Annotated in this window: 106 protein-coding genes, 1 pseudogene and 2 riboswitches (1 of these 109 running past the window's edge); of the genes and pseudogenes, 68 read left to right on the forward strand and 39 right to left on the reverse strand. The window is 44.4% G+C overall.

Translation table 11 applies throughout. From position 1 onward, the window contains the following. The first annotated feature begins 354 nt into the window (after positions 1 to 354). Together HI950_RS27445 and HI950_RS27450 are read left to right on the forward strand one after the other, a co-directional pair. The gene (locus HI950_RS27445) at positions 355 to 582 is read left to right on the forward strand and encodes a hypothetical protein (protein ID WP_169088686.1); all 228 of its coding nucleotides are present in this window, start codon (positions 355 to 357) and stop codon (positions 580 to 582) included. A 1,614-nt stretch (positions 583 to 2,196) separates the two neighbouring features. After that, on the forward strand, positions 2,197 to 2,859 hold the full coding sequence (locus tag HI950_RS27450) for an HAD family hydrolase (RefSeq protein WP_169088682.1): 663 nt from the start codon (positions 2,197 to 2,199) through the stop codon (positions 2,857 to 2,859). A gap of 1,116 nt (positions 2,860 to 3,975) precedes the next feature. Here HI950_RS27450 and HI950_RS27455 read toward each other — a convergent pair. Continuing rightward, complete coding sequence (locus tag HI950_RS27455; RefSeq protein ID WP_169088680.1) at positions 3,976 to 4,656, reverse strand: DNA-3-methyladenine glycosylase family protein; 681 nt, start codon at positions 4,654 to 4,656, stop codon at positions 3,976 to 3,978. 1 nt (position 4,657) lies between these two features. Further along, positions 4,658 to 5,251: a TetR/AcrR family transcriptional regulator gene (locus HI950_RS27460; protein ID WP_169088678.1), complete on the reverse strand. Its 594-nt coding sequence runs from the start codon at positions 5,249 to 5,251 to the stop codon at positions 4,658 to 4,660. Positions 5,252 to 5,490: 239 nt separating this feature from the next. Here HI950_RS27460 and HI950_RS27465 point away from each other — a divergent pair, with 239 nt between their 5' ends. The 12 genes from HI950_RS27465 (at position 5,491) to HI950_RS27515 (ending at position 18,433) form a co-directional block, all read left to right on the forward strand. Further along, positions 5,491 to 5,964 (forward strand): DinB family protein, encoded by a 474-nt coding sequence (locus tag HI950_RS27465; RefSeq protein WP_169088676.1) that lies wholly within the window; start codon positions 5,491 to 5,493, stop codon positions 5,962 to 5,964. Positions 5,965 to 6,175: 211 nt separating this feature from the next. Beyond that, positions 6,176 to 6,565 (forward strand): SRPBCC family protein, encoded by a 390-nt coding sequence (locus HI950_RS27470; RefSeq protein WP_169088674.1) that lies wholly within the window; start codon positions 6,176 to 6,178, stop codon positions 6,563 to 6,565. Positions 6,566 to 7,175: 610 nt separating this feature from the next. After that, complete coding sequence (locus HI950_RS27475; protein ID WP_169088672.1) at positions 7,176 to 8,240, forward strand: bifunctional transcriptional activator/DNA repair enzyme AdaA; 1,065 nt, start codon at positions 7,176 to 7,178, stop codon at positions 8,238 to 8,240. Further along, positions 8,237 to 9,676 (forward strand): MFS transporter, encoded by a 1,440-nt coding sequence (locus HI950_RS27480; RefSeq protein ID WP_169088669.1) that lies wholly within the window; start codon positions 8,237 to 8,239, stop codon positions 9,674 to 9,676. The genes HI950_RS27475 and HI950_RS27480 overlap by 4 nt, the downstream gene beginning before the upstream one ends. Before the next feature lie 112 nt (positions 9,677 to 9,788). Then, complete coding sequence (locus tag HI950_RS36510) at positions 9,789 to 9,923, forward strand: hypothetical protein (RefSeq protein WP_262985730.1); 135 nt, start codon at positions 9,789 to 9,791, stop codon at positions 9,921 to 9,923. 219 nt (positions 9,924 to 10,142) lie between these two features. Further along, the gene (locus HI950_RS27485) at positions 10,143 to 11,606 is read left to right on the forward strand and encodes a sensor histidine kinase (protein ID WP_169088667.1); all 1,464 of its coding nucleotides are present in this window, start codon (positions 10,143 to 10,145) and stop codon (positions 11,604 to 11,606) included. A 43-nt stretch (positions 11,607 to 11,649) separates the two neighbouring features. Next, positions 11,650 to 12,309, forward strand: a complete 660-nt coding sequence (locus HI950_RS27490; protein ID WP_169088665.1) for a response regulator — start codon at positions 11,650 to 11,652, stop codon at positions 12,307 to 12,309. A gap of 367 nt (positions 12,310 to 12,676) precedes the next feature. Further along, the gene (locus tag HI950_RS27495; RefSeq protein WP_223285539.1) at positions 12,677 to 13,765 is read left to right on the forward strand and encodes a hypothetical protein; all 1,089 of its coding nucleotides are present in this window, start codon (positions 12,677 to 12,679) and stop codon (positions 13,763 to 13,765) included. Positions 13,766 to 13,857: 92 nt separating this feature from the next. Next, complete coding sequence (locus HI950_RS27500) at positions 13,858 to 14,778, forward strand: hypothetical protein (RefSeq protein WP_169088706.1); 921 nt, start codon at positions 13,858 to 13,860, stop codon at positions 14,776 to 14,778. A gap of 599 nt (positions 14,779 to 15,377) precedes the next feature. Then, positions 15,378 to 16,322: a helix-turn-helix transcriptional regulator gene (locus HI950_RS27505; RefSeq protein ID WP_169088663.1), complete on the forward strand. Its 945-nt coding sequence runs from the start codon at positions 15,378 to 15,380 to the stop codon at positions 16,320 to 16,322. 101 nt (positions 16,323 to 16,423) lie between these two features. Further along, entirely contained in the window at positions 16,424 to 17,608 is a 1,185-nt protein-coding gene (locus HI950_RS27510) for an epoxide hydrolase family protein (protein WP_169088661.1), read from the forward strand. 84 nt (positions 17,609 to 17,692) lie between these two features. After that, entirely contained in the window at positions 17,693 to 18,433 is a 741-nt protein-coding gene (locus HI950_RS27515) for an SDR family NAD(P)-dependent oxidoreductase (protein WP_169088659.1), read from the forward strand. Between the two features lie 751 nt (positions 18,434 to 19,184). Here HI950_RS27515 and HI950_RS27520 read toward each other — a convergent pair. Beyond that, a complete protein-coding gene (locus tag HI950_RS27520) occupies positions 19,185 to 19,409 on the reverse strand; it encodes a transcriptional regulator (protein WP_169088657.1) in 225 nt (74 codons plus the stop codon). Positions 19,410 to 20,772: 1,363 nt separating this feature from the next. Between HI950_RS27520 and HI950_RS27525 the strand changes: the two genes are divergently transcribed. From HI950_RS27525 to HI950_RS27540, 4 genes are all read left to right on the forward strand, one after another. Continuing rightward, entirely contained in the window at positions 20,773 to 21,507 is a 735-nt protein-coding gene (locus tag HI950_RS27525; protein WP_169088655.1) for a class I SAM-dependent methyltransferase, read from the forward strand. A gap of 153 nt (positions 21,508 to 21,660) precedes the next feature. Continuing rightward, entirely contained in the window at positions 21,661 to 21,846 is a 186-nt protein-coding gene (locus HI950_RS27530) for a hypothetical protein (protein ID WP_169088653.1), read from the forward strand. Then, the gene (locus HI950_RS37110) at positions 21,847 to 22,089 is read left to right on the forward strand and encodes a DUF3289 family protein (protein ID WP_169088651.1); all 243 of its coding nucleotides are present in this window, start codon (positions 21,847 to 21,849) and stop codon (positions 22,087 to 22,089) included. A gap of 90 nt (positions 22,090 to 22,179) precedes the next feature. Next, the gene (locus HI950_RS27540; RefSeq protein ID WP_169088649.1) at positions 22,180 to 22,701 is read left to right on the forward strand and encodes a hypothetical protein; all 522 of its coding nucleotides are present in this window, start codon (positions 22,180 to 22,182) and stop codon (positions 22,699 to 22,701) included. 289 nt (positions 22,702 to 22,990) lie between these two features. On the opposite strand, the gene HI950_RS27545 is transcribed toward HI950_RS27540, so the two are convergent. From HI950_RS27545 to HI950_RS27560, 4 genes are all read right to left on the reverse strand, one after another. Continuing rightward, a complete protein-coding gene (locus HI950_RS27545) occupies positions 22,991 to 23,944 on the reverse strand; it encodes an alpha/beta hydrolase (protein ID WP_169088647.1) in 954 nt (317 codons plus the stop codon). Between the two features lie 161 nt (positions 23,945 to 24,105). Continuing rightward, positions 24,106 to 24,771 (reverse strand): prepilin peptidase, encoded by a 666-nt coding sequence (locus HI950_RS27550; RefSeq protein ID WP_169088645.1) that lies wholly within the window; start codon positions 24,769 to 24,771, stop codon positions 24,106 to 24,108. A gap of 22 nt (positions 24,772 to 24,793) precedes the next feature. Continuing rightward, complete coding sequence (locus tag HI950_RS27555) at positions 24,794 to 25,138, reverse strand: YhjD family protein (protein WP_169088643.1); 345 nt, start codon at positions 25,136 to 25,138, stop codon at positions 24,794 to 24,796. Next, positions 25,128 to 26,237 carry a tyrosine-type recombinase/integrase gene (locus HI950_RS27560; RefSeq protein ID WP_169088641.1) on the reverse strand — a complete coding sequence of 370 codons (1,110 nt, stop codon included), beginning with the start codon at positions 26,235 to 26,237 and terminating at the stop codon, positions 25,128 to 25,130. The genes HI950_RS27555 and HI950_RS27560 overlap by 11 nt, the downstream gene beginning before the upstream one ends. 1,076 nt (positions 26,238 to 27,313) lie before the next feature. Between HI950_RS27560 and HI950_RS27565 the strand changes: the two genes are divergently transcribed. Then, positions 27,314 to 27,529 (forward strand): hypothetical protein, encoded by a 216-nt coding sequence (locus HI950_RS27565; protein ID WP_169088639.1) that lies wholly within the window; start codon positions 27,314 to 27,316, stop codon positions 27,527 to 27,529. Between the two features lie 174 nt (positions 27,530 to 27,703). Here HI950_RS27565 and HI950_RS27570 read toward each other — a convergent pair whose 3' ends face one another. Next, positions 27,704 to 27,919: a hypothetical protein gene (locus HI950_RS27570; protein WP_169088637.1), complete on the reverse strand. Its 216-nt coding sequence runs from the start codon at positions 27,917 to 27,919 to the stop codon at positions 27,704 to 27,706. An 848-nt stretch (positions 27,920 to 28,767) separates the two neighbouring features. Between HI950_RS27570 and HI950_RS27575 the strand changes: the two genes are divergently transcribed. The 3 genes from HI950_RS27575 to HI950_RS27585 all read left to right on the forward strand — a co-directional run bounded on the left by HI950_RS27575 (position 28,768) and on the right by HI950_RS27585 (position 31,221). After that, positions 28,768 to 29,748, forward strand: coding sequence for a MerR family transcriptional regulator (locus HI950_RS27575; protein ID WP_169088635.1), 981 nt, complete (start codon positions 28,768 to 28,770; stop codon positions 29,746 to 29,748). A gap of 68 nt (positions 29,749 to 29,816) precedes the next feature. Then, a complete protein-coding gene (locus tag HI950_RS27580) occupies positions 29,817 to 30,095 on the forward strand; it encodes a DUF1294 domain-containing protein (protein ID WP_169088633.1) in 279 nt (92 codons plus the stop codon). A 28-nt stretch (positions 30,096 to 30,123) separates the two neighbouring features. Next, the gene (locus HI950_RS27585) at positions 30,124 to 31,221 is read left to right on the forward strand and encodes a GGDEF domain-containing protein (RefSeq protein ID WP_169088631.1); all 1,098 of its coding nucleotides are present in this window, start codon (positions 30,124 to 30,126) and stop codon (positions 31,219 to 31,221) included. Positions 31,222 to 31,674: 453 nt separating this feature from the next. Here HI950_RS27585 and HI950_RS27590 read toward each other — a convergent pair whose 3' ends face one another. Next, positions 31,675 to 32,565 carry a helix-turn-helix domain-containing protein gene (locus HI950_RS27590; protein WP_169088629.1) on the reverse strand — a complete coding sequence of 297 codons (891 nt, stop codon included), beginning with the start codon at positions 32,563 to 32,565 and terminating at the stop codon, positions 31,675 to 31,677. Positions 32,566 to 32,733: 168 nt separating this feature from the next. Here HI950_RS27590 and HI950_RS27595 point away from each other — a divergent pair, with 168 nt between their 5' ends. The 21 genes from HI950_RS27595 to HI950_RS27695 all read left to right on the forward strand — a co-directional run bounded on the left by HI950_RS27595 (position 32,734) and on the right by HI950_RS27695 (position 58,069). Further along, complete coding sequence (locus HI950_RS27595) at positions 32,734 to 34,674, forward strand: glycoside hydrolase family 127 protein (RefSeq protein ID WP_223285540.1); 1,941 nt, start codon at positions 32,734 to 32,736, stop codon at positions 34,672 to 34,674. Between the two features lie 144 nt (positions 34,675 to 34,818). Next, the gene (locus tag HI950_RS36820) at positions 34,819 to 36,654 is read left to right on the forward strand and encodes a sensor histidine kinase (protein ID WP_169088627.1); all 1,836 of its coding nucleotides are present in this window, start codon (positions 34,819 to 34,821) and stop codon (positions 36,652 to 36,654) included. Between the two features lie 17 nt (positions 36,655 to 36,671). Further along, on the forward strand, positions 36,672 to 38,258 hold the full coding sequence (locus HI950_RS27605; RefSeq protein ID WP_169088625.1) for a helix-turn-helix domain-containing protein: 1,587 nt from the start codon (positions 36,672 to 36,674) through the stop codon (positions 38,256 to 38,258). Positions 38,259 to 38,375: 117 nt separating this feature from the next. Continuing rightward, positions 38,376 to 39,764, forward strand: coding sequence for an ABC transporter substrate-binding protein (locus tag HI950_RS27610; protein WP_223285541.1), 1,389 nt, complete (start codon positions 38,376 to 38,378; stop codon positions 39,762 to 39,764). A 533-nt stretch (positions 39,765 to 40,297) separates the two neighbouring features. Continuing rightward, complete coding sequence (locus HI950_RS27615) at positions 40,298 to 41,200, forward strand: carbohydrate ABC transporter permease (RefSeq protein ID WP_169088623.1); 903 nt, start codon at positions 40,298 to 40,300, stop codon at positions 41,198 to 41,200. Continuing rightward, positions 41,200 to 42,078: a carbohydrate ABC transporter permease gene (locus HI950_RS27620; protein WP_169088621.1), complete on the forward strand. Its 879-nt coding sequence runs from the start codon at positions 41,200 to 41,202 to the stop codon at positions 42,076 to 42,078. Before HI950_RS27615 ends, HI950_RS27620 begins: the two co-directional genes overlap by 1 nt. 113 nt (positions 42,079 to 42,191) lie before the next feature. Beyond that, positions 42,192 to 43,262, forward strand: a complete 1,071-nt coding sequence (locus HI950_RS27625; RefSeq protein ID WP_169088619.1) for a M24 family metallopeptidase — start codon at positions 42,192 to 42,194, stop codon at positions 43,260 to 43,262. Positions 43,263 to 43,284: 22 nt separating this feature from the next. Further along, a complete protein-coding gene (locus tag HI950_RS27630; protein ID WP_169088617.1) occupies positions 43,285 to 44,481 on the forward strand; it encodes an NAD(P)/FAD-dependent oxidoreductase in 1,197 nt (398 codons plus the stop codon). Further along, positions 44,478 to 45,479 carry a 4-hydroxyproline epimerase gene (locus HI950_RS27635; RefSeq protein WP_169088615.1) on the forward strand — a complete coding sequence of 334 codons (1,002 nt, stop codon included), beginning with the start codon at positions 44,478 to 44,480 and terminating at the stop codon, positions 45,477 to 45,479. The genes HI950_RS27630 and HI950_RS27635 overlap by 4 nt, the downstream gene beginning before the upstream one ends. 37 nt (positions 45,480 to 45,516) lie before the next feature. Further along, positions 45,517 to 46,530 carry a proline racemase family protein gene (locus HI950_RS27640; RefSeq protein WP_169088612.1) on the forward strand — a complete coding sequence of 338 codons (1,014 nt, stop codon included), beginning with the start codon at positions 45,517 to 45,519 and terminating at the stop codon, positions 46,528 to 46,530. A 54-nt stretch (positions 46,531 to 46,584) separates the two neighbouring features. Then, on the forward strand, positions 46,585 to 47,460 hold the full coding sequence (locus HI950_RS27645) for a dihydrodipicolinate synthase family protein (RefSeq protein WP_169088610.1): 876 nt from the start codon (positions 46,585 to 46,587) through the stop codon (positions 47,458 to 47,460). 46 nt (positions 47,461 to 47,506) lie between these two features. Then, positions 47,507 to 48,943 carry an aldehyde dehydrogenase family protein gene (locus HI950_RS27650; RefSeq protein WP_169088700.1) on the forward strand — a complete coding sequence of 479 codons (1,437 nt, stop codon included), beginning with the start codon at positions 47,507 to 47,509 and terminating at the stop codon, positions 48,941 to 48,943. A gap of 13 nt (positions 48,944 to 48,956) precedes the next feature. Beyond that, on the forward strand, positions 48,957 to 49,229 hold the full coding sequence (locus HI950_RS27655) for a (2Fe-2S)-binding protein (RefSeq protein ID WP_169088608.1): 273 nt from the start codon (positions 48,957 to 48,959) through the stop codon (positions 49,227 to 49,229). Continuing rightward, the gene (locus HI950_RS27660; protein WP_169088606.1) at positions 49,230 to 49,559 is read left to right on the forward strand and encodes a (2Fe-2S)-binding protein; all 330 of its coding nucleotides are present in this window, start codon (positions 49,230 to 49,232) and stop codon (positions 49,557 to 49,559) included. It abuts the gene before it with no gap. Continuing rightward, positions 49,556 to 50,788: an NAD(P)/FAD-dependent oxidoreductase gene (locus tag HI950_RS27665; RefSeq protein WP_169088604.1), complete on the forward strand. Its 1,233-nt coding sequence runs from the start codon at positions 49,556 to 49,558 to the stop codon at positions 50,786 to 50,788. The genes HI950_RS27660 and HI950_RS27665 overlap by 4 nt, the downstream gene beginning before the upstream one ends. A 7-nt stretch (positions 50,789 to 50,795) precedes the next feature. After that, on the forward strand, positions 50,796 to 52,286 hold the full coding sequence (locus HI950_RS27670; RefSeq protein ID WP_169088603.1) for an NAD-dependent malic enzyme: 1,491 nt from the start codon (positions 50,796 to 50,798) through the stop codon (positions 52,284 to 52,286). After that, entirely contained in the window at positions 52,243 to 54,207 is a 1,965-nt protein-coding gene (locus tag HI950_RS27675) for a glycoside hydrolase family 127 protein (protein WP_169088601.1), read from the forward strand. Before HI950_RS27670 ends, HI950_RS27675 begins: the two co-directional genes overlap by 44 nt. 201 nt (positions 54,208 to 54,408) lie before the next feature. Then, positions 54,409 to 55,497 (forward strand): M24 family metallopeptidase, encoded by a 1,089-nt coding sequence (locus HI950_RS27680; protein WP_169088698.1) that lies wholly within the window; start codon positions 54,409 to 54,411, stop codon positions 55,495 to 55,497. Positions 55,498 to 55,576: 79 nt separating this feature from the next. Then, positions 55,577 to 56,257 (forward strand): L-serine ammonia-lyase, iron-sulfur-dependent subunit beta, encoded by a 681-nt coding sequence (gene sdaAB, locus HI950_RS27685; RefSeq protein WP_169088599.1) that lies wholly within the window; start codon positions 55,577 to 55,579, stop codon positions 56,255 to 56,257. Continuing rightward, positions 56,254 to 57,165: an L-serine ammonia-lyase, iron-sulfur-dependent, subunit alpha gene (sdaAA, locus tag HI950_RS27690; protein WP_169088597.1), complete on the forward strand. Its 912-nt coding sequence runs from the start codon at positions 56,254 to 56,256 to the stop codon at positions 57,163 to 57,165. Before sdaAB ends, sdaAA begins: the two co-directional genes overlap by 4 nt. 370 nt (positions 57,166 to 57,535) lie before the next feature. After that, entirely contained in the window at positions 57,536 to 58,069 is a 534-nt protein-coding gene (locus HI950_RS27695) for a hypothetical protein (RefSeq protein ID WP_169088595.1), read from the forward strand. Positions 58,070 to 58,219: 150 nt separating this feature from the next. Beyond that, a riboswitch (cyclic di-GMP riboswitch) is annotated at positions 58,220 to 58,311 on the forward strand. Between the two features lie 90 nt (positions 58,312 to 58,401). Here the strand turns inward: HI950_RS27695 and HI950_RS27700 are convergent. Then, positions 58,402 to 58,650, reverse strand: coding sequence for a type II toxin-antitoxin system HicB family antitoxin (locus HI950_RS27700; RefSeq protein WP_169088593.1), 249 nt, complete (start codon positions 58,648 to 58,650; stop codon positions 58,402 to 58,404). A gap of 164 nt (positions 58,651 to 58,814) precedes the next feature. Here HI950_RS27700 and HI950_RS27705 point away from each other — a divergent pair, with 164 nt between their 5' ends. After that, positions 58,815 to 59,588: a LytR/AlgR family response regulator transcription factor gene (locus HI950_RS27705; protein ID WP_169088591.1), complete on the forward strand. Its 774-nt coding sequence runs from the start codon at positions 58,815 to 58,817 to the stop codon at positions 59,586 to 59,588. 100 nt (positions 59,589 to 59,688) lie between these two features. Here HI950_RS27705 and HI950_RS36515 read toward each other — a convergent pair whose 3' ends face one another. Next, positions 59,689 to 59,817 (reverse strand): hypothetical protein, encoded by a 129-nt coding sequence (locus HI950_RS36515; RefSeq protein ID WP_262985732.1) that lies wholly within the window; start codon positions 59,815 to 59,817, stop codon positions 59,689 to 59,691. A gap of 150 nt (positions 59,818 to 59,967) precedes the next feature. On the opposite strand from HI950_RS36515, the gene HI950_RS27710 reads away from it, so the two are divergent. Both HI950_RS27710 and HI950_RS27715 read left to right on the forward strand, forming a co-directional pair. Then, positions 59,968 to 60,507, forward strand: a complete 540-nt coding sequence (locus HI950_RS27710) for a hypothetical protein (RefSeq protein ID WP_169088589.1) — start codon at positions 59,968 to 59,970, stop codon at positions 60,505 to 60,507. A gap of 18 nt (positions 60,508 to 60,525) precedes the next feature. Beyond that, the gene (locus HI950_RS27715; protein WP_169088587.1) at positions 60,526 to 60,786 is read left to right on the forward strand and encodes a hypothetical protein; all 261 of its coding nucleotides are present in this window, start codon (positions 60,526 to 60,528) and stop codon (positions 60,784 to 60,786) included. A 394-nt stretch (positions 60,787 to 61,180) separates the two neighbouring features. Here HI950_RS27715 and HI950_RS27720 read toward each other — a convergent pair whose 3' ends face one another. Further along, positions 61,181 to 61,711 (reverse strand): ATP-dependent DNA ligase, encoded by a 531-nt coding sequence (locus tag HI950_RS27720; protein WP_169088585.1) that lies wholly within the window; start codon positions 61,709 to 61,711, stop codon positions 61,181 to 61,183. Positions 61,712 to 62,322: 611 nt separating this feature from the next. On the opposite strand from HI950_RS27720, the gene HI950_RS27725 reads away from it, so the two are divergent. The 6 genes from HI950_RS27725 to HI950_RS27750 all read left to right on the forward strand — a co-directional run bounded on the left by HI950_RS27725 (position 62,323) and on the right by HI950_RS27750 (position 68,754). Continuing rightward, on the forward strand, positions 62,323 to 62,967 hold the full coding sequence (locus tag HI950_RS27725; protein WP_169088583.1) for a stalk domain-containing protein: 645 nt from the start codon (positions 62,323 to 62,325) through the stop codon (positions 62,965 to 62,967). A gap of 703 nt (positions 62,968 to 63,670) precedes the next feature. Further along, entirely contained in the window at positions 63,671 to 64,183 is a 513-nt protein-coding gene (locus tag HI950_RS27730; RefSeq protein ID WP_169088582.1) for a hypothetical protein, read from the forward strand. A 693-nt stretch (positions 64,184 to 64,876) separates the two neighbouring features. Beyond that, positions 64,877 to 64,956, forward strand: a riboswitch (ZMP/ZTP riboswitch). A 268-nt stretch (positions 64,957 to 65,224) separates the two neighbouring features. After that, positions 65,225 to 66,193: a phosphoribosylaminoimidazolesuccinocarboxamide synthase gene (locus HI950_RS27735; RefSeq protein ID WP_169088580.1), complete on the forward strand. Its 969-nt coding sequence runs from the start codon at positions 65,225 to 65,227 to the stop codon at positions 66,191 to 66,193. 104 nt (positions 66,194 to 66,297) lie between these two features. Further along, a complete protein-coding gene (locus HI950_RS27740) occupies positions 66,298 to 66,963 on the forward strand; it encodes an HAD family hydrolase (RefSeq protein ID WP_169088578.1) in 666 nt (221 codons plus the stop codon). A 442-nt stretch (positions 66,964 to 67,405) separates the two neighbouring features. After that, on the forward strand, positions 67,406 to 67,909 hold the full coding sequence (locus tag HI950_RS27745) for a GNAT family N-acetyltransferase (RefSeq protein WP_169088576.1): 504 nt from the start codon (positions 67,406 to 67,408) through the stop codon (positions 67,907 to 67,909). A 356-nt stretch (positions 67,910 to 68,265) separates the two neighbouring features. Next, positions 68,266 to 68,754, forward strand: coding sequence for a hypothetical protein (locus HI950_RS27750; protein ID WP_169088574.1), 489 nt, complete (start codon positions 68,266 to 68,268; stop codon positions 68,752 to 68,754). A gap of 77 nt (positions 68,755 to 68,831) precedes the next feature. On the opposite strand, the gene HI950_RS27755 is transcribed toward HI950_RS27750, so the two are convergent. After that, entirely contained in the window at positions 68,832 to 69,608 is a 777-nt protein-coding gene (locus HI950_RS27755) for a DUF4367 domain-containing protein (protein ID WP_169088573.1), read from the reverse strand. Then, on the reverse strand, positions 69,605 to 70,180 hold the full coding sequence (locus HI950_RS27760; RefSeq protein ID WP_169088571.1) for an RNA polymerase sigma factor: 576 nt from the start codon (positions 70,178 to 70,180) through the stop codon (positions 69,605 to 69,607). Before HI950_RS27760 ends, HI950_RS27755 begins: the two co-directional genes overlap by 4 nt. Before the next feature lie 342 nt (positions 70,181 to 70,522). Between HI950_RS27760 and HI950_RS27765 the strand changes: the two genes are divergently transcribed. Both HI950_RS27765 and HI950_RS27770 read left to right on the forward strand, forming a co-directional pair. Then, positions 70,523 to 71,266 (forward strand): C39 family peptidase, encoded by a 744-nt coding sequence (locus HI950_RS27765; RefSeq protein ID WP_169088569.1) that lies wholly within the window; start codon positions 70,523 to 70,525, stop codon positions 71,264 to 71,266. 73 nt (positions 71,267 to 71,339) lie between these two features. After that, on the forward strand, positions 71,340 to 72,560 hold the full coding sequence (locus tag HI950_RS27770; protein ID WP_169088567.1) for a hypothetical protein: 1,221 nt from the start codon (positions 71,340 to 71,342) through the stop codon (positions 72,558 to 72,560). A gap of 761 nt (positions 72,561 to 73,321) precedes the next feature. Here HI950_RS27770 and HI950_RS27775 read toward each other — a convergent pair. Next, positions 73,322 to 73,552, reverse strand: a complete 231-nt coding sequence (locus tag HI950_RS27775) for a transcriptional regulator (RefSeq protein ID WP_223285542.1) — start codon at positions 73,550 to 73,552, stop codon at positions 73,322 to 73,324. A gap of 373 nt (positions 73,553 to 73,925) precedes the next feature. Here HI950_RS27775 and HI950_RS27780 point away from each other — a divergent pair, with 373 nt between their 5' ends. Then, positions 73,926 to 74,303, forward strand: coding sequence for a hypothetical protein (locus tag HI950_RS27780; RefSeq protein ID WP_169088563.1), 378 nt, complete (start codon positions 73,926 to 73,928; stop codon positions 74,301 to 74,303). Positions 74,304 to 74,691: 388 nt separating this feature from the next. On the opposite strand, the gene HI950_RS27785 is transcribed toward HI950_RS27780, so the two are convergent. Beyond that, positions 74,692 to 74,865, reverse strand: a complete 174-nt coding sequence (locus HI950_RS27785; protein WP_169088561.1) for a hypothetical protein — start codon at positions 74,863 to 74,865, stop codon at positions 74,692 to 74,694. A gap of 755 nt (positions 74,866 to 75,620) precedes the next feature. Between HI950_RS27785 and HI950_RS27790 the strand changes: the two genes are divergently transcribed. From HI950_RS27790 to HI950_RS27805, 5 genes are all read left to right on the forward strand, one after another. Then, positions 75,621 to 76,139 (forward strand): hypothetical protein, encoded by a 519-nt coding sequence (locus tag HI950_RS27790; protein ID WP_169088559.1) that lies wholly within the window; start codon positions 75,621 to 75,623, stop codon positions 76,137 to 76,139. A gap of 38 nt (positions 76,140 to 76,177) precedes the next feature. Continuing rightward, positions 76,178 to 76,657, forward strand: coding sequence for a hypothetical protein (locus HI950_RS27795; RefSeq protein ID WP_169088556.1), 480 nt, complete (start codon positions 76,178 to 76,180; stop codon positions 76,655 to 76,657). A 306-nt stretch (positions 76,658 to 76,963) separates the two neighbouring features. Beyond that, positions 76,964 to 77,104 carry a PIN domain-containing protein gene (locus tag HI950_RS37115; protein ID WP_223285550.1) on the forward strand — a complete coding sequence of 47 codons (141 nt, stop codon included), beginning with the start codon at positions 76,964 to 76,966 and terminating at the stop codon, positions 77,102 to 77,104. 25 nt (positions 77,105 to 77,129) lie between these two features. Beyond that, positions 77,130 to 77,576: a hypothetical protein gene (locus tag HI950_RS36105; protein ID WP_223285543.1), complete on the forward strand. Its 447-nt coding sequence runs from the start codon at positions 77,130 to 77,132 to the stop codon at positions 77,574 to 77,576. A 265-nt stretch (positions 77,577 to 77,841) separates the two neighbouring features. Then, entirely contained in the window at positions 77,842 to 78,945 is a 1,104-nt protein-coding gene (locus HI950_RS27805) for an ATP-binding protein (protein WP_169088554.1), read from the forward strand. A gap of 385 nt (positions 78,946 to 79,330) precedes the next feature. On the opposite strand, the gene HI950_RS37120 is transcribed toward HI950_RS27805, so the two are convergent. From HI950_RS37120 to HI950_RS27820, 3 genes are read right to left on the reverse strand one after another with little or no spacing between them, the layout of a single operon-like run. Next, positions 79,331 to 79,594, reverse strand: a complete 264-nt coding sequence (locus tag HI950_RS37120) for a Ger(x)C family spore germination C-terminal domain-containing protein (RefSeq protein ID WP_169088552.1) — start codon at positions 79,592 to 79,594, stop codon at positions 79,331 to 79,333. Position 79,595: 1 nt separating this feature from the next. Beyond that, positions 79,596 to 80,054, reverse strand: a complete 459-nt coding sequence (locus HI950_RS27815) for a Ger(x)C family spore germination protein (RefSeq protein WP_486187809.1) — start codon at positions 80,052 to 80,054, stop codon at positions 79,596 to 79,598. Beyond that, a complete protein-coding gene (locus HI950_RS27820) occupies positions 80,033 to 80,512 on the reverse strand; it encodes a hypothetical protein (protein ID WP_187768177.1) in 480 nt (159 codons plus the stop codon). Before HI950_RS27820 ends, HI950_RS27815 begins: the two co-directional genes overlap by 22 nt. 305 nt (positions 80,513 to 80,817) lie before the next feature. On the opposite strand from HI950_RS27820, the gene HI950_RS27825 reads away from it, so the two are divergent. The 3 genes from HI950_RS27825 (at position 80,818) to bla (ending at position 83,056) form a co-directional block, all read left to right on the forward strand. Then, a complete protein-coding gene (locus tag HI950_RS27825; protein WP_169088545.1) occupies positions 80,818 to 80,994 on the forward strand; it encodes a hypothetical protein in 177 nt (58 codons plus the stop codon). A gap of 13 nt (positions 80,995 to 81,007) precedes the next feature. Beyond that, entirely contained in the window at positions 81,008 to 81,268 is a 261-nt protein-coding gene (locus HI950_RS27830) for a hypothetical protein (RefSeq protein WP_169088543.1), read from the forward strand. A gap of 870 nt (positions 81,269 to 82,138) precedes the next feature. Next, on the forward strand, positions 82,139 to 83,056 hold the full coding sequence (bla, locus tag HI950_RS27835) for a class A beta-lactamase (RefSeq protein ID WP_169088696.1): 918 nt from the start codon (positions 82,139 to 82,141) through the stop codon (positions 83,054 to 83,056). 766 nt (positions 83,057 to 83,822) lie between these two features. Here bla and blaI read toward each other — a convergent pair. Genes blaI through HI950_RS27850 form a run of 3 tightly spaced genes read right to left on the reverse strand, consistent with a single transcriptional unit; the run spans position 83,823 to position 88,045 of the window. Then, positions 83,823 to 84,203 carry a penicillinase repressor BlaI gene (blaI, locus tag HI950_RS27840; RefSeq protein WP_169088541.1) on the reverse strand — a complete coding sequence of 127 codons (381 nt, stop codon included), beginning with the start codon at positions 84,201 to 84,203 and terminating at the stop codon, positions 83,823 to 83,825. A gap of 18 nt (positions 84,204 to 84,221) precedes the next feature. Further along, complete coding sequence (locus HI950_RS27845; protein ID WP_169088539.1) at positions 84,222 to 85,988, reverse strand: BlaR1 family beta-lactam sensor/signal transducer; 1,767 nt, start codon at positions 85,986 to 85,988, stop codon at positions 84,222 to 84,224. Positions 85,989 to 86,020: 32 nt separating this feature from the next. Then, entirely contained in the window at positions 86,021 to 88,045 is a 2,025-nt protein-coding gene (locus HI950_RS27850; RefSeq protein WP_169088537.1) for a penicillin-binding transpeptidase domain-containing protein, read from the reverse strand. An 852-nt stretch (positions 88,046 to 88,897) separates the two neighbouring features. Here HI950_RS27850 and HI950_RS27855 point away from each other — a divergent pair. Next, a complete protein-coding gene (locus HI950_RS27855; protein WP_169088535.1) occupies positions 88,898 to 89,719 on the forward strand; it encodes a sugar phosphate isomerase/epimerase family protein in 822 nt (273 codons plus the stop codon). Between the two features lie 169 nt (positions 89,720 to 89,888). Then, positions 89,889 to 90,098 (forward strand): hypothetical protein, encoded by a 210-nt coding sequence (locus tag HI950_RS27860; protein ID WP_169088533.1) that lies wholly within the window; start codon positions 89,889 to 89,891, stop codon positions 90,096 to 90,098. 268 nt (positions 90,099 to 90,366) lie between these two features. Here the strand turns inward: HI950_RS27860 and HI950_RS27865 are convergent, their stop codons facing one another. Further along, the gene (locus tag HI950_RS27865; RefSeq protein ID WP_169088531.1) at positions 90,367 to 91,680 is read right to left on the reverse strand and encodes an MFS transporter; all 1,314 of its coding nucleotides are present in this window, start codon (positions 91,678 to 91,680) and stop codon (positions 90,367 to 90,369) included. A gap of 30 nt (positions 91,681 to 91,710) precedes the next feature. Next, positions 91,711 to 92,250: a D-lyxose/D-mannose family sugar isomerase gene (locus tag HI950_RS27870; RefSeq protein ID WP_169088529.1), complete on the reverse strand. Its 540-nt coding sequence runs from the start codon at positions 92,248 to 92,250 to the stop codon at positions 91,711 to 91,713. Positions 92,251 to 92,486: 236 nt separating this feature from the next. On the opposite strand from HI950_RS27870, the gene HI950_RS27875 reads away from it, so the two are divergent. Then, positions 92,487 to 93,533, forward strand: a complete 1,047-nt coding sequence (locus HI950_RS27875; RefSeq protein ID WP_169088527.1) for a zinc-dependent alcohol dehydrogenase — start codon at positions 92,487 to 92,489, stop codon at positions 93,531 to 93,533. A gap of 55 nt (positions 93,534 to 93,588) precedes the next feature. Next, entirely contained in the window at positions 93,589 to 93,963 is a 375-nt protein-coding gene (locus HI950_RS27880) for an HIT family protein (protein ID WP_223285544.1), read from the forward strand. Positions 93,964 to 94,021: 58 nt separating this feature from the next. Here HI950_RS27880 and HI950_RS27885 read toward each other — a convergent pair whose 3' ends face one another. The 3 genes from HI950_RS27885 to HI950_RS27895 form a co-directional block, all read right to left on the reverse strand. Further along, positions 94,022 to 94,900, reverse strand: coding sequence for a helix-turn-helix transcriptional regulator (locus HI950_RS27885; RefSeq protein ID WP_169088523.1), 879 nt, complete (start codon positions 94,898 to 94,900; stop codon positions 94,022 to 94,024). A gap of 355 nt (positions 94,901 to 95,255) precedes the next feature. Next, complete coding sequence (locus tag HI950_RS27890; protein WP_169088521.1) at positions 95,256 to 95,729, reverse strand: hypothetical protein; 474 nt, start codon at positions 95,727 to 95,729, stop codon at positions 95,256 to 95,258. A gap of 73 nt (positions 95,730 to 95,802) precedes the next feature. Beyond that, the gene (locus tag HI950_RS27895) at positions 95,803 to 96,306 is read right to left on the reverse strand and encodes a hypothetical protein (RefSeq protein ID WP_169088520.1); all 504 of its coding nucleotides are present in this window, start codon (positions 96,304 to 96,306) and stop codon (positions 95,803 to 95,805) included. Positions 96,307 to 96,491: 185 nt separating this feature from the next. On the opposite strand from HI950_RS27895, the pseudogene HI950_RS36110 reads away from it, so the two are divergent. Next, positions 96,492 to 96,687 (forward strand): annotated as a pseudogene (locus HI950_RS36110) (transposase); the annotation flags it as partial. On the opposite strand, the gene HI950_RS27900 reads toward HI950_RS36110, so the two are convergent. The 12 genes from HI950_RS27900 to HI950_RS27955 all read right to left on the reverse strand — a co-directional run. Then, positions 96,684 to 98,495, reverse strand: a complete 1,812-nt coding sequence (locus HI950_RS27900) for a Sip1-related alpha-galactosidase (protein WP_317618461.1) — start codon at positions 98,493 to 98,495, stop codon at positions 96,684 to 96,686. The pseudogene HI950_RS36110 and the gene HI950_RS27900 overlap by 4 nt on opposite strands. 338 nt (positions 98,496 to 98,833) lie before the next feature. After that, positions 98,834 to 101,029: an alpha-galactosidase gene (locus HI950_RS27905; protein ID WP_169088516.1), complete on the reverse strand. Its 2,196-nt coding sequence runs from the start codon at positions 101,027 to 101,029 to the stop codon at positions 98,834 to 98,836. A gap of 80 nt (positions 101,030 to 101,109) precedes the next feature. Next, a complete protein-coding gene (locus HI950_RS27910; protein WP_169088514.1) occupies positions 101,110 to 102,000 on the reverse strand; it encodes a carbohydrate ABC transporter permease in 891 nt (296 codons plus the stop codon). A gap of 11 nt (positions 102,001 to 102,011) precedes the next feature. Next, a complete protein-coding gene (locus tag HI950_RS27915; protein WP_169088512.1) occupies positions 102,012 to 102,902 on the reverse strand; it encodes an ABC transporter permease in 891 nt (296 codons plus the stop codon). Positions 102,903 to 102,980: 78 nt separating this feature from the next. Next, positions 102,981 to 104,627 (reverse strand): type 2 periplasmic-binding domain-containing protein, encoded by a 1,647-nt coding sequence (locus tag HI950_RS27920; protein ID WP_169088510.1) that lies wholly within the window; start codon positions 104,625 to 104,627, stop codon positions 102,981 to 102,983. A 396-nt stretch (positions 104,628 to 105,023) separates the two neighbouring features. Beyond that, positions 105,024 to 106,607, reverse strand: a complete 1,584-nt coding sequence (locus HI950_RS27925; RefSeq protein WP_223285545.1) for an extracellular solute-binding protein — start codon at positions 106,605 to 106,607, stop codon at positions 105,024 to 105,026. Between the two features lie 59 nt (positions 106,608 to 106,666). Continuing rightward, a complete protein-coding gene (locus HI950_RS27930) occupies positions 106,667 to 108,289 on the reverse strand; it encodes a response regulator transcription factor (RefSeq protein ID WP_223285553.1) in 1,623 nt (540 codons plus the stop codon). 9 nt (positions 108,290 to 108,298) lie between these two features. Then, the gene (locus HI950_RS27935) at positions 108,299 to 110,038 is read right to left on the reverse strand and encodes a cache domain-containing sensor histidine kinase (protein WP_169088503.1); all 1,740 of its coding nucleotides are present in this window, start codon (positions 110,036 to 110,038) and stop codon (positions 108,299 to 108,301) included. Between the two features lie 158 nt (positions 110,039 to 110,196). Further along, a complete protein-coding gene (locus tag HI950_RS27940) occupies positions 110,197 to 111,234 on the reverse strand; it encodes a LacI family DNA-binding transcriptional regulator (protein ID WP_169088501.1) in 1,038 nt (345 codons plus the stop codon). A 457-nt stretch (positions 111,235 to 111,691) separates the two neighbouring features. Further along, positions 111,692 to 111,838, reverse strand: coding sequence for a response regulator (locus HI950_RS27945; protein WP_169088471.1), 147 nt, complete (start codon positions 111,836 to 111,838; stop codon positions 111,692 to 111,694). Next, positions 111,838 to 113,628, reverse strand: coding sequence for a cache domain-containing sensor histidine kinase (locus tag HI950_RS27950; RefSeq protein WP_223285546.1), 1,791 nt, complete (start codon positions 113,626 to 113,628; stop codon positions 111,838 to 111,840). Before HI950_RS27950 ends, HI950_RS27945 begins: the two co-directional genes overlap by 1 nt. 99 nt (positions 113,629 to 113,727) lie before the next feature. After that, positions 113,728 to 115,343 carry the 3' portion of a type 2 periplasmic-binding domain-containing protein gene (locus HI950_RS27955; RefSeq protein ID WP_169088499.1) on the reverse strand. The gene runs 91 nt beyond the window's last position, so only the last 1,616 of its 1,707 coding nucleotides appear in the window; its start codon lies beyond the right edge, outside the window; it ends in the stop codon at positions 113,728 to 113,730.

The following is a 115,343-nucleotide window of genomic DNA, read 5'->3' on the forward strand; positions in this document are numbered from 1 at the left end:
CATTATTGTCGGTTTGGTCACTGGGATTATGGGTGTGCGATTTGCATAAGCAATTGGCAGGCAGAAGGATGCGCCCCGCTCGGTCACGAAAAAGCATCCACCACTCAAATATATGCCCAGCTACGAGGTGAGCGGCGCAGAGAATTATATCGCAGTTATTTCTAGGCTGAGATCCGTCAAGAATTCTTTTCGCTTAGAGTTAAGAAAAAACGCTAAGCCGGTCACATTTGAAAGGCTTAGCGTATATTTCCGTGTAATGTTGGCGGGACCCAAATAAAACATCAAGAGAAGGCTGCCGGCACAGATCGGGAGCCTTCTAAGCTAAAAAGGGCTATGAGAGGAGAATTATAATGGTTGGCACTTGGTGACAGCTTCGCTGGTACTACCCCATATAGTAATAATAAAAAATTCCCTCCGAAAAATATTGTAATAAAAATATACAAACTTAAAGATAACAGTAACGCTTTTTACGGAACTCTTGGTAATAATGCCTTCGATTTTTTGTCATTTGAAAAAGCAGGGTGGCATTACATTTTAAGTGTGGATCATCGGGCTGCAGAAAAAGTTTCACCTGAAAATTAGTTGAGATTGCAGACTCAGTGATAATAACGTACCCTGATCCATCCAAAGAAAGCCCTTTACGCTAACGGGAAACGATAGTTCAATAAAAACACGGAAGCAGCCGACCACAATGATCGGCTTCTTCATTACGCTAACGGGCAGGATAACGTGGAAATTATCTTGAATTAATGATCAGTAAAGTGTTTACCATCCTTATTCGGAGGTGATTATTACGGCAATATGGGATTATCAGTTTATTCTATATCCAATTGGAAATGTACCAACCTTGACGGTAGATGGAATGGAGTTTGTTGGGCAGAATAATTTCGATATTGTCCAAACAGTAGAATTGCTCGAAAACTCAGCTTATATAAAGAATGACCCAACATTGAAATCTTGGAATTCATTTAATGATGCGTGTTATTTTCTCTATAATGATTGATGTACAAAGTTGAAATTGAACTAAATACAGGCACCGAAGCTGAAAAGGCTGAGGAGATATCTGTCAGAACTAATATTTTTAAAGAAGAGGGTAGTGTAAGTGAAGCATTACGTATATGTAGGATGTTATGTGATTCCTTGAGTTTAAATTGCTGGAGCATGAAACTTCGTAAAATAGTTGATTTGCATGATGTTCATGATTTGAAATCTACAATAAATCATTTCAATGGGCTTCGAAATAAGGATTAATTCCCCAAACTTTGTTCAACTAACGGGTACGATAGTTGAATATCAAAAGGGCTGCCGCATGGCAGCCTTTCGTCGTTACGCTAACGGGCAGGATAACGTGGAAATTATCTTGAATTAATGATCAGTAAAGTGTTTACCATCCTTATTCGGAGGTGATTATTACGGCAATATGGGATTATCAGTTTATTCTATATCCAATTGGAAATGTACCAACCTTGACGGTAGATGGAATGGAGTTTGTTGGGCAGAATAATTTCGATATTGTCCAAACAGTAGAATTGCTCGAAAACTCAGCTTATATAAAGAATGACCCAACATTGAAATCTTGGAATTCATTTAATGATGCGTGTTATTTTCTCTATAATGATTGATGTACAAAGTTGAAATTGAACTAAATACAGGCACCGAAGCTGAAAAGGCTGAGGAGATATCTGTCAGAACTAATATTTTTAAAGAAGAGGGTAGTGTAAGTGAAGCATTACGTATATGTAGGATGTTATGTGATTCCTTGAGTTTAAATTGCTGGAGCATGAAACTTCGTAAAATAGTTGATTTGCATGATGTTCATGATTTGAAATCTACAATAAATCATTTCAATGGGCTTCGAAATAAGGATTAATTCCCCAAACTTTGTTCAACTAACGGGTACAAGAGCTCACTACTCCCATTAAATAAGCGAGTATATAGGGGCTTCAAATGTAATCCAATTGTAACTTTCGTTTTATCTCCTGTTAATGTTTTCACGGTAATATAGATCTTGACCCCCTTTTTAATATATAGACTTGAACCCGCGGCCCGTTGCTTAGCGGGTTCTTTTTTTTATAAACGTTTCCTTTCAATGTGTTGTTTGATTGAAGTAACGGGCAGTATAGCTTAACAATTAACAAGGATTACGAATGGTTCCAGCGAATACCTAAATAAAAGTTATTGGAGGGACTGAGTCTTTTGAGTATTAAAGCGGTGCTCTTTGATTTAGACGGTACATTACTAGACCGTGATACTTCTCTTGCCTTATTCGTTCGTGAGCAATATGACCGATATTCGCAATTTCAAGTTATTGATAAAGATGTTTTTGTGCAACGTTTCATAGAGCTCGATAATCACGGATACGTTTGGAAAGATAAAGTTTATCAGCAGCTTATTGATGAGTTCTCTATTCTGGGAGTAGAATGGACAGAACTTCTAAATGATTATTTGAATGGGTTTCAAAGGCATTGTGTAGGCTTTCCGAATTTGATGAATATGCTTACAGAGCTAAGGCACAGCGGCGTAAAGATAGCACTCCTTTCTAATGGTTATGGACAATTCCAGTATGATAATTTTAAATCACTGGATATCAGTCATTTATTCGATGAAGTACTTATATCGGAATGGGAAGGATTGCGTAAGCCTGACCCAGCAATTTTTATTAGAGCATTGTCTAAACTCGGAGTGGAAGCAAGCGAAGCTCTTTTTGTAGGGGACCATCCTGAAAACGATATAAGAGCGAGTCGAGCTGTTGGTATGAAGGCAGCTTGGAAACGAAATGATACAGTATCTTCTAGCAGTGTTGATGCCGACGTAATTATTGATGATTTAGAAGAGTTAAATCAATACATACTAAGATAATGGAAATGATACTCGAAACGGCTGCTGTGGAAGCAGCTGTTATTACGTTAACGGGTACGATAGTTCAATCAATGAAGGGCAGACCAGAATTTGGTCTGCCGCTTTGTCATTTAACAGTTCATTTCATAGGGCTTTTTTCATTGTCTACAATATTGGGGCTTGACCAAAATGGATAGCGGGTTTTTTTTTGATAATAATGCCTTCTTGTATAGATAAAATAAAGTATTAGACCGGAGTTGTTGATTTGACGCGGTTTTCGGTTTTGAAAATCGCCAGGTTTTGAGAAATAGGTTATAGACTGTGGCATCGAGTGAGTCCTCAAAAAGAATCGAACCAGATAATAAAGTATTAGAATGAGAAGCATCGAGCAGCTGCTGGCCGTCGTTGCAGCGACGCGCTGAGTCTAATACTTTATTTTCTTAGTCTAATACTTTATTTTTCAGTCTAATACTTTATTTTTTTGACACCATGTGCATTCGAAAAAAAGCATTCTATCCTCGATGTAACTGAACGCTTTCCAATGAACATGACCTAAGTAAAAGACTAGATAACAAGAAGCACGGATGAGTCGGAACGGCACTATCCTTATGGACGAAGGTCCTGCTGGGAAGCATACTCTACCTCATGGATAGGTTGAATGAAGGAATGTGGGAGCGTCGACTCTGCGAGATGTGAGAGGGTTGACCGCCATGAGTCTATTTGGAGATCCAAAGGTGCAACCATACTTTACCGGAGTAACCACTTTTTACAGAGTGAGGTTTAAATGGATACTTTTTCGTACTTTTACCAGTCCCATAAATCTTCATCTACAACTTCGTTCCACTGAAATGTTATCTGCAATGAGCAAACTAGGACAATATTTTAAGAAAACGTGAGCATTAAAGAGAAAAGTGATTTTCCAAAGAGGGAGGAGAGTGTTAAAAGGACGCAAAAGCGTTTAATAAGTTTAGAGCCGGTAAGAAAATCCGTATGCAATTCTTTCAACGTTCCGGCTGCTAAATGTATATTTCAATGCAGCAGAGTTGGTTAATGAGCGAGAAATAGAGCCATCATGTATTAAGGGGGAGAGCCATCAGAATGCCTCAATAAGATAAATATGATTTAACTTTTTAACGACTATTTTTCAGTAAAAGTGATTTGGGTGTCGAGGTTTATCTTTATTAATGGTTCAGTCTGAATCAAGCCGGTATTAATTGCTTCCCACAGGTAGAGTGAAACGATTGAAGAATAAGGCTTCCATTCGACATGTTTACGTTGCAATTGAGATGTTCCATCGCTCTCTTCTGTAGCATAAAGCCAATCTGCAGCACGATTAAGTCCCCTGTCCCCGAAAGATATAACATCTTGTCTTCCCAAGTAAAAAATGAGAAACATCTCCGCAGTCCACTGGCCCACTCCCTTTATTGAGGTTAATAAACGAACGACTTCCTCGTCATCCAGTTCGTCAAACACTTGAAAGTCAAGCATGCCTTCTTTTGCCCATTCGGCGACGTTCCGGATATAGCTAAGCTTGTTCTTGGATAGTCCCGCTGAGCGCAAGAGTTCCTCTTTTGTGACAATGATAGTATCTGGCGTTATAGTTCCACATACAAGTTCTACCCGGCGAAAAATCGTTTCAGCAGCTTTGGCAGAAAGCTGTTGCCCAACCAACGATCTCGTCAGGTAAGTAAAACCATCTTGCTGACTTGAGATGCGAATGTGTCCGATCCGATTTACCAGCCTGTCTAGTAAAGGATCATTTTCGCATAATTCACGCACACAACGGTTGTTTGGATGAATATCGAAAAGATATTGCAATTTAATCATCCTTTCTAGTTAGAGCCCAACCGAACAGGTGAGAATCAACGAGCGTATGTGCCGCTCTGGAAAAATTATCAGGGTTAAATTCAGACTGATGTATATAAGATAGCATAACGGCTCCATTGCATAACATACGTAATAGTTCTACTAACTCGAATGGACGGGCAGCACCGGCCTTCTCAGCTATTTTCTCAATGGCTTTCCAGTTTTCTTCAGTGCCTTTCACCGCATTTACATGATTGTCATGGAAAGAGTCCGGAAATTCTACTACTGTATTTACAAAAGGACAACCCCGATATCCCGGTGTTTTCATCTTCTTAACGAATTTGTCGATTAATGCATGTAATTGCAAGGAGCTTGAATCCGGAAACTGAAGCTGAACTTCCTCCAAATCCTTTGCATTTAAATCCTGTTGATACTCCAGGTATGCCGCAACCAATTCATCCTTTGATGCGTAATTACGATAGAAACTAGCTTTGGCAACGCCTGATTCAAGAATAATGCGATCAATTCCGACTGCGCGGATACCCTCTCTATAAAACAAATCCGATGCCACTTGAAGAATTTGATTCTTCACTGACTTTCTTGGCATGTAATCACCGTCATTCTATTTAATGTAGGCACACAGTTCAAAAAGTACAGTTCTGTATCTTTAAATTATATTACAAAAGGTAAAGTGTCGTCAATTTCTTAGACAAATAGCAATTGTAATGAGTTTGACAAAAATATGAAACGATTGTAATATGACCAAATAGAGACAGATCTGTATCTTTTCAACTCCTGTTATTGCGATGTATCTGTCAACTTCAACAAATTGGAGGCAAATTCGATATGATGACAACGGAGAAATTGGTAAGCGCATGGGATTCTTGCTTTGATAAGGAGAGTGGCTGGTACCCTCCGCTTGAACGCGGACTACAAGGGCTAACAGCTTCGCAGGCATGCTTGAGAACAGATGGAAAAGAAATGAATACGATTCAGGAATTGGTCAACCATATCATTTTCTACAAGGCAACGCTGCTGTCCCGCATTACTGGTTCAGGAAATGCCCCATCCACAGATACAAGCTTTAATACGAATGCCAGTATTACAATGGAGCGAGACTGGCAGGAAACAGAAGCGAAATTGAAAAATGTACATGCACACATTCGTGAGATACTTGTAACTATGGGCGATCAAGAACTACAGAAAGAATTGGATGGTACCACTATTTATCAGTGGGTATCGGATCTTGTCTCTCACGACATCTACCATACTGGGCAAATCATTTTCATCCGTAAATTGCAAGGCTCATGGACAGCATGACAATAATTGGACAAATAAACGCTTAAGGCTGCCAGTGGGTGTATGGATAGAACTCTTGATTTTGCAAGGGATTTCGATATTAAAAATTCAAGAAAGTTGTGCTAGGTGCCTTCGTTTGTATTAGAACACTTCATCACTTGGAAGGATTAACTTTGAATCGCCGTACTCGACACACGAGGTAATAACGGCGGTATATTGGGAGGGAAGAACTATGGCAACTATCCATCGTGAACTCGAAATTGATTGCAGTCTTGATAGAGCTTGGGCCCAGCTTCGGGACTTCGGAAACGCTGCTAGACTATTCGCTGGCGTCCTTGTAAATTGCCAGGAGGCCTCGGGCCAGCGAACTGTGACCTTCGACAACGGATACATTGTCCAGGAGCGACTTGTAAGCCTAGATGAGGAGACGTGCCGCCTAGCCTATACTGTAGTGAACGGCGACTTCACCCATCACAGCGCGTCCATGCAGCTGCTCCCGACTGCTGAAGGAGTACGATTCGTTTGGATTAGTGACTTCTTGCCGGATGAGGCGACGCAGCGCGTTGAACCCCTAGTCGAGGCAGGCTGCCAAGCAATCAAGCGATTCCTGCAATCCCTCTGAGTCTGATGGCAAACGCGCTGCATTGCAAGATTTGAAACTAAACAATCGTTCTCTGTATTTCGTCTGTAATCAAAACGGCTGTTACAGACAGCAGGAAGCCGCATCATATATTAAGGCTTGATCATTCCACTAAAACGGGAATGATACCAAGAGGTGGATGCTGACATACTTCAAGTTCATTATAGATAGGATTGAACTCCCTCGAAAGAACCAAGGAGCAGTTTGCCGCGTGGCAGACTGCTCCTTATTTTCATTAAGTCAAATGCAAGAAGTAGAACAATCTTGGAATATTATCGTATTAATGGGACATGGACATTGAAAATAGGTTGACGATTTCGCAGTACATCCTATCCCCAGTAAGTATGCGAATAATTACGTGATGACTTTTTATTCTGGATTTACAATTATAGTTTACTTTGTGGACCTACAAAATCTCTCATTTGTTTGATATGTATAGGCCATCTATCCTCCAACTAACTAGTCAAAGCGAGAGTAAAAAAATCAATGCTCGATTTTCGGCGGTGCTATTTTCCGGGAGCGATATAATCATAATTGTGTTCCGTAAGGACATCAATTCAATACGAAACTGCATGATGAAAGGAGGAGCAGATTGATACCGTCCGATAAAAAACGAGAGTATTACCAGGCGCTTATCGATAAAAAATCCGAATATGAGGGCATCTTCTATGTCGGTGTCAAGACAACTGGTGTATTCTGCCGTCCGACATGTCCGGCAAGAAAGCCCAAATTTGAAAACTGCGAATTTTACGAAACGGCCAAGGAAGCCCTTCTGGCATCTTTTCGTCCGTGCCAGCGCTGCCGCCCATTATCTCATCCTAATCATGTATCTGAACTAGTTCGAAATCTCGTCAACGCGGTGGAAGAAAATCCAGAACGGCGGTGGACAGAAGAAGACTTCCGAAAACTTTCCGTGGATGCATCAACGGCGCGTCGTCAGTTCAAGAAGCGGTTCGGTATGACATTTGTTGAATATGCAAGAGCCCGACGGATGGGAATTGCCCTGAAGCATATTCGGGCAGGCGACGCGGTCATCGAAGCCCAGCTTTCCGCTGGCTACGAATCCGGCAGCGGCTTCAGAGATGCATTCTCTCGTATTATGGGGGCAGCACCTGCCCAATTGGGCAAACAACAGATTTTGAAGGCATCGTGGCTGGATACGCAGCTTGGCCCTATGATTGCTATAGCTGATGAAGAAGCGCTTTATTTGCTTGAATTCATAGACCGTAGAGGACTCGAACGTGAGGTCGAACAACTTAGACGAAGGACAAGAGCTGCGGTTATTCCGGGTAACACGTTGCCGATCTGTTCGATTGAAAATGAACTGAGTGATTATTTTGAAGGCAAGTTAACGGAATTCAACACGCCGTTGATGCTGTTGGGGTCGCCTTTTCAAGAGAAAGTCTGGGAACAATTGCGGAAGATCCCATCGGGCCAAACAGCATCATATGCTGATATTGCCAAGGAGATTGGAAAGCCTAACGCTTATCGCGCCGTTGCACAAGCGAATGGTACCAATCAGCTGGCGATTGTGATTCCATGCCACCGTGTAATCAACTCAAATGGCGATTTAGGCGGTTATGGGGGAGGCATATCACGAAAGGAATGGCTGCTAGGCCATGAGAAGAAATGGGCCGCTGAGGAGAAGTTAGAATGATGAAAATCATGCAGCCCGGCAAATGGTCCGTATTATTCGTGGTTACACTTGTGTCATTCATTACCAATCTGGACGCGACGATCGTGGTCACTGGTTTACCCCAGCTAATGCGGGAGTTGCGACTTTCGATCGATACTGGGATGTGGACGATTACTTCGTTCTATATCACAAGCACCGTATTTCTGCTTCCTTCCGGCCGATGGTCGGATATTTACGGAACGAAACGCATTTTTCTAGGGGGAATCGTTTTGTTTACGCTTGCTACCGCACTTTGCGGTATGGCAGGGTCCGGAGAAGCGTTGATTGTGGCTCGGCTGCTACAAGGTAGCGGTGCTGCAATGGCGATGGCGTCATCCACTCCGATTTTGATACGGGCTTTTCCACCCAATGAACTCGGAGTCGCTCTCGGTATCAACAATATTGCATGGGTGACTGGCTCACTCATCGGTCCAGTTGTCGGGGGCGCACTAATCGGCGAATTTGGATGGCGATCCATGTTCTATTCCGTTGTTCCGTTCGGTATCATCGGTTTGGCCGTTGGCATTCTCTTTCTGAAAGATAGTTTTGAGGGCGAGAAGGCCAAGACTGATTGGCCCGGTATGTTGACGTTCAGTGCAGGTCTGACCACCCTGCTTATCGTCTTGTCTGAGGGTCAGGCATGGGGATGGGCATCGATAAGGACGCTGGTGCTGTTCGTAACAGTGGTGGTGCTTTGGAGTGCATTCGTATTCATTGAAATGAAGGCTCGGTACCCTTTGTTTCATCTGAGCCTCTTCGCTTATCGAAACTATTCGATTGGACTTGGTATCACGATGAGTTACTGCATCGGTTACTTCGCTGTCACCATATTACTGACGTTATATTTGCAAGGTGTTCACAATCTCAGCCCATTGGAATCGGGACTCATGCTAATACCGCTATCTGTTCCCCAGCTGTTCACAGCTCCATTCGGTGGTATTCTGGCGGACCGTATCGGCCCCGCCAGAATGATTTTGTTCGGGTCGCTTCTAATCGGAATCTCGCTCCTGATGCTCGGGCAGCTCGGTTCACAACTATCGATCATAGCGGTCATTATCCCGCTTATGATCATTTCCGCCGCTACGGGACTTTCCTGGCCATCGCTTGCAAAAACAGTGCTGTCGGCCGCTCCGCAAGAGCAAGCTGGTTCTGCATCCGGCATGTTCTGGACCGTATACAATATGTGCCGAGCAATTAGTCAGGCGCTTGCGTTGGCAGTTGTGCAGTTGGTCGTCAAATCCGAAGTTGCTTCTCAGCTTTTATCCGGGACTGAAGCTGTAGGATTGGGTAATTCGAAAGACGCTCTTATCCATGCTTTGAACGTCGGTTTCCGATTCTTCGCCGTATTTCTCGCACTCGCGGTCGTGCTCGGACTACTTCAACTGCGGCTGCAGCAGACGGAAAGAGCCACGAATTAAGGTGAAATGGATTCCATTTTAGCTTTATAAAGTCTATACAGATGGCATCTGTTATTACAATAATTCATATATTAATTCGTTTTATAGATAGGCTCTACAAGAGGAAAACTAAGTGGAGAACGATAAAAGGAAGTGCTACGGCAACTACTCCCTTGTCATTAAGCTATCGGGAAACGTTAGTTCAGCGATCCAGGAGCAGTTTGCCACAACGAGCTGCTCCTTTTTATTTAGCGAATGGGCAGGATAGCGCCAATACTGAGCGAAGTATAAAAAGATAAACGGACTCTGTTTCGAGTACAAAGGAGCGATAGAACTGGATACGGAACAAAATGAGGAAGAGGTGAAAGATGGTGCATAATCGATGCTCTTAAACACGACATTCAGCATGATGTACATCATATTGAGCAAATTTTTGAAACTCACACAACATATTATTATCTTAACCTACTAATGGAAGGAATAAAAGATGAGAGCGCTATCCCATTATTCACAGCGATTCCGTCGATTGCAGTGGAAATTAACCCTATATTATATTCTCACAACGATTGTTGTCATGCTCCTGCTCGAAATGATAGTCGTCCTAGGTTACTACGGTTTTATCAATTATAATACAAATCAAATGCTTGCAAGACAGGTGGGCTCAGTAGCACAAAATACAGCTGCAAATTTCAGTGGACCATTCATTAACCAAGAAAAACTATTTCAAGCTTTGAAAGATTGGCCTTTGGAAATGGGAACTGAATTTCAGGGATATTCTGCTGTTGTTGATCCTAACGGTCGACTGATCGCCGTGGCAGGAGAACAGTTTACTGGAGATGAGACGGGACTGGGGCTGCCTGCCGATGTCCAGCAACATATACGGACAGCATTGTCACTTGAGCCCTCCGCAGCTGAAATGATAACGACATACACGTATAAGGAAAAGGAATCCGTCTTTATTGTTGCTCCGATAGCCAATAAAAAGGCGATTAGAGGAGCGTTGGTGGTTAAAGCGGAGCATGTGCGTTTTTCTTTCCAAAATTTCCGGGATTTTATCCCCCTTGCTTTTCAATTTTTTGGTATTAGTCTGTTAGGCTTCTTTATTGGGGCAGTGATTGTCGGTGTCGCTTTCGGCATTGTCACTTCACGAAGTCTTGTGCGTCGGATTCAAAGGATATTGACCTCGGCGAATCGATGGAGTAAAGGTGATTTCAGCATTTTCATTAACGATCCTTCCGGTGACGAGTTGGGACAGCTGATCAATCGGCTCAATCAAATGGCGAAGCAGCTTAAACAGCTGCTTAGGACACGTCAGGATCTGGCAACGATGGAGGAGCGCAATCGTCTAGCCCGGGAGCTGCACGATAGCATCAAGCAGCAGATGTTTGCAATCTCAATTTGGGTGAATACCGGGAAATCCTTGATCGGACAGGATGAGAATGCCGCTCGTTCGCATTTATCAGAGGCGGAGAATTTGATCAGTCACACCCAGCGGGAACTGAGCGCACTGATATTGGAATTGCGACCGGTTGCTATGGAAGGGAAGGATCTGTCGCGTGCCCTTGAAGATTATGTGCATGTCTGGCAGGGGCAAACGGGGATTTTCGCAGATTTAGAAGTAAATGGCGAACACATGGTGTCACCGGACATTGAAGAAGCCTTCTTCCGTATAACGCAGGAGGCGTTGTCCAATGCTGCCCGTCACAGCGGTGCAAGCACTGTCAAGCTCAGTCTGGCATGCGGCGAGCATGTGACGTTATCCATCAGTGATAATGGTTGTGGTTTTGATATCAGAGACATAGATCGGCACGGTATCGGGCTCTCCTCCATGCGTGAGCGGGTACAGGCTCTGGGGGGTCATATCGATATCCGGAGCGAGAAGGGATGCGGCACGATCATAACGGTACGTTGCCTGCAAACAGAGATTCAAGATCGTAATGATTTGAAATAATGAGAGTGGATTCTTTAAATTTCCTTCATAAGGAGTGATTAGAATGGAAAAGATGGGACCTATCACGATTCTGATTGTCGATGATCATGCAATTGTAAGACAAGGCTTGCGGGCTCTGTTCACGATCCAGCCCGATTGTCAGGTTGTCGGTGAAGCCGACTCGGGAGAGAATGCCGTACCAATGGCAGCCGAGCTTGTGCCCGATATTGTGCTCATGGATCTGGTGATGCCCGATATCGATGGCGTAGAGGCTACGCGGCGCGTGAAACAAGTCAGTCCAAGGTCGCAAGTGATCGTGCTGACTTCGTTTCACGAGGATCAGCACATCTTTCCCGCTCTTCGAGCCGGAGCGCTCTCCTACGTACTCAAAGATATTGACCCCGGCCAATTGGTTGAGACGGTACGCAGAGCTGTAAACGGCGAATCAATGATGCATCCACGAGTAGCCGCGCGAGTTGTCCAGGAGATTCGCGTCACGAAGCAAGCTGCTTCCAGCCCGTTCGCCGAGCTGAGCGAACGCGAGCTCGAAGTGCTACGTCTCATCGCAGGCGGTCTTACGAATGCCGAAATTGCCGCGCAATTGATCATCAGCGAGAAAACAGTTAAAGGTCATGTAAGTAATATATTAAGCAAGCTGCATATGCTGGACCGTACCAAAGCTGCCGTTTTTGCTTGGGAAAAAGGGCTCATGGGCCCGGATTGAGAAGCGCAACGGCTGCTGCTTCTTCCACTCTACGTCTCTGTACGCATCACTCCACAGCCTATTCGCCCCATAGGATAAAGATTTTTAAAATTCTTTCTTGAATTGCTCCTCTTCACTCAATCATCGCTCTTTCTCTGAATCACTCATATTCATCTTGTCTGATAACACGCTATCCTTTTTCTCCATATTAAATCGCTTCACTAGCGTTATGGATCACAACCTTATCGAACCCCGTTCACAAACAGGCCTCTGGACGTGTGTTTGAACAGACCTGCAGACGCGTTCCAAACCAACTTCTCTCATGTATCATCAAGATAACGCAGGGTGATGGATTACCATTTCACCTCGATGAGGAGCTGGTTTGCAAATGAATGATATATCACAGATTTCACGGAAGTCCTACGACAATCCGCTAACGGATGATACATTGCCGCCAGAACGGACTTCATGGCTTTCACGCCATCCGAACTGGATCCAGTTTGCGGTGGTGGTCTGGTCACTGATCTATGGTGTGCTCGGATCGTATTGGGTTATGGGGGGAGCTGGTTTTCCCTTCGGGGAGAACGATCCTCGCGGACATATGATGGGGTCATTCTTGGCTGATCTTAGAGCAGACACTGGCGGAGCGGCAATCATTATTACGGGATTAATTGGAACTGCAGTTGCAATGGCGATGATGCGGCAGTGGAGGCATCGGATTGTTCGGGTTGTTCTGCTCGCTTTCGCATGGTCGGCGAGTGCAGCGCTTATCGTCTTGGTTCCTGATGTCCGGGTGCTGCAAAATTTTGCTTACGCGTTTATGCTGCATTTTGACCTCTTCGATTGGCCTGTAGTGAATCAGATCCTATGCATAACCGGTGGATTCTTATGGGGGGCAATGGCATTGACCTATCAGCGCCGCACCCGGGAAGCATGCATGAACTGCGGAAGGACGGACGCAGGTCAGGGGACTTCGTCGATCGCGGCGGCCAAATGGGGGAAATGGGTTACTTATATTGCAGTCGTTACAGCGCTACCTTATGGGCTTGTTCGTTTGGCTTGGGCTGCCGGTATCCCAATAGGATTAAGCGATCCGACAGGGATCAATACGCAGACTCTTACCGAAAGTTTGATCGTGGCCGTCTTGGGAATACTGCCCATCGGCGGTGCAATCCTCACACTGGGACTCATTCAGCGATGGGGCGAGATTTTTCCTCGCTGGTGTTTGTTCCTTGCCGGCAAACGGGTTCCTATCTTGTTCGCAGCCATTCCTGCAACGCTTGCCTCAGTCATGGCAATCATTTCTGGTCTTAAGCTTTGGATCCATTGGTTTCAGGATGGCTCCGTAACTCGTGAGGATTGGGGAGAGTTAGGACCTGGATTGTTCTGGCTTCCTTGGGGCATTTCACTGGGTGCGGCAACATTTGCCTACTACCTCCGAAGACGCCGCTCGTGCAGGCACTGTGGCCGAAAGTAACCAGAAAAACTCATCAGAAAGTAGTGATATATAATTTGAACAAAATAATAACCAATAATAGTTCACCCTTGCAAAGCTCGCGATTGATGAAGATGCGTAGAATCTGTGGTTATGGCGCCACCATAGCGGTGACGCCGTATCTGCTCATCAAACTCGCCTGGACTTTCGGGCTCTTCCTTCCGACCGAGCAAATGGGCGACGCCAGTTGGCGAGCGATCAACGCAGCTACCGCGGTTCTCGCCGCGGTCGGCATCATGCTGGCGATGGCGTTCTGTAGGCCGTGGGGTGAACGGCTGCCCGCGTGGCTGGTGGCTCTGCCCGTGTGGGTGGGTACCGGTCTTCTCGTTCCCATGCTGTTGCTGGCACCGGTGCTTGGTCCCGCTGCCATGACCCGGGACAAGGAAGCAGGCGCCGCTGACTTCTGGGTCTACGAGCAGATCTTCGTTATGGTCTCTCTGGTCGGGGTCGGAATTTGCCTGCCGCTCGCTTTGGCAGGGTACGTCAAGGCGCGGTGGCCTGAGGCGCTGGACGGTCCGATCGACTGCGGGGAGCTGCCGGGACACACCTGGCAGCTGCAGATCACCCTGGGCAGGCTCATCGCAGCCGGCTGCATCCTGATCGGCGTCATCAAGGTGTTCTGGGCGGTGGGCGGCACCCTCGGCATCGACCCGGTCATGCTGGATGACCGTGATGTGTGGTGGCGCTTGCTGACGTTGAGTGTCGGCATGTGGGCCTTCGCGGGGGCGTGGGGCCTGCTGGTGCTAACCACCCGCCGCGGGTCGCGGAGGTTCCTGCCTCCCATGGCAGTGGCATGGATCTCGTCGGGAATGCTGTTCTCTTACAATACCTACGACCTCTTGACCGCCATTCGCCCCGATGCGCGGCCCACCCCGGAGTACCCGCTGGCACGGATGCTAACCACGGAAGCCGGCATCGTCCTGGGTGTGATAATGGGGATGATCATTCTGCTGGTGCTGCATGATCGCCGGCGCGCCTTGCGCGGTGAGCTCTGAGAATCCGCTATGATGAACTTACGCGTCTAATTGAAGACGTGCGTAACGGAAGGACGTGTCGAATAGAATGCCGGAGATGGATTTGCAGTTGCGAAAGCCGTCGCCTTCCGAAGTGGAGCTGCTGATGAGTTGCTCAGAACGGATGTTATGAAGTATTAGTTAAGGTATAAGGACGTAAGGTGCTGCCGGGGATCAATCCGGCGGCCTCTATTTGTTTCGACTCTTTTTATTTGCAGAGCCTTCCGTTTCCGTGAGACTCCTGTAAATAAATATCCCCGGTGCGAGCGGGTATGGTCAAAGCTAAAAGGCAGGATAACGGAATAAGCCAATCAAGCGTAGATGTATTATAGCCCGGTTTTATTAACTGGGGATTGATCATTTAAGATGATCTGAATTTGTGGTTTCAAAAAAAAGCAACAAAACACTGGTGAACTTTCTAATCCTGACAGACTATTGTCTACAATGAAAGTTTATTATGCAAGTAAGAGCCTAATTACCCGCAGGAGTTAAAGCATCGTGTTCGTGGAACTGAAACATTTGATTAACCAGTACTTTGAAAATGAAACCGTAACAACATGTTCTGAATGGGGGGGACAACAGTGAAACTTGAGCGACTTATGGCCATTACTATCCTTTTATTAAACCGTAAACGCGTACAGGCCCAAGAATTGGCTGATCGTCTGGAGGTTTCATTGCGTACGATTTATCGCGATTTGGAATCATTGAATCTAGCAGGAATTCCTATTGTTTCGTACACGGGAGCGGAAGGCGGATTCGAAATCATGGAAAACTTTCGATTGGATCGGCAAATGCTTTCATTTGATGAGCTTATTGCCCTCTCTACAGCTTTGCGAGGCCTTCAATCTACACAGGCATTTAGCAACCAAAATTTGGATGGGCTGCTCGATAAAGTTGGCGCATTGGTTGCGAAGGCAGAACAAGGTCGTATGGCTGGTGCTGATCAGGTCATCATAGACTTAAATCCGTGGAAAAGCAGTTCTTCAGAACGAAACAAGTATGACACTTTGCATAAAGCCGTAAGTGATAAAAGACTGATCCATTTTACATATACCAACGGACAAGGGGGAGAAACAGAACGTTGTATTGAACCAATGGGGCTGGTGCTCAAAGGCTACACATGGTATCTTCACGGTTATTGCTTAAACCGAGATGATTACCGCATGTTCAGGCTTTCTCGGATCCGTAATCTACTCATTCTTGAGGATACGTTCCAGCGCCGAATAGTGACGCTGTCTGAGTTGAATGAAAATTGGGGTCCGCAGCGTGATTCCAAGATGGTCGATCTGGTGCTTAGATTTACAGGACCGGCTAAGGTTCCAGCGGAAGATCATTTTGATTCGGAAGAAATTGAACGGCAACCCGATGGTTCGCTTATCGTTCGGGTCCGATACCCGGATAACGACTGGTTAATCGGCTTTTTACTTCATTTTAGAACGGATTTGTTCATTCTTGAACCCCTGCATATTGCTGAAAAGGTGCGGAAAAGTGCTTTGGAGATATCAAAACTTTATATCGATCGTTGACACACAGTTGTCAACAAGGCTGGTTTATTATGAGTTTAAATAGAGAGAACACATCAATCAGTCACAAGAAAATACAAAGATATTTGAGGAGGCTTTCCAAAATGACTCTTTCAGAACAACAATGTGTGCGCAGTGCCAACCAGAGCACTGAGATCAAGCCTTTCCGCATCGATGTTCCGCAGGCTGACCTTGATGAATTGCGAGACCGTTTAACCCGCACCCGCTGGCCGGATGCTTTGGCCGGTGTAAGCTGGGACTATGGTATTCCCGTTGATTACCTCAAGGAACTGGCGGAATACTGGAGATCCAAATATGACTGGCGCAAACACGAGAAATTTCTTAACAAATTCCCGCAGTTCACCACCACCATTGACGGACAGAACATACACTTTCTGCATGTTCGTTCACCAGAACCTGAAGCAATGCCACTGATCATCACACATGGTTGGCCGGGTTCAATCGTAGAGTTCATGAACATTATAGGACCGCTCACCGATCCCCGTGCTCATGGCGGTAACCCGGAAGACGCTTTCCATGTCGTTATACCTTCGCTACCCGGCTTTGGCTTTTCTGGACCGACAACCGAGGTAGGGTGGAACATTGGTCGAGTAGCCAGAGCTTGGGCTGAACTGATGCGTCGACTAGGTTATGAACGTTACGGCGCACAAGGTGGAGACACCGGATCAATGGTCTCTCCAGAGCTTGGACGATTTGCACCAGACTCTGTCATTGGGATACATGCAAACGGGCTTACAACATTCCCGTCCGGAGATCCCTCAGAATCGCTTGATTTAACAGAAATCGAGCGAGCGCGCTACGATACGTTGACTGGACAAAGCTATGAGACAACGGGGTATGCGATTATACAATCTACACGACCCCAGACGCTTGCCTATGGCCTGACTGACTCGCCCGTCGGTCAGCTTGCTTGGATAGTTGAGAAGTTCAAGGAATGGACAGACCCTATAGCAAATCTTCCGGAAGATGCCGTTGATCTCGACCACTTGCTAACAAATGTCACATTGTATTGGTTGACCGGAACGGCAGGGTCATCGGCACGGATTTATAAAGAGGAAGCGAAGTCCTGGGGCATGCCTGCTCAGCGCTCTACGGTCCCTACCGGTGTAGCGGTTTTTCCGAAAGACATCTCGATCAGAGGTATTGTCGAACGCGAGCATAACGTCGTGCACTGGTCGGAATTCGATCGCGGTGGTCACTTTGCGGCAATGGAAGCACCTGATCTTTTAGTTAATGACATCCGAAATTTTTTTGGTCGACTTCGCTAATACAATCCGAAATATTGTCAAGAAGCTCGAGCTTCTTACATTAGATCATTCGAAATTAATTATTAGGATGAAAGGAAGAATAATATGAATCTACAGGGGAAAGTTGTTATCGTTACCGGCGGCGCTAGAGGAATTGGATGTGCTACATCAAAATTATTGGCCCTGCGTGGTGCGAAAGTCGTAGTCAATTATTTAAAAAATCAAGATGCTGCTGAAGCAGTGGTATCCGATATTCGATCCAGCGGCAGAGAAGCCATTGCACTCCGGGCGGATGTTCGTGATTCAGACCAATTTGCAAAGCTCGTAGATACTGTTTTAGAAGCTTTTGGGAGAATTGATATATTGATATGCAACGCGAATATGAGTTTCACTGCGAAGCCATTTGCCGAAATGAATTGGGAGGAGTTCTCTCAGAAATTAAACGATGAACTAAAAGCAGCATTCGTGACGACTAAATCCGTTATTCCGTCCATGATCGAACAAAAATTCGGACGTATCATTTTTGTATCCAGCAGTTTAGGTAAGGATCCATCGCCTTACATGATCGCTCACGGAACGGCAAAAGGAGGGCTGAATACTTTTTCCGACTACATTGCCCAAGAATTCGGTCCACAAGGGATATCAGCCAACGTGGTTGCACCTGGATTAGTGCAAACCGACGCGACTGCCTTTTTGTCAGAAGAAGAGAAACAAACCATTAGCAGCTTCACACCACTGAGGCGTGTGGCGGAACCTGATGATATTGCAGGTGTTATTTCGTTCCTGGCAAGCGACGATTCGCGTTTTATTACCGGATCGTATACCCCTGTTACTGGTGGGCTGTAAATGAAGTTCAGTGTCATCTGATGCAACCAATGCCAAAGTAAGTTTAAGAAACACCCGAGAGAATTCGATTAAGTTTGCTAATTACAGTTATTACGCTAAACATTCTTGTAGGGCCTAAGATTTGGCTTTTGTCAAAAAAGGAGCTGCCGCGGCAGCTCCTTTTTTACATCTTCACAAAATAATGGATTTTGTACAGTTATACTGCTGGGCGTTAAGCTATTAGATGGAATAGATTAATAACGTACTGTCAGTAAAATCTATATTAATTTAAACTGAAAAATAGGGTGCCGTTTAAATGGGACTGACCCTTAGGCTTTCTTATTGATCAGATTTAGGTATCTATTATCTCCCGTTCTTACCCATAGAAGAAAATTCTGACGGTTATGAATGATAGTTGTTTTTATTTTCTCTACGATCGTCTTCTTTTGTATGATGTTATTCACCTCTATTCTGTAATAACGGACCGCCTGTATTCACTCTTTTAAGATCTAGCGCCATTTGCTGCTCTTTAGTAAAGGTAGCTCGTAGTTTACATAGTCCCGTATGTTCGTTGATGTAGATAATCTTAGACTTTCCTTGAATAGTCATGAATAGTTTTGTCCATTCTTGAGGGTTGAACATGTGAACAACTCCTTTTGAAAGCGCTTTTAAACTTAAATATTATGTCCTTGAAATGTGGCTCATGTTTCCTTCTACATACACCCTGACCTGCTCCATGACCGACATCGAACAGGTGTTAAACCAATAATGCTTACATTCTCCAAAAATCGTCTTGCTTAATGTTCGGATCAATTTTCCGAACAGCTTGTAAGATTTTCTTCATGGTTCGCCCACTTGGCATGAGATCCGTTTTATTCGCTAATTTGCTTATTGTAAATTTATTCAGCTTTGCTTCTTTCACGATCCATTCTTGGAGGATGCCTTTTTTATCGAGCCACTCTCCCAAAGGCGTACGTTTTTTTCTGATTCCAAGCATGACCATTCACCTCTATCACTAGTATGGTCAAATAATCGGAATATTAGACATTAAAAAGTGTAATTTTGGACAAATCTCTCAAAATATATTTGAGAATAGGGACTTCAATGTGCTGGAGCGACCACGGCGTAGCACTTTTGAGAGGATGTGTTTCCATAGTTGTACCGGTGGCTGTTCTGTGAAAATAAAGTATTAGACTAGTGTCGTTGAGTTAACAACGTTTATGAATTAAAAAATCATCAGCTTCTTAAAAATAAGTTTTAGACTGGGTCCAATAAATAAAGCAGCGACAGAACAAGACTTGATAAATAAAGTCTTAGACTGCCGATGTTGTTGTTCAATTATCGTTTACCGTTATTTTAGTCAAGGATGCTACGAAATTTCGATTTTCATATTCAGATTAATGCCCAATTGAAGGATTTAATGAAAATAAATTTAAAATTACCATAATATTTTAACAAAAAAATTACTGAACATGTATTTCCGATTTGATATCATTTTGACTTAAAAATTTCATTAAATCATTACTCAGCTGCACAATCTATCTCATTGTTAGCATTATTCGCATAATCCGGCAACATCATATCCCTAACCATTTTAGTTCGTAGCCATGTCATAAAGAAAAGATCAGTTAACTCATAAGAAGTAATCTGGTCGAAATTCTGAGAAAACGAGAGTATTTAAGAGAAAAGTGATTCTCCATAGAGGGCGTTTAGTGTAAAGATTTGCAGGTTGGAAACGTTGTTTCAAGAGAGTGTTGAAAAAAAATAAAGTATACTAAAAATAAAGTTGATACTGAGAAAATAAAGACTTAGATTATGTTTTGGAGGTGTGCCTTAATTGTATTTCAATATGACTAAAACATTTTCGTATTTAATGATTGTCGCAGGGATTTTGTTGATTGGTCTTGGGTTATGGCAATACATTCCCAAATCATTTTCATCGGATACTCCAGATAGCGTGTTTATGTCGATTACTACGAAAAGAGTTATATTTCCGATATTAGGTCTCATACTAAGCATAATTGGTTACACCTTAATAAGGTTTGTTCGTGAGGTTGAAGATGAAGTACAATCGCTTAGAAATGAGATATGTCTTTTAGCCAAAAAGGTAGAAAAGAACACCGAGAAGAGTCGAAATTAACACTTATTTTTTTGTTAAACTAACGGGGAACGTTAGTTCAGAACAGCACAACGGCAGCCGATCGAAGGATGATCAGCTGCCGTTTTTATTGAAGTAAAGGGAAGTATCGTTAAATATAATTAAACTCAACCCTTTAGCAATTCTGAATAAGCGATTACAATTTACATTGAGATGAACACGGAGAGGATTTCTAAAATAATATAAGGGATGGTACATAGACATGGCTGATAGGATATTTGAAGAGTCGAGACTTGTAGATGTTTACGATTTTTTTGATTCAGCTGAACGTCCAGATCTTGACCCGTACATTGCAATGACAGACGAATTCGGTGCTAAATCCGTAATTGATATTGGTTGCGGAACCGGAATCCTTGCTTGTCGACTTGCTGCACTAAGTAAGGAAGTCATTGGGATCGACCCAGCCGCTGCCTCACTCAAAGTTGCATGCCGTAAGGCTGATGCAGATCGGGTCAAATGGATTCATGGAACGGCTCCAATGCTCGCTGGAATGCAAGCAGATCTAGTGACGATGACCGGAAACGCCGCACAAGTCTTTGTAACTGATGAAGATTGGATGTCAACACTTCGTATTTGTCGTGGTATTCTTCGACCTGGTGGAGGACGGCTTGTATTCGAGGTCCGGGATCCTTCAAAGGCGGCGTGGAAGGACTGGAACCGCGACCAGACCTATCAGGTAATTGAAGTGCCAGAAATCGGAAAGGTAGAGAAGTGGGTGGATCTGCTGGATGTGCAACTGCCCTTAGTTACGTTCCGTCAGACATTCGTGTTCCAAAGAGACGGGGCAGTAATAAGCTCGGACTCGACACTAAGGTTCCGGAGTCAGTCCGAAATTATTGAATCCTTATGCTTCACTAATTTCCTTGTCGAGGATATTCGAGATGCACCAGATCGTCCTGGACTAGAATTTGTATTCATCGCTCGTTGTCCGGGCTAAAGAAACATTCATCAGGGCAGTTTGAAGACCTAAGGACACGGTCCTTCGTTAAGCTAACGGGTAACAATAGCTTAATAAGACACATAAAAAAAACAGCTGCCGAGGCTTGAAAAAATCTCTTCTACGGGAGATAAGGAAAATGTTGTTTTAGATATGATTGATCATTTTGAAGATGGAACTGGTACAGAGTTTAGCAACAAGACTTTAACAAATGAAGACCGAGAGTATGAGACAACAAAATCCTATGTTGAATTTGTTAAAAATGCATTAGTTAATGAGCTAGAGAAAAATGGAGGTAGCTTGGCAGCACTTCAGTTTGATACAATACAAAGAATGTAAATGAATTTTATCATTATATTCAGCAGGAAGCTTCTTACCCGACGTATAGCACTCCGAGTGATAATATATGGACTTACAATTACAGTAAATGATACTTGGGGGAATACCGTATCAGTAAAAGATTTTTCAGTAGAGAACAATCACTTTAAAGGTGTCATGAATGTTCACTTATATGATCATTTTGGGTTAGATCAGCCAGATGTTGAGAAGATGTTTGTCAACTTAGCAGGATTTCGTGCCTGATTTGTCTTACAGCATTATGATAAATATGATGGGAAATATAAGCCCTTTGTTACTTTAATTGAAATGGATATACCATTTCGAGGGGGAATTGTGATTAAAGTTAATTTAAAAATTCTAGTTTTAATTATTGGTATATTCTTAATTTCATCATACTTAATTGGATGTGCAATGAATAAGGAATCAAGCGAGGATACAAAGATTTTCGAAATTGCCAATACAGAAGAGGTCTTTGGTAAAAAGGATGAAGAAATGGTGACTGTTAGAAAGCACTATATGATTCTAAATCCACCGAAAGATTTAATGCAATTGAAAGAATTAGTTGAAAAATACAATAAGGATCATCCAGTTGAAGGCCAAATTAAAGTAATAGAAGGGAAAAATGGGATTTTTTATATGAACTTCTATAGGGAAAATGAGGATTTTCCAAGAGACTGGCAGCCTGATGAAAGCTACATGGATACAGATCGGATAGAACATCATAAGCATGATCTGATTGCATCAATAATTTGGTCAGATGCCGACCCACAAAAAGAATACTATAGTTATGACAAAAGTAAGGAAGGGAAGGTAATTAAGAGAATGCATTTTATTGGGGATCGACTTGTGGAGTGATACACTATCCATACACTAAAATATAAAACAGATATGCAGCTGGTTGATATATTAAATGTGACTTTATTTATCCTTGTAGATGCCACGTGTCCAATAAAAATAAAGTATTAGACTCACGATGTTGATTTGACGCGCTTTTTATGCGAGAAAATCGTTTGCCGTTGAAAAATAAGTATTAGACTATTCGATCTTAATAAGCAAAAACCAGTCAAAAACACGAAAATAATGTGTTAGACTGGTTTTTAACACAATCGTTAATGGCCAGCACTTTAGCTGGTGTCTATGCTACTTATAATTCATTCTCTACTGTTTTCAAAAAAGAAAGCACAGCAACATTCATCTGCTCCAGCCCCTGTTGTTCAATCGGAAAATGACCAGCACCCTCTAAAACTACACATTCTTTTTTACATTTTATATTTTCAAAAAACGGTTTACTGAAGCTATAAGGAGTCATAGGGTCTAACTGAGGATGAACGAGTAATACCGGACAAACATCAAAATTCTCAGGTTTTATTAACGGTTTCATATTTAAGAACGTTCTTAATAAGCGTAAAGGGATTTTCGTGCCTGCCGCATGAGCATCATTCATAATGAGTTTGGTCATTTCGACGTTGTTTGTAATCAATTTCATCCGAGATACATTATTAACAGAGATATGCAAGGAATCTAATAAAAAAGGAAATTTGTCCATTAAAAATTTTCCTAACCGACTAGTGAGTTTGTTAGGTGCTAACTGATCACGAACTTTCGAATCACTCGTATCAACAAATGTCGTTGCAATTAACCCTTTGACTCGCTTACTTTGTACAGCGGTGTGATAAGCTAACATGCCTCCTATACTGGTGCCTAGTAAGATAATAGGTTTGCCGTCCTGTTTCAATTCCTGATCAATCAATTCAATAAGTATGTCAATCCAAAGCTGATAATCCAATAATTTTACCGAATTTAAATAACTTAAACCATAAGGCGGTAGATCCGGTGACACTACTTCATAACCGTATTTTTGCAGTATTCGTGCATAAGGTGCCAACAATCTGCCATTGCCACCAGCACCATGAATGAAAACAATTTTTAATTTTGCATGCGGAACAGGCATACGATCCAGATGTATATAAACATTGTTCCAAGTCATCCATTCTTCTGTTGGTAAATGGTTTTCATTTATCTGCATTTCTTCAGGAAAAAACTTCTGATATTGTTTCCAATAGATCACCGATTGATTATATGTTGAAAACTTATTCATGAATTTCCAGATCCTTTCTCCCTAAGCGTACATAGGATATTGTAGTCTATAACTTTATTTTCTCAGTCTAATGGTTTATTTTATTTTTACATTTGTTACCTCAATCCATTTATACGGGAGCAATAAGAAAAGAATTGTACTTATAGCGATAAGCGGCAGCTTTAATATAAAAGATGGGTGTAAGCACCTCTAATAAAGTCAGACCCCCATATATAACTGATATACGTAGCACCGGAGATAACTGGGCCGAAAGGTAAAATGGTTTCATTGTATTTGCGATTTTTTACTATTTGATAAATTCCAATGAGAGTACCGACGAAACAGAATACGAGGAATGACAAAAGTGTGAGTTTCAATCCAAGTACAAAACCTGTTAATAGTAGGAGTTTAATATCACCATCTCCTACGACATCTTCTTTCACTAGTAGTCTCCCAATTAGTTTAAAACAAAAGAATATCATCCCGCCAAGAAATGCAGCAAGTGCATAATCCCAATAGGGAAGCGGGCTAATAAAAATCCGAAGACATGCTACTAAGAATATACCAGGAATAATAATCTTATCTGGTATTATCATATGACGCCAATCGCAAACCGATGCTGTAAGGAGCGCAGCGACGAAAGGCAGGGCAATTACCCACTCTATTGATACCTTCACAAATGCTGCAATAAGGCAGAAAGCCAATGCAGCTAAGATCCTCACCGGCAGTACTGGAGTATATGTATCAATCCCCTCGGTTGTATAGCGCTTTGAGAACGAATTAATCCAACCGCCAAGCCATAATCCAATCGCTATTCCGCAGGTACATAATATTGCTGTCGTAATCATGATTTGTTTTCCCTTCTCATTGTTACTCTTCCGATGATAATCCCATAAGCTCCTGCAGGTGTCGATCACATGCAATTTTAATTATTGACGGAAGCATGTCAATTCGTTGTTCATATCCATTTGATACATATCGGCATTGGATTCCCTCTCTGGATACAAGCTCAATTATCTTAATCTGATTTAGTCTTAATTGTGCTCGTATTTTTATTAGTTCTTCATTAATTTCTACCTGGATACTCTCAAGATAACGTACTATGGCGTTCATCGAGCTGACGCTTTTAATTTTTTCAATGTCTCGATTAAGTACCAACGGTAATGTGGACCCAACCATGTAACGAATAACTAATTCACGATCATCAGACGCCATATTCTTTCTTCTCCTCAAAGCCAGGAATATCAACGTATTCACTGACGTCATTATCCTTTTTAATGTCACGCGATAGATAGTTTTCCTCTGTTGTCCGGCTAGATGAATGATCAAGCGTCTTTGCTATTTTATCTAATGGAGCTCCACTATTAAAAGCAGCACGAGCAAAATAATGTCGGAAATAATGCGCAGTCGTTTTCTGATTACGTTCCGTCCTGAGATTGGCCGCAGCCAGCTTTTTGGTCACGATGGCGGACAAGCTCGATAGTAGATAATGCTTTCCATTCCGATTTGGATAGAAGGGGGACTCATCATTTGGATCAATGATGGTGTTTAATCCAAGTCGCCGGCGATACTCGAATAACTCTTGCAGAACATAATTTTTAATGTGAGCATGTCGTTCACCATCACGCTTTGTCTTGGTTCGTACATAGTATTTATTTCGAATGGGGTCGAGGTAAAGGTCTTTCCACTTCGGCGTTATGATCTCATTAATCCGCAATCCTGTACTCGCCAATAGTAGCATCAGGCTTTTGAACTTAGGATCGTTTGCATAAAAATGTACAGCAGCCTGCAGGGAAGCAGGGGATATTTCTCGATCTGGAATTTGAGATTTATCTAAGATAACGCCAGTAAGACCGCGCGTCAAATCCCGCTTCAAGTATTTCTCATCAAAACACCATGAGAGGAAGGATGAGAGAATAGCGATCTTTTTCGCTTGCGTCTTCTTTTTCGGATATTTAATTTCAATCCACTTTTGGTATGCCTCAATCTGTGATCGTTTCAGATGACGAATATCCGAGATATCGTTCTCGGTTACATGGCGTAAAAACTGAATGAGATCGCGAGCGTATTCACTATTTGTTTTTGGTTTACGGCTGCCATTTCTTCTATGCAGGTACAAATAGACCATTCCGAGATTTGAAAGCGAAGAGTAGTCATATTCACCATTATCATTTTCTGTTGTTATGATTGACGAATGTATAAATGAATAGAATTGATTATCAGTTAATCTATGTATGAGTTGTGGATCAATTAAAGATTCAAGTACAGGTAAGACATTATTCGTATATAGCTGTAGAGGGGAGATAGTATTCAATAAGCACACATCCTTTATAGAGAAACTCATAAACTGTATTTCCCAAAGAAAATTTATGTAAATAGTATATCGTGAAAAATAGTGCAGGAACAAACACAAAGAAAAAATAATAGATAATTAGTTTTTTTATAACTGATTATTCATAAATATATAAATATATAAATAGAAACACGAAAAGACACTACTTAAAAGGAAGGAATTCGACAAGTGGTAAACGATATGAAAAAATAGCTTCGTATGGTATTATTGTTGTATATATATTAATTAGTATATGGGAATAAAAAAATTGTCATGAGGATGAAAAATGATAAACAAGGGGGGACTTGGAGTAAGTGCAACCGACCAAAATGGAAAAATCCAACACATGCTATGTAGACAAGCGAGAAATGGTATCGTCAGTCAATTGCTATTGAATTCTTAAGTCGGTTAAAGAGGCGTTACTGTAGCCATTCCCTTCGCATAAAAGGAAACAAGGTCAAAGTGAGCCTCTTTACAAGGTGAGCTTGATAGAGCTGGCAGGCTTAGAACAAAAGCATTACAACTAATGGAAAAAGCTCACAGATTGGGAAAGGGAGACATTATGTAATTCAGTGAATATTGGGCACTTTGCGTTTTACGACATGGCGCCCAATTATTTCGCTCATTCTTTCACCTATTTCCAATTTATTCATTTTACCATTAGCAAGGAAACACAAGCAACACTCAGTAAACTATGAACCGAATTGCCCGAGGCAGCCCCGGATCGATAAGCATCTAACGAGCCTGTAAATACTATGAGAAATGCTGACCGAATAACGGACAAGCATGAAAATTATGATTTTTGATAAGTGTAAAAGATGTAGAATCCTATCAATAATAGTCCTATTATCAATAACGACAAACACCCGAGCCATGAATCATTATTGTTGGAATTACGGGGAGCACGCCCTCGTCGGCTTTGCTCACTATTATATTGTCTTACAGACTCTCTTACTGCGTTTCTCACATTGTTTCTAAAGCTCCAACGACCCACCAAATTACCTCCAGCACTATGTATCAGCATTATGTTAGTGCAATCATACAACAGGAATTATACGGTGGAAACAGAACGTACGATCTTACTAAGAAATGAACCGTTTATTGACGAACATAGGAGGGGTTTAATTGGCTGGAAGATTAATAAGTGCGGAAACCTGCTCGAATGGATTGAAAACAGCAAGGAAGCAGATGGGTTTTGGCTAGGTACTTGTGCTTTTGAGGCTTTTGACAATTTGAAAGATGCCATTGAAACAGGACATTTGGATTCTAACTAATAGGCACAAAAACAGTCTGAATATTCAAGGACATTGGGGGTTTCGGATAGATGAAATGGAAGGGAAAAAAAAGACCCATATGAATGGGCCTAAATAGGGCGTGAAGGGGAGGTGCTAAAGATGTCTACTTATTAGCCGTTAACATCGACTGCCGTTACTATTTTCAGTCATTACTTAATCTGGATCAATAAATCTACTGATAACACCTAAAAGGAAACCAATAAACACAGCAACAAGCCAGCCCTCATGTTCGTTAATTAATGGTTCTAAAAAACCAACAAAATAGCCGAGAACCAGCCCACCAAAAATTATAATAATTGTAAGTGCAGGATAAGAGCGGGCTAATGCACCCATTAAAATAAAAAGAACAATTCCAATAAATATTGACACGACAACTTTTCGCTCCTCTAAGGTGTTATTTTTTTAAAACTTCTATTTAATTATCGGATTTCATTATTGAGTTTTTAACATATAGCTTTAACACCGTTTGAATAATCAAATACATGGGAGGTTTTTGAAATGAATAAACAAGCGGTTTTGAACGTGCGTAAGAGCCTTGAAGTGACGAAAGTCAAGGTGGGGATGAGGCCTATATTCTTGTTGCGAACAACTTGGAAAATCGCACGGAATTGAATGCGGTTGGCGTATCCACCGACATTCTAGGGAAATACGGTGAGGATGATACTTTCTGTGTCCTTTCTCTCACTTTCGGTGAAAGGTACTGCGATGAAATCCGAGATGGAAAGTTTGTCTTGTGGGGTCCGTTGGATGATGATTTCCGGTACGGCGTTTTGAATGGCGAAGGGACGTCAATGGATGCAGAACGGCTTCTGAGGATCCTGGAACCGGAATTGATGTTATGAACACCGTTTGAATATTTGCTTACTCATGGTTTGAAATTATGAGGTAGATTCCATAGGTTAGAGAGCAGGCAATTAGTTATGAAACGTATGTCCATGCTAAGTTCCTTCCGTTATCGTAGACAACCTTACCATAAAAACATAGGCTTCCTTCCAAGACTGTCTTAAGTAATGTTGAAAGAACAAGCATAACAAAACTATTGAGCCTGAATTTTTTTTACAGCATAAATAATAAAACATGTCTTTATTACAGTTCCCATTTTATGGTCTTTATAAAGAGATACGCAATGAATAGCAGGTAAATATGACGCACCAAATTACTTATGAATAACTATGAAAATTAAGTATCCTTCAGAAAATGAGCAAAGAAAGGACAGTATGATGAGCGTGTATTTAGATACGGCCCAGGCCGCTAAAGAATTGAATATTACAGTTGCGTCGATATATAAAATCGTGAACCTTGAAGATCCTGCAAAGCGTCTTGAACCCGTAAATCGGATGACACATAAAGGGGATGGGGGCTACAGATTCACTCTAGAAGAGATTGAGCGCATTAAACCTGCTTATGTAAAAGATGACTTAACTTCAGCGCAAGCAGCAAAAAGAATTGGTCGATCCACGACATACATTCATCAGCTATTTAAAAAGGGATTGCCCTATTATGAGGCGGAATTTCGTGGTAAGCGAACGTATTTTATTAAAGAATCCGATCTCGAAATATATGCAATAAATCATCCGGATTCAGGCAGATATGATACGATTTACGATCGTAAATCGAAGGTCTATTTATTTCAACCATACCGCATGGGAAATAGGTTAGCTCGTGTATGTAGTATGAAGCGGATAAACCGAAATAAGGTAGAAGTTAAGCTACAAGTCAGTACAGATGAATGGATTCCACTTGAACAAGCAATTAATGAAGGATGGAAGCCGGCTGCCAGTATTACCGATCGTAAAGCTATTACCAGTTATGGATATGCTGTGTTTGAATTTCCAGTACCGATTACGCCGGATTCAGTGATTTATGCAATTATAGATGAATTTTTCAAGCTGCTTGGTCCTGCAAATCTTCGCATACAAATCGGTGAAGCTATACAGGTTGAAGTAAAGAAGTCCGTTCTAACCGGTATATTGCCATCAACACATCCAGATATGATTGACAAACTAAAAACATTCATAAGATCAGGTGAGATAACGCCAAAATATGATGGTACGCTCATCGATACAGGACTTTCTCCAGTAACGTTCTATTTACAGGAGAAGGAAAAAGAAAAATTGGTCAATAAAGCGAAAGAAACAAATAAATCGCTTCAAGAATGGCTTGAATCCACTGTTTCTAATGCCATTGAGAAAGAGTAAATCAGATAATCAGATATTTGTTTCCTTATTAATGGACTCGTTTCACTGAAAGTGAGGAATAACCACAAATGAATATAGTCATTTTTTATCTCCTCATTATTAATCTAGGAGCATTCGTATTAATGGGATCAGATAAGTCACAAGCTCGTAACGGAGGTCGCAGAACACCTGAAAAGCAGCTGTTTACTATGGTAGCCGTTGGCGGTGCACTTGGAAAAGTAGGGTTGCGAGTGTATCGACACAAAACCAAGCATATGTCCTTCGTTATTGGAATCCCGCTCCTGCTGGTTCTAAATGTGGCTATGACAACTTACATTTTCACACAATTCATTTTAAATGGGAATTAGTCGGTCTGTCTGAAAGGAAGAATGATTTATGTCAACTATATTTACAGGCATCCCAGGTGTAGTTTACTACGCTTCCTTGAACATTCTTGTTTTGACCCTCATGCTTTTATTGGCCATTCAACTGCTCATACATAGAAAGAAGCGGGCGTACCTGACGCTTGCACTTTGTATGGCCATTATGCTGGTTGAACAAATTGTTTTGCTAGGAGCAGGGTTGCTTGGGAGTGGTGAGAGTCCTGGCTTTAATTTCATTAGGAACCTGTTCAATGCAGCCTCATTCATATTAGCGAACATGGGGGTTTATCAGCTTTATGCAGAGACAAGTACAAGGCTCACTAGAAGCGTTTACGTCCTCTTGGGTCTGGCTGTATTATCTTCCATTTTCCCCATCGTTGGGGGCGTCTATCAGCTTTTACTAGTGGTTCTTGTCTTTTACACGGTATATCCTTTGCTGAATCCGAGTCGGAAATACCTATTGGGATTGAGCTTTTATACAGCCGCCGTGATAGCAAACTTAATTAATAGTTTGGTAGGGGAGCCGTTGGTTTTTCTACAAGCAATTGATAATCTCTTTCGAGTAGGATTATACGCAGTTCTTTTTGTAATTCTATTTGATAGAGTAATTGAGCTTATGGATAACGTATACCAGAAATCCACAAGTGATTCCCTAACCGGTCTCTACAACAGATTCTATTTCTATACCACGGTATCATTTATGGTGAGTGAAAAGGTACCCATATCAATCATTTTCTTTGATCTGGACAACTTTAAAAAATTAAATGATACTCGTGGACACGAGGAGGGCGACAAAGCCCTTAAATTGGTTAGCTCGATCCTGAAGGAAGAAGGAGAAGGAGTCGGGATTGCTGGGCGATACGGCGGGGAAGAAATGGTGATGATGATTGAGGACCCTGATGTCGACGTTGCGGAATTGGCAGAGAAAATTCGGTACCGGATAGAAAGTGAAACAACCGTCACCGCCAGTATAGGTCATGCTGCATATGAAGAAGGATTAACGACCGATCAAATAATAAAAAATGCTGATAATGCGATGTACAGAGCGAAAAAAACGGGAAAGAACAAGGTTGTTTCATTCGAGGCCGTAGCGGAGGTATTCAATGTATAAGTGCTTATAGCCAAAAGAGGATGAAGGAATAGGAAGATATTTATAAATAAATAGTGGGGGTTGGCATATTTGTATTAAAACTGATAGCAGAATTATAAATGCAAATGATGTACAGGTAGCTAAAACCAGGAAAAACCAAGATCAAGAAGTTCCAAACCTATATGATTTATTAGTCAATGAAGACATAGTATTTACAAGATACCGTAGTGAAGCGGATGCTTTAAAAGAACTCCATGAAATAATGGATACAATCGTTAACAAAGTAGAAATCTTTACGATCAAACACAATTATTTAAAATAAGATTACGCAGGTTTATCGCCCCAAAGCGGCTAAAGGCAATTGGCCATGGATGGGGAGGGTTCGAAAAAATCCCTGATCCTCCCATTAAAAGCAGGCTTTTTAGCTTATAGGTAGTCATTTATTAATTAGGATGCACAAGTATAATACACTCCCTACTGTTTGTTCAAATGAGTCATATAATACGCCTTACGGAATTCCGTGGGCGTTATTTTTTCGTATTTTTTAAAGAGTCGCATGAAATATTTCTCATCCGCGATGCCTACCGCATAGGCGATTTCTTTGATACTTTGCCGAGTGTGCACCAGCAAATCCTTCGCTTTCGAAAGCTTTAAGGCGTGAATGTACTCCTGCAAATTCATCCCCGTTTTCCGTTTGAAAAACCTCGACAAATAATCTTTGTTGTAATTGAATCTATTGGCAAGCGTCGTTACGCTGATCGGTTCGATTGCATGGATGCGCACCCATTCTAAGATGTTTGCCAAGTTTTTATCAGTAGGCGTCTGCTCTATGGTCGTCCGGAGGCCAGATATCGTCTGTTCGGATAATTCGAGGAGAAGAGAAGTAGCCATATATCCGGCAGCATAACGGGACGAATAATCGGAATACGCGATGTGAAGCAATTGATGGAATAAAATATTCAATCTTTCGATGCCGGAAGGTGTTGAGAATAAAGGGATGTAGATGGCCGTATTGATTCGGTGCGATTCCGGATTGGTTTGCAGCATATACATTTCTTCGTGGAATTCTTCATCGGCAATGTGGGAAGCATCCGGGCATAAAAAGTGGATCCAATAAAACGAGGTGTCTTTGCCGCTTGCGGCAAATCCCTGATGGATGCGGTTCGGGAGCAGCAGAAGTACATCACCCGGACGAACTTCGTATTTTTCATCGTCCTGCTGCATGTACAAGGTTCCTTTCACGCCAATGATAAGCTCAAAGCTGTCGATCGTCCGTTGCGAATGCGTCCACAGCTCATCAGTCACGAAATGCCCCGCCGAGACGAATTCAAGAGGCATGGTAATACTCGTTTTTAACAGTTGCATGCTGCTGTTATTCCTCCTTTACTCCGGAATTCAACCTCCAAAGTAAAGAGTAATCCGGAAAGTCAGTTTTGTCCACCTAATGTTGTTATTAGACTACCGACAAAGCCGATTCTCCGATGCTATCATAATAGACAATTCTAGTGAATTGACCAGAGGAGGAACAACAAGATGATAAAACATATGAATGCCATACCGATAAAAAATGTAACGATAGACGACTCTTTTTGGGCAAAAAGGCAAAAGCTCGTCCGCGAAACGGTGATTCCTTACCAATGGGATGCATTGAATGACGAAATCCTTGACTCCGAGCCGAGCCACACGGTAGAAAATTTCCGCATTGCCGCCGGGGAGCTGAAGACAGATTATTACGGGCAGGTGTTCCAGGACAGCGATTTGGCCAAATGGCTGGAAGCCGTCGGATACTCTTTGTCCGTCAAGCGTGACGAGAAGCTCGAAGCGATTGCCGACGGTGTGATCGATTTGCTGGAGCGAGCGCAGCAAGCTGACGGCTACTTGAATACGTATTTTACGGTAGCTAAACCAGGGAAAAAGTGGACAAATCTGCGTGACGATCATGAGCTTTATTGTGGAGGACATCTGATCGAAGCAGCCGTAGCTTATTATGAGGCTACGGGAAAACGGAAAATCATCGACATCATGAGCCTTTACGCCGACCATATGGTGGATGTGTTCGGAACAAAGCCCGGGCAAATCAGGGGTTACGACGGGCATCCGGAAATCGAGCTTGCGTTGGTCAGGCTGTATCATGTAACCGGTAACAAGAACTATTTGGAGCTGAGCCGTTATTTTGTTGAGGAACGCGGCCAAGAGCCATACTTTTACGATATCGAGGAATCCGGGCGAACGGAGCATCGGGTAGCCAGAAGGAAAGCGGATTATTTTCAAGCGCACTTACCGGTGCGAGAGCAAAAGACGGCCGAAGGCCATTCCGTCCGCGCTTTGTATTTATTCAGCGGAGCGACCGATCTCGCCGCGGAATACAACGATCGCGAGCTTCTGGACGTATGCAAAGAGCTATGGAAAAATGTGACCCGAAAAAGAATGTACATTACCGGCGGCGTCGGCTCGAACGAATACTGGGAATCATTCACCGTGGATTATGATTTGCCGAACGACCGGGCTTATACGGAAACGTGCGCATCGATCAGCCTCATGTTCTGGGCGAGCCGTATGCTGCAAATCGAAGCGGATCGGGAATATGCAGATGTGATGGAGCGCGTGCTGTACAACGGAATATTGAGCGGCATATCGCTTGATGGAAAAAGTTATTTTTACGTCAACCCGCTGGAAGTATGGCCATCCGCCTGCGACATTCGCGAAGATTTGCGGTCGGTGATCAGAACGCGACAAGCTTGGTTCGGCTGCGCTTGCTGTCCACCGAACGTCGCCCGCTTGATCGCATCGCTTGGACAATACATTTATTCGTATAACGAACTTGAACAGGAATGGTTCGTCCATTTGTACATCGGCGGCAAAGCAAATCAAACGATCGGCGGACAACAGGTACAATTGACCCAGCAATCCAACTACCCATGGGATGAACATATTACGCTGACGGTCTTTATGGAGCAACCGGCCGAATTTACGATTGCTCTCCGTTTGCCGGGATGGTGCAAAGGCGCAGCGCTGAAGGTTAACGGTGAAGCCGTCGAATTAGCGACAAATAAAGGGTATGCAAAAGTCAAACGAGTATGGCACAATAGCGACCGGATTGAGCTTGTATTGCCGATGGCGGTGGAGAAGGTGCGCTCCAATCCGAAGGTGCGTGAAAATGTAGGCAAGCTGGCATTGCAGCGCGGCCCGATCGTATTTTGCCTGGAAGAAGCGGATAACGGCGCCAACTTGCGTGACATTCGCGTTTCGGCCTCTAGCGAATTCACGGTAAGTTATGAAGATGGGTTGCTCGAAGGCGTAGTTGTCCTGAGTGGCGGTGCATGGCGCACCGACGAAACCTCATACGATGACAACAGCTTGTACACAACTGTTCCTTTTGCCAGCACAAATGTTCAAGTAAAAGCAATCCCATATTATGCTTGGGCAAACCGTGAGCCGGGTGAAATGCTAGTATGGCTACATGAGCACGTTTAACAAGCTCACATTCATTCCCCAGCGGATGGTCTAACCAGCTTCTGGGGTATTTATTTACCATTACATAGATGATCCATAGTTCGATCAAGTTCGTGATATGCTAGATCACAAAGAAGTGCTCATACACGTTCCGGAGGTGCTTTTGTGATCCGCATTTTTAGAGAATATATTAATATCAACACAATCCGCGGCAAATTTTTTTGGTTAACGACCACGCTTGTTGTCATGCCGATGGTCATATTGAGCACTATATTTTACAATATCACTGCCGATAAACTCGGTTCCAAAGCTAAAAATCAGGCGTTAGCTTCGTTGAATATGGCGGATTTCTACATGGATCAAGTCAATAGTGACGTTAATGATTTAACAAACGTTATTTTGGGAAACCAAGAGCTTCAAGGCATTTTGACCGACAAAAAAATGGATGATTACGCCTATCTTCGTAATGTTGACAAAGTTTCTAAAATAATGAATGTTTATACGCAAACGAAACCTTTTATAACGTCATATTTAATTTATTCAAAACACGGTACAAATAAAAAACATTTTTACCGCGGTACCGATTCGATTACATTTGGTTCAAGCAACATGATGAGTCCTGAAAAAGCGAACAGTTATTATAAAGAGCTGTTGACCAAAAATGCAGTTATGTGGATCAACAAGGACCCTTTTGGCAGCGTCAATGAAGAAGCTTATTCTCAGAGGATGGTTGTCGTCAAGCTACTCAAAAAAACCGGAGGCAATTTTGAAGATCTCGGATTTGTCATGCTGGAAATCGATAAAGATGCCTTCTTTAAAGGGTTGCAATTTTTAAACCCGACGGAGAAATCGCAATTGTTCATATGGGATGACCGAGGAGAGTTGATGTACCATATGCCCCGATCGGAGGATCCGATTAGAGAGCATGAAATCGTGGACAAGCTGCGCCAACAAAAATTCACAACATCCAAGCAGCAAGTACTATGGGATGCCAAAAAGTACTTCGGCGCTTCAGTCATCAATGAAAGAACCGGCTGGAGCATGATTTCAATTATCGAGGATTCGAAACTGTTAGAGGATGCGAACGAAATCGGCGATTTTACGATTCAAACGTTTTTGTGTGTACTTATTATCGGATGGATTTTCGCGCTGCTTTTTGGCAATTCTATTAGGCGCCCGCTCAGCAGGCTGCGTTCGATGATGGTCATCAATCAATACTTACCATCTTTGCATAACTATCAATTTAATGCAGACGACGAAGTCAGTCAAATCGGCGAGAGGTTTTTACGGATGATGGAGGAAAATCGCAAGCTGAACGATCAAGTTTACGATGCACTGCTCAAACGTAAAGAAGCAGAAATTCAAGTGCTTCAAGCACAGATCAATCCGCACTTTTTATACAACACGCTGGAATCGTTGAACGGCTTCGCTGTTTCCAACAACCAGCTGGAAATGAGCGAGGTTATCGGCGCGTTGGGCAAGTTTTTCCGTATCTCGTTGAATCGGGGTAACGATTTGATAACGGTGGCCGATGAGGTCGAGCACGTTACCGCCTATGTGAAGGTACAGCAGTTCCGTTTCAAAGATAAATTCGAATGGATTTGCGAGGTGGACGAAGAAATGGCTCGCTATATGATGCCCAAGCTTTTGTTGCAGCCGCTCGTTGAAAATGCGATCCATCACGGCTTAAAAGGACGGTCAAGCCCGGGAATGATCATGCTTTCGGGCGAGCTGTCGGAAACAGCGATCAAGTTCAGCGTCAGCGATGACGGACATGGCATTCCAGAAGAACGGCTGCGGGAAATCGTCGATGCGCTGACCGTCAGCGAATCGGGGAAAATTTATGGCTTAAAAAATGTGCATGACCGCATTTATTTGCGTTTTGATATTGGGTATGGCCTTGAAATTAAGAGCGAGGCAGGAAAGTATACGACCGTCTCCATAAGGATCCCACTTCTGGATAAGAAGGGTAAGGTGATCGAAAGTACGACTAAAATCTAATCCGGGGGGCGTGATCAATGCTGAAGGCGATGATTGTCGATGACGAATATTATATCCGGGAAGGTTTGAAAAAATCGGATTTGTGGAACGAGTTAGCCATTGAAGTGGTAGGCGAAGCCGAGGACGGAACCACGGCATGGGCAATGTTTCAGGTGTGCCAGCCGGATATTTTGCTGCTTGATATTAATATTCCGGAGATGAATGGTATCGAATTGGCCAGAACGATCCGCAACGTTAACGAGGATGCGCAAATCATATTTTTAACCGGTTACGACGAGTTTCAATGGGTGAAAGAAGCGGTTGCTTTGCAGGCTTCCGATTATTTGCTGAAACCAGTTGTTCGCGAGGAGCTGCATAAAGCGTTGGTCAAAGCGAATGAAAGGGTGAAGAAATGGGAGGATAGCAATCAGTATGTTGAGCAGCTGCAGCGGCAGGTGCACAATTATAGCAAGGCCGCTCATGAACAATGGTTGATCGACCTTGTGCAGCAGCGACGTCCGCTTGCACATTGCCTCGATCAGCTGGCGTCTAGCGGCATCCATCTCAATCCTTCCGGTCATTACGCCGTGCTGTGCAGCGACATCGATGATTTTGTTTCGCTGAACGATGGGTTAACAGCCAAAGACCGTCAATTGTATCAATACGCCTATCGCAAGATTGCGGAGGAGGCGGTGGAATCGTATGAGCAAGTTAATACTTTCGGTGAAACGCCCGGAAGGGTCGTATTATTGATTGGCAGTGTCAAGGAGCAAAGCGTTTTACTTGATATCGCCAGCCGTCTGCGATCCGTGATCTCGCAGTATTTGAAGCTTTCGATAAGCATCGGCATCAGCAATCCGATCCAAGGCTTGGAGCATGTATACCAAGCGTATCATGAAGCGAGCGCGGCGATCGAATATAAGTCCATCGTTGGCGGAGGGCAAATTATTCCTTATTCGTCAATGGCCGTGACGATGACGCAGAACAGCCGATTGCTCGACAAAGAGCTATATTTGCTGAGCGAAATGCGCGCAGGCAACGAGGTAAACGTCATAAACATATTGCGGGAATGGTCGGAAAATTTGCGCACGATGCTTTGGAGCGATGTGAAGCTAGTAGCATCCCAGCTCGTGATGTTTGTTATTCGTCTGTTCAAGGAAGTCAAGTTGAAAAACCAAACGTTGCTGCACGCCAATCCGCTCGTCGATATGTCCAATTGCCGTACGAACGACGAAATGATTCGTTTTTTGACAAGTTATTTTACCGAAGTCGGCCGGGCTATTCGCTTATCGAAAGAAGTTCCATCATACCGAATGATCGAACAGGCGAAGGAATGGATTCGCGAGCATTTGTCGGAGGAACTGAGCCTGGTCAACCTTGCGGATTACTTGAATATGAGCCCTAAATATCTCAGCAACCGGTTCAAACAAGCGACGGGCGAGACGTTTGCTGATTTTTCCACACAAGTTCGTTTCGACCGCGCAAAGGAGTTGCTCGCCGATTCATCGCTGAGAATATTGGATGTCGCCACCATGGTAGGCTTCACGGACACGAACTATTTCAGCATGGCGTTTAAAAAAAATATCGGCATTACACCAACTGAATACCGAAAACGGTTTTTGTAACGGATCGAAAAAACAATTACCAAAACAAAGGATATGTGGACATATTCAATTGTTCGATGATACGCTTCCTAGCGATAATATAAGTGTACTTAAAAATGAACGAGGGGAGTTGTTTTCATGAACACGAAAAAATGGTGTATCATCGTCATGACACTCGTATTGACCTTCACGCTTGCGGCTTGCTCAGGTAGTGACGGCAGCAAGACAGACGGAGGAACAGGAACCAAGTCAACAGAAGGAGAATCGACAGAACCGCAAGAAACCGTGAAATTAAAATTTATGTTCTGGGGCAGCAACGAAGAGAAAAAAGCTATTGAAGGCATGGTAAAGTCGTTTAACCAGTCCCACCCAAATATTCAAGTATCCGCAGAGCACGTACCTGGTGATTATAATACAAAAATCAACACATTGATGGCATCCAATGAACTTCCGGACGTGGCCTATTTGACGGATTCATTGGCATCGAAATGGGGCTCCGAAGGGAAATTGCTTGACCTTACACCTTATGTAGAGGAGTCCGAGGAATTACAAAACCGATTGGCTGCATCGTACTATTACAGCGAGCCGGGCAAAGTTGTCGGTTATGCGACCGCAGCCGAAGTCATGGTTATTTATTACAACAAAGATTTGTTCACTGAAGCAGGCATTGACCTGCCTCCGGCCGAAGCAGATAAAGCATGGACCTGGGATCAATTCCTGGAGATCGCAAAAAAGCTGACTAAGGATAAAAACGGCAAGACGGCGGCCGACCCGGATTTCGATCCAAACAACATCGATCAATACGGCTTCTCCTTTGGCGCTGATCGTTCCACCTGGGGGCCGTTCATGGCGAGCAATGGAGCTGGAATCACCGATGAAACGGGCATGAAATATACGATGAACAGTCCGGAATCCGTTGAGGTTTTCCAGTCGTTGCAAGATTTGTTGTTCAAGTATCATGTCGCACCGGATTTGATCCAGCAAAAAAATATGCCGGATAACTATGTCCGTCTGCAAACCCGCAAAGTTGCGATGGTTATTGACGGAACATGGGCTCAGCTTGATATTTCCAAAGCAAAGCTGAATTACGGTATCGGTGTTCTACCGAAATTCAAAGAGCCAAAAACGACGTATATTGCCGGTGCAAGCGTTGTGTTCGCGAACACGAAGCATCAGAAGGAAGCGATGGAATTTTACAAATTTCACAACAACCCGGAGCAAGTGGATTTGTATAAAATCGGATTGTGGATGCCGGTAGAAACGAAATATTATACCGATCAAGCCGCGATCGATATGTGGACTGGTGACGTGCATCCGCCGGAATGGAAAACGGCTGCGATGGATTACGCGCTGAAATATTCAATTAAATCGCCTACGTCCAGTCTGAAAAATTGGCCGGAATTGAGTACAAAAATTACGCCGGCGCTAGAGATGATTTGGACGAACAAAAAAACGGCGAAAGAAGTGCTTGACGAGCTGGAGAAAGAAGTTCAACCGTTGCTGAAGGGGAAATATGCGGACAAGTAAATAAAAGCATCAACGTACAAGGGCAGGTCATACCCCTGTCAAGTATTAAACGATAAAAGACTCAAGCAGCGGCTGCTTCCCGAATCTCAATCGGGGAGCAGTCGTTTGATTTTTTTTGAGCGTTTTCATAATTTAGATGCTTCACACGGCAAAGGAGCGTTGTAATTGTTCCACCGTAAGGTTAACCAAGTCCTGATGATTGCGTCCAGAAAGATTCTTGTGCCACGATTTCGTTGTTAAACATTCTCCACCTTAATGAACGCTAAATCTTCCTCAATGTTAGAAAACGGGGTACGAGGCCTTCCTTTTCTCCACGCTGTTTTGCCAAAAAATCCTCTCCTGTCAACAACGTAAGTTCTTACAAACCGCCCCCTCGATGGTATTCCAAACGTCCGATATTGGCCAAACGAAAAAACGTACCTAAACAAAGAAGCTGTGGATTCATTCGATTGTTCCTGACAGTGCTTCCTGTGATAATTGTATTACGGCCTATATAACATAACAAATAACACGAAGGAAAGGGGGAGTCATAAATGCGCGCGAAATCATCGGGCATTTCCCGGATGGAACGAAACTGGGGCATTATTTTCGCGTTGCCACCGATATTGGGGCTCTTATGTTTTACGCTTTATCCTGTTGCCGCTTCATTTTTTTACAGCCTTACGAATTGGAGCATCGGTAGCGACTGGAAGATGGTAGGTTTTGATAACTATAAAACGCTTTTTACCGGAGACCCTCTGTTCATGAAGTCGTTGTACGCCACTTCCTATTATGCTTTAGGCAGCGTGCCGATCGGGCTGGTAGTCGCCTTTACGGTAGCGATGTTGTTGAACCAGAAGGTGAAGGGCTTGTCAATTTTCAGGACGATTTTTTATTTGCCGACGATAGTTCCGAGCATCGCAAATACGATTTTGTGGTTATGGATTTTCAACCCGGACTTCGGGCTGTTGAACTCGATGCTGATGTCGGTGGGATTGCCTACATCTCAATGGGTATATCAAGAATCTACGGCAATCCCGTCACTCATTATGATGAGCAGCTGGGGCGTAGGTAACACGATTCTCATTTTTCTGGCCGGCTTGCAGGGGGTTCCCTCTCACTTGTATGAGGCGGTTGAGGTTGACGGCGGAAGCCGATGGCACAAGTTCTGGCATATCACGCTTCCGTGCATGACGCCTACGATTTTCTTCAACTTAGTTATGTCGTTGATCGGTACTTTCCAAGCGTTTAATCAGGCGTATGTCATGACGGAAGGCGGGCCGAACAACTCGACTTTATTTTATGTGTATTATTTGTACCGAAAGGCATTTACGGAATCGAAAATCGGGTATGCCTCAGCATTGGCATGGGTTTTGTTCATTATCATTATGACCTTGACGTTAATTGTATTTAAATCGTCGAAGAGATGGGTTCATTATGAAGAGGGGGGAAGATAATGGCTGATTCCACCGTTGCTGTTCGAGTGAATAGTGCCTTGCGAACTGGCAAAAAAATATCGCCGGCCCGAATTTTGGTTTATTTGATTTTGATTTCAGGAAGCGCAGTAATGATTTTTCCGTTTCTGTGGCTGCTTCGCAGTTCTTTAATGGAAAACAGTCAAATATTCATTTTTCCGCCGCAATGGATTCCAGAGCCATTCATGTGGAGCAATTTTTCAGAAGCGCTGACGTCCGTTCCATTCGGGCAATATTTCATAAATACGATGACGATTGAATTGTTTACTGTTAGCGGGGTGTTGATTACAAGCATCATGTCGGCTTACAGCTTTGCCCGGTTGAAGTGGCCGGGAAGAGACTTCGTATTTGCGCTGCTACTGGGTTCGATGATGCTGCCATATGCGGTCACGTTGATTCCTACGTTTATGTTATGGAAAAGCATGGGGGCACTAGACTCGTTTGTTCCATTAACCGTTCCGGCATGGTTCGGGGGCGGCGCCTTCAATATTTTCTTGCTGCGGCAATTTTTTATGGGCATTCCGAAGGAGTTGGACGAAGCGGCCTATATGGACGGCGCAAGACCCTTTACGGTGCTATGGAGAGTTATCCTTCCGTTGGCGAAGCCGGCATTAATTGTTGTAGGAATCTTCTCGTTTATTGATGTGTGGAATGATTTCCTTGGACCGATCATTTATTTGAACAGCAATGAGAAATTTACGCTTGCGCTAGGACTTGCGACCTTCAAGGGCTTGTACAATGCGCAGTGGGGATTTTTGATGGCTGCTTCAGCAACGATCGTGGCTCCGATCCTATTACTGTTTTTTTTCGCGCAGCGGTATTTTATTGAGGGGATCACGCTTACGGGAATTAAGGGGTAAACCTCAATTGACAGTTAACTAAGTCGAATAATAATTTATTGTGTTAAATACAGGGAACAGAGATCGATATTGTTCAAGCGAGTTCAACTCAAGTGTGAGGAAGGTTGATTTCTATGGAAGCTTTGCGTCTTAAACGAGTCCGGGAGCAGCTTGATGGTTGTGGACTGGATGCACTATTTATTACAAATGCTTTTAACCGCAGGTATTTAACCGGTTTTACAGGTTCGGCGGGATATGTTCTCATTACGAAGGAAAAAGCGCTGCTGTTCACCGATTTTCGCTATTCCAGTCAAGCTGCCGAGCAAGCAAAGGCGTATGAAATCATTCAACATGCGATCAAGCCGTCCGAATCGATTTTAGAAGCGATTCAATCGCTTGGCGTGAAAAAGTTGGGTTTTGAGAAGAACAACGTCACATTTGCAGCTTATACGGGTTTCCAAGAGCAGTTTCCTGGCATCGAGCTCGTTCCAACCGAGAATATCGTCGAAAAGCTGCGCGGGATTAAGGATGAGAAGGAATTGGGCTACATTCGTAATGCCGTTAAAATTACCGAATTAGCGTTCGAACATATTTTGGGTATTTTGAAGCCGGGCATTTCCGAGCGAGACGTGTCTGCGGAGCTTGAATATTTTATGCGCAAAAATGGAGCAACTTCTTCAGCATATTCGACGATCGTAGCATCCGGTGAAAGGTCAGCTTTACCGCATGGCTTGGCGAGCGATAAGCTGCTGGCTGCAAATGAATTCGTTACGCTCGATTTTGGCTCAAGCTATGAAGGGTATTGCTCTGACTTGACTCGTACCGTCTTTATCGGTAAGCCGACTGATAATCATAAAGAGATTTACCGTATTGTGTTGGAAGCGAACCTCGCGACGCTCGCAGGGTTGAAACCCGGCATGTCTGGCAAAGACGGCGACTCGCTCGCCAGAGATATTATCGCAGGCTACGGCTATGGAGTATTTTTTGGTCACGGTCTCGGTCATGCGTTCGGTCTCGAAATTCATGAGCCAATGCGGTTGTCGCAGCAAAGCGAAGATATTTTGCAGCCTGGCATGGTGATGACGGTCGAACCAGGCATATACATTCCAGGCTTCGGTGGCGTTCGAATCGAAGATGATTTTGTCGTTACCGAAACAGGCATTGAAGTGCTGATGAAGTCGAACAAAGAACTTATCGTTCTGTAATAGGAAAGAAGTGGTATAAACGATGAATTCGGATTCGGCAGAGGTTGTTATTATTGGCGGAGGTATCATCGGGATGGCGATCGCTTATTACACAGCAAAGCTTGGTATGGACGTCGTTGTTGTGGAAAGGGGAGAGGTCGCGGGAGGAACGTCATCGAAATGTGACGGCAACATCTTGGCGATCGATAAAGATCCCGGCTTTGACAGTCAAATGTCTTTGAAATCGCAGGAACTGATCACCGAATTGGTGCATGAGCTCGACGAGGAATTTGAGTATCGAGCGCCGGGAAGCATACTCGTCTGCGAAAGCGATGAAGAGATGATTGCCGCGGAGCGATGGGTAGCTCGCCAGAAGGAAGCGGGACTTCCGTTCCGCATGCTCGATCGCCAAGATTTACGCGATGAGTGGCCGTATATGGCCGACGATTTGCTTGGCGGTTTGGAATGCGCTACTGACTCGACGGTGAATCCGGTATTGCTCACTTATTCGCTTGCTTCTACGATGCGCCGCCTTGGTGCCCGTATTCTAATGAATACATCGGTCACGGCCGTATTACTGGACGAGCAGCGGAAGGTACGGGGCGTGGAAACCACGAACGGCACGATCAAAACGAACACCGTCATCAACGCAGCGGGCGTATGGTCGAAGGTGATCGGGCAAATGGTCGGCATCGATATTCCGATTGAACCGCGCAAAGGCCATATTCTCGTTGCGTCACGAACGGCCAATATCGGGAAGCGGAAAGTGATGGAGTTCGGTTATTTGATCAGCAAGTTCGGAGGCAAGCGGAAGGTTGATCCGGAGTTTGAGAAATACGGTATCGCGCTTGTATTTGAACCGACAGCCTCGCAAAACTTTCTGATCGGCTCTAGCCGCCAGTTTGTCGGTATGGACGCACGCGTCGACCAGCAAGTTATCCGATTGATCGCTAAACGGGCGATACGCTTTTTCCCGGTCATCGAGCATATTCCGATGCTACGGACCTATGCCGGTTTGCGCCCGTGGACGCCGGATCATTTGCCGATTGTTTCGCAGATCGACGAAATTCCCGGGTTTTATGTGGCGGCCGGTCATGAAGGCGATGGGATCAGCCTAGCTGCCGTCACGGGCAAAGTGATCAGCGAAATGCTATGCGGTGCGCCGACGTGCATCCCGACCGAGCCTTTACGACACGACCGTTTCCGCAACGGGCGCATCCATCAGGAGGTACTCATATGAAGGTTTTCAAAATGGTGACGACGATCGATACGCATACGGGCGGCAATCCGACCCGTACGGTAACCAGTGGCGCGCCAACGTTATTCGGCAACACGATGACGGAAAAGATGGTGTACATGTCGGAGCATCACGACGATTTCCGGCGGGCATTAATGTTCGAGCCGCGAGGGCATGAGGTAATGTCGGGCTGCATCCTTACCGACCCGTGTGATCCAACGGCCGATATCGGTGTCGTGTTCATCGAAACCGGCGGTTACTTGCCGATGTGTGGACACGATACGATCGGAGTTTGCACCGCTTTGATCGAAGCCGGAATATATCCGAAGGATAAAAAAGTGCTGCGGCTCGATACGCCGGCCGGTCTCGTGGAGGCGAACCTGGACATTGAGAATGGTAAAGTGAAGCAGGTTACGTTTACGAATATTCCTTCGTTTTTGTACCGGAAGGACGTGACGGTTCAAATTGACGGTTTAGGCGAGTTAATGCTCGACATTGCCTATGGCGGTAATTTTTACGGCTTAATCGACGCTCGTCCGCTGAATTTGCCGTTGATGCCGAACCGTGCTTCGGACATTATCCGTCTTGCTATCAAAATTCGTGACGCCGTTAATACCCAAGTCGAAGTCGTGCATCCGGAAATTCCGGCGATCCGCGGCTTGACACATGTAGAGTTCTACAGCGATCCGGTATCTCAGCAGGCGCACTGCCGGAACGCAGTTGTCGTGCCTCCGGGCGGGATCGACCGTTCGCCTTGCGGCACCGGAACATCGGCCAAGGTTGCCGCCTTGTACACGAAGGGAGAGCTGGCGATGAACGAGGAGTTTGTGCACGAAAGCATCGTCGGTTCGATGTTCCATGCGAAGGTGTTGGAGGAAACCAAGGTAGGCGGCTTGTCAGCAGTCATTCCGCAAATATCCGGCTCCGCATGGATAACCGGATTCCATCAGTTCGTTTTTCATGAGAAAGACGCACTGAACAACGGATTTTTCCTGCTCTGACGCTGACAATGTTAGCTTAACCCTGGGAGGTGAAAATATGGAAATCAACAAATGGTTTGCGGCAATCGATACGCATTCCGGCGGCGAGCCGCTCCGAGTCATAACCGGTGGTTTGCCGCAAATGGAAGGAGCTACGCAGCAAGCTAGAGCGGATTATTTCATCCGGAACTTCGATTCGGTTCGCCGGGTTCTAATGGCAGAGCCTCGCGGGCACCACGGCATGACCGGTGCGATTGTTACAACGCCCGCGAGTGAAGACGCCCATTTCGGCTTGTTGTTCATGAACAATGAAGGGCTTGCCCCTGTAAGTGGACATGGCGTCATCGCCGCCGTCACCGCATGGATCGAAACCGGGCAGCTGCTGCCTGACGAAGCTGATCAAGGTATTCGCATCGACTGTCCGGCAGGACGCATTACGGCTTACACCGATTGCGAAGGGTCGGAAGTGAAGTCGGTTTCGTTCGACAACGTACCGAGCTTCGTCTACGAGCTGGATGTCCCGATTTCGCTGCAAGGCCTTGAGTTTACGGTGGATGTCGCTTTCAGCGGCGCGTTTTATGCCATCGTCGACGCAAAGGCGCTGGGTGGCATCAAGCTTACGGAAAGCGCGCTGCCGGATTTGCAGGCATGGGGCGGTGAGATTCGTCGGGCTGTCGAATCGCAGCTCACCGTCGTTCACCCGAAGCTAGCCGATATAACGGGTATTCACGGTGTCGTTATTTGCGATGCGGACGACGTGCATCAGCATGGTTCCGACTATCGCAATGTGACGGTATTCGCCGGCGAACAGTTTGACCGGTCGCCTGGCGGAGCGGGCGCATGTGCGCATATGGCTGTGCTGATGCGACGCGGTGAGCTTCGGCTCGGCAAAGAAGTTGTGTACGAAGGGATTGCCGGTTCGCAAGCGATTGGTAGAACGATGGAAGAATTGACGTTTGGCAGCTATAAAGCGATCCTTCCCCGGTTGACTGGAAATGCCTATATTCTGGGGCTGATGAATTTTGTGGTCGACCCGAGCGATCCGCTGTCCGATGGTTTTGTTTTGCGCTAGTATTCATGACTTACATTCATTATTCACATTAACTTTTGAGAGGGGAAATTTTCAATGGCACGTTTTGAAGGCGTTTATGTGGCAATCGTTACACCTTTTACATCATCTTATGAGGTAGATTACAAACGTTTGACGGAGCTTTGCGATTGGCTGATCAATCAAGGCGTTAACGGTCTCGTACCGACTGGCTCTCTTGGAGAATATGCGACCATGTCGAACGAAGAGCGCGCGAAAGTGGTTGAAACGGTTATCGCAGCTTCTGCAGGTCGTGTGCCGGTTGTTGTCGGTTCCGCATCACCTTCGACGGAGCAAGCGGTCGCTTGGGTTCGCCACGCGAAAGAATCGGGCGCTGCAGGCGTTATGGCGCTTCCGCCGATCAACTACAAGCCGCTTGAGCATGAAGTCATCGCGCATTATGAAGCGCTGAACACGGTCGGACTGCCGATAATCGCTTACAACAATCCGCACGACTACAAAGTCGATTTGACGCCGGACTTGCTTGCCAAGCTGTCGAAGCTCAAAAACGTCGTTGCCGTGAAAGAATTTTCTGGCGATATCCGCCGCGTACACGAAATTTTAGCCAATACGGATCTTGAAGTGATGATCGGCGTTGATGATTTGGCGATGGAAGGACCGCTGTTCGGCGCAACGGGCTGGATCTCCGGCGTACCGAACGCATTGCCTAAGGAAGGTGTCGAGTTGTTCAACCTGGCGAGACAAGGCAAGGTGAAGGAAGCCTCCGAGTTGTACCGTCACCTGCTGCCGTTGTTCCACTACGATGCAAGCGCGCAGCTTGTACAATCGATCAAATATATGATGGAGCTTGCCGATTTCCCGGTTGGTCCTACGCGTCCGCCAAGATTGCCGTTGCCTGAAGCCGAGTACCAAGCGATCAAAAAAGCTTTCGAGTATGCTGTCGATCGCAAATAAGTCAAAATGAACGATATCGGCAACATACGGGGAGGTACGTGATATGGTGAACAGTCAAAACTGGATCGGAGGAGAATGGATTACTCCGAATGCAGGTGAAATTGTAATCAAAAACCCTTCGAACGTGCAGGAGGACGTCGGCGTGCTGCATTTGTCCGACGCATCCCACGTCATCCAGGCGGATCAGGCGGCGCGCATTGCGTTCGCCTCCTGGTCCCGCTTGACCGGAGCGGCAAGAGCGGAATATTTGTATAAAATGGCTGCGGCTTTGGAAGCACGTCTCGTTGAGGTTGCTACGTTGGCGAGCATGGAAATGGGCAAACCGATTACGGAAATGCGCGGCGAAGTGATGCGCGGCGTGAACTTGCTCCGTTATTACGCAGCCGAAGGCGTCCGTGCTAACGGCAGCGTCATCCCATCCAACGAAGCAAACGTCCTGCAATACACGAAAAGAGTGCCACTAGGCGTTGTCGGGATCATCACGCCGTGGAATTTCCCGGTGGCCATCCCGATCTGGAAAATCGCGCCGGCGCTCATTTGCGGCAACACCGTCATTTGGAAGCCTGCGGAGTTCGCTTCACTGACGGCGAGCAGGCTGGTTGAAATTTTCGCTTCCGCTGATTTGCCTGCCGGCGTACTGAACCTTGTCATCGGCAAAGGCAGCCAAATCGGCGACGTCCTGCTGGAGCAAATTCTGTTAAACGCCGTCAGCTTTACCGGCTCTACGTCAACCGGAACGCGCATTGCGGAAATTTGCGCACGCCGCAACATCAAATACCAAACCGAGATGGGCGGCAAAAATGCGGCTATCGTGCTGAACGACGCTAATCTTGATAAAACAATACCGTTGATCATCAGCGGCGCGTTCCGTTCCGCCGGTCAGAAATGTACGGCAACAAGCAGGATTATTGTTGAAAACGGCATTTACGAGCCATTCGTCGATGCGCTGAAAAAAGCCGTTTCGGCGATCAAGCTTGCACCGTCGCTTGACCCTGCTGCTTATCTAGGGCCGGTTGCGTCGGCAAGCCAGCATAAAACCGTTATGTCCTACGTGACGATGGCTCGTGAGCAAGCGGAGATTGTTGTCGAAGGGCCGTCTCCTGCGGAAGCGAATGAAGGGCACTACATCCGTCCGCTCGTCGCAGCGGGCGTAGACACGGATCATCCGCTCATCCAAGAAGAAATTTTCGGACCGGTCGCCGCATTGCTGAAGGCAAGCGATTTTGAAGAAACGATCGCCTTGTGCAATCGGACTATATTCGGCTTAAGTGCCTCTCTGTTTACGCAAAATCTCGTTCATGCGCATCGTTTTCTCGATGAGGCGCAAGCGGGCATGGTTCGCGTCAATCAGGAAACGGCCGGCGTCGAATATCAGGCACCGTTCGGCGGAATGAAGCTGTCCAGCTCGCATACGCGCGAGCAAGGACAAGCGGCATTGGACTTTTATACCGAAATTAAAACTTGCGCAGTTAGCTACGCTTAAGAAGGGCGAGCCTATGAAACCGTCATCCTTGATCATTTGCCGTTGCGAAGAAGTGACGATTGAACAATTGGAACAGGCCTATCAGACGGGAAGCTGCACTTCGCGTCAATTAAAAATGAAAACGCGGGCGTCGATGGGGGCTTGCCAAGGCCGAGTATGCAGGCAGCTGTTGGAGGCATGGGTTCACGACAAAAAAACAGATTCGCCGCGCGACGCGGAATTGTTATCGTACCGTCCTCCAATCCGGCCGGTTACCTTTGGCCAGTTAGCAAAGGATGAATCGTAAATGGAACGGATACAAGACCATCCCATATTGGGCAGAAAAACGATGAGGGAGCCCATTTCCTTCATATTCAACGGGAAGCCGATGGCCGGCTATCGCGGAGAGCCGATTGCTGCGGCTTTGTTAGCGGCAGGCGTTTGGACATTGCGGAAGCACGAGGAATCGGGCAACTCGCGCGGGTTGTACTGCGCCATCGGACATTGTATGGAGTGCCGTCTAAGCGTGCAAGGAAAGGGCATCGTTCGCTCCTGCCTCACGCCGCTTGAAGACGGTATGAAAGTATTCGAGGGACAGCAACTACCAAACGAAATTACCGGGAGGCTACTTCCATGAAGTCAAAACGGCAGCAATCGGATTTGATTATTGTGGGTGCCGGCCCGGCAGGCTTGTCGGCGGCAACCGCTGCCGCCGAAAATGGCTTGAGCGTGACCGTCATCGATGAATTTCCGGAGCCAGGCGGCCGTATGCTAGGACAATTCCACGAGGAGCGTGGGCATTGGTGGGTCGGCAAGCGGATCGCCGATGAACTGATTGAGAAAAACCGGGCGCAAGGCGTATTGATCCGCTGCGGCGTATCGGTTTACGGCATGCTGAAGGTCGATGACATGTGGGAGGTGTCCACCTCGCATGGCACGATGTTGGCGCCGCGTGTGCTGCTTGCAACCGGCGCGGCGGAAATCCCAATGCCTGCAAACGGCTGGACCCTGCCCGGAGTCATGTCGATCGGAGCTGCACAGGTGATGACGAACGTCCATTATGTCAAACCGGGCAAACGCGGGATCATTGTCGGTGTGAATGTACTGGCGATGGCGATCGCCCGCGAGCTGTCGGTCAGCGGCGTGTCGCTCGCCAGCATTGTGCTGCCGCCGGGCGGACCGTTCGCCGGCAAAGCGGCTCTTCCAAAAGAGAATTTGCAGCTGCTGATGAGCTTGTCGCATCTCGCTCCATCGCCAATCCTTCGCTTCGGTGGCAAAATCGCCAATGCGCTCGGTTTGGCGGGCATTGTGTCCAGCTTGTTTCCGCGCAGCGGCATTAAATTGTGGGACATTCCGCTGAAGCTGCGTACGAAGGTAGTTTCAATAAACGGCACCGACCGCGTCGAGTCGGTAACGCTCGCCGACGTTAACGGGCAAGGCGAGATCATTGCCGGCAGCGAACGGGAAGAAGCCGTCGACTTCGTTGCCTTGGCGGGAGGATTGTATCCTTTGGCGGAGTTGGCATCGATTGCCGGCTGTCCATTCATTTATACGCCGGAGCTCGGCGGTCATTTGCCGCTGCATAGTGAGCAGATGAAAACGCCGGTCGAAGGACTTTATGTGGCCGGCAACATTACCGGCGTGGAAAGCGCGCTCGTTGCGATGGCGCAAGGCCAGCTGGCAGCAACGTCGATTTGCAGCGATGCGGGTATTTTCGACCATAATGGCGAGAGCAAAGTGGCCGCTGCGATCGAGGAAGTGCACCGCGTTCGTGCCTCGGCTTTGATTCAGTTCCACCCGGGCATTCCGGAAGCGCGGCGAAAAATATACCGGATGTGGCAAGAAACCTTTGGAGCTGGAGTGTGATGAAGAAATGGCAGTTCAAGCAGGCAGCAACACTAACATCATTATGCGCCTGGAAACGGATAAGCAAAAAATCACGTTCGGGCAAATCGTTACGGCGATTGGCGACTCTGGCGGCGATATCGTCGCCGTAGATGTAAGCCGCGCCGGCAAACTAAAGACAATTTACGATATTACGGTGACAATTGATCCGGCATTTTCCGCGCGTATTGTTGCACGTCTCGATGATCTGGAAGGCATCAAAGTTATCAACGTTTCGGATCAAACAATGCTGCTGCACCTTGGCGGAAAAATCGAAGTAACCCCCAAATTGCGGATCAAAAACCGCGATGACCTATCGCGCGTTTATACGCCGGGCGTCGCAAGGGTCAGCATGGCGATTCATGACGACCCATCTCGCGCGTATTCGTTGACGATCAAAAGAAATACGGTTGCCGTTGTCTCCGACGGCACTGCTGTTCTTGGACTAGGTAATATTGGGCCGCTTGCGGCAATGCCGGTCATGGAAGGCAAAGCAATGCTGTTCAAACAGCTGGCCGATGTCGATGCGTTTCCGATATGCCTCGACACGCAGGATACAGAAGAAATTATTGAAACAATCAAACGGATCGCACCCGCTTTCGGCGGTATCAATCTGGAGGATATATCCTCGCCGCGCTGCTTTGAAATCGAACGCAGGTTGATTGAGGAACTCGATATTCCAGTGTTTCATGACGATCAACACGGAACGGCCGTTGTTCTGCTGGCTGGTTTATACAATGCGGTTAAGCTTGTAGGCAAGCGGCTCGAACATTGCAAGGTGGTGTTGTGCGGCGTCGGGGCAGCGGGAAATGCCTGCACGAAAATTTTGCTATCCGCGGGCGTAACCGACATAATTGGCGTCGACCGCTGCGGCGCGTTGGTGCGGGGGCAATCGTACGATAACGAAGCGTGGACATGGTATGCAGAACATACGAATCCGAATATGGAGACGGGAACGTTATCCGATGTCATTCATGGCGCGGACATTTTTATCGGCGTATCCGGTCCGGGCCTATTGAAAGTAGACGATGTAAAGAATATGGCTCCTGATCCGATCGTATTTGCAATGGCCAACCCGAATCCGGAAATTCTTCCGGAAGAAGTGGAAGGCATCGTGCGTGTTATGGCGACCGGCCGATCGGATTATCCGAACCAGATTAACAACGTTTTATGCTTTCCCGGCTTGTTCCGGGGCGTGTTCGATTGCCGAGCGTCGCGCGTGACCGAGTCGATGAAGCTGGCGGCGGCGAAAGCGATCGCTTCGGTCGTCAACGATCATGAGCTGAATGAGAACTTTATTATCCCAAGCATATTTAATCAGCACGTCGTCGAAAAGGTGCGGGAAGCCGTGATCGAAGCAGCTTACGAGTCAAAGGTAGCGCGACGTCGGGATATCCGCAACGTGGAACTTTTACAAGGGAAAGGATTTGAACAAAATGGAAAAGCTGAAGAACTTATCGTACAAGGCAGTACAAATTGATGATCCTTTCTGGACTAAATATATGCATTTGGTGCGGGATGAGGTAATCCCTTATCAATGGGATGCGTTGAATGACCGTATCGAAGAAGCTGCCCCGAGCCATGCGATCCAAAATTTCCGCATCGCTGCTGGCGAAGCAGAGGGAGACTTTTACGGGTATATTTTTCAGGACAGCGATGTAGCCAAATGGCTGGAAGCCGTCGCATACAGCTTGGCGTCGTTTCCCAATTCTGAGCTGGAGAAGCTGGCCGACTTAACGATCGACTTGTTGGGCAGAGCACAACAGTCTGATGGCTACCTGAATACGCATTTTACGATCAAATATCCGGATCAACGTTGGCTCAACGAACGTGACAATCACGAAACGTATTGCGCCGGCCATTTGATCGAAGCGGCAGTCGCCTATTACGAAACGACGGGCAAAATCAAACTGCTCGACATCGCGTGCAAGCTCGCTGATCATATCGATTCCATATACGGCGAAGGGGAAGGCAAGCTTCTCGGTTATCCAGGCCATCAGGAAATCGAGCTTGCTTTGATGCGACTGTATGAAGCGACAGGCGTCGAGCGTTACTTGAAGCTGAGCCACTTTTTTATTAACGAGCGCGGCCAGGAGCCGCATTATTTCAAGCTGGAAGCGGAAAAACGGGCGGAACGATTCGGTCGGGAATCGCTGCTCAAAGAAGGCTATTACAACTTATACAAAAATAACTATGAATACAATCAATCGCATTTGCCCGTGCGCGAGCAGTTGCATGCGACAGGCCACGCCGTTCGCGCCGTTTACATGTATGCCGGTATGGTGGACGTGGCGGCGGCAACGCAGGATCAATCGTTAATCGACGCCTGCAAGCGACTTTGGGACAACGTCACGCAAAGACAAATGTACATTACGGGGGGCATCGGATCGAACCACGACGGCGAAGCGTTTTCTTTCGATTACGATTTGCCGAACGATACGGCGTATACGGAAACGTGCGCAGCGATCGGGCTTGTATTTTGGGCGCATCGGATGCTGCACCTTGATCCTGACGGCAAATATGCCGATGTCATCGAACGCGCGTTGTATAACGGCACGATCAGCGGCATGTCATTGGATGGCAAAAGCTTCTTTTACGTCAATCCGCTGGAAGTATGGCCGGATGCGTGCAAGCGGCCAGATAAAATGCACGTGGAGCCTGTCCGGAAAAAATGGTTCGGCTGCGCTTGTTGCCCACCGAATATCGCCCGGCTTATTGCCTCGCTCGGACAGTACATTTATTCTCAAAGCGAGCAAACGGTATATGTTCATCAATTCATCGGCAGTGAAACGAAGCTTGTAGTAGCCGGGCGTTCCGTCCTGTTATCGCAACAAACGAATTTCCCTTGGGATGAAACGATCGAGCTTTCCGTTAACCCGGATCAGCCAGGTGAATTTACGGTAGCCGTCCGCATTCCGGGCTGGTGCGAAAGCGCATCAGTCCATGTGAACGGACAAGCGGTTTTAGTAGAAGCCGTACTGCATAAAGGCTACGCCGCAATCAAACGTGAATGGAAGGCCGGGGATGTCGTGCGGATCGTCCTGCCGATGCCGATTGAGCGCATTTATGCAAACCCGAACGTGCGTGTGAATGCGGGCAAGGTGGCGCTGCAGCGCGGTCCGGTCGTATATTGTCTGGAGCAAGCCGATAATGGCACGATTTTGCCGGATATTTCGTTGCCGGAACATGCCTCGCTCGACGCTCAATTCGAACCGGGCTTTTTGGGCGGCGTTACAGTCATTACCGGCGAAGCGTTACGCGGTGAGTTGTCCGGTTGGGACGCGACGTTGTATGCGGCCAAGAAACGAAGTGAGCGTTCCTTCACGATTAAAGCCATACCGTATTTCGCTTGGGCAAACCGCGGCGCGGGCGAAATGCAGGTTTGGATCAGGGAGCATTAATCCGGCAGTGCAACCGCTCCGGTTTGGTCAAAATTTTTTACTCAGGGAAGCCGTTTCAGACGGCTTCCTCATTGCATTCCTGAATCGACAGTAAAATTTGATTTGCCAGAAAACACGAGGAGAAGAACAAATGAAAAAACAACTGCTCGAGTTCACCACATTGAAGATCAACACTTTTAATGTAGAAAGGATTGATTAAAGCTGATTAACGAACGATTGAAAAAGCTTTACGCCTTTATGGTGCAGTTGAATTTAGATGCCGTACTTATCACGCAGCCTAAGCATATTTATTATTTAAGTGGTTTTTCCTCTGAACCGCACGAGCGGTTTCTCGGTCTAATATTACCGAAAGGGGAGGAGCCGTTTTTGCTCGTGCCGGCATTAGATATAGAAGCGGCAAAGGCGGAATCGACAGTTTCGCAAGTATATACGCATACTGACACGGAAAATCCATATGAGGTACTGAAACGATGTTTGCAAAGAACGGTATCCAGATTGGGCATCGAAAAAAATCATTTGACGTTGCAGCGGTACGAAACGTTATCAGAGACGCTTGAAGCCGAACAATTTGTCGACGTAGAAGCGCCGTTAACCAATATGCGTGCGATTAAATCCGCCGACGAAATCGCCCGGCTTAAAAATGCCGCGCGCCTTGTTGAGCAGGTACTTCGCGATGGATTAAAGCATGTTAAGGCTGGCGTCACGGAAATGGATATCGCTGCTGAATTGGAATATGCAATGAAAAAGGCAGGGGTCAGCCCGGCGTTTTCGACGACGGTGCTGTCCGGCGAAAAATCGGCGCTGCCGCATGGAGCTACCGGAAATCGTCCAATCAAACGCGGCGACATGCTGTTGTTCGATATGGGGGTTGCCGCCGACGGATACCTCTCCGACATAACACGGACGTTTGCTGTTGGGGATGTCGACGATAAGCTAATAGAAATATACGAAACGGTGCTTGAGGCGAATCTTCAAGGTATCTCCGCTGTTTGTCCGGGCGCCGTTTTGGGCGAAGTAGATCACGCTGCGCGGCAATGCATCGCAAGTCGGGGCTACGGCGAGTATTTTACACATCGGGTAGGTCATGGCCTTGGCATCGAGGTGCACGAGTATCCTTCAGTTCACGGTGACAACCGCGACCTGCTGCGCGAAGGTATGGTCATTACGATTGAGCCTGGCATTTATTTGCCGGGCATCGGCGGCGTCCGAATTGAAGATGATGTTCTAGTCACATCAACCGGCGCTGAATTGTTGACGACATTCCCTAAGCATCTTACAGTAATAAGTTGAGCCAAGGCGCTTCGATTGATGCTAAAGCTGAGAAGAAAATTCTCTCATCTTGATTGTTATAGAAGGTAGTGAATGCGATATGCGCTTCAAAGACGTCTTTAGCATTATTGGGCCGGGGATGATCGGACCGTCCAGTTCGCATACCGCGGGCGCCGTCCGATTTGGCAGAGTTGCGCGCGAGCTGTTCGGCATTCAGCCGAAGCAAGCCGATGTCGTGTTCTACGGATCTTTGGCGGCAACCTATCGCGGACACGGAACGGATATGGCCGTGACCGCGGGGTTGCTCCGGTTCGATACGGATGACGAACGGATTCCGGAATCGCTGAATCTGGCCGATGCGCTGGGAATGAAGGTGACATTCCAGACCATTAGCGGTCCTGCCGTTCATCCGAATACATTAACAGTGACTCTCCATTCGGGACGCATGCGCTTCCATATGATGGGGTGCTCTATCGGAGGTGGAAATATTGAAGTGGTGGAAGTAAACGGGTTCGATCTCAAATTTACCGCCAATTATCCGACCCTGATCGTTTACCACGAAGATCGACCTGGCGTGCTGGCGGATGTCACACGATTACTGAGCGATGCAGGGATCAATATCGGTTATATGGATGTCGACCGTAAAGCCAGGCTCGGGCAAGCGGCAACCGTCATTGAGATGGATGGCACAATACAGGATGACCTGCTGAAGAAGGTCAAACGACTGGTGAATGTCACCGGCTTTAGTGACATCGATTTGAACGGCGGTGTTCCGAAATGAGATTTAGCAATTTAAAAGAATTGGCGCTGCTCTGCGCGGAAGAAGGAAAGCCGATCTACCGCATTATGCTGGAGGATCAGGCACAGGAATCCGGACGGACGGCGGAGCAGGAATGGGACAAAATGAAACAGTATTACGGCATTATGAAGGAAGCCGTAACGAAAGGGATTTCTTCGGAGAAGACCTCGCGCAGTGGTCTGACTGGCGGAGACGCGAAACGAGTTCATGAATATACCCGTCAGCAAGACGCATCGCTAGAGCCATTAGCAGGACTCGCGATGGCCTATGCGCTCGCGGTATCAGAAGTGAACGCCTCCATGGGCCGCATTGTGGCCACGCCGACCGCCGGATCTTGCGGTGTCATTCCCGGAGTATTCGTCAGCAGCCAGGAGCGATTCGGCTGGACGGATGATCGTATGGTAAACGGACTGTTCTGTGCCGGAGCTATCGGTTATATCATCGCGAACAATTCTTTCATTTCCGGAGCGGAAGGAGGCTGCCAAGCTGAAATCGGCTCCGCAATCGGTATGGCGGCGGGTGCCCTGGTGGAGCTGAAAGGCGGGACTCCGGCACAGGCGGTTCATGCGGTCGGACTTGCGATGAAAAACACGCTTGGTCTGATCTGCGATCCGGTAGGGGGTTTGGTGGAAATTCCTTGTATCGTCCGCAATGGATTTGGGGCAGTGAATGCGCTCGCGGCCGCCGACATGGCGCTTGCAGGCGTAAGTAGCATCATTCCTCCGGACGAGGTCATCCAAGTGATGCTTGAAGTCGGGAGTGCGATGCCGGATATTCACCGTGAGACGGCAAGAGGCGGATTGGCGCAAACGCCAACCGGTCAACAAATCATCAAACAACTGGCCAATGACCGTAAGAAGTCCCGTTCTGGATCGAAGGAGAAGGAGTAGAATCAAGACTAAGGCTGCCAATCAAGATCTCTTTCTGTTGTTAAAGCTATCGAACACGAGCAGATCGATCTCGGAATCCAGAGCGTATCTTTGAGGAAGCGGAAACTTCAGGTGGGTTTCCTGAAGCTGGCTATACTCCCATGGCCGTTGATTTGAACCAAACAAAACATGGAAGGAATTCGAACGTTTACTCCAGGAAGCGCGAAACTCAAAGAGAGATAATGATGAAGTGACCTCTAGTTAACTTACACGGAATCTGGTATACTATACAAATAATCATAAAAATGACCGGCGGAAGCACCGCCCAAAAACAGGGAGAAATCCCTTTTTTGGGCGGTGCTTTTTTGTTTCCGGGCAGAAGGGAAACATAATGATGATATATGTAGAGAGATTTTCAGGAGCTGCTGAAGTGGTATGGATGAATATAAAAGCCAGAACTGGCAAGTACCCTTTGCTAATTGATTCTGCAGTTGAGGTCAGTTGCAATGAGTTTGAAACAGAAACACGACCAAACTACACTATATTCTCATGGTTGGGACATTCTGGGGTGAAGGCATATGCTTTATTAGCTTTGACGAGCAATGATAATAATCAAAATGCTGAAGCAATACTGCTCGAAGGAGATCACTGGGGGATCAGGATCATTATTCAGGAGGCGAACAATCTTGCAATGGGTGTGTTCCCAGAAGCGAGTTTGCGGGACCGGAGGTCTATTGTAATAGAAATTTGCAAACGGGTCCACGACCAACTGCAATTACTAGATTCAAAACAAACAGAAGTGATTTCTAATGGGGAAGTAAAGCTTACAATGACGATCAATATTTACAATGCATTATTGGATATAGAGTACATTGAGGATGTTATGGGTTTTTGGGATGAGATGAAGCGCTCGACAATGATGTAGAAGACTATAGGCTGGTATTTAGACAATGTTAGGATTGTTAATCAAACCCCAAATGTATTATTTGTATCATTTCTGAAACAACTATAAATACAAATGTGTACTAATATTAGTACACAAATGTGAGCATTATGCTATAATATGCAAGAAACTTAATAATAAAGGCAAACTTGTTGAAAAATAAGGACGCAAAGCTAAGGGTCTAAAGTTCTCGTCGTGTGAACTAAGATAGCCTAGTTACAAGAGAAACTGGGCTATCTCTATTTAGAGATAGCTTTTTTTCATAAAAAAACGCTCCCTGTCTACCAGGGGAGCGTGATTTATTAGTAATTATACTACTGCTTGAAGACTATCATTTTTTTCACTAATGCAGGTTCAATATCGACTTCAACGGAAACCACTTTAGAGGAAAATGTAGATTTTGATGGGTTTTTTATTATTTCCATAGTAATGAGCTCTGTTGCTAGAGCCAAGGTTTCTTCTTCTGTATCCCCAACTGCACTTAAACGTAAAGCGGGCACGTAAGCGCAGTAATTATTAGATGCGTAATCAGCTTCAATCAATACGATAAATTGGTTCTTCATGAAATATTCCTCCTGGTAGCTGTTAAAGGACTTGTGCCTATAGACCTATTATAAAGCCTATTCTAGGAATAAGGGACCATATTCATTTATGGTCCAAAGTTCGTCATATTTGGTAAATATTTTGTCGAAAAAAGATAAAGAATGTCGATCGATGGGGTGCCGTTTTGAAAAGAAATTTATCCGTAATTATAGCTGAGGATCAGGAGGATTCTAGAGCGTTATTAGAATATTATGCTAGGCACCTTGACTTGAAAATAGTAAGTTCGATTGGATCAGGTGATTGGCTTGTTGAGGATTGCATACAATATGAACCCGATTTATTGTTCTTGGATATAGGTTTACATGGTATAGATGGAATTGCAGCTTACAAGAAAGTTTTGGAAAACGGCTTTTCACCGTATTTGATTATAGTCTCTGGTACGCAAGACTTGAATCAGGTATTAGAAGGAATGGCAATGAACTGTGTTGATTTTGTACCAAAACCTATTTCGCTTGAACGAATTTCAGCTGCGGTTGAAAAAGCACGGATGATGATTGAAAAAGACATGGTCTATACAAATGCTCCAACAAGCAATGTTATTCAATTAAAAAGTAACTATCGAACAACCTTTATTACCGAAAATAATTTATTATACGTTACAAAAATTAAGGGAGGACATAGGACGATTGTCAATGTCGATGGTGGTAAAGAAGGGGGCATTGAAACGACTAATTCCATAACTGATATTCAAAGTCAATGTTCTGAGTACATATTCGCACCAAATCAATCAAGCTTAGTTAATCTGAAGTTTATTAAATCTGTTTATGCAAGTGATAATTTTTTCGGAACATATGTTATTCAAATGATGACTACTAATAATATTGAGTTCCATTTAACACGTAGAAAGAGGAAAGAGTTCGAAGTGTTATATTCAAAATATCAATCTGAAATTAGATGAATTCGAAACGTTTGCCGTAGCTCGATCTGGCATTCCCTCGATCGTATAGAAGAGTTTTCAACTGTAAAAAATAAGAGTTGTCCATAAACGCGGACAACTCTTATTTTGATTTTGTCTTTTTTCTTTTTTTCAAAGGTAATCCGGCTTCTTTCGCATATGAAAGCACATCTTTACCGAAATTCTTTTTATCTAACAGTGACCATTTAGAATATGGCTTTGTTATGGCCAACCATAAGCACCCTTTCTAAGTAAAGAATATGTGCTTAGTATGGACAAACTTTCAGCATATTATTCGCCTCCCTCCACATAAAAATAATCTAAGATAGCTGGCACAGAGGAACTCCGTTCCTAAGTTATTATTTGAGGGAGTGTTGAAAGCATGAAGATGAATAGAGGAGGAGCAGAGCAAAAACGTAAGACAAGATCGGACAAGAAGGTTGCGGTAGCGCCGAACATTAGTGATAATTACCGGGTTTGGATTCATCGATTAGCACGGCGGTTAGAAATTCCTGAGGGTGAGGTCGGTGCTAAACTCGTCGTTGCTGCGCTAGATGATGAAAAATGCATAGAATTTTTTAGAGCCTATTTCCGAAGGTCTTATCGTATTCATGATCATCATATTATGTATCCATTATTTAACCCCGCAAACATTTATGATTATTTAGATATGAATACTGATCGGCACGGTCGATTTAAACTGAAGTTTTCTAAAACCATAGCAGAACGTTTGACTGAATTTCAAATAGCGTTAGGTATTTCTTTCTTTGCTCATGGGGTTAAGGCATTGCTCGAGTATGCTCTAACCGAGCCAAGAATTGTACAAACGGTGGCTCCAGGAGTCGACTTTTCAGAATATAGAAAAACGTTACCACCGGGAAACATCAATCCTAATCCTAATGTTTGGAGCATTTTTAAATAAGAAAGGAGGGACATGCCGGTGGGTATAATACGTAAGTTTATTGATCCTTATCTTCAGTACCGCACATTGTTAATTGGCTTAAAAAGAAACGATTATAATAAGCTTCAAATGATAGCGGATGACCTAAATGATCATGTCAAAGGGGAGTATGAGTTTACACCAGAAATAATTGCTTCCAGAGTTATGAAGACTTTCATTGATGAGGCTTATGCGGATAGTACAAAGAGGATCGTTAAAGCGATTCTACCCGAAGCTTCTACTGTGCGCCGACGCCAATAAAAAGGATTTGTCTCCCATTAGCGGGGTCTGATTGAACCTAGAAAAGTGTAACTAAGAACCACAATACGCCCGCTAATAGGATTAATAAATTCTATAAAATAAACTCTAGAAATATCGGGGTTCAAATTCCCGCTCCGTAATAATCCTCAATGCTAAAATTGACATCGAATCAAAGTACAAAAACAAATCATCCTCAAATATGCCGGCAATGGATATAAGTGCTTGTCCTCGACAACAACAGCCCTTATCACAACCTTTAACCAGATTGAACGATCCGATTATCGAACACAAAGAACCCAGTTACGCCCTCTAACAGATGAATTCTATAAGACAAACTTTACAAACAGAATTCCTCGAATTTCGGAGTACGTAATTTTCCATCTTTAGTGAAGCATTAGAATTTTATTTTGCAAGTTATTACTGGTTCAAGAAAGCGCCAATCCTTATTTTCTCCCCGAACGAGCTGCTTGGATATCTGACTAAATGCACGAATCACATCCGAATGAGGTGGAAACTCCATCACACCTACATAATTATTATTGACCGACAACCCCCAGCCAAATCCGCCTTTAAGCCTTACAGACGCTATTTGGCAATTAATGTACTGATAAGCCTTTACCTTTACCACATCTTTAGAGCGTGTATCTAAGAGCATGGGTGCTTCCGGATTGTATTGACAGATCCCCTCTAGTCCAAGCTCTTTCGCTTTCAAGAAGAGTGCTTGGCCATCTTCATATATAGGGGTTACTGAAAGGGTCTCTGAAGACTGTATTATTGCCGATAGGGCCTCTCTGCGCTCCATAAAGCCCTTATTCAGCATAGAGTCACCATTTAAATAAAGTATATCCCATAAGGGGAAATGAGCCTTTAGTGTTGTGGCTATTTGCTTTACAGCAGATTCTTTCTTGGTATTAAATCTAATCATTGCATCGTCCCACTGATTTCCTCACTGGTCAGGTCGAATCGATTGGTGATTAGAACGAGTAGATTCTCTTCCGAATCTTCGGTTTGTATCATGCGAAGATCGTGTTTGACCCGTTTTTGTGGTGACCCAATTATAACGGATCGGAAGTTTATGCAACGCTAGTGCCTTTTCTTAAATTGTTGTATTGTAAAAGCTTTCCTCGAGTGCGAGAAAAAATACCTAAAATTTATTTTTAGATTATTGTAATAACTATTTTGTGGATGTATCCGAAATGCAACAATAATGAATCATTCCCCGAGGTCAAAATTTTACCTCTCCGAAGTCAGAATCTCTCCTTTAATGCCCCGGCAATTAGATTATGATTAGTTCAACTTGTCGCCTCCGCCACAGTTAATGTAAGTTAAAACATGCGAAGAAATGCTTTATGCAACCACTTTTGGTTCGCAAATTGAGGATTGGGAATAAAGCAGGAAAGTGCAAACGTATGTTCGCACTTAAAAAGTGAAACCGGCAAAAAAATTTTTTTTGAAATTTAGACCCCTATATAGGCTTTTTAACCATTTGTATAGTAGAATGGATTTACTATAAAACTACCAATTGGGGGAACTTCTATGAAAAAGAAATTGCTTATTTTGCTTGCCGCGGTGCTTCTGGTGGCAGTGTCAGCCACGGCCGGCGCGTATGCGGCAACAAAGATGAAGATCACAGTGAACGGAAAGAGTACAAGTATTCAGCCAAAAATTATAAACAATGTTTCTTATCTCCCTATCAGAGACATGTCGAATCTGCTTGGGATTGATATAAACTACATAAAGAGCACGAATACAATTGAACTGAGCACAGAAAATAAAAATGCGATGCCTGATCCTATCGAAGCACCTTCGGATGAAGATGCAAGCGACATAGGTCAAGGCGAGTGGCTGCCGAATCCGGAAGATATCGACGCTGCAAACAGAGTGTTTGGATTAATTTATGGCCTCGAAGACGCAATGAATAGCTATCACAGCAACAACTCAAATGCAACTGAAACAAAACAAGCGGTTGCTGATGCAAAAAAGAATATCTATTCGTACTTTGCAATATTAAATAAATCAGAAATACCACAGGTGAAAAATTATGCGACCACTGCTGAAGCTGCCCTAGATGCTTTTGAAGCAGGAATAACAAGCAGCAGCGTCATAGACAACGAAAGAATTAAAGCGGCATTGCAAGCATTCACGAAAGCACATATGGAATTGTCTAAACTAATTGGATAAAGGATCGACCGGCTGCCCGCAAACAATTGGGGCAGCTTTATTTATACTTTAACAATGTAATGCTTTACAGTTTTAATTTTAACGCACTACTGCACAAAAGGAGTATTTTGTTCGCCAACATTAAAAGACGCCACGAGGCGTCTTTTGCTTCTTCCTGCCTGTTGTCGGATGACAAGAACTTGATCCCATACTTAGCGAATAAGCAAAATAAGCAAAAAAAAATGCAGCTCGTTTTCCTACGTTTTGATCGTAGTCCAAGTTAATTAATAAACCTAATCGGTGTCTGTTTTTCGAATGAGTTAAGTCACTACATCAGTAAAGGATGCCTGAATCGGCATATCATGTAGATTATCTAATGGTTGCTTTGATTATATTTAATAATTCCTTATCACTAATTTTGTTTGCATCATCAACCCAATTAATTGGCAACAATGTTAACTTTTCTGTGATTTCATTGTCTGACACATTTAAATTGCTACGAAAAATATCTAAAGACGCAGCTAATACCCTATCTGGTTTATGCTTCGCATTAATTACACCTATTTTTTTTTGATGATCCTCGCCAACGACTAACAGTTTGTCTAAAGAACTCCCACAAATAATCGATTTAGAGGTTGTGGTGGGAAGCGGTGGTTACCATACATATTTGCTGGACTACACCACATCAACTCTAACATCCGACAGCGGCTAAGGAGGCAGTAAAGTGTCCATTAAACATAAGAATTATGTTGGATTGATACTAAGCATTGACCAGATTCAATTATTTTTACTGCGAAAAATAAAATCGCTTATTAATAAGCGTTGGTTCGCTCTTGAGCTATATTATCAGCCTGTGCGTTCATATATTGCAGCTAAAGAATTAGATGATATCGGCATCAAAGACTTCAGAGATCCGCAATTTAAAACAATGAAAACAAAGATATTTTACTTACATAAAACCAGAAGCAATGGTTATATAGTGGAATACATGGAATTCACATTGTTAAGGGAAATAAACTATATCCCAGAAAGTAATGAATATTCTTTTGTAATCTCCGAAGAAATTGTGAAGCTTCTGCAAGAGCATTTTGATTTAATTGAAACGTGTTTCAATAGTCCATTTAACTTAGAGGATCATTTATGGGATCAATTTCTTGACTTCAGACAGGAAGCACAAAACTACTACACTTATCGGAATACTTGTACATATGTACAAAATACTGACTTTGTGCAGTAATACTTTAAAACAATAAAGCTTTACTGTGTAAAACTTAAAAATAATCGTTAGCATTGTTCTAGAAGTTATTTCCTTTCTGGTGCACGTTTATGAGTTCTCATCAATTGCCCAAAAGGGCTCAGACCCATCCGCTAAACGCTATCGGTCTCCACACCTTGGACAGGTATAACGAAGGAATGTAAGGGCATTGACCCGTTGAGTTGTGGGAGGGTGAACCTCCAGGGATCATGTGGAGTATGCGTGCAGTAGAGATAGACTGGGGAATATTTCCTGCATGTTCCTCTATTTCCGCATGCTCAGCCCACCACCTCAACCGGCAGCAACTGCGTTGCTTCCTGAGATGGACTTGATCCAAGGTGACGAAATCCTGCGAATGAGTGAGTATATGTGAGATAAATTCTTAAAACCGAGGGACGGGTAACGAGAGTTACATGATAATCGTGTCAGAAGTAAATAAAGCTCTAGACTGAAAATTATCAAGACCTTGGTCGAGAAAAATGTATTAAAATATGGGGATTTACATATTACGCATAACTAATATGTAGGTTCTTTATTTTCCGGCATGAGAGATAAACATTAGTTGAGGATTAATCGTTACGCAAACTGGCAGGTTAGTACCAATAAGCACGATGTAAAATATAAACAAAAACAGTATTGGAAATAATGGAATTGTCTGATATTATTAAATTGTATTAAAATATGTGTGACTGGCGTAACGTAGGACAACTACGGGGGAGCACATATTTCATAAGCCGTACGCCTGGGCAAAGTATTTGATCTTAGATCAGATGCTTTTTTTTATTTCAATTATTGAAAAGTCAGGTGCATATGCATGAAGTGGCTTATATTCTGTTCGACTAGATGACGACATTAGATTTTGTTGGCTTTTACGAAACTTTGTCTTGGTTAAGAACTCTAAAAGCCAAGAAGGAGTACCCTGTGATCTCTGTTCAAACAAAGAAGATTATTTTACGATAACCAGAAGTTGTTACTTAAAAAGCACTTGAAAACTCAAAATCATTATTAATCAAGGAGGCTTCCATGATATTCAAAGAAACTATTCAAAAAAACCTAATGAACTGTCTCGATGACACCTCATTTCTGAATGTACCCGGGTTCAGAAGAGGTAAAGTTCGCGACACATATGATCTGGGTGATTCTCTAATCCTTATCACCACAGACCGCCAAAGCGCATTTGACAGGATTCTTGCCAACATTCCGTTTAAAGGCCAAGTATTAAACCAGATTAGCGCTTTTTGGTTTGAAAATACCTCGGATATAGTAAGTAACCACGTTATAAAAATCCCGGACCCGAATGTTACTATAGGAAAAAAATGCAAGGTAATTCCGGTCGAATTCGTAATGCGAGCCTATCTTACGGGCTCGACTGATACCTCGGCTTGGGTCCAATACTCACAAGGTATCCGAGACATATGTGGCAACATCCTACCCGATGGAATGAAGAAAAACCAGAAGTTCGAGAAACCGATCCTGACTCCGACAACGAAATCAGCAGCACATGACGAATCGATTTCGGCTGCCCAAATCGTTGATCAAGGCCTAATTGACAAAGAGACCTGGGGGTATTTGCAAAAAATCGCGTTCTCGCTCTTTGCCAGGGGCACAGAGATCGCAGCTAGGAACGGATTAATCCTTGTAGATACCAAATATGAATTCGGTATTGATGACAAAGGAGAGATTCTTCTCATCGACGAGATACATACACCCGATTCTTCCCGCTATTGGATTAAAGAGACATTCGAATCGAGGTTAGCCGAGGGCAAGGAACCGGAGAATATCGACAAAGAATTCCTGCGACTTTGGTTCAGGGAGCATTGCGACCCTTATAAAGATAAGATTCTGCCTGCCGCACCTGATGACCTTGTCATCGAACTGTCGCACCGCTATATATGCCTCTTCGAAATGATCACCGGCAAGGAATTTTCCGTCGACGGTACGTATTCTGTAAAAGATCGGCTTAAAAAGAATTTAAGTGCTTATCTTATCTAAGCGACATTAACCAGACAGGGCGTAATTCGAAATTTCGGTGCATCAAATTGCAGACAGTTTGAATACGCTCATGGTTGCCGCAGCTGCGAAAGGAGAACGATACAATGAAAAAGTTCATACTCTTCGATCATGATGGTGTTCTGGTTGATACTGAATTCTGGTATTTCAAAGCGGGAGAACGCGCTCTGGCTGACATTGGATTTTCCTTGGATAAAGATCAATACCTCCGCGACATGACCCAGTCATTAGGCACGTGGTCTCAAGCTAGGGCGGCAGGTATTGATGAACAGACTATCAGCAAGCAGCGTGAGGTCCGCAACGTCTATTATCAGGAATATCTAAGAACAGAAGCCATAGAGATTGAAGGCGTAGTTGAAACCCTAGCCGAACTGTCAAAGTACGTCCGTATGGCCATCGTGACGACTGCCAAACGTGCGGATTTTCAACTTATTCATGAAAAGCGCCAGATTAGACAATTCATGGAATTCGTCCTTGTTCGCGAAGACTACGAGCGCACCAAGCCGCACCCGGAACCATACTTGACCGGCCTAAAGCGCTTCGGAGCTACCAAAGAAGAGACTCTGGTTGTAGAGGATTCAAACAGAGGGTTGAACTCAGCCGTGGCGGCTGGTATCGACTGTGCTATTGTCCATAACGACTTTACAAAAACACATGACTTCTCACAGGCCAGCTATCGGATCAAGACTCTGACTGAACTAAAGGACATTATCCTGAGCAGCCACCCGACCCGTAGCTCTTCATGTTCGTAACCTTGTTTCGAGCCATAAGCATAGGCTGCTCCCATCGCGAAGATCGTCACGCGTGGGGAACAGGATATCCTAAACAAAGTTGAGATTTGTATGAAGCTTATTAAACGAGGCTAGAAGGCATAGTAATTTTTTTCCATTGACCTAACGGGGAACGATAGCTGAATAAAGAAAGACACCGCGGCAGCCGGCCAAACGATCGGCTGCCTTTTCCACGCTAACGGGCAGTTTAGCGTCACGAAACCAACACATTAATTTGAACTATTACCCTTGCCGTTCAATTAAAATATTAGTGAAAGTGATTACATTGTCTTTAAATATATAGTACCATCCGTTTCAGCACACTTGAAGCCAGATGGGCTTACTTTTGGGAGGGCTGGAACAAGCCCTCGACACAACATTGAGCAAGTGTAAGGCGTATCTTATTATATAGGAGGTCTCCGCTATGACATTAAACTTTATACCTATGGAGTTTCAGTTAAGAAGCGATCGACTTGACCTGAAAATGTGGGAGGAATCCGATGCAGTTTGGATGAGGCAACTAGTTGGCGAGCGTGGTGTGGAGATACCTACTCTCGACGAAGCCAGAAGCCAGATCATCAATATGCGCAATCATGCAGCCGAAAGTGGCATTTCTCTACTGACTATTCGCCGCCTGAAAGAGGGCGATTTCATTGGATATTGTGGCTTGATTATAGGTCGTTCCACACTTGAGGAACCGGAGATCGCATACGAGCTTTTTCGCAGTGCTCACGGTAAAGGCTACGCGACTGAGGCCGCATCCGTTGTCTTAGATGCCGCAATCGCTACAGAGCGCCGCAAGCTTTGGTCGACTGTACGAATTTGGAATAACGCGTCCTTCCGCGTGCTAGAAAAGCTCGGATTCGAGCGACACCACAGCACATGGGACGAGCGCGGAGAGCTAGTTTGGAACGTGCGCGAGCTTTAAAGTGGGCGACCATATCGAGCAATTCGGAGTATTTCTCGTTAAGCTAACGGGTAACGATAGTTCAATAAAGCAGCAAATATCTAAGGCAATATTTTCTCGCCCAAGGCTATCGATTGTATTTGGGGGATGGGGATATTAATATTAATTTTGAAGTTCCAAGTTCTTCTCGATTCAGCCATTAAACAAGCGAGGCACGCCGGCGGCGCGAACAGCTTGATGAAATGGAGATATTTGTTCTCAGATTCTGCCGTTTAGGTTTATAACCTAACAGAAATTATTTCAATAGTACTGAAACTAAATCATTGTTAAAGTTGTTTGATATATTGCAAGGGATATTCCACTGAGAGGGAGATTATATGAAAATTGCAATAAAATCCTTAGGCACTATCACTGCAATCATTCTATTTCTTATGCTTATTTTAGTACCAACTACACCATTGGCTTCTGCTAAAAAAAACGGATCAGGAGCTTTGACTACACCGCCAACACCAGAATTTCAAATAATGGGTTTCTTTGATATCAATAATAAATATCTAGATCAAGGCGATGTGAGTATACGAGATAATAGTAACCAAACAGCTACGATAACAGTGACTACAGTAGCAAAACAAAGTGTACAAAAGATTGGTGCGACAGTTTACCTCCAAAAATGGACAGGTACAGAGTGGATAGATGTGGGTAGCGCAACAACACTCAGTGGTGATAACAAATCGTATTTCTCTAATTCAGTGACTAAAACGACTACTTCGGGATACTATTTTAGAACCCGAACATTGCATTGGATTAATCATAGCGGAGTATATGAACAAGGGGAATTGATATCGGGCCATATTCTAGTAAAATGACTATTATAAAAAGAAGCAGTTAAGAACGGATTAAAAACATTCTTAACTGCTTCTTCTTTTGTTGGCTGGCACAATAGTTATTTTATATTTTTAGCGACTTTAATAATTTCTTCTTTACTTAGACTTCCGGATATTGAGAAATAAAGATTTCCTTTTATAAAATCTAAGCTTGTTCTCCCATCGTGTGTGCTGAATAAATAAGCATCAGTATCAAATAGACTAATCGTTTCGTATTGACCAGCATCTACATCTGAGCCAGAAGTTATCGTTTCGTTAGAACTAAGAATACGAATGGATACAATAAAAGATTTGGTTGATGAATCTGAAAAAAAGGATATTACTTTAAAAGCTTTTTCTTTTCCTGAAAGGAAAAATAGTCGAATATCTGTCAAGGTAAACCCTGGTGGTACAAATTTAAGGACATGTGGACTGAATTCTAAATCATGAGAAGCTTCTTCCCAGGTAAGATATTGTTTCTCCGTCAGCCCTCCGTTAATAATATCTTGACCATCAGGTCGTTCATCTTGTCCTGGCGGAGCTGTTTTTGCATTGTGACTACTATTATCATTAGATCCAAAAATGAAGGTTACCACATTTGATTGGATGGTTTTGACAGTTTGGAAAAAAGGATTAAATGCTTTGGTAACCGTTGGTGAGCCAAACACGATTGCGCCTAAAATGAATGATGCAGCGATATAGGGAATGATTTTATATCTTGTTCTTCTTTTTACTTGTCGTCGTAATTGCAATTCGATTTTTCCCCATGACGGGTCAGGGTCAGGAATAACCGCATGGTGTTTGGATGCCTCTTCAAATGCTATGTCAAATAAATGGTCAAAATTTTCTTTTTTCATTTTGAATCCCCCCATTCTTGTAGAAACTTTTTTTTCACCGCTTCCCTTGCTCTATGAAGCTTAATTTTCACGGTTTCCTCTTTTATTTCAAGCTCAGCTGCTATTTCTCTGTAGCTCATATTTTGTTTCCAACGCAGTTCAATTAGAGCACGGTACTCTGGGTTAATGTCTTTTAAGCATTTGCCGACTGCTTCTGTCATTAACTTTAATTCAACTTCTTTTTCAAGTGCTACCGCATCAGTAGAATACTCCATGCTTTCATTAATAAAAACACTCTCTGTATCAACATCGTTTCGATATTTTTTATGTTTTCTCAAATAATTATAAGTTGAGTTTTTCGTTACAACCTTTATCCAACTTATAAGTTTTGCTTCTGACTCAAGTGCAGGCACCTTCTTGACTACTTTCAAAAAAGATTCTTGGATAATATCCTCAGTAGAAGCATGATTTTTTACCATGTAGATGATTGAGAGGTACACCAATTTATAATAGTCGCGGTAAACCATCTTCTGCAACTCTGGGCTTAACTCTCCAAAGTTGGAAGCGAGCAATAATAGTAACTTACTTTCCATGCCTCTTTCCCCCAATTATCTATGTAAGATGAGCCCCTTAATTATACTTTATTATATCATTGTTAGAAATTACTGGAATCATTTTTATATCCTTGAATATTTAGAAAATCTAATCGTATCAGACCATGGGATAAATTAAACTCATGAATTGTCAGCAAAAGTCGTGATTTTGTCGAAATTTTTGATGAGTTATAGGATCAAAGAACTGTTTTTATTTTCCAACGAAACCTACTCGACTAATGGGTTGTTGTAAATATGTAATCAAAAATACTATACGCTTGCGCGCAGCGGTTAAGTATCTATTTGATTTCATAAACATACTAATCAGGAGGCTGTTAAACAATGGTTAAAAAAGCACTCAAAGTATTGTCCACTACAGCATTAATGTTCGCACTAGTGGCACCAACGGCAATTTTCGCTTCTGGAACAGGGGATTTGCAGAAGAGTACGGCTGATGTTAAATCTGCAAAGCAGAAAACAGCACTGACACAAAAGATGGCTGCTGTAGCAGAGTATCAGAAGCAGAAACAACAGAGCGGTGGTATTGGTACAATGGCGCTCGGAGAGAGTAAGACAATCGCAGTTCCGAGTTATAAACAAGAAAAGAATTATTGGTGTGGACCGGCGACCGTAAAACAGGTTCTTCATTTCTTCAACGGTAGCTCTTCCAGCCAAACGACATATGCAACTAAATTGGGAACAACCTTGGATGGAACCGATTTCTCGCTTGTTGATAATGTTCTGAATGATAATCAAACAGATAACACTTACGTTTATTCCAGCTATACTTCAAGTGATTACACTACCTGGAAGACAGCAATGATTCTGTCAATTGATTGGGGTAACCCAGCAGCATTAGATCTAAAAATAACTTCTGCTGCGATGCCTCTCTATACAAGCACTGTTGAAGGCCATATTTTGAACTCATCGGGTTATGACGTCATTAGCGAATCAAATAAAAAGTTACGTTTAACGGATCCTTTCGATCAAGGTGGTCGTGGCGTTACAATCGGTAACGTTTGGCATCCTTTTGATGGTGTATGGCAAGCTAATCAGGCTCATTTCCGTAAAGCAATTATCTGGTAAACTATATTTGAGTTCATATCCGATAGGAGGTGGCCATTCCACCTCCTATTCCTCTTACAGAAGGAGAATTCTAATGAAGAAAAATATCGTCTTAATGACTTGTTTTATAATCCTTGCAGGTACAATTGGCTTAGGTATTTGGATATTCAGAGATGATGGTAGTGAAAAGACGATCGAAATAATACCTAGTGAAACGGGAGAGCAGATAGTTGATCTCCCAAGTGAGGATCCACCGTTGAATACCGCTGATTCTTCAGTTGATTCTCCAGTGACTGTTGGACCTAGTGAGCAGATTTTAATAGATAAAATTAAGCTCCAAAGGCCCGAATTTGAAGGTACTTTCATTGCTCCAAGTTATGTCGATAAAAATATAGTCGCTTTCGAGGTAGATAATAGTAATGAAAGATCAAGTTACATTAGCACCATATCTAGGGATGATGAAACTGCTTACAGCAAAATATATGTCGCGCCTGGGAATGGAATTATTAATTCACTAGTAGGCGTCGATGCACGATTGTTTTGGGTAGAATACAGTCGGAAACGACAAAACAATATGAAGTGGGAAATCAAAACTATGCTTATAGGATCAAAAAAACAAGTCGAAGTGTTACGGTCCGGTATAAGTAAAGATGAAATCAATCCACCTTTGCTCCGTGTTAATGAAAATCGTATCACTTGGATAGAAAGTGATATTCGAAATAATATTGTTTATAGTACAGCAATTATATACGATGTAACGACAAAAAAAATCACTGAAATTGCGGCAGCAACGCTCGATGAGACAAAAGTACGTAAGGGCGAATTCTTTGTGATTCAGCAACCAACCAGTCAGGGTCTACTAATTCAAAAATCCTTATTTAATGGAACGGAAGGTGATTCCGGTAAATCTTTTCAAATTGCTCTCTACCCCTATGATCTAAGCAATCCTCTTGTTATGAGTGAAGGAAATGGAATAATTGATTTCACTTCTAATAGTGAATGGTTCGCATGGAGCGAAGTGGGGAAGGTCAGCATAGCTTCCGCTGCATCGAAGGAAATTAAACATGTGATTAAAACCAAAGACGAGACACTAACTGTCGATTCACTCCAATTGGCTGGTAATAAGTTATATTATCGTTATTCCATGTTCCAAATTTTCGAACTTGATTTATTAAGTGGTGAGACTCTTGAAATATCGGATTACAGATTAACAACATCTAAACTATTCAGAACTGATAACTTTCTGGGTTTCTCATACATGGATGCACAGAAAAATGATGGTACTGTTGAGATGGATATTTTAGAAATTAATTAAATTTTGAATAACGGCTTTCTTAATTAGAAAAATGACAAAATGACACGAATGATAAACATTGCGAAGCAGGTGTCGCGAGACCTCGACTTATCGAGCAGATTCAGCTCCAGTTTGTCTTTTTATCTTGGAATAAAAACAATCTCTAGGACAACTTCACAAAAATTGATGGTAGTGGTAAAGTTTTTCCGTCAAAATGACACAACATAATAAAATAAAGCTACAGTAACAGTAAAAATCGCCATCTTCTTTTAAACCAGAAGATGGCGATTTTAATTTGTTTATTGTTCAAGAAAATAAAACAAACAATCTGACCCCTTAGGCTTTTTTATTGATCAGATTTAGGTATCTATTATCTCCCGTTCTAACCCAGAGAAGAAAATTTTGACGGTTATGAATGATAGTAGTTTTTATTTTCTCTACGATCGTCTTCTTTTGTATGATGTTATTCACCTCTATTCTGTATTAACGGACCGCCGCCTATATTCACTCTTTTAAGATCTAGCGCTATTTGCTGCTCTTTAGTAAAGGTAGCTCGTAGTTTACATAGTCCCGTATGTTCGTTGATGTAGATAATCTTAGACTTTCCTTGAATAGTCATGAATAGTTTTGTCCATTCTTGAGGGTTGAACATGTGAACAACTCCTTTTGAAAGCGCTTTTAAACTTAAATATTATGTCCTTGAAATGTGGCTCATGTTTCCTTCTACATACACCCTGACCTGCTCCATGACCGACATCGAACAGGTGTTAAACCAATAATGCTTACATTCTCCAAAAATCGTCTTGCTTAATGTTCGGATCAATTTTCCGAAGAGCTTGTAAGATTTTCTTCATGGTTCGCCCACTTGGCATGAGATCCGTTTTATTCGCTAATTTGCTTATTGTGAATTTATTCAGCTTTGTTTCTTTCACGATCCATTCTTGGAGGATGCCTTTTTCATCAATCCATTCTCCCAAAGGCGTACGTTTTTTTCTGATTCCAAGCATGATCATTCACCTCTATCACTAGTATGGTCAAATAATCGGAATATTAGACATTAAAAAGTGTAATTTTGGATAAATCTCTCAAAATATAATTGAGAATAGGGACTTCAATGTGCTGGAGCGACCACGGCGTAGCACTTTTGAGAAGATGTGTTTCCATAGTTGTACCGGTGGCATTACCGGATATATTATATGGATGGCTACTCTACTAAGTCTTGTGTTTAGTATTTGGGTGTTTTACAGATGGATAAAACGGAAGTTAAACAAGCGAAAATACGACCTCATATAGTTGGCTGCCTAACGTTGAGTGTCGCTTAGATATTCATTTTTTGTGCACCATGGGGTTCAAAACACAGTTTTTTTCCGTAGAGCCTTTACCGTATTGGATTCCGTTAATCCAAATATAGAAGGGAAAATTGCGGGAAAACACTCTGGATACATGAACTATTTCCGGAATGTCACCGGTTACTCGGGTAAGACGGAGGCGCAGTATGTCAACTTTAGTGATAACGGCGAAAATTTCTATAATGGATATGAGAAGAACCATTATAACGCAGCCGAAGGTTGCCGCTATGAAACTGACCTTCAATTGACTGGCTCCAATCAAGGGGAAATGATTTTCAGGGCAACATTCTCGGCGCTTTTAGGACCTGAGCCAGTCAGGCTGTTATTTGACACAGATGCAGATGGAAAGCCCAAAAGTTACAGATCTGCAACATTTAACGGTATCACACTAAACATTGCAGATCTGTTAGAATAGTTGTGAAATAATACCATTTAACAATTGCTTCTGATTGAACGTAATAGGCACAGCTTGAGAAAGACGGCCCCTTTTTTACGAGATAATAATTCCTATTATCATCGTAATTTAGCTTACTCCGTATGAAGCCACCCATTGACATAACCGGAAAATCGCTATTCATCCTGTTTCAAGAAAGAATAATGTTATATCCAATCAGTGAGCCGGCTGCTCATGAGGGTTTATCATGAGTTTTAAAGCGAAGAAGTAATACCGTAGCGCCACCCTGATAAGGTGGCGCTTTTGTATGTGCGCCACATATGGCGACTAACTAGGTGGTGAAAGTCCGATGTAGGGGCCTATAGTTACCAAGTGGTTGTGGGTGAAAGACAAGAAGGGGAACGTCGCGTTAGCCTTTGGCAACATGAAGGCGATCGGGAATATGGGGGGGGATTGTCGCCCCAGTTGATTTAACGAAGGCATCCTCATCAGCATAACCCCGGTTTCCGAGTTTTTGCATAACAGCCCGGATATACAGTTTATCCATCATGTGCATTTTATTCATTAAATTATCCAATGACACAAAACAACCCCCCATTCACTTCCAGAATTTACTGGACTTATCAGTGAATTGGGGGTATATTTGTGTCAAGAAAAAATAACACAAATATACCCCTCGAATTAAGAGTTTGTCACAATACTTCCCTCAAATAAGGAGTTTTCTTACCGCTGATCAGCGGCGGCAATTAACGATTTATGAAAAATGAGGTGAAAGCGTGTACACACCAATCCCCATGAAGCGCAGCACTCGATACGGTAATAATTATTGGGAAGCATTCAGCATCAAAATGAACCGCGATGTGCGGTTTTTTAGCGATCTGGAATACGATCATTGGATTCTCGTTGAAGCTGATTTCCTGTCAATGAGTGTAACGGAGCTAATTTCATGGAGTGGGCGCTCATTCTTCATATACATGTCGATGGCCTTTTTTCTCGCAAAAAAAATCTCTTTATCATTAGAATCCAATTTATCTTCATGAACAATCGGCCAGGTCGAAGTATCTAATTGTGTAGGGTCAATTTTCTCATTCTCGATCCATTTTTTTTTAGTCATTGACAGAGGTTTGCTTCCACGAGTTATGACTGAGGAAAAAAGACAGGAAATCGCTTTTCTTTCTCTCGCCGCAAATCGAGTTGTTCAAGGAAACATTATCCAAGGAAAGCGCCCTTTTATTTATTACGAGGGGACTGAATATCGTAACGAAGTATTATCACGAAGTCCTGAACTTATTGGCACCCAATTAGATCTACTGGTGAATATCGACGATCTCCGAGTAATTGCCTGATGGCAGTGAGTTTGGCGTACTTATGGCCAATGGAAAATGGGGTATTACGCCGCATTCACTTCAAGTTAGAAAACAGATAAACAAATTAAGAAAGTTGAAAATACTGCATTTCACCAATTACGATGATCCAATTGAATGTTATCACAGATATTTGCAAGAACAGTCTAAAACGAGTCGATCGGATCGTAATCGGTTAGCCGCACTTCAACGAAGTAAAAAAAAGGATAAAGAGAAAGTGGACTTCAAAGAGGTTCTTCCTGATGATACTCAGAGCGAAAATGTTGTTCCATTAATTGAGGTATCCACTAAAAAGAGTATGAATATAATCGAAAACGGTTTAGGACCATTACTTATTAACATGGTAAATCAACCTAGTCCCATCGAAAAAAGTTCTGCCTTGTCACCGCCAAGACCTTATGTGGCTCAAGGTACTCATCCCATTTCAGCTCAAAAACGAATTATTTTGTTCATCGATGACGCTCAACGTCTATTTGAAATTCAATATGGCTGATGGATATTTACAACGAACTTGATAGTGCAGGCATTAGCATGGCAGTTATCTTGGTTGGACATGAGGAACTTGTTCATCAACGCAGCGCATTTATTCAAGCCAAGAAAGCTCAGATTATCGGAAGATTTATGGTTCACGAATACAATTTTAAAGGAATAGTCGACGCCGATGATATGGCTGTTTGTTTGTCCGGTTACGACAATATTTCAGAATATCCTGAAAATAGCGGATGGTCCTTTACCCGTTACTTTTTTCCTGATGGGTTTGATCATCATAGATGTCGTCTTGAGAATTGTGCAAAGGATCTATTTAACATATTTACGAATCTTCGCAAGGACCACGGACTTACAAGAGCAACCGAAATACCAATGCAATATTTAACGCTAACAGTTGAAAATGCACTTCGTCATTTTGGAGCAAATGGGGAGGATCTTCACTGGCTGAACAATGAGCAATGGAAATCCTCGATTACTAGCTCTGGATACATTGAAGCCGAGACATACCACGAAGTGGTATGAGAAAACTTAAATGTGTTTTTCCTGAGTATAAAGAAATACAGAGGCAATTCACTTGGAATCCAGACTGGATCTCAGATTACGAATCACCTTGGGGAATTTTCGAAAAATTTAAGTACGCAAATTGCGTTACGACGAAAGATATTCTGCTCCAATTCGGTAATGAGGAAGTATTAAGTAGAAGATCCATAAGTTACAGTCAACAGAATTGCAATCTCATTGATATACCCCGATTGAACAATGAAAGTATTATAAACATTTTCTTGCGTTTGGCTTGATCTCGCGAAGGATTACCATCAACAGTCGAGTCTGGCTGCTCTTGAAGACCTAATTGATCAGAGACATATTGAATTAATTCTTCCAAGAGTTGTAGTTGAAGAATTTGCTCGAAATAAAGATCGTGTTATAGAGCAGAGTACTCGTAGTCTATCCAGTACTTTTAAACATTAATGATGTTGATCATCGTCTTCCTATTTTGGGAGAGGCTGCAGTAGAAACAATTGACCGGATTGAAAAATTATTTGAAAGATCTACAATTATTGTAATTGAGGTTTACTCGGATATTATTAGAGAAGACGAAGTATCTGATAATCGCTTTGTCTTTATCTCGCATAACACTAATGACTTTAGCCACCCAAATGCGAGTAAAAAACTACCTCACCCTGATATTGAATTGTGCTTCTCACTAACAAAATCGTATTATTTTATTACTCTTAGTGAAGCGCTTCAGCACATCGAACCAGAACATTTTGATGACTTAATGATTGAACATAATTGGTCAGAGGAACCGAGAAGGCTGACGGAAATCATCGAAGCTATTGATGAGATTGTTACTAAGGTTTGGTATAACCGTCACAGGTGCTTCGAGAAAAGATTGAGGAAGGTATTACTGAAATTGTCGAGAAGGAGACCTTTCCAATAATCATGCTACTCGACCAATTCAACGTAATGTATGGGAGGGTGCACTCAGAGCGGCGGCTAAGGTCGAAGAAAGAGTTGGCTTAAAAAACCTTGGCCCCTGGGATGACTTTGAGTGGGGAATGATTAACGGCAAGCTTTCTGCATTACGTTGGGTACTTGGTGATGAGTGGGATATGTTAGATACATAACTTTTGACATTAGTAAGTACATGAATCAAAAAGGAAGAATTGGAAATTAGATCGAATGTTCTATAGGAGGAGTAAGGTGTGACCAAACTATTATTTGACCCAATGAAACATCCCGATTGGACCCCGCCACAAACGGCTGAAAAGTATCGTTTTGTTGCCGAAAATACTCAGGATTTAGTCGGTGTCGTGGATATGGAAGGTATAGTTCTATACGCCTCGCCGTCCCATGAAGCGGTCTTGGGGTTTCCGTCCAGCGAATTTGAAGGAAATTCTGCTTTTTATTTCGTTCATCCTAACGATCTTGCGTACGTTAAGAGGCAATTCGATGACATGGTTACATTAGAATCAACGTTCGATTTTGAGTGGAGGTGTAAAAAAGCAGATGGCAGTTGGGTATATATCGAGACCAGGGGCACTCCTATATTTGATGAAAATCGCAAAGTAGTGCAATGCGTGTACGTGTCTCGTGATATTTCGGAACGAAAGAAGGCAGAAGAACTCCTTCTACGAACTGAAAAGCTTTCGATAGTAGGTCAAATGGCGGCAGGGGTTGCACATGAGTTTAGAAATCCTCTAACCTCGATCAAGGGATTCGCCCAGCTGTTACAACAAGGTAACGAAAAACCCGAGTATATTGAATTGATTCTATCTGAGGTTGGGAGATTGGAAGCTGTAGTATGGGGATTTTTAACGCTTGCCAAACCCCAAACTCCGAAAATGCAGGAAGTTGATGCGGCGGTTGTTTTACAACAGGTGGTGTTGTTATTCAGTACACAATCCATATTAAACAACATTGAAATTATTGAAGAACACGACTCGGAAGTACCACGTATCAACTGCGATGAGAATCAAATCAAGCAAGTATTTATTAACATTCTCCAGAATGCGGTTGACGCTATGCCAAACGGTGGAATCATCAAAACACAGATTCTATGCCACGATTCAGAGTTTATCAAATTTCGATTTATAGACCAAGGAAGTGGCATTTCATCGGAACGAATTAAATCCATTGGAGAACCCTTTTATAGTTCCAAAGAAAAGGGGACGGGATTAGGCCTAATGGTCAGCAACAAGATTGTCCACGAACACGGAGGGAGTATTCACATCGAAAGTACGGTCAACGAAGGAACCATTGTTGATGTGATTTTACCCATCAACTCGTCATTCCTCAAAAGGGATTAGAATTTGAAACTATTGTGATATTAGGAATGGATGAAGGAAGCTTTCCTAGCTACAGAAGTACAACCGAAAGAAAAAATAAAGGAAGAGCACAACATTTTTTATGTATGTGTAAGTAGGGCAAAGAGCCGTTGTTATCTAGTTAGGTCAAAAATAGAAAGGGGTTATTGGGATTCGGGCGACGCCAACGAAGCGCGAAGCTCCCTCTGAGTTCAATAAGACAGCAGCAGTCTAGGACTTTATTTTCTCGTACGGGGCTATTGCTGTTCCATTTGCCACCGCCCTAGTGCGCCTTTCCGTGTATTTTTGACATCATGAAGCACAGCAAACACAAGCATTAAAGCCCCAGATTCAGCGACAAGCCGAGCTCTTTGAACAATATTCCAACTTACCGCTTCACCTTCGTCAGTGGCTCCAAATGTAGCCGCACTTGTACATTAATCTTCATAGTAGACCAATGCCGATCCCATATATCTTTATTTATTGGTCTGGAGAACGGTTTAGCAGTCAACCCTCCGATTTGAAGGGGGTCAATCCGCAATTGTTGCATTTGGGATAGCAAGTGGATGACTTCCTCCTCTAAGTAACGTTCGATTTTTTGTGTGAGAACGGCATATTGGAAGTTATCCTCGATTCTTGCAAGCGAATCCAATTCATCTTCTGCCTTTCACGTCGATTTCGATGGACAGGGATGATAAATCCGAGGTGAGTTTCTTGCGCGTATGCGCGCGAATATGCCCTAACGTGACCGAGAGGTCAGGAAGGACTAAGTATCGTACGAATCGATCTCTATACAACAACTGGCTGATTTGATCGACCTTTCCTCGTATTTCTGCGACCATAAGATCCCCATCGAATAATGCAGTGCCTTCATACAAGAACTGCTCGCCTTCTGCGCGAAATACCGGTAGCTGGGGGTCGGAAACCTGGGAGTACAGCATTTTCATAAACTGATGCAAATTGACGACGGTAATTTCGCCTTGTTTTTTCTTTTCATAATGCTTGAACATCCTATAAAGGTAAAAATCGATACTGTCTTTTTCATCCAAGTGTTTGGCGAGGAACTCATTGAAGTTGCCTTTTGTGATGACTAAATACAGCCGTTTCGAAATGTTTGGATCGTCAGAACGGTATTGATAAGACTGGTCAGTCCCTGTTTCGCATAAGCTTCATCCACGAACAGCAAGCGGATTTGACCGGCTTTCAATTCGTTATAGTAGTTCAAATTAAACCCTTTGTTGCCTTCGTTCAATAGAGAGACATTAAGGGTAAGCACGCGCTTCTTCTCCTTGATAAGAGGAGGGACGAGTGTGCTGATGGTTATCTTTCCGTCTTCTCCTTCCTTCACGGACCAGAAAATGATCGGCGTGATTTCTTCAATCATATTGTTTTCCGTTAAAGGGACGCAACCGCACGCGAGTATCAACAAAGAAGACACTAGTAGCACAATAATTGTTCGTAGGAACCTTTTCATGACATGGTCCTTGCTTTGCGCTTCATCGCGATCCAGACGAGGAGCGGCAATAACAAATACGAGGCAGATCCTGCCCACATCTGCAGTTCTAGCCAAAATGATTGCTCGATCCCAGGCTCCCAAAACCATTTACTGATCGGAAGCGTGCAGGCCGCCACCGCACAGCCGCTGATGATCAGACCCAAACGCGAAGTGCCTGCCTGTCTTCATCTTGCCTAATAAGCGGGAGGCCATCAACACGAAAAAAGCGAGCGAGTAAATGATGCTGAACATATACCCCGAGACCAGGATAATATCCACCCTTTCAAATACAGGAGATTGCAGGTAGCGCCCCATCTCCACGCTCGGGTATTTAATGGTCGGTCGGCAAGTAATTGGAGCCATAGAAGAGTAAAGACGCAATGGAAATAAAGAGATACTCGCCGACCGAGATGGCGTTAGCGATCGTCAAATATTTTAGCATTTTCCGCTGCGGACTCAACCAGTATGAAATAGCGATCAAATATTCAGGCCCGGAAAACGACGAAAAACGAGCAGTAGGGATTTCCATGCAAACGGCTCTAGGCCTATCGGAATGAGAGGATACAGATCGTGAATCGAATTGAAGTCACTTCTTACTATTCTGCTCCCACAGCTCAGCAAGTTTCGGAATCCATAAACTCGCTTTATGAAAACTGGATCTCATATGTCGATATTCAAAAGGGCATTCTTAGGGGGCCGGAAGAGCTGAAAGAGCTCTATGAAGATTACCGCGAAAAGGTTGCACCATGTCAAAGGTCGTGGGAGGGATATGCACCATTGACTCGGTATGCCCGACTAAAATGGCTTGTGTCGGGTGTGGAGCGAAAGTAACTCGGCCGGAGTTTAAAGAAGAAATAACCACCTTTTATAATTGGGCAGATGAAAGTGAAAAACGATTTGAGTAGCTGGGCTGATTCCTTGAAGCAAAGAAGATGAAGATCGCAAAAAATAGAGCTAAAAACGAGCTCAAGGAAATCCGATTGATCGAAAAATCTCAAAAGGATGAGACATATGCGCCGGAAATTCGAATCTCCTCAAACAAATGAATTGGAATGGCTTCAAGCATCGTACGACAAGAGGAAGAATCGTTCGCTCGAGCTCGGAATAAAGGCGATCGATGCGCTTATTAAAGAGGGTAAATCTGTTTCGTACAGAACAGTTTCGGATAAGTCCAAAGAAATCGATCCGGATGGAATAGGCATACACCAAAATACCATTCGAAAGAACCAAGAGCTTCGCAATCATTTTCTTAAGTACAGTACTACGAAGGTGTATGGGCCGCGAAAAAGGTCACAATCCAGATCATCATTTAAGTGCTTTATGACACCAAAATCAAAACTTTGGTATATAAGGACTTTAGCCGCTCATACATATGTACAAAATACAGGTTTTGTGAAGTAATGCGTTAAAGTGTTAAAGTTTTATGTTAATTAAACTCTTTTCTGCTCTTTTCTGAGGTCTTTATCAGTCCTTATCAATAGTAACTCTTATATCAAAGAATGACCTCGAACACTTAACTTATCTTCTGATTTCCCCATTTGACTTTTAATAATTACACATGTAATCTAGTACTACACTTGTAATCTAAGTAAAGAAAGGAGGATCTGACAGTCATGCATTTAGCGTTTGCCGGTATAAAGCAAACGTGTTACTGCACGTGATGATACGAGTAGAAACGAGGTTGGAAAGTTGAAATTTCCGATTAAATTCTTTGCCGAGAAATTAAAACATCGGTTCATTTTATTATTAGTTGTACTCATTGCGCTAACCGGTTGCTCCACGAACGACAATTCATCTTCCGTTCCTTCAGAAGTATCGGAGGTGACAGATGAACAATCCGCAGTAGAAAGTTCGTTCGTACAATTGGAGACGGAATACGGAGCTCGGCTCGGAGTTTATGCAATAGATACCGGTACGGGACGTACGATCGCTTATCGTCCCGATGAGCGGTTCGCTTATGCTTCTACTTATAAAGCTTTAGCCGCAGGCTTCGTTCTTAAGACGAGCACGGCCGATGAACTCGATAAAGTTATTTCTTATACAAAAGACGATCTGGACTCTTATTCGCCCGTAACAGAACAGCATGTAAATACTGGAATGTCACTTAGGGACCTTTGTGAGGCAGCAGTACGGTATAGCGACAATACAGCAGGCAATTTATTGTTCAAGCAATTAGGAGGCCCGGAAGGCTATGAAGTAGAATTGAGGCAAATTGGCGACCAAGTGACCCAAGCCAATCGCTTCGAGCCTGACCTGAATGAGGCGGTTCCCGATGACACAAGGGATACAAGTACTCCTAGAGCCATAGCCACCACACTTACTTCTTTCACGGTCGGCGATGTGCTTCCAGACGACAAACGTTCTATTCTGATGGATTGGATGTCTGGAAATGCCACTGGCGATGAATTGATCCGTGCAGGCGCATCCGAGGACTGGAAGGTCGCCGACAAGTCCGGTGCAGGCAGTTACGGGACTCGCAACGATATTGCCGTTGTTTGGCCGCCGAACGGCGCCCCCATTGTCATCGTAATTATGTCTAGCCACGATGCGCAAGACGCCGACTATAACAACGCTCTTATTGCACAAGCTGCCAAGTCTGCGCTCGACTCGCTAGTCTAAGACGTTAGGAAGGCTCAAATATGCCACAGTACACCTGGTTTAAGGAAACAAGGCTGCCGGACATCTGTCATGGCAGCCTTGTTGTGTGTATGCAGCAATCCTATTTCTCGTCGGTACACCAGCACGGGACGTACGGTCGCTTATCATCCGGAGGAGTGATTAGCTAATGCTTCTTCCTATTAAAATGTACGTTCCGGTCTCCTATTCGCCGTAACAAGACAGTATAGCCTAAAGCAAAATGGCGGCCAAATGACCCAAGTCAATCGCTTAGAACCTGATGTGACTGAGGCGGTTCACGAAAGATACAAGAAAGCCTAGATCTATAGCCAATAAACCTGCTTCTTTCACGGTCGGTGATGTACTTCGGACGATAGTGATTCTGTTGAACTGAATTTCTGGAATTACCTTAGTTGATTAATTGATCCGTGCAGGCTCACCGAGGGCTAGACCAGCGGCAGTTAAGGAACGTGCCTACAAATATCGCAGTTATTGGCCACCGAACTGCGCCACTGAGGCCATCGTAATATTGTTAGCCACGATACGCAAGCTATTATGACAACTCCCTTATCGCATAAGCTGCAGGAGTTACGTCCGGCTTACTAGTCTGCCACGTGGAAAGGACCCGAATAATGTTGTTAAACTCCTACGCCAATTCATGACAAAAAGGCTGCCGGACATTTGTCGCGACAGCCTTTTTGTGTATTGAACTTTTCGTTTCCAGTTTATATCAACGGTACTATGATCTATCGTTATCTCTTAATCATACTTAAGAATCCGACTTCTTGTTCAATATGGAGCGCAACTCTTTAATATCGCCATCGGACAATGATTCCTCCTGAATGAACTGAACGAGCATCGACTTAAACGTCCCTCCGTAGATCCGCTTAAGAAATGTTTGCGCCTCAGCGAGCTGGCATTCATCCTGCGTATATAGAGGAAAAAATGTATACACTCGTTGATTCTGGTTGACGCCAACCGCTTCTTTTTGAACGAGACGATCAAGCAGCGTTCGCACCGTTTTGGGCTTCCAATCCGTTCGTTCCTGCAATCGGCCAATTACCTCGGTTGCCGTTTGAGGAGCTCTTTCCCAAAGCGCGTTCATAACTTCCCATTCGGCTTCCGAAATCTGGGGTATTTTTCTGGACACCTTTGTTCCTCCTCGTCTTTAATAAATTCCTTTATCTTTCAGGATTGACAAAGTTATAGCCGTGGCCTCGCTTCCACCGCTGTTCTTACCGTTCGCAATATTCGTCGCAAAGAAATAGGTATTCTCTCCGTCCTCGACATACCCGATGAACCAGCCGTTAATATTTTTACCGTTAACCGCGCCCGTGCCTGTCTTTCCGGACAGGACCCTTCCCTCATTCTCCGACAACCGGATTGAGTCCTTAACGGTTTGGACATTATCATCGTGAAATCCGAATTGGTTCGTATAGAAGGACTGCAGTAATCGAACCTGCTCTACCGGTGATATTTTCAAAGAAGATTCCATCCAATACTGCGTCGTCCCGCCGGATAGGTCGCCATTACCGTAACCGATTCGGTTCAATTCATGCTGCATAAGGTTCTGTGGAATGCCTCTATCCAGTTCCTGGAAATACCAATTAACCGAGCTGCTCATCGCCGTAAATAAATTTTGATCCCTATTCCAGGCATCGTACGGATACTGTATGCCATTCCACTTCAACAGAGTGTTTTCGCCCGATATTAAACCGGCTTCCAGCCCGTACAGGGAGAGAAAGATTTTATAAGTCGAATCCGGCGACACTCTCAAGGTGCTTCTATCTTTATTATAAATTATATATTGATCGGTTTGTCGGTCATAAAGAACAAAGCTCCCTTCATAGCCGGCAAAATAAGTATTTAAATCCTCATACGATACTCTCTCGTCTTGAAGACGGTATCGGCTCTGATCGTCGGACATTGCGGATACGAGCGGAACCTGAATCGAAACGAATAACCCTGCTAATATGAAGATCGCAATGCTCTTCTGTCCTGACATCCTGGATTCGGTGGTAAAGGATGCAATTCGATGAATTCTTTTTTTCAATTGCTTCATGGAGTCGTGCAGTTGGCTTGCAAAAGCGAGACCTTCGTCCTGCCTCTGCCTATCCGCAAAGTTAATGATCGTATTCCCGTACTCCACATAACTGTATTCGTCCAGCGATTTAAGAACGGCAGTATCGCAGGCGATTTCCCTGTCCAGCCTCATCTCTCTGAATGCGATCCAAATGAGTGGATTATACCAGTACAATAGCTGATAAATAACGATCAAGTAATTCGTCCAAATATCTTTATTTTTATAATGATGGAGCTCATGCAATAAAATATATTTGATCTCGTTCAAGGACAACCATTCGTCATAACCGACCGGGAGCACAACATAAGTCTTTAAAAGGCCGAACGTCATGGGCGATTGAATTAACGGCGATTCCGCGATGACCAGAGGTCTTGTTATATTCAAACTTTGCTTACATTGTTCGAACAAGCTTATGACTTCTTTATTTGTGATCGTAGCTGCTGTTCTCCGAATGTTATTTATTTTCAACCATGCCAGTACGGTCATGACGGAACAAACCAGACTGCCGGCGATCCATAGGATCAGTATGATCGTATTCAGGTTAGCCGGAGTTTTTCGATGGACCGATACGGTAAAGTCCTGCAGCCAATTACCGCCGGTGACGGCTTGACCTCCAGTATCCATGTCAGAAGAGTCGATCGGTTGAATCGAATGAGCATTAAAGTCGAATAAACCTTGAATATGAAAATAATGGCTTGGAATAAAAGGCAGCGCCAAGGCGATCAGCCAAAGAAACCATAAATTATACTGCCAACCTGCCGATAGTTGTCTTCGAAAAACCTTCTTTACCAGCATAATAACCGCAGCAGTGAAAGAAGATACGACAAAGCTTATAACAACTAGATTCAGCATGCTGTCTTCACCTTCTCTCAAGTAAAATCTGGTCACCCTCCGTAATAAGCTTTCAGAACGGGAACAGCTTTCTTCACGACATACCCGCTCCCTCCACGCCCTTCGACATGCTCTATCATCATGGCGAGCAGGAGCTTGGTCTCTTCGGTGTCGAAGGTAATGAACCATCCGTTCTCTTGCCCTTCTTCGCCTTTGCTGGATTTAAGCTCTGCCGTTCCCGTCTTGCCGGCGAGTTCAATTCCTTCCATATAGGCGACGTGGCCGGAACCGGCCGGATCGCGAACAACATCGACCAGCATGTTCTTCACCGTCGAAGCGGTATTGGCCGAAATTACGGCCGAATTAGAAACACTGCCTGCATGGCTCTTTTCTTCGAAATCTAATACAGGACTGGTCAGTTTCCCCGCATTCACAAAAGGCGTATAAGAGAGCGCGAGATGGAGCGGACTCATGACAACCTCGCCTTGACCATACCCTGAATCCGCCAATTGGATTTCGCTTTTTATTCCATGATTGCTTAAACTCGCTTTGGGAAAAGGATAGCGTATCGATAGGCTGTCGGCAAATATGAACTTGCCCGCTTCTTCAAGGAAAGCGTCCGCGCCCATTTCCAATGCTTCCTGAGCAAGATAAATATTATCCGAATAAACGTGCGCATCCCGTAAATTTAATACCGGAACGTCCTTCACCCGCTTCACGTAATAGCCGCCCCAGCTTGCGTCCTTGGACCACCTGACGCCATTGATCTCTTTCACTTCGTCCGGTGAGCTGACACCGAGCTCGATACCCGCGGCTGCTGTAATTGGTTTGAAGACGGAACCTGGCGCATACAGCTTCGTAAACCGGTTCAGCAGCGGCTTATCCGGATCGTTATTCCACTCTTCCCACTGTTCCGTCGACACCCCGGTAATAAACCGGTTCGGATCGTACGACGGGCTGCTAACGAGAGCCAAAATTTCCCCTGTCGTCGGCTGGATCGCTGCAGCTGTTCCTGCATCCGGGGAAAGCGAGTCGTAGATCGAGGTTTGCAGCTCCACGTCAATCGTTAACTGAACGTCACGGCCATCAACCGGTTCTTCTTCCGCCAGCACTTCCTTCGTCCTGCCATCTGAATTGACGATTGTAATGCTTCTTCCGTCCTTCCCCCGCAGCACGTCCTCATATACCTGCTCCGAACCCGCCTTGCCGATTAGATCGCCGGCGCGGTATCCGCTGTTCGGATACGTTGACAGATCTTCCTCTGTCACTTCCCGTATATAGCCAGTCAAATGAGCTACCGCTTCGCCGTACGGATAGACGCGAGTGTCCTCCGTCCTGCTTACGACGCCTGGCAAGTCGCTATAATCGCCGCCCTCTTGCGCTGTACTAATATTAGCGATAGGCACAAATAAATTGTCTTTTACCCATGACGCCGCTAGTTTACGATCAATCGTTTCTACCGGGATTTGCAGCCGCTCAGCGAGCTTGGCTTTCGTATTCTCCGCATTCTGCCCGAGTTTTCCAGGTACGATACCAATAACTTCGGACAAGCCGTTAATGGCTAACCCATTGCCGTTACGATCTTTTATTTCACCGCGGGACGCTTTAAGCGTCGTAACGCTCACTGTATCTCCTTCCTGCATAGAGGGGAAGATTAATGAGGGCTGCCAGCCGACTGCCCACGTCCCGTTCTCTTCTTTTTCCAACTGCAAGCGCCCCTCCGCATTGATCGGGCCAGCGGACGTATCCAGCTTCATTTCATAAGAATAAGCTCTCCGATCTTCAACCTTGTCGGCGTTCTTATCCGTTACTGGTAAGTATGTAATGGATAAGATGTCAGTATCGATCCCTTCATAAATTTTCTTGTAACGGCTCGCAAAAATTTCTTTCGTCAAACCGTTCCTTGATGATGCAGATAATAGATCGTACATCTCTTCGAAGTGTCCCTGCTGCCAATTCTGGACATATTGGTCCGCTATGTCTTCCGGATTTGATGTATGTTTCGTGCATCCTGCAAGTAAGACGAAAAAGAGTAGTAATCCCTTGCACATCACTCTGATTTTATTATCTAGATTCAAATAAGGTCAGCCTCCTTCAATGTAGATTACAGATGTAGTTAAATACTACATCTGTAATCTACGGAATGTCAACTGTCCTTAACTTTCCACTATAGCTAAAACCAGAACATTTTCTTTGCTATCGAAGTGGCATTTCAATTCTGCTTGGTCTAAAAAAATACGTATAGGTAGAAACATAGCCCAGCTTTTATGGACCGGCGTCCAACTCAACCGTTTTTCCATCTATCTGAGCATTTCTTGAACCTATAATAAAAACGATTTCATGTTCTAATCAGTTAAGTTGCGCGGTTTTCGTAGAAGCAGAATAGGAAACTTTCCCTCCAAATAGATCCTCATAAATTCGTAAGGGTACTAAAAGACGTGTTGTCATCACCGTAACGGTTCAAGACGGCGAACAAGCTCTGTTACGGTTCGTTAACTTTTCCAGTATAGACCGAAAAGGAGCGTTTTTATTGCTCTTCTTTTTGTATTGCGAAGGAATCGGGAAATCGTTGCCGAATATATTATACAGGAAATGACAATATAACCTCGCAAAGTGGTGCCTATGCTTCGAGTTTATTCCAAATACTTTGCAGAATTAAATCAAGCATGTGATTATTAAATTTTCGCATACCCTGTGCTGTTCATGTAGGCCGTGGTAATCATAATCGGAACAGTCTGAATCCTGCTGCTTGTATGCTACCGGGCAGAGGGCGTTACCATTAACAGCCTTCTTTATCCGCTTCATGGCACTGCGCTTATCTGCGACTTTCTGCTGGGCGTCAGCAATGCTTTTGAGGGCAGTTAGTCCTGCTTATCCCTTTGGGTAATGGACCAAAGGAACATGTCAGAAACTGAGAGGAGAATTCACCGATGTCATCCTATAAACTTTGCATTAATACTGGGTTGGGCTTTGATCTTCCTATGGCAGAAAGACTTACGCTGATCAAAAAGGCCGGATTTGACGGCTTCTTTTCCGAATGGATGCCCGGTGCTCCGGTGGCCGAGTGGGCCGCACAGGCCAAGGAACTTGGCCTGATCTACCAGTCTATCCATGCGCCCTTCAACAATGTCGACAAGATATGGGAAGATGGTCCGGACGGTGAAGCCTTTCTGAAAGTACTGATGGATTGCGTACAGGACTGCGCGGAAAATCATGTGCCGCTTGCCATCATCCATGCGATCATCGGTTTTGACAAACATACGCCTTCCGACCTGGGCATTGAGCGCTTTGAACGGCTGTGTAGCTTCGCCGATGAACGGAACGTTTACCTGGGTTTTGAAAATACCGAAGGTGAGGAATACCTAGCAAAGATCCTGACGGAGCTGAAAGGACATCATTGTACCCGCTTCTGCTGGGATACCGGCCACGAAATGTGCTATAACCATTCCAAGGATATGATGGCCCTGTACGGCGACCAGCTGATCGGCACCCACTTTAACGACAACCTGGGCATTACCGGCAACGAAATCACCTGGCTTGACGATTCCCATCTGCTGCCCTTTGACGGCGTCGCAAACTGGCAGGGCATTATGGACCGTCTGCGCCGACATCATTTTAAAGGCCCCCTGACCTTTGAACTGACCCGTACCAACAAGCCCGGCCGCAATACTCACGATCCTTATACCGCCTGGGACTTTGGTACCTTTGTTAAACAGGCCTATGATCGCGCTGTGCTTGTAGCGGCGCTGTAAGGGCTATGATGCAGCAGATCCTTCCTATATCGAACTAAAATATCAGCCACTGTGAAGCGCACTGTCCGCATTCCTAGTCGTTGATGTTATGCTATATATACAGTATTCTGATTTTTACTGATGCTGTAACCCTTAGCTTTGAGACAAGCTTGTACCCGGAGGAGTGCTTATGGCAAAATGGGGTAACTTGGAAGGAGGTCGACATAAAATGACGACTGAAATAAAAACTATTCGTCCAACACACTTGGAGTTCGATACTGAAGAAGAAATGAATAATTTTATTAATTATGCGACCAATACGAAAAAAACATCTGGCCCTGGTTTGGATCGTTTACGTCATTTGATGAAAACTCATAAACGTGCACCGGAAAAGAAATAACTTCTGGAAACAATGCTAACGTACATAGATCTTTCCTGAACTAGACTTATTCCCAGCTGTGAAGTTATAGAAACAATAGTAAAAAAATTATTGTTTTAATAGGGATAAAATTGTATTAGCGGTAGATTCTCTTACTTTTCATTATATTTCTTGCTCTGCCTTCCTTTTGGGATCTTAAGTGAATAATTATCACGAAGAAGATGGGCAGGCATTTACCTGTCCCATCTTCTTTCCTTATTTATTGTTTTCCTATTCAGAAGAGAAGGATCTAGGATTCGTCTACTGATTGCCCAATAATCGGAAATCTTTTTTCTTTCTTTACTCCCAACACCTGAATGCAGGTAAGAATCAACATGAGTGCAAGGAAAGCAATACCGAATGAAACACTTCCTGTCGCATCATTTAATAAGCCAATAACGTAGGGTCCTACAAATCCGCCAAAGTTTCCTACCGAATTGATAATTCCAATACCTACTACAGCAGCTTGAGCTGATACCGATGCAGATGTAAATGCCCAATATGGACCTGAAAAGCTGTATAATCCGGCTGTGGCCACACAAATCATAATCACTGAAACAATAGGGCTAGGTGAAATCAATACCCCCACTAGGCCGATGGTTCCCAAAAACGCCCCGAATGCAGCGTGATATTTGCGTTCTCCGGTACGATCAGAACGAAGCCCCATTAAGACCATCGCTATAGCCCCGCAAATATAAGGCAGCATAGTAATGAACCCAACTTGCGTGTTCGTTAAAACATCCGATAAGGACTTGATGATCCGTGGCATCCAGAAACTGATTCCGTAAAGCCCAACCACAAAAGTCAGGTTGATAAAGGCAAACTTCCATACGATTCGATCTTTAAATACTTCCTTGACAGACATGCTCTTTACTTTTACTTTACTCACTCTTTCTTTTTGAAGTTCATTGCTTAACCATTCTTTTTCTTCATTGCTCAGCCATTTGGCGTTTTCCGGTTTATCTGTTAAATAGAAAAAAGTAATGATTCCAAGAACAATCGCCGGGAGTCCAGCAAGGATGAAAAGCCACCGCCATCCAGGCATTCCTGCTAAATGAAAATTTTCTACAATCCATGTTGATACTGGAGCGCCTAAAGCGTTTGCAAGTGGAGGCGCCGTCATAAATAAAGCAATGGCTTTCGCGCGATCTTTAGATCTAAACCAATAGGTTACATAAAGAATTACTCCTGGAAAAAAGCCTGCTTCTGCAACTCCTAAAAGGAAACGAAGCACATAAAGGTGATTCGCGCTATTGGCCCATGCCGTGATAACGGTTACAAAACCCCATATAATAAGTATGCGGGCAATCCATACTCTGGCACCAAACCGATTCATCAGCAGGTTGCTAGGTACTTCAAACATGAAGTACCCGATAAAAAAGATGCCGGAGATCAGACCAAACGCACTGCTTGTTAGATTTAGAGCCTTATCCATACCACCTATAGAAGCATACGTTATACTTACACGATCTAGAAAAGCAATTAAGTAAGCAATAAATAAATAAGGTATAATCCGCATCGTTACTTTTTTTGTAGTCGTTTGTTCAATAGATGAAATATTCATCTTGTTATCCTCCTCAATATTCATAACTTATTAGTTAATCGAAACTCTAGTAATGTTAGGATCTATAAAAATATCATTTTCATCCGTACTCGTAGATGAAAATTCTGATACAACAGCCCCATCATCTCCTGCCTGGAACCAGTGCGGCGTATTCGGAAGGATGGTATATTGTTCACCGGGCTTTAACACAATTTCCTTATAAACGGTCAAATAATTCTCATATCCCTCGGGGATAATGGCGTGAGGATTTTCTGTTGCAGCACCTGGCACATATAAATAGACTATTCCTTTCCGGCAGCGGAAAGTTTCTTCCTTTCCTTGCATACCATTCACCGGCGGGTGATAATGCTGCGGGCAGGTTTGACGCGGCAGTAATACAAGTTCCTTCGCACAATAACGGTTAGAATTCACATAAACCACTAATTGTAGTCCAAGTTCCAGGATACGCCCTAAACCAAAATCAGCGATTTCAAGCGTTTCAACTTCTTGAGGAGAAAGTACAATGCCGGCCTCTTTTAAATACTGCAACGATTCTTCTTTTACCAACTCAAATTCCTGTCTGCTTATCATATTTTGTAACCCCTTTCTGATTCTTGTCACAATTGTAGTCCTCACGTCTATGACAAATCTATATCGAAAACACATGTATACTTATCTGAAATTCAGATTTTTGCAGTCCGGCATGATCCTATGAATTTTGATTAAGATTATATGAATTTTCGATATGGATACTTGAAAGCGTTTCCCCTAAGCTTTATGTAACACATCGAAAGCATGTGATTCCTATATTATTGGAGGACTTATAAATGGTACGAAAAATGACAGTACCCCCTATGCAATTAGTTGAAGAGGATGGCTTTGGTACTCAAATGTGTGCAGTAATGGAGGATCTAGGTTCTATTACGATTAAGAGAGCTCAAGTTCCAGAGCCTCTTGAAGGAGAAGTTAGAATTAGAGTAAAGTGGGTTGGAATTTGCGGAAGTGACCTCGAAGTATACAGGGGTGCTCGCGAACCGGAATTTATTTCCTATCCGACTCGCTTAGGGCATGAAGTGGCGGGCGTTATCGATAAAGTTGGAGAAAATGTAATTGGGTTAAAAGAAGGTGACCATGTTGCCTTGCGTTATGTTTGGGGAGCCTTTGCAGAATATGTATGCTGCAGTCCATTTGCGGTAAAGGTTCTGCCCAAAGATTTCCCGTTAATAGAGGGTTCTCTTATTGAGGTGCTCCCTCCTCTGCTTCATACTGCAGAACGCGCTGAAATCTCTCCTAATAAAAATGTTCTGATTATGGGTCAGGGTGTAAGCGGCCTAGCAATGACACAGGTCATTAATCTTTTCAGCCCAAGAAATCTTGTGGTTACCGATCTCTTCGATGAAAAATTGGAGCTTGCCAGGAAATATGGAGCAACGCATACCTATAAACTGCCAACATCCGATACAAAAACAATGGACGTAGTAGGCAAAGACTTCCCTGACGGCTTTGATGTAGTGATCCCATGCCTTCTTGAGGGATCCGGTATGGTAGACGCCATTGATGCAGCTGCACAGAACGGCCGGATTGTCATGTATGGATGCATTGGAACGAGTCATAAGCCAATCGATTTCTTTAAAGTTCATAAAAAGCGTCTCGACATTTTGTCTACGGAACCGAAGCGTGACATTGATAATCGCAGATTTTTCGATGAAGGGTTACGTCTAGTTATGGATGGTCTAATCAATACCAAAGAGACGATCACTCACATCTTTCCTCTTGAAAAAATTGAAGAAGCGTTTAAGCTTCGTAATCAACGGAGTGGGGATACTATTCACGTCATGATTGATTGTGAAGTTAATTCTTCCGATGCAAAATAATTCTTCGAAAGAGAATTTAGAGTGCTTTTATTGTAGTAAGTGTGTACACAATCTAATGATCGAAGCGGCTAAATTAAAAGTATCTACTCTCTATCTAAACAAAGACCAAACACATCAGGGACGGTGTATAGTAGCTTTTGACCGGCATGTCACAGAGATATTCCAATTGGATGATAAAGAGCTGCATCTATTTATAGAAGATATTTCCCAAACGGCTAGAATACTTCATGAAGCTTTTCATCCGGACAAAATAAATTATGGCATTTACGGTGATCTGGTCTCTCATTTGCATGTTCATATCGTCCCCAAATATGAACAATCTGATGAATGGGGAGAAGCTTTTGTTAACGCTCCTCCTTCCAAAAAAATGTTAGATCCATTGGAGTATCAAGAGATCATCATGAGCATTCAAGCAAAATTGAATCCGTAGCATTTAAAATACAAGCCCTGTAATAATAAATTACAGGGGCTTGTATTTGTCTGAAAAATCAACTACTTTCTGTATGAATAACAGTTGGCTGCGCATCTATGCTGAAATCTTCTTCCAAAATAATATCTTTCCCTACAACGGTCCGCATTTGTTCACGGATTTTACTGGGGGACATTCCAAGCCGCTCCATGCAAAGCCTTGAAAAATAGGGTGGGGTTAATCCTATTAAATCCGAAATTTCTGAAACGGAGTACGATGTAAATTCAAGATACTCCTTTGCTTTTTCAAGACGCAGAGATTGCAGATATTGCATGGGTGTAGTGCCCAGATTTTTTTTAAACACTTCAATCAGATAATGAGGATTAAAGTTGAAGTAATTAGCCATTTCTTCCAGGTTAATTTTAGAGGAAAGATTCTGCTTTAAATATTGCACCATAGGAAAACCTTCGTCGGTTTCGCTCATCGGGGCTATAATCTGGTGGGTAAGATTTTGAGAATCCTTACCTTGAAGGACTTCTAATAAAAAACCTTTAAATCCCACATCTATTCGAAAGCGCAGTAAATCATGGGTGCCCTTCAGATTGGTACTTGAAAGTCGAAATAATTCCTTCAGGTGTACCAGATTTGTAAATTTCATTCCTCCAAGCCATTCTTCATTCTCTAAGTAAAGTGCCAGCTCCTCTGCTAAGGAGAACTTAATATCAATCGTGATGGTCTCTTCTGTAAAGTTGAAGCTATGGGGAATCCCTTTTTTAAATAGATAACAATGATTAGTAAGTACTGGATACAACTCTTCTCCTATTTCCACGGTCCCTTGTCCGTCAATAATATGAAGAACTTGGTAAAAATCATGTGTGTGTGTTTTTATACCACTGTTTCTGGAATAGTCCACACGGGCAATCCATAAGACCTGTAGTTGACTATCTCTTACTTTCATAAAATTTTTACTTCCTTTCAAAGGACTTACAACGTAGTTTAGCATAACATCATGTGAAATCATTTATTTTTCAAGAATTTTTGCAATAGGCTTATAAATCACAGTCCCATCACAATTCCCCATCTCGCAACCAACGAACAAAAACTTTATATTAATAATATAAAAAATAGCGACAATCGCAATTAAGGTTGCATATTTTTTTAAACGAGAAAAAAGCCGCAACATCGCGGCTTCTTGTAATATATGTTCTTTCCAATAGTGGCTGCTGAGTCATGGCGGAATTTCATTCCCTCGGCATCCACATGCTGTCTTCCCAGTTGGTTACCGAACTTATACGTAAAACTTATCAGGTTTATTACTTAGACTCAGATAATAACTTATTTATTGCAATTGCTTCTTCGAATGAGTTTGCAGGTGCCGAAATTCTTAAATCTGTTGTCTGTTGAGCTTGAGAACCAACCGGTTCAGCGACCCAAATATTAATTTTTTTAAAATCACCGGATATCCATATCGGACCAAGCATTTGAATTGTCGCATTTATTGGATCTGTATAGGTAAGGGAGCCCATTTCGTTTCTCGTGTTTTTATTAAAATCAACATCGAACAATGTGTATTCCTCGGTAAATTTGTATTTATCGACAACAATCCTGCCTTTGAACTCATGATTTCGAAATAATGGACGTGTTAAGGTACCTTCAATCCTAATTTCGGTCGTACTTACCGAGGTACTATCACCTACTCGATATTCAATCGCAGGGTATTCTACTGCGATTTTTTCGGGGAAGTCATATAACAAAACAAATCCCGCAGCTATCACTATCAACAACATTATAGTTATGAGCCATCTAAGTTTCTTAATTGTGTTATTGATATGACTTCCCCCTATTTAGAAACCGTTTTAATTAATAGATTTGACTTGGATAGTTTGGGTTCACAGGAAAGATAGATGAAATATTTTTTGATTCAATTCCGGTGAGTGTTATGCTATTTACCAAGTCCTTTGCTGAGAGGTTTCCATTTGGATATTTCTCTACTGCATAGAAAGCATCATTATGATGTGTGGGCACAGCGCTTATTGTGCGATTACCTTGAATTACAGATGGAGAAACAGTGGTAGTGCCTCCGTTCGAATTGATATAAGAAAACAGAGGATACTGCCAGCCTATTGCAGCATCAACCTTACTTGAAATAAAGGTTAAGTATTGATTACTGTCAGTCTCTCCTTTTTTCTTAACGTAGAAGAACATTACCTGGGTTGCTTGAGACCAAGTGTATGCAATGCTCGCATCATTAATCACTGTTTCTGTTGAAATTCCATTTACAAACGACTGGGTCGTTGAAAATACTGTAACAAATATTGCGGCCCCGGGAATTGAACTTAAGGTACCAGAAGCTACAGTGTTCAACGCACCCATAGCACCTGCTTTTTCCAATTGTATGTTTGACGAATGACTTTGGTACCGAGACTTTTTAATGACGAGTCTTTTTCATTTGGTTGGGCTATCAATCGTTGAACTTCATAAATAATGTCGTTTTCTCTGATTTCGGTACGATAAGTAAACCAACTTACATTAGTTTGGGTTGGAACAGGTTAAAACAGGCCATAGGGCGCGCAGGCGCATCAAAAGGCTTAATTGTCCATTCTGATCGTGGCGTTCAATATGCTAGCAAGAAATATCAACGACTTCTGAAGAAACATGACTTCGTCTGCAGCATGAGTCGCAAAGGCAATTGCTACGACAACGCGCCGATGGAATCTTTCTGGGGTAAGCTCAAAATGGAATTACTCCTGCATCACAATTTGAACACAAACCGGTCCATGAAGGTCATGGCAATCGACAGTATAAAGCTGCGAATCATCGGAATAAGATCTAAGTTCTCTCATTTCTCCGTTTACTTCAACGGAACTAAGTCTTTTATCCGTAAAAAAAGTAAACGCTCCCCCTTCGTCTAGAAAAAGAGCGGTCCTGGATTCGTTTCGAATGATATGCTTGATCGTTTTGGGGGATATCATCTTGTTTGTCAATCCAATCGGGGCAATCCCCGAGTCGCAGCTGACCAGAATGAACAGTTTGGCTTCCTTCTCATTCAGGACGATCGGATATTCTTCATCACGCCCAATCACCGAACATGCTTTCGAGAAATATTCATAGACCGCAAACCGGCTTCCATGCAGCCCCGGAATATCTGCAGGACGAATCCGGCTTTGGATCGGCCGTCCATCCTTGTTGATATGAAATGCAGCAATAATTCCAGCATCCCCGGCACGACTCCAGATCTTTAATGCAGCATTTTCATGGACCGGATCTACAGTCAAGCAATCCAATGTCGGCATCCCGGGCAAATCGCAACGCAACAGCTTCCCGTCACGTTCAATCAGCGGTCGGATCAAATTGGGGTCGGTTGCATGAAGAGGATCGCTAAAATATACTGGTCCACCGCTTACCGCTCGAAGAAGGGCATGACGTTCCGCATCGGCATGAACCGTCCAGAACATATCCCAATCTCCCCAGTAGAGATGGCCATGATAGAAAGAGTTGTATACATTTTGCATGGCGTGTTCTGCGAAGCAATCCGGGTTCTCGGGAACAAAATCATCACTGTTACGGCTAATGGCGGACATGGGCCTGCTCCATAAGTTTTCCGAGGCCATTCCCATACAGTTGATCATTTGATAGTGGAAATGTATGGCGGCAGAAGCCTCCAGTGCCGTATGTCCCCCTTTAGCGGCCAACCCTGCAGGAAGATGATGTTTTGTGAAATTGGCTATCGCACTTTGTCCATCAACCTTGATGAGTCGAATTCCCTGAAGGCGTAACTGCTGATGAAACTCTTTCCAAAAACCAAAGCCGCGGTCATCACATGCAGGAATAAGAGCCCCCCCGTTAGTGGGCATCAGATGTTCTTTCAACTTCGCAGCCAATTCACTTTCAGGATGAATACCGCCCCAATATCCTGCGAATGTATGCCATACTCCTACTGAATTGATATCCAGCTCCTTCAATTTGTCTACAACACTTACAAGTCCGCCCGGAAATTTGCCTACATCAGCCTTAAAAGATACAAGCTTCCCATCCTTAATGTCCTGCCAGCCGTCGTCAATGATCACCCAACGTACCGGAAGATTCATGTTCTTAAATTCATTGCACTTTTGTACGATCCCCTCTTCGGACACCTGTTGGTAAAAGGCATCCCAAGTACACCATCCGATGTACTCAAAAATATCCGGATATTGCCGTTCATCCTTATTTGCAACACCAAGTTTGCGTCTCGCCGAGGTTAACGTATGTTCCGCTAATTCGAACGGATTCTCATGGATCCCCAACATCGCAACAGAGGTATACATGCGGCTATACCCGCCTGTGTTGTTAAACACAACCAATTGCAAATTCCCTGCGGTTGTTCCCTGCAAATCTGCCTTACCGTTTTCTTCGCAAAGCGGTATGATTTGAAAGAAGGAGCCTGTTTCACGTTCTATCAGCAGCTGCTGGGTTCGGCTGGGCAAACCATCGAGTGTCCCGGTATACGGTCTTGTCCACCAATCGTTAAACCGGTAATGCCCCAACAGGCCCGTCATTCCAGGGAAGCTTTCCATCGTTAGCACAATCCCTTTGTTACTATCAAAAAAACGCAATTTCTCAAACAGAGGATTATCGATCGATGCGGAAAGAGATATCGCTGCACAGCCTTCCTCTATACTCAAATGAAGCTTCACTAAAAGTCCTTCAGCTTCATTCCGAAATTCGCAATCTGTTACCGGCAACCCGCTTTCTTTTCCTGCGATCACCTTTGACAAATGTAAAGTATGGCTGGAACCATCATCCAAGTTCACAACAGCTGAGATTCCATTTATAACCGTCTCCCCGCCGTCAACCAAATCAAGCCTATCTCCTGTTTGTAAGAAATTCAGCAAATGTTTTACCCTCCCGGAACCTAAGTTAATTCAACCTGTTGAAATCTGTAGAACACACTCGTAAAGTCGCCATGCATGACCGGAATGGTTAACCCTACATGCATTAATTCGTCACCGCCGTAAATGCGGCCGGTCTCTACATGTTTGTACTTCGCATCAGGATGCAAGCCGTTTAAACGCAGGAATCTTATCCGTTCCCCCGGCTGCGCAAGCACCTTAAAGTAACCTACAACCGCTTCATTCTTGTTTTCGGAAACGAACATCCACGCCGCTTCGTTACCTTGGAAGGGATCAAGCAATCGGTAGAAATCTCCGAATTGAATAACAGACCTGATTTCCTTATATTGAGAGATCATCTTGCGGATAAAATTCTTTTCTTCTTCGCTCAACTTCGTAAGGTCGAGCTCAAATCCCAAATTCCCTGACATGGCAACGTGAGAACGGATATCCAAAGAAGTAACCCGATGTACCTGATGATTCGGTATAACGGACACGTGCGCCCCAATGGTACTGATTGGATATACGAGACTTGTCCCGTATTGGATATTTAGGCGGCTGACCGCATCCGAATTGTCGCTGGCCCAAGTTTGGGGCATATAAAACAGCATTCCCGGATCGAATCTGCCGCCGCCTCCAGAGCAGCTTTCGAATAAAATATCAGGAAACGAAGACGTAATTTGCTCCAAGACGTGATATAAACCAAGAATATATCGGTGGGCGATTTCTCTTTGACGTTCAGGAGGCCAGGCAAGGGATCCAACTTCTGTCAAATGACGGTTCATATCCCATTTGACATAACTGATGGGTGCGCTATTCAACACCTCGGTTATCACACGGACAATATAATCACAAACCTCCGGCCGAGACAGGTCAAGAACAAATTGGTTCCTTCCCCATGTCTTCGGCCGTCCTTCCACTTGGATACACCAATCAGGGTGTTCCCTGTACAGATGGCTATCCTCCGAAATCATCTCAGGTTCGAACCATAATCCAAACTCCATCCCTCTGGCACGAATTCTTTCAGCCAAATCTGCAAGGCCGTCCGGCAGCTTACGCTTGTCCACCTGCCAATCTCCTAATGAGCTGGTATCATCGTCGCGGTGCCCAAACCATCCGTCATCTAACACAAACAGCTCGATTCCAAGACGCTGCGCTTCATCTGCCAGGCTCTCCAATTTCTGCGCATCAAAATTGAAATAGGTTGCTTCCCAGTTGTTTATCAAGATCGGCCTGACTCGATCCCTATGTTTGCCCCTGCATAAACGGGATCTGTACAATTCGTGGTACGTGCGGGACATCCCCCCCAGCCCATCCGAGGAAAAGACCATGACTGCCTCAGGCGATTGAAAGGTTTCCCCCGGACCTAACAGCCAGGTGAAATCGAACGGATTAATCCCGATCGATGCCCGGCAGGTATGATACTGCTCCACCTCTACCTGGGCAAGGAAGTTGCCGCTGTACACCAAATTAAACGCGTATACCTCTCCCTTACTCTCGTCGGCTCCTTTTCGCAATAAGGCCATGAAAGGATTCTGCTGCGGGCTGCTGGCACCCCGGGCACTGCTGATGGCTTGAACGCCGTGGGTAAGCGGACGCCTTTCTATATTCCGTTCATTCGTATGCGATCCATAAAGGGTCAACCACTCAAATTCATCATCCCGAAAGTCCACACTTGCGCTTGAAACACGCAACAGTTTGATATTGCACTGCCCATGATTGGTGATGGCAATGGAGCGGCTGATGGCATCATGGTCACGGAAGATGCAATAGGTTAACGCGACCGACAAGCCAAGATGCGCATCCTCCAATACAATCTCAAGGGAAATAGTCTCCTTATCGTTCTCTGCATAAGTCGCAGGAAGGCCTTTTAGTACTGATTTCCCATGATAAATCCTGTGAGAATGATATCGTAAGTCAGATATCGTAGATCCGTCTTCCAGTTGTAATTGGAATGCAGGCTGCCGGTAGTCCCCGTTTCCGTACACCGGATATTCATGAGGTATCGTATCCAAAGAAAAGCTGCGGTCCATAGGGTTAGGGTTAGGTGCGAAGGCTCTATCCAAAAATATCAGAGGGTTGCTTTCGTTATAGGAGACAATGCTCCTTCCCCAGTACAAATGGACAAGATACCCTCCATCCAATACCTTCATCACATAACTGGTTCCTTTATTACTGAGGTGAAAAATCTTCCTCTTTTCATCGAAATGTATATTCATGTATCTTCCTCCCCAAATACAGAGAGCTACCCTGCGGTAATTCTCCTCTCACTGATCCATATCCGAGTTGTGAGCCATAATCAACCTTTCACACTGCCGAGAACGAGACCTTTCGTGAAATATTTCTGCAAGAACGGATAGACGACTAGGATCGGGACCGTTCCAAGGAACAACTGCGCGGCGCGGCCGGTTCTCACGTTCATTTGCGCGAGCAGCTCCGAATAGTCGGTGCCGGCTCTCAACATAATTTGGTCGAAGCTGAGCAACAGTGTCTGCAAATAGCTTTGCAACGGATAATTATCGGGATTGTTCATGTAGATGATGCCATCAAACCATGAGTTCCAATGCCCAACGATGGTGAACAGTCCTACGGTCGCAAGCGCCGGCTTAAGAAGCGGCAAGAGGATGCGGATCAAGATTTGCATCGGCCCGGCTCCGTCGATCGTCGCTGATTCCTCGATCTCTTCCGGCAGGCTCCGAATGAAGTTCATGAGAATGATCATGCTGTAGACGGGCAACGCGCCCGGCAGAATGAGCGACCAGATGGAGTCGATGAGTCCGGCATTGACGACGATAAGGTAGCTCGGGATCAACCCTCCGTTAAATAGCATCGTCAATACAAAAAAACCCATATAGATGCCGCGTCCCATCACTTTCTCCTTCGTCTTGGAAAGCGGATATGCAGTGAGCACCATCAAGATGAGGTTGACTATAGTCCCCAGCACGACTCGCTGGGTCGAAACCCAAAAAGATTGTAAAAATTGGCCTCCTTCCAACGCAAACTCATAAGCCTTCGTCGTAAAATCGACTGGCCAAAATACGACATCTCCCGCCGCTACCGCTGCGCTCCCGCTAAAAGAAACAGCAAGCAGATTAACGAAAGGCAGGATGCAAAACAGCGAAGTCAAGAACAGAATCGAATAATTGGCGATAAGAAATAGCTTACGCCCTAGGCTTTTGTCTTGAACCATAATTTCCCTCCTTAATAAATCTTGTATCCTGCGGCTTTTTTCGCAAGCACGAGGGATAAGACGACCAGGATACAAGTGATGACCGATTTGAACAGGCCGATCGCCGTGCCTATCGAATATTGCGCTTGCACAATGCCGAGCCGATACACATACGTATCGATGATGTCGCCGGATTCGTAAACAGCGGGGGAATAGAGGTTGTAGATTTGGTCGAAACCCGCGTTCATGACGTTACCGAGGGACAGGACCGCCATCAGGATAATTGTCGGTGCAAGCAGAGGCAGCGTAATATAGATCGTCTGTTTCCAACGATTCGCCCCGTCGATCAGCGCTGCCTCATACAGCCCTGGGTCGATGCCAGTCAAAGCGGCCAAATAAACGACAGTGCCGAAGCCGAACCCTTTCCAGATATCGGTGACGATCATCGTCCACGGGAAGATCGAGGGGCTGCCCAGGAATGAAATTGGCTTCACACCGAGAAGACCGAGAAACGTGTTGACGATCCCATCCGAAGCTAGAATATCGATCATAATGCCGGCCATGATAACCCAGGACAGGAAGTTTGGGATATAGACAAGCGTTTGGAACGTACGTTTGAAGGCCGCCCGCATTACTTCGTTCAGTAATAAAGCGAAGATGACTGGCACGAAGATGCCGCCGAGCAATTTGAAAATCGACATGTACAGCGTATTCCAGATCGTTCGCAAGAATTTCTCCTGCTTGAAAACGTGTTCGAAGTTTTCCATTCCGACCCATGGCGAATGGAAGCCGAGTCCCGGATTATAGTCTTGAAACGCGATGACCAATCCGTAGAAGGGGAGATAGCTGAAGATAAAAACGAGAATGATACTCGGAACCAGCATGAGGTGGAAAGCCCTCTGTTGTCTTAACTTTCTTAACATGTCCCGATCCTCCGTTCCTAGAATAATATAAAGGAGGCGAGCGTAACCTCGCCTCTTCGCATGGTTCTCGATCGTTAGTTATTTGTTGCCGTACATTTTGTTTACAGCTTCGGTCACTTCGTCTCCGCCGGCTTCCCGCCAGTCCTTGATGAGCTTATCGAAATAATCGATGCTCTCCTTACCCATGATGATCTTCGTAAAACCTTCGGTCAGAATATCATCCAGCGTGGAGCCGTATTTGGCAAGCTCCTTAGGCTGTGCTCCCCAAAGCGAGTTCTTGATATACTGATTGTTGTCGATAAAGGGCTTGGCAAGGCCATATGCGCTCCTCGGCGCGCCTTGCTGCAGGTAGTCGCCAACCGCGGCAAGTGTGCCTTTCGTCTCAAACTCGACACTGTTGTTGTACTTCTGCCACTGACCGGTCGCTGTGAATTTGCTCGTGTCTTTCGTCTTCATCGCCTCGCTGACCTTCACGAACTGCTCGTAGTCCGTGTTCGGGTTCGTGACCTTAAACGGTTGAGGAGCGTGCTCCAAGCCATCGTTTACGAAAGCGGCCAAAGTCTCTTGCGATTCCTTGCTGAATCCTTCGTCCATCATATAGGCGTAGAAGTTAATCAGCTTGGTCACCGCTTCCGGATTCTTAGCTTTCTTGTTTACGACAACGTAGTTCCCGTTTAAGAAGGAAACTGAATGAATCACTTCTTCGCCATTGGCGGACGGTATGTTGTAAGGATAAAATATCGCATTCTTACCCAAGTTCGTGACAACATCCACGCCCGGACTATAGCCCCACCACTGGTAGTGAGGTTGTACGCCGACTTTGCCGGCTACGACATTAGCGTTCATCGCTGCCATATCTTTAATCGAAAATTCCGGATCAATAATGCCGAGCTTATACCATTCAGCAAATGTTGCAAGCGCATCCTTCATCTCAGGCTGGGTCGAACCGTGGACGATCTTGCCGTCTTCGCCTGGAACCCATATGTCCGGATGAGCTCCCCATGCGACTGCGAGCGTGTTTAGTGTATCGAGAGTCTGATCAAGCGCAATGCCGTAACCGCCGTGTTTTTCCATGAACTTGAGCGCGATGTTCTTAATGTCGTCTATCGTCTGCGGATCCCGGAGCCCAAGCTCTTCCTTCCAATCGTTGCGGATCCAGACAAAATCGGGCTGGTCAATGACGCCGTAGTGTAATTGCGGGATACCGTATAATTTGCCATCCTTCATGCCGGATTCAAAGCTGGCACGATCGAATTCCATGTATTTTTTCAACCGATCGGATGCGTACTTGTCGAACACCTCGGTTAGATCCATGACCATGTCCGCTTCCATCAACTTCTGCAGCTGCGATGCGTTTACACGATAAATGTCGGGAAGCTCGCCGGACGAGATCGCGAGGTTCAACTTCGTTTCGTAATCGTCGGATACCCAATCCGTCACGACGTTGATGTTGAAGCGCTCCTTATACGCTCGCGTCCAGATGTTGTCCCCCATGTCGTCGCCTTCCGGAAATTGAGCGGACGTATTCGTTTCACGAATGGTGTGAATCGTGACCGGCTCCTTGTATTTCCCGAAAGCATAATCTACTTCCCCGTTCTCTTTCGTCGCCTGTGAAGATTCGGCTCCCGATTCCGTCGCTTGCTCTTTCTTGTCTTCACCGTTGCTGCACGCAGCAAGTAACATTAGCGCAATTGCCAAGATGATGGATAATCCTTTTCGTTTCATTTGTACCCCCCCATTTGTATCAATATTGGAATTTAGAGAAATAAATAACAGGCCCTTCATAAAATTCGTCTCGTCAATTTACTGACTCTTCTGGAGACCTTACTGAACCTTTTGCCAGTAGTTCTTGTGAGTCAGCCACGCAATCACCCCTTTTTTCTTTCATTCGCTGCACACTTTATTCTGTACGAGCTTGTACTATCATGACATCATCAGGCTACGCCATCTATCAATATTGTGGACGAATCATCATAAATGTGTATTTCTATGAAAAAAAAAATGAACCCGGTGGAACAAACATAAAAAGAAATAAAACAAAAAAAGCTGCTGTCCCATGTTGTTGGAGACACCAGCTTTTTTTTGCGGTAAAATGTTCCGCCTCGAAATGAAGACATGTCATTACTTCAGCTTCTGACGTTCCTGATATTGCTTCGTCCACTCCTCCTCAACATCCTTAATGCCCATCTTCGCATACTTGTCCAGCAGTTCCTCAAGGCGTGCCCGGGCATCCTTTGCGCTGTCAGCGATCAGCACTTTCGCAATGTCAGTAAGCAGACCGGATTGTATATTCGCCCAGACGATCCCCGCTTTGCTGTTCGGGTCGATCGATAAAACGCTCAGGTCCGTTCCGTCAAATTTGAAAAGCTCGGCAATACGGCGATCCTCTTGCCGATCCGGCGATTCACTTTGCTTTTCCCAATTATACTTTTGATACTGGTTCAGTTCGAGATAACGTACTCCCGTTTTCTGACTGTAGCCATCCCAATCCTTCTGAAATTCCTCGTAAGCGTTCTGCTTCAGGACCGGTGTACCGTCTTTCATTTCCCAAGTCTCGCCTTCGATACCATAGAAGCTTAACATTTGGCCTTCCGGACTCATGTTGTAATTGAAGAAACGCATGATCGCTTCGGGATGTTTGGCGTTCTTCGTGATGACCGCCACGTTCCAGCCCACCGTGCTATAGCCCCCCATATATGGCTTTACACCGTCTTTCCCGGCCGGTATCGGGTAGGCTTTATAATAGATGCCGGGATCGGTCTTCTTCAGCACAGCATTCGGCGTCCAATAATCCCAAATCGCCGAGAAGCTTGCTGCCCATTTTCCGTTGCTGCGCACTTCCTGTTCCATGCCGTCGTTGTAAGAGAAATTCTCCGGGTCGATCATTTTCTCACGGTACATCTTGTTCAGCCATAGTAGCATGTCCTTGGTGGACTCGTTGAACATAAAAAACTTGACCTTTTGTTCCTTCTCGTCATAATAGCGGTAGTCCTTGTTTTTGCTTCCCCACATGTTCGACATTTCAATAAAAGAACCGTCGTTATAATCCAGGCCGAGAGGAAACACTATTTCACCGTTCGTCGTGCTCAGATTGGCATTACGCACCTTGGCTAAATAGGCTTCGAAGTCTTTGACAGTCTTGATTTCTGGCTTACCCATTTTCTCATAAATGTCTTCACGCAGCATGAGGGTTCTGCCGACGGATAACTCCCCCTTGTCGCTGAACCAGTTGGGGATACCGTAAAGATGGCCGTCCGGGTGCTTCAACTGGTCGACGACATGCTGCGGTATATAAGTACCGATCAGTTTGTCATACCCGTATTTTGCCGCAAGCACGTCAATTGGCAACAGCGCTTTCGAATTGACATAATTGTCCCACGTCGGCCCGCGGTCCATCCACATCACTTCCGGATAGTCTCCGGATATGAGCATGACATTCGCCTTCTGTTCGCCGTCACCGTCGGGACCGCTAAAATCGAATTGAACGCCAGTTTTTTCGGTAATACGTTTCGTGACCGGATCTGAACCCCACTTCTTTCCTTTAAACCAGACATACATCCACATGGCATTGACGGTTACATTCGACATGCTATTCGAAGAGTTGTCGAGCGGTATCTGCGCAGCATTCCCCTTCGGTTTCGATTCGGCGCTCCCGCCGGAACAAGAGGCGACCAAAGCCGCGGTCAATGTTGTGGCGATCGCCATGCTCACTCCCCTCTGCCAACGCATCTCAACCACACCTTTCCACTATTTGAAAGCCGTTATTATTCATCCCGCATCAAAGTCAACTTGCGGTAATCGAGAGGCGAGTAGCCGCAGCACTTTTTGAATTGCTGGGCAAAATAAGAAAAATGAGAGAACCCGACTGCTTCCGCGACCGCGCTGATCTTCAAGTTTGTTTGGGAAAGCAGACATTTCGCTTCCTCCATCCGGACGTTCAAAATATACTCCGACAAGGAATACCCCGTTTCTCTGCGAAAAATACGGGAGACGTAACCTGCGTTCACATGAACGATACCTGCGATCGTATCACGGGTAATCTCTTCATGGAAATGCTCTTGGATCCATTGCTTGATCTTCATGACCGCAACGGAATCATCTTTGCAATACGCTTTAAAATAGGACACGCACGTCCGTATTACCTTATCGCACCACCCCACAAAGTGATGAACGGAGCGCCTGGCGGCCGGGGCGGAAAGCAAATCTTCGTCCGGATAGATAGCGGAGATGGAAATTGTTTTTTTATGCGCAGCCGTATAAACCATATGGAGGATAGTATAGTACAACGATTCCAGCATTTCCGGATGTAAATCTTGCTCCCGACCCCAATGGTTGATCGTTTTTCTGATTTCCTCCATTAGAAGCTCCTCTTCTCCCGCTTCCAGCAAAGCAGACCACTGTGATGCAGGAAACTGACGGAACGCCCCCTTCAGAAGCTGAGGCGATCCTTCACGCAAGGAAACGACTTGATTCGATGCCGACACACTATCCCGTTCCAGCTTGACGAGCCGCCTATAGACTTCTGCCAAATCTGGAACCAATGTCCATTCGCCGATATAACAGGACAAGCTGCATTTGAAATACCGTATGCATGATTGGATGTATTCCCGGCACTTTCCCTTGATCTGCTCGTCGAGGTGATACGGATCATCCTGTTGATAGGCATCGAGATGAATCAATACGACATTGTGGCCATCCAGGCTCTGTACGGCCGTGCCGCTCCCATCGTGCAGAATGATCTCCTGCGCAGCCTTGCGCAATGCATACTCCATAATCTCCTCATCCCTCAGGCTGAATTCTTCTTTCCAGCGTTCCACGCTAATGAGAATGGGAAGAATCGTTCCGCCCGCTTGGACGGGAATTTCGTAGAGCTGAAACATCGCATTCAGCTTCTCCGGTTCTAATCTGCACCTCTCTGACAGCAAATCCTGCCATATACGCTCCGACATAGAGGGAAGCTGATCTTCCCATAAGCGTACGTATTTATTGTAGGTTTCCCGAAACGCTTCATTTTCTTTGCGCTGCTCCAGCTTGCGTATCATTTCCTTCACGACAGACAGCAATTTATCAAGCTCAATCGGCTTCAAGATATAGTCGTGAATCCCGAGATGAACGGCTTTCTGCGCATACGAAAAATCGGCATACCCGGTCAGAAATACCGACTCCAAGCCGGGATGGTTGTTCACGGCCCACTCCATCAACTCAATGCCGCTTCGCCCCGGCATTTCGATATCCGTAATCATGCAATCAACCGGTTCGCGGTTCAGGATTTCGATCGCCTGCTTGGTGTTGTATGCTTTGTAGACAACAGAAACACCGACACCGGACCAGTCGATTCCTTCCGCAATGGCTTGTACCGCTAATTTCTCGTCGTCAACCACCAGCATCCGATACAATCAAGACATCCCCTTTTCCTGATGATTGTTGCAAACGTTCGGGATCTCCAGGGTCACAGCCGCTCCCTGAGGCTGCCTATTGGCAAAACGGATAGCCACTTCTTCCCCGAAATGCATCCGCAAGCGATGATAGACGTTCCAAATGCCCACACTTTCTCCTTGCCTGTCAAAGTATTCTCCGGTTTGCAGCCGTCTTAGCTTCTGTTCCTCAAAACCCTCTCCGTCGTCGAATACTGCAATGAATATTTTCCCCTCCGCCGTATCTGCGTCCATTCTCACTTCAATGGAGATATGAAGAACCGCTTCTTCGCCCTGGAAACCGTGAATCAACGTATTCTCTACGAATGGCTGAATGGTTAACGGCGGGATCTCGACATCTTCAAGCTGTTTCGGAAGCAGTACCTGATAGAATAGTTGATCCGGAAACCTTAGCCTCTGAATTTCCAGATAATTGGCGATATGGGTGCACTCCTCCTTCAGTGTAACGATCTGACGGTCGGTTCGGATCGTAAAACGGAAGTAATCGGCCAGATGAATCGCCAATTTTTGTACGGTGGCATGATCCTTCAGCACCGCCAAACTATAGATGATATTCAGGGTATTTAAATAAAAGTGGGGTTTGATTTGACTTTGCAAATGCTTGAACTCGGCTTTTTGCACCCTCAATTTCTCTTCGTACATGCCGATTGTTAAGCCTTCGATTTCGGAAGCCATATGATTGAATGTCTTGATCAAATAGGCGATTTCCCATTGTGCGGGAACCGGGAGACGAATCCTCAAATTTCCCTGGCCGATCATTCGCATCCCTTTCAACAAGGAGCTGATCGGTTTAATTAACACACGCTGCAAAATCAAAACAAAAATGAAAATGAGAAGAAGGACAATGAACGGAATCGAATAAATCGCCCGTTGAAAAAAAGGTAAGTTCAAGAGCAAATCTTGTTCCGGGATCAACAGCAGCATCCATATGGAAGACTGGGTGTACGGATGCACCATGAATATATAGCTTGCTGCACTTTTGTCATTGATCGTTCCATATTGTCCGTTTGTTTCGTTCCCCGGAATCAACAATGGATCGGGAAAATCATTTGCGCTTATCGAAGTGAGTACTCGTCCCTCATCGGATACCAGCAAAAATTTGCCTGACTCGCCGAAATTCAAATTTTTCACCGGCTCCATGAACCTGGATTCCGGAATCCAGGCTCCTACATACATTCCGCTCGATCGGACGATACGAATCAGGCCCGATTCCGTGCCGGTGCTAACCCAGCGCCATCGGTCGCCCGATTCAGACGTGTTCACTAAGCTGCGGATCAACGCATTTCGTTCGCGTCCCCGATTCGTATCGTACGATTCGTAATACGAAATCAGATCATCATTGTCAGCGTTATATGCAAAGAACGAATCGACCAGATTGTATAGTCCGTGATCCGCATCGAATTTATGCATCAGCATGATTCGAGAGAAGATATAGTCCTCGGATTGTTCGGGGAATATAGCTAGAGTTTTGACATAAGTATCAGTGGTTGCGAGCTTGTACAAGTAGGAGTTGATATCGCTTAAGGATTTATCCATTTCTCGGGTGTGCAGGGACAACAGGTTCAGATTCGATTGGGCGACTTGCTTGCGGACCACTTCCATAGCGTAATAATTGCTGTAGTACAAAAAGGCCGCCAGCGGCACGATGACGGACAGAAACCCAAAAATGAGTTTGGTTCGCAGCGAGCTGTTGATAGCCATTGATCTCCTCCCAAAAAAACTCTTCTTGTTTATTCCTCCACAACAATTTGAACACGAATCTGTCCATGAAAGTCATGGCTATCAACGGTATATAGGCGAATCATCAGCCCCATCGTTCAGAAAAAATGTGGTCCTAAATTCGATTCGTACTTTGTACGTCACTCTTTCGTATACCTGCCACTGCTCCCGCGTACCACCAGTGTCGTAGGTATGATTACTGTTAACGGTACTTCTCGCCCTCTTATCCGTTCAAGAAGAAGATTCACAGCTGTTTTCCCCATTTGCTCAGCATAAAGCTTTACTGTTGTCAACGGCGGATGTACATAAGCAGATAAGTCGATATCGTCAAAACCAATGATCGTAACATCTTGTGGAATCCGGATTCCCGCTTCATGCAATGCACGCATCGCACCGATCGCGATCGGGTCATTCGCGGCAAAGAAAGCTGTCGGCATATCCCCATTTGCAATGGCCGTTAACATGAGCTCATATCCGCTTGCCGAATTCCATTCCCCAATATAGATATCGGATTCCTTACAGGAGCCCTGCTCCTTCGCAATTCGTTCGAACGTTCTGTACCGAACTTCAAACTCTTCATCACCCTTGTTAAAACCTGGTTTCAGAGAATATTCCCGTCCACCGATAAAGCCAATACGGGTATGTCCCAACTGCAACAAGTAGTTCATGGCTTGCTCTGTACCGTTCCCCAAGTCAGAAATAACACAATCATATTTTTGATGATCCGGAGGGAGGCTGTTTACAAACACCACACGATTATCGCGGGGATATATTTTCTCCATATCACTCATAGAAACCTTAGCTACCACAATCATGCCATCCAAGTGATTCATCGTTTCATCTTGCCTAAACTGATTCATCCTTATCGTTTTCGCGAGTTCAAAACCCGCTTCCCTCGATTGATTCTCAATCCCTTGCCTTATGGTGTGGAAGTAGGGATCATCATTTTCATCCTCCATCGAACACCACATTAATAGACCAATTTTCGGAATGTTATCCTTCTTTGACCGCTTTGGAGCTTTCCTCACTTTGTTTTGATATCCCAATTGGTTTGCAATGAAGATGATTCTTTCTTTTGTTTCCTTTGTAACTGAAAGCGTCGGATCTTCATTGAGAACCCTGGAAACCGTTGCAATCGATACCTCAGCCACTTTTGCGATATCCGTTATGGTCGCCAATATCATCAACCCTTTAGTAAAATAAATGTTTTTTAGTTAAACCAATCCTATCATATGGCCTTTTTTTATGTCAATCACAATGTAAATCCGGCTTAATAAATGCCATTTTGGTTAAAATGCAGTTTTAACTAGTTTATTTAACCTTTTTTAACTGATATTTCGCAGGCAATCGACCGTTATGTTAAAAGATGGATCTCCGTTTCCCATGAAAGCAAAGAAGAGTATTCAATCCTCGAGGGATAAATACCCAAATACATGTTATTTCCTCCGCTTTGTACCCTTTTTCTTCAAATAGGTAATTCGTTACTCTGTCATCATAAACCATTTTATTTATTTGAACATAGGGGTAGAGACACATGCCCATCAAGTTAAAATTTTCGAATACCCCAAAACGAAAAAAAGCTATTCTTTTTGTTAATAAAGGATAGCTTTTTCGTTTTGGGGGTGTATTAATTACTTAGCTTGATGGGCATGGGGTACCGCCAGCAAAACGCGGATTCGCCGTGACAGGGTCATCATACCCGAGCTCCTGCCACTTAATATAACGAACCAACCCTTGGATATGCGTAGGCTCATCATCAACGATCAGTGCTTTTAACAACATCACAGCACCTTCCTGATTTGAGGCGTTTGGGCGCAAGCAGGTATGACAATCGTTACCGCCGTCCATTCGTTCTCCTTGCTTTCTATGGTGAATGCATGCTTATTTTCAAAATATAATTGAAGCCGCTCGCGGATATTAGCCGTGCCGAAGCCGTTGCCTCCGCCGCCCGTATGCTTGCCTAGCCGAATTTGCTCCAGCGTCTCGCTCTTGATGCCTCTGCCGTTGTCGAACACCTCGAAACGGACGTTATCCTGCTCGAGCAGCGCCGAGATGCGGATGACGGCGCCTTTCTTCCCCGTAATGTTGCCGTGCAAATAACAATTCTCCACGACAGGCTGCAGCAGCAACTTGATCGTATACAGGTCGAGCAGGTCCTGATCAATATTCCACTCGATGCTCACTCGACCCGGATAACGCAGCTCCTGAATGTCCAAATACGCTCTTACATGATCAAGCTCGCCTTTAATTTGCGTGACGTTAATTTTGTTGTCCAATGCCAATCGGTAAAAGGTCGTTAGCGCGTCAATCGTTCTAAGCTGCGCATCGTCCTGAAGATCCAGCGCCCTCCATCTCAGCAGGCTTAACGAATTATAAATAAAGTGCGGATTGATCTGCGCCTGCAACGCCTTAAATGATTGCTCGCGCTCCTTGAGATTCGCTTGCGTAATGTCTTCTACCAATCCGCCCAAACGGCCGGACATCGAGTTGAATAATACCTCAAGCTCGCCAAGCTCATCCTTGTCCGTATTCCGAATGCTGACGTCGAATTGGCCTTGGCTGACATCGTACATGCGGGCGCCAAGCTTGCGAATGCGCCAAACGACATTTTTCAAAACGGTCATTATTAAGAAGGTGGAGCTTAACAAAAAAATGAGTATAGCGGCAATAATGCCGTATAGGATCGTCTTCGATTGGCTCTCCAGCTCATCCATCTGAATCAGCGCGGCAACTTGCCAATTCGAGTCGATTGGTCTGACCATAAGCAGATTGCCGCCGATCATCAAGCCCTCGGAGAGGCTCGCTTCCTCCCAGTGATCATTCAGCGATGTCGCTTGAAGCTTTAAACCGATCTTCTGGGGATCGGAGGAGACGATGATCGTGCTGTTGTCGTCGATAATCGACAGCTCGCCCGAACCGCTGAACGGACGGTCGAACAGCTTGCCGAATACCGTTTTGTAATCTAGCAGCATATAGATGAGACCGAGCATATTGCCGGACGGACTCATAATTTTATGCGAAATGACGAGTTTGTTTTTGTTGACGTTGCCCCAAGTTAAAGCGCTTGGATCCCCGCTAGCGCTCGCGAACCAATCCGTCTCGGTAAAGCCCGGCTGTAAAATGCGTCCCTTCGGTTTCCACAGTAGTCGTCCGTCCTGAACTAACATCGTATTCGTATGATAGATTCGGAAGTCATCGATCCCCGGCAAATATTGACTCGTAAAGACGAAGGAGCGATCGACGTACTCAACCGTATTGAGCTGCTCGAACATATTCGAATAATCACGGCTTAAGCGCGCTACAAGCTCCCCGTCCGTTCCCGTACGCGTGGCAAGCACGTCGTAGCTTTGCTTGCGAACCTCGATATTTTGAACCGTTTGGCGCATCGCCTCTTTAATGGTAACCATATAATTATCTCTAAAACTTTGCAGTGCTAAATAACCCGCGACGATCCCCAGCAATTTCGTAGGGATGAATATAATGGCTCCGTAGAGAAAAAATATTTTTCCGCGAAGATTCATCTTGCTCGTGATGCGGATAACGATTCTTTCCAAGCTGCGGCGCATTGTCATTGGAATCCCCCCCTCTCCATAGTTTATTAGCAAAATAGCAATCGCAACAACGGAAAAGGGAGCAAGCTCCCGAGGGAACTGCTCCTTCCGTGTCTATAACTAGCCTTGCTCTTTGGCTAAGATGTCATATTGCTCCTGCCATTCCTGCTTCACTTCCGACCAGTGGCCGCGTTTCTCGAGGGCATCGCGGAACCCGTTCCAAGTCGACTCGAATTGCTCGTCGCTGGTCGCCATAATGAATTTGGCTCTGTATTCCTTACGGATATTTTCGAGCTCAGGCAAATACTTCTCGATCAGTCCGCCTACCTTCGCCTTAACGAGGTCATGCGTTTGAATGCTGCGAACAGCGCCCATCTGTCCTACCGCCGCTGTGAACTCTGCCGTTTTTTTGCTGCCGGCCTTGTCGCTTGAACCATAGTTCCACCATGGATACCAGTCGTTATTGTAGGAAGAAAGCATATACAGCTCAGGTGTGACTTTTGCCTTCTGAGCAGGCTCACCCGAATTGCGCGCCTTCTCATATTCGGCATCGATATATTTCCAAAGTCCAAGCGGTTGGTCGACCCAATCCCAGAACTTGCCTACCGGCCCTTCATTAATAACGTTTTGCTGCTCGGCTTTCGGCTGCAGCGAATACTCAAGGAACTTAAGAATCGCATCAAGGTTTTTGCTGTCCTTGCTAATGTAGACATCATAGCCTGGATACGGATTGATGACCGTATTCGCTCCAAGCTTCTCGACGCCGGCTACTTTCGGGAATGGAACGACTTGATAGAACCAGCCCGGCTCCGTCGGTCCGTCGAGCGTCTCCCATATATCAGGGTCTATGTTAAAGAAGGTACCCACATTCATCGCTACGCGTCCGGCTTTGTTTTTCTCCTTATAGCGTTCCTTCTTGTCGGTTACGACTTCTGGATCGATCAGATTGGAGCGATACATTTTGTTCATCCACTGATAAGCCGCTTTATACTGAGGATCGTCATACATAAGGACGAATTGGTCGCCTTTCTTCTCTACCGGAATAATGCCGCCGCTCGTTGTGACGCCGAATGTGCTCAGTACCGCATTCTCGTCGTTCCAACCGGCCGTATCGTTAGGATCCATCAGGAAGCTAAGCGGCAGAAGAGGCTTGCCCGACTCGTCCGTTTGCTCGGACGCTTTGGCCAGGAACGCTTCTACTCCTTCAATCGTAGCCAAATCCGCTACGCTCATTCCCGCTTTCTCCAGCACATCCGTACGAACGAGCCATGATTGCGAAGCCCAGCCCGGCCAAGGATTGTCAGGATTCTGATCGAACCAGGTCGGAATCGACCAGATATGGCCTTCGGCATCCTTCATTTGATCCAAATATACTTTCGGAATTGCCGCGAGGTTCGGATATTTATCAGGCATATCGAAATATTGCTCGACCGAAAGCACTTTATTCGAGCGAATCATCGCCGCTTTGACGATATCGCTGCGGCCGAATATGGCTGCGTCTTTGAAGCCGCCCGTGTTCAGCTTCAGGTTAAGCGCGGTTACCGCGTCCCCCTGTGTCGCCTCAAGCTCCACTTCTACGCCCGGCTCTTCTTCCTTCCAATATTTTTGCACGAGGCTGTCATTGTTGATCGTCGTCGACCAGCCCAGCCAAAGATTGAACTTTTGCGGACCCGTTGCGCTTTCGCCGCCGCTTTGTTCCGTGTTTGCGCCGTTCGGTTCCTTGTTCGCATTATTTG

The organism is Paenibacillus sp. PL91, assembly GCF_012935325.2.
Classification (GTDB): Bacteria; Bacillota; Bacilli; order Paenibacillales; family Paenibacillaceae; genus Pristimantibacillus.

Bases quoted from the DNA above. Each gene is read 5' to 3' on its own strand.
- HI950_RS27555 (WP_169088643.1), bottom strand. From the start codon at position 25,138: ATGGCGTCTGATGATCGTGAATTAGTTATTCGTTACATGGTTGGGTCC.
- HI950_RS27470 (WP_169088674.1), top strand. From the start codon at position 6,176: ATGGCAACTATCCATCGTGAACTCGAAATTGATTGCAGTCTTGATAGA.
- HI950_RS37110 (WP_169088651.1), top strand. From the start codon at position 21,847: ATGAATTTTATCATTATATTCAGCAGGAAGCTTCTTACCCGACGTATA.
- HI950_RS27870 (WP_169088529.1), bottom strand. From the start codon at position 92,250: ATGATAAGCAGACAGGAATTTGAGTTGGTAAAAGAAGAATCGTTGCAG.
- HI950_RS27740 (WP_169088578.1), top strand. From the start codon at position 66,298: ATGAAAAAGTTCATACTCTTCGATCATGATGGTGTTCTGGTTGATACT.
- HI950_RS27645 (WP_169088610.1), top strand. From the start codon at position 46,585: ATGGCACGTTTTGAAGGCGTTTATGTGGCAATCGTTACACCTTTTACA.
- HI950_RS27595 (WP_223285540.1), top strand. From the start codon at position 32,734: ATGATAAAACATATGAATGCCATACCGATAAAAAATGTAACGATAGAC.
- HI950_RS27655 (WP_169088608.1), top strand. From the start codon at position 48,957: ATGAAACCGTCATCCTTGATCATTTGCCGTTGCGAAGAAGTGACGATT.
- HI950_RS27615 (WP_169088623.1), top strand. From the start codon at position 40,298: ATGCGCGCGAAATCATCGGGCATTTCCCGGATGGAACGAAACTGGGGC.
- HI950_RS27495 (WP_223285539.1), top strand. From the start codon at position 12,677: ATGAATGATATATCACAGATTTCACGGAAGTCCTACGACAATCCGCTA.
- HI950_RS27935 (WP_169088503.1), bottom strand. From the start codon at position 110,038: ATGGCTATCAACAGCTCGCTGCGAACCAAACTCATTTTTGGGTTTCTG.
- HI950_RS27770 (WP_169088567.1), top strand. From the start codon at position 71,340: ATGAAGAAAAATATCGTCTTAATGACTTGTTTTATAATCCTTGCAGGT.
- sdaAB (WP_169088599.1), top strand. From the start codon at position 55,577: ATGCGCTTCAAAGACGTCTTTAGCATTATTGGGCCGGGGATGATCGGA.
- HI950_RS27720 (WP_169088585.1), bottom strand. From the start codon at position 61,711: ATGATTAGATTTAATACCAAGAAAGAATCTGCTGTAAAGCAAATAGCC.
- HI950_RS27725 (WP_169088583.1), top strand. From the start codon at position 62,323: ATGAAAAAGAAATTGCTTATTTTGCTTGCCGCGGTGCTTCTGGTGGCA.
- HI950_RS27700 (WP_169088593.1), bottom strand. From the start codon at position 58,650: ATGAAGAACCAATTTATCGTATTGATTGAAGCTGATTACGCATCTAAT.
- HI950_RS27585 (WP_169088631.1), top strand. From the start codon at position 30,124: ATGTCAACTATATTTACAGGCATCCCAGGTGTAGTTTACTACGCTTCC.
- HI950_RS27765 (WP_169088569.1), top strand. From the start codon at position 70,523: ATGGTTAAAAAAGCACTCAAAGTATTGTCCACTACAGCATTAATGTTC.
- HI950_RS27675 (WP_169088601.1), top strand. From the start codon at position 52,243: ATGGAAAAGCTGAAGAACTTATCGTACAAGGCAGTACAAATTGATGAT.
- HI950_RS27630 (WP_169088617.1), top strand. From the start codon at position 43,285: ATGAATTCGGATTCGGCAGAGGTTGTTATTATTGGCGGAGGTATCATC.
- HI950_RS27775 (WP_223285542.1), bottom strand. From the start codon at position 73,552: ATGATCATGCTTGGAATCAGAAAAAAACGTACGCCTTTGGGAGAATGG.
- HI950_RS27845 (WP_169088539.1), bottom strand. From the start codon at position 85,988: ATGCTGAATCTAGTTGTTATAAGCTTTGTCGTATCTTCTTTCACTGCT.
- HI950_RS27695 (WP_169088595.1), top strand. From the start codon at position 57,536: ATGATGATATATGTAGAGAGATTTTCAGGAGCTGCTGAAGTGGTATGG.
- HI950_RS27735 (WP_169088580.1), top strand. From the start codon at position 65,225: ATGATATTCAAAGAAACTATTCAAAAAAACCTAATGAACTGTCTCGAT.
- HI950_RS27490 (WP_169088665.1), top strand. From the start codon at position 11,650: ATGGAAAAGATGGGACCTATCACGATTCTGATTGTCGATGATCATGCA.
- sdaAA (WP_169088597.1), top strand. From the start codon at position 56,254: ATGAGATTTAGCAATTTAAAAGAATTGGCGCTGCTCTGCGCGGAAGAA.
- HI950_RS27500 (WP_169088706.1), top strand. From the start codon at position 13,858: ATGCGTAGAATCTGTGGTTATGGCGCCACCATAGCGGTGACGCCGTAT.
- HI950_RS27865 (WP_169088531.1), bottom strand. From the start codon at position 91,680: ATGAATATTTCATCTATTGAACAAACGACTACAAAAAAAGTAACGATG.
- HI950_RS27755 (WP_169088573.1), bottom strand. From the start codon at position 69,608: ATGAAAAAAGAAAATTTTGACCATTTATTTGACATAGCATTTGAAGAG.
- HI950_RS27945 (WP_169088471.1), bottom strand. From the start codon at position 111,838: ATGTTGTTAAAAGCACTGATCGTTGATGATGAGCCTACGCATATCCAA.
- HI950_RS27510 (WP_169088661.1), top strand. From the start codon at position 16,424: ATGACTCTTTCAGAACAACAATGTGTGCGCAGTGCCAACCAGAGCACT.
- HI950_RS27905 (WP_169088516.1), bottom strand. From the start codon at position 101,029: ATGAATATACATTTCGATGAAAAGAGGAAGATTTTTCACCTCAGTAAT.
- HI950_RS27900 (WP_317618461.1), bottom strand. From the start codon at position 98,495: ATGGAAAGCTTCCCTGGAATGACGGGCCTGTTGGGGCATTACCGGTTT.
- HI950_RS27930 (WP_223285553.1), bottom strand. From the start codon at position 108,289: ATGCTGGTGGTTGACGACGAGAAATTAGCGGTACAAGCCATTGCGGAA.
- HI950_RS27580 (WP_169088633.1), top strand. From the start codon at position 29,817: ATGAATATAGTCATTTTTTATCTCCTCATTATTAATCTAGGAGCATTC.
- HI950_RS27590 (WP_169088629.1), bottom strand. From the start codon at position 32,565: ATGCAACTGTTAAAAACGAGTATTACCATGCCTCTTGAATTCGTCTCG.
- HI950_RS27520 (WP_169088657.1), bottom strand. From the start codon at position 19,409: ATGCTTGGAATCAGAAAAAAACGTACGCCTTTGGGAGAGTGGCTCGAT.
- HI950_RS27625 (WP_169088619.1), top strand. From the start codon at position 42,192: ATGGAAGCTTTGCGTCTTAAACGAGTCCGGGAGCAGCTTGATGGTTGT.
- HI950_RS27620 (WP_169088621.1), top strand. From the start codon at position 41,200: ATGGCTGATTCCACCGTTGCTGTTCGAGTGAATAGTGCCTTGCGAACT.
- HI950_RS27480 (WP_169088669.1), top strand. From the start codon at position 8,237: ATGATGAAAATCATGCAGCCCGGCAAATGGTCCGTATTATTCGTGGTT.
- HI950_RS27795 (WP_169088556.1), top strand. From the start codon at position 76,178: ATGGCAGTTATCTTGGTTGGACATGAGGAACTTGTTCATCAACGCAGC.
- HI950_RS27920 (WP_169088510.1), bottom strand. From the start codon at position 104,627: ATGAAACGAAAAGGATTATCCATCATCTTGGCAATTGCGCTAATGTTA.
- HI950_RS27545 (WP_169088647.1), bottom strand. From the start codon at position 23,944: ATGAATAAGTTTTCAACATATAATCAATCGGTGATCTATTGGAAACAA.
- HI950_RS27670 (WP_169088603.1), top strand. From the start codon at position 50,796: ATGGCAGTTCAAGCAGGCAGCAACACTAACATCATTATGCGCCTGGAA.
- HI950_RS27910 (WP_169088514.1), bottom strand. From the start codon at position 102,000: ATGGTTCAAGACAAAAGCCTAGGGCGTAAGCTATTTCTTATCGCCAAT.
- HI950_RS27915 (WP_169088512.1), bottom strand. From the start codon at position 102,902: ATGTTAAGAAAGTTAAGACAACAGAGGGCTTTCCACCTCATGCTGGTT.
- HI950_RS27860 (WP_169088533.1), top strand. From the start codon at position 89,889: ATGGCAAAATGGGGTAACTTGGAAGGAGGTCGACATAAAATGACGACT.
- HI950_RS27750 (WP_169088574.1), top strand. From the start codon at position 68,266: ATGAAAATTGCAATAAAATCCTTAGGCACTATCACTGCAATCATTCTA.
- HI950_RS27465 (WP_169088676.1), top strand. From the start codon at position 5,491: ATGATGACAACGGAGAAATTGGTAAGCGCATGGGATTCTTGCTTTGAT.
- HI950_RS27525 (WP_169088655.1), top strand. From the start codon at position 20,773: ATGGCTGATAGGATATTTGAAGAGTCGAGACTTGTAGATGTTTACGAT.
- HI950_RS27530 (WP_169088653.1), top strand. From the start codon at position 21,661: ATGATTGATCATTTTGAAGATGGAACTGGTACAGAGTTTAGCAACAAG.
- HI950_RS27880 (WP_223285544.1), top strand. From the start codon at position 93,589: ATGATCGAAGCGGCTAAATTAAAAGTATCTACTCTCTATCTAAACAAA.
- HI950_RS27575 (WP_169088635.1), top strand. From the start codon at position 28,768: ATGATGAGCGTGTATTTAGATACGGCCCAGGCCGCTAAAGAATTGAAT.
- HI950_RS27745 (WP_169088576.1), top strand. From the start codon at position 67,406: ATGACATTAAACTTTATACCTATGGAGTTTCAGTTAAGAAGCGATCGA.
- HI950_RS27665 (WP_169088604.1), top strand. From the start codon at position 49,556: ATGAAGTCAAAACGGCAGCAATCGGATTTGATTATTGTGGGTGCCGGC.
- HI950_RS27885 (WP_169088523.1), bottom strand. From the start codon at position 94,900: ATGAAAGTAAGAGATAGTCAACTACAGGTCTTATGGATTGCCCGTGTG.
- HI950_RS27460 (WP_169088678.1), bottom strand. From the start codon at position 5,251: ATGCCAAGAAAGTCAGTGAAGAATCAAATTCTTCAAGTGGCATCGGAT.
- HI950_RS27925 (WP_223285545.1), bottom strand. From the start codon at position 106,607: ATGGCGATCGCCACAACATTGACCGCGGCTTTGGTCGCCTCTTGTTCC.
- HI950_RS27660 (WP_169088606.1), top strand. From the start codon at position 49,230: ATGGAACGGATACAAGACCATCCCATATTGGGCAGAAAAACGATGAGG.
- HI950_RS27605 (WP_169088625.1), top strand. From the start codon at position 36,672: ATGCTGAAGGCGATGATTGTCGATGACGAATATTATATCCGGGAAGGT.
- HI950_RS27635 (WP_169088615.1), top strand. From the start codon at position 44,478: ATGAAGGTTTTCAAAATGGTGACGACGATCGATACGCATACGGGCGGC.
- HI950_RS27610 (WP_223285541.1), top strand. From the start codon at position 38,376: ATGAACACGAAAAAATGGTGTATCATCGTCATGACACTCGTATTGACC.
- HI950_RS27485 (WP_169088667.1), top strand. From the start codon at position 10,143: ATGAGAGCGCTATCCCATTATTCACAGCGATTCCGTCGATTGCAGTGG.
- HI950_RS27890 (WP_169088521.1), bottom strand. From the start codon at position 95,729: ATGTTGTTGATAGTGATAGCTGCGGGATTTGTTTTGTTATATGACTTC.
- HI950_RS27875 (WP_169088527.1), top strand. From the start codon at position 92,487: ATGGTACGAAAAATGACAGTACCCCCTATGCAATTAGTTGAAGAGGAT.
- HI950_RS27825 (WP_169088545.1), top strand. From the start codon at position 80,818: ATGGAAATAAAGAGATACTCGCCGACCGAGATGGCGTTAGCGATCGTC.
- HI950_RS27950 (WP_223285546.1), bottom strand. From the start codon at position 113,628: ATGACAATGCGCCGCAGCTTGGAAAGAATCGTTATCCGCATCACGAGC.
- HI950_RS27710 (WP_169088589.1), top strand. From the start codon at position 59,968: ATGAAGATGAATAGAGGAGGAGCAGAGCAAAAACGTAAGACAAGATCG.
- HI950_RS27550 (WP_169088645.1), bottom strand. From the start codon at position 24,771: ATGATTACGACAGCAATATTATGTACCTGCGGAATAGCGATTGGATTA.
- HI950_RS27855 (WP_169088535.1), top strand. From the start codon at position 88,898: ATGTCATCCTATAAACTTTGCATTAATACTGGGTTGGGCTTTGATCTT.
- HI950_RS27515 (WP_169088659.1), top strand. From the start codon at position 17,693: ATGAATCTACAGGGGAAAGTTGTTATCGTTACCGGCGGCGCTAGAGGA.
- HI950_RS27640 (WP_169088612.1), top strand. From the start codon at position 45,517: ATGGAAATCAACAAATGGTTTGCGGCAATCGATACGCATTCCGGCGGC.
- HI950_RS27760 (WP_169088571.1), bottom strand. From the start codon at position 70,180: ATGGAAAGTAAGTTACTATTATTGCTCGCTTCCAACTTTGGAGAGTTA.